The sequence below is a fragment of the Caballeronia sp. LjRoot29 genome (assembly GCF_964252755.1).
In the GTDB taxonomy this organism is placed as follows: domain Bacteria; phylum Pseudomonadota; class Gammaproteobacteria; order Burkholderiales; family Burkholderiaceae; genus Caballeronia.
This window is the reverse complement of sequence record NZ_CAXUPU020000035.1, coordinates 1-84,377: the sequence shown is the minus strand read 5'-3', so window position 1 is coordinate 84,377 and position 84,377 is coordinate 1. Positions and strand designations below refer to the sequence as shown.

Here is an 84,377-nt window from a genome sequence, read left to right as displayed (position 1 = left end):
AGATATTGTTGCGCTAACGTGTTTCCAAGCCCCGCTGCCAGCGTGAACCACTTCACTGCTTCGGGCCCGTTTTTGGGTGCCCCGTCCCCAGTTAGATAAATGAGGGCCACCATGTTTTCCGGCGCTCCCCGTTCAAAGAATTGCGATAGAGTCCCCTGCTCCACAGCTAACCGCATCAAGGCTAGGGCCTTCGGTTTGTCTTGCGGTACACCCTCACCGCTGAAATACAACGAGCCGAGAAAGTATTGCGCGCCGGGATATCCTTGATTTGCTGATAAACGGAACCAACTGGCGGCCTGCTGCTTATCTGCGGGAACACCAAGCCCTAACGCATATGCTCTGCCAACGTCATATTGCGCTTGGAGATTCCCCTGGATGGCCGAGCGATAAGCCCACTGAAATGCGATACTCAGATCGGGCGTTACACCAATTCCATTCGCGTACATCCGCGACAGTATGCTTTCGGCAACATCGGAATTCTGATCAATTGCCAACTTCAGCCAGCGTAGGCCCTGCTCGGTATCCTGCGGCACCCCGCCGAGGCCTTGAGCATAGATATTGCCGAGGTAGGCTTGCGCTGGTGCGAATCCCTGGTCCGCCGCTAAACGGAACAAATGCAACGCTTGCGATTTATCTTTATATTCGTCCGCTTCCCAGTAGGTCTTGCCGAGCTGATACTGTGCCACTGGGTACTTTTGGTTTGCAGCCTTTTGATACCAGCGAATCGCCTCTTCCCTATTTTTCTCACCGACTTGACCACTCCAATACATGTTGCCAATGTTTAATTTGGCCGCATCATATCCGTGCCCGGCTGATTTTTGAAACCACTCCAATGCTTTCGGATAGTCGCGTTTTGCGAGATAGTAGAAACCCAGTCTATTTTCAGCCGCCATATTTCCCTGATCGGCTGACAGTCGATACCAGAAAACTGCATGCTCTGCGTTACCGATGTTTTGATAGAGCCATCCCACCGCAAACTGCGCCTTTGCGTAGCCTTGCTGTGCCGCTGAGAGGTAATTCCTGAATATTTTAGTGTCTATTTCCGCGGGCATATCTTCCACATATTCGATTTTCCAGCCGAACGTGGACTGCGCCATTGCATAACTCTGGTCGGTCCGTAACTGAAACCAACGGATTGCAACACGATCATCATCCAACGTATGTCCGGTCAGATACAGCGACGCCAACGCGTACTGTGCTTGCGCCAGCCCTTGTTTTGCCGCTCGTTCGATCCAGATCTGAGCTTGCCCCATATCTTGCGGCACGCCCTTGCCGGCTTCGTAATCCAGTCCTAACCTGTATTGCGAATTGGCGTCGTTTAAGGTCGTTGGCGCATTGTCTGATACGGCATTTTTATCCAATATCGTTGTGCATGCTTGGCAAAGAAAAACAGCCATAATGAGTAGATAATTTTTCGTTGTCATTTGTTTTATGATTAGTTACCGACTGCCCACACTTGTTTCGCCAGCAGGCCACTTGCATGCGAAGGTTCCCCTATGGAACGAGCACCTCGCGCTCCAACGTCGATGATCGAGGGCAGTTCCCGGCGCAATGAGCAGCAGTAGAGTCCTTCGGCGATCCCGACGACGCATCTCTGAAGACATACCTCGACCAACCAGACAGCCAGTAGAGCCCACGAAGGTACCGGGCGCGCCTATTCAGTTGGCTATGCCGCTGTGTTCGCTTTCAGATCTGGGCGTCAGTGAGCCCGGTCGGTCCGATGGAGAACCATCTGGAAAATAGCTTCAGCACGGTCCGCCGACATCCCTTTGTGAAAGTCCACAGACAGCGGATGATCCGATTCTTCGAGTTTGACCAAAGGCCTGAGCCCTCCAGCCCGAGCGAAAATACGCGACTGCTGTCCGGCTAGCGGCGGGTAGCCGGGAAGCTCATTCGCAAGCCAACTGAAGTACGGGCCTCCGGCCTCACGCCGTTCGAATCGCTCGGTGTAGTCGTCAAAGCTTCGCCTGCTCAGGGTCACCCAAATGCCCCAGAGAAATGGCGCGCTGGCACCAATAATTGGTATCTCAAGGCTTACCCGTGCGAAAAAGAATTCATCATCGACCGCACAAAGATCTTCCGAGCAGCGGACGCGCGACTTATGCTGATCTTGGGGAATTCCCGACAAGTAGTCCGGCACGGCGAAGGCAAGACTCGGCTCGCCCACGTGCCATTTATCGCATGTAACGCATTGAAATCGAAACAATTTGTCTCCGAGGTCTTTTACTGCGTTTCGCTAAGGCGAGAGCCTTTCAAAATGAAAGTTTGCACTACTTCGTATCTCGAAACAAGCCATGCCTTGAGCTTCTGCGCATTAACCAGTGGTACCACTGTAACGCCTGGAATACGCTGCCTAACGCGTCCTTCGCGTTAGCCCGGCGCGAGGACTACGAACGCACGCGCCTACACGGTCGGCGTAGCGCCCAGAGCAATGACCCGCGTCTTCTATTCCCGCTCCGCCTCATCAACGTCGAGCATCACATCGGCCAGCAACGGGACAGCGGCATCCCCTGATGCCGAGACTCCCATGCGCACTCATCCTCACGCAGTTGTGCTTTAATCGCCGTGGTCAACTCACGGAAGGACCTACACTTCGAAGATTGCGCCCATGCTGGGCGCACAATAAGAAACGCCCCAACGGCAAACCCGTTGGGGCGTTTCTTATCCCGCTACACACTGCGCAGCTTTCAGCCCCAAACGGGCTTTACTGCGCCAACAACCGCTACCATTTACCGCTTATCAATCGCCTTCGCTTCGCGCGGCGTATCGCCGATAAACAACTGACGCGGACGGCCAATCTTCTGTTCAGGATCAGCGATCATTTCGTTCCACTGCGCAATCCAGCCCACCGTACGCGCCATTGCAAACACGCACGTAAACATAGCCGTCGGAATTCCCAGCGCGCGCTGAACAATACCCGAATAGAAATCGACATTCGGATACAGCTTACGCGACACAAAGTACTCGTCTTCCAGCGCAATCTTTTCCAGCGCCATTGCAAGCTTGAACAACGGGTCATCGTGCAGACCCAGTTCTTCCAGCACTTCATGGCACGTTTCACGCATCAGCTTCGCGCGCGGATCGTAGTTCTTATAAACGCGATGCCCGAAGCCCATCAGCTTCACGCCCGAATTCTTGTCCTTCACTTGCTTGATGAACTCAGGAATGTTGTCGACCGAGCCGATCTCTTCCAGCATGTTCAACGCGGCTTCATTCGCACCGCCATGCGCCGGGCCCCACAAACAAGCAATACCAGCGGCAATACAAGCAAACGGATTCGCACCGGACGACCCAGCCAGACGCACGGTCGACGTCGAAGCATTCTGCTCATGGTCCGCATGCAAGATCAAAATCCGATCCAGCGCGCGCACGAGCACGTCGTTGACCTTGTACTCTTCGCACGGGTTCGAGAACATCATGTGCATGAAGTTCGCGCTGTACGACAGGTCGTTCTTCGGATAAACGAACGGCTGGCCGATCGTGAACTTGTACGCCATCGCCACCAGCGTCGGCAGCTTCGCAATCATGCGAATGGCCGACACTTCACGATGACGCGGATCATTGATATTCAGCGAGTCGTGATAGAACGCCGACAACGCACCCACGGCAGCCACGAGCACCGCCATCGGGTGTGCATCGCGACGGAAACCACGGTAGAAGAAATGCATCTGCTCGTGAACCATCGTGTGCTTCGTGACGGTTTCAACGAAGTCTTCCTTTTCCTTGACCGTCGGCAGATCGCCGTGGAGCAGCGCGTAGCAGGTCTCCATGAAGTCGGCCTTGACCGCGAGTTCCTCGATTGGATACCCGCGATACAGCAACTCACCCTTATCGCCGTCGATGTACGTAATTGCGGAATTGCACGCCGCCGTCGACATGAAGCCCGGATCGTACGTGAACTTGCCGGTCTGGCCGTAGAGCTTGCGGATGTCGATTACGTCCGGGCCCAAGGTGCCCTTGTAGATCGGCATTTCAACGCTCGGCGAGTTGTCGCTGAACGATAGCGTGGCTTTAACATCTGACGGGGTCATAGCACATCCTCAATCGAAGTATGGAAACAGGTTTTCGATAATTCGCACGACTCTTGCACGACCGCATGGACTGGCTCAGTGAACTAAATCAGGCAGAGCGCAGCATCTCCAGCACGCGGGTCATATCCGGCGAGGCCAGTTCGCCATCCGGTTCCTTGCGTGCCAGCAGCAAGTCCATCAGGTCGTTGTCGCTCAGTTCCAGCAGTTGCGTCAGCACACCAACGTCCGCGTCACTGAGGTCGTGCTCATATCGGCTGAAAAAACGCTCGAAGATCAAATCGTTTTCCAGCAGACCGCGCCGCGCGCGCCAGCGAAGGCGCGCCCGGCGTAGAGGGTCGGACTGATGCCCGAAGTCATTCATGACACAAGTCCTTCTCAGACAGCGCGGCGCACCATCAATTCTTTAATCTTGCCAATTGCCTTCGTAGGATTCAGTCCCTTGGGACACACATCGACGCAATTCATGATGGTATGGCAACGGAACAGACGGTACGGATCTTCCAGGTTGTCGAGACGTTCACCCGTCGCTTCGTCGCGGCTGTCCGCAATGAATCGATAGGCTTGCAGCAAGCCCGCCGGACCCACGAACTTGTCCGGGTTCCACCAAAAGCTCGGGCATGAAGTCGAGCAGCTAGCGCACAAGATGCACTCATACAGACCGTCGAGCTCGTCGCGCTCTTCAGGCGTTTGCAGACGCTCTTTTTCCGGCGGCGGCGTGTCGTTGATCAGGTACGGCTTGATCGAGTGATACTGGTTGAAGAACTGCGTGAAATCGCAAATCAGGTCGCGCACCACGGGCAAGCCCGGCAGCGGACGCAGCACGATCTTCTGCGGCAGGTCGTTCATGTTCTGCAAGCAGGCCAGACCGTTCTTGCCGTTGATGTTCATGGCGTCCGAACCGCACACGCCTTCACGGCACGAACGGCGGAACGACAGCGTTTCGTCGACCGACTTCAGCTTCAGCAGTGCGTCCAGCAACATGCGCTCATGCGAGTCGATCTCGATCTCGTACGTCTGCATGCGGGGCGCCGCGTCCTTGTCCGGATCGTAGCGGTAGATTTCAAAAGTACGCTTTGCCATTTCGATTCCTTTGCCTTAGAAGGTACGCGCTTTCGGCGGCACCGATTCGACCGTCAGCGGCGTCATGTGCACCGGCTTGTAATCGAGCTTGTCGCCTTCGCTGAACCACAGCGTGTGCTTCATCCAGTTCTCGTCGTCGCGAATTTCGAAGTCGCTATGCGCATGCGCACCGCGGCTTTCCTTGCGCGCTTCGGCCGAGATCATGGTGGCCCGCGCCACTTCGATCAGGTTCGCGAGTTCCAGTGCTTCGACCTTCGCCGTGTTGAACACCTTCGACTTGTCCTTCAGATGCACATGCTTCACGCGCTCGGACAATTCCTTGACCTTGTCCACGCCTTCCGACAGCAGCTTCGACGTACGGAACACGCCGGCATGCGCCTGCATGGTCGCGCGGATGTCGTTGGCGATCGACTGCGTGTATTCGCCCGACGACGAGTTCTCCAGCACGGCGAGGCGTTCAAGCGCAGCGTCGGCGGCATCGGCCGGCAGCGGCTTGTGTTCCTTCATTTCCAGCGCATGCTTGATGATGTGGTTGCCGGCCGCGCGGCCGAACACCACGAGGTCCAGCAGCGAGTTCGTGCCCAGGCGGTTCGCGCCATGCACCGACACGCACGAACATTCGCCGACCGCGTAAAAGCCGTTGACCGGCTCTTCGTAGCCGCCCTTTAGCGTGCCCACGACCTGACCGTGAATGTTCGTAGGAATGCCGCCCATCTGATAGTGGATGGTCGGCACCACCGGAATGGGTTCCTTGATGCAGTCCACGTTCGCGAACTTCATCGCGATTTCGCGGATCGACGGCAGCCGCTTCATGATGGTCTCGGCGCCAATGTGCGAGAGATCCAGCAAGACGTGGTCCTTGTTCGGACCGACACCGCGGCCTTCCTTGATCTCCTGGTCCATCGAACGCGAAACAAAGTCGCGCGGCGCCAGGTCCTTCAGCGTCGGCGCATAACGTTCCATGAAGCGCTCACCGTCCGAGTTACGCAGAATCCCGCCCTCGCCGCGCACGCCTTCGGTAATCAGCACGCCCGCGCCCGCTACACCGGTCGGATGGAATTGCCAGAATTCCATGTCCTGCAAAGCGATGCCCGAACGAGCCGCCATGCCGAGTCCGTCGCCGGTATTGATAAACGCATTCGTCGATGCCGCGAAGATCCGGCCCGCGCCGCCCGTGGCGAACAACGTGGTCTTGCCTTCGAGGATGTGGACGTCGCCCGTTTCCATTTCCATGGCGGTCACGCCGAGCACGTCGCCGTCGGCGTCGCGGATCAGGTCCAGCGCCATCCATTCAACGAAGAAATGCGTCTTGGCCGCGACGTTCTGCTGATACAGCGTGTGCAGCAATGCGTGGCCGGTACGGTCGGCCGCGGCGCAAGCGCGCTGCACCGGCTTTTCACCGTAGTTCGCCGTGTGGCCGCCAAACGGACGCTGATAGATCGTGCCGTCAGCGTTACGGTCGAACGGCATGCCCATGTGTTCGAGTTCATAAACAGCACCGGGCGCTTCACGGCACATGAATTCGATCGCATCCTGGTCGCCGAGCCAGTCGGAGCCCTTGATGGTGTCGTAGAAGTGGTAATGCCAGTTGTCTTCGCTCATGTTGCCGAGCGATGCGCCAATACCGCCTTGGGCCGCAACCGTGTGCGAACGCGTCGGGAACACTTTGGACAGCACCGCGACCGACAGACCCGCACGAGCCAGTTGCAGCGACGCACGCATGCCCGAACCACCTGCACCTACGATCACGACGTCGAAACGGCGACGCGGCAGGGACGTTTTAATTGCAGCCATTCTTTACACTCTCCAGAGAATCTGTGCCGCGTAGCCGATACAACCGACCAGCCAGAGGATCGTCGCCACTTGAAGGAACAGGCGCAAGCCGACCGGCTTGATGTAGTCCATCCAGATGTCGCGAATGCCGACCCACGCGTGATAAAAGAGCGAGAGCAAGGCTACGAAGGTGGCCAGCTTCATCCATTGCATGGCGAAAATGGAGGCCCAGCCGTCGTACGAAAAATCACGCGCGCCGAAGAACCAGAACAGCAGGACCAGCGTGTACAGGGCCATCACGACGGCGGTAATGCGTTGGGCCAGCCAGTCGCGCAAACCGTAGTGCGCGCCAACGACGAGGCGCTTGGGACCGATTCGATTGTTGTTATTCGCTGCCATTCTCAGAAGGCTCCGAAGAGTTTAAGCGCAACGACGATTGTCAGCAGGGATGACACCGCGAGCACGACAATGGACGTCTGCTTGCCGCCTTCCTTGCTCACTGCACGGTGCGTGTCGAGCAGCAGGAAGCGGATGCCGGCGCAAAAGTGGAACATGAAGGACCACGAAAGCACGAGGACGACGATCTTGACGAGGGGATTGGCGAGAAAGCCCTTGAACGAGTCGAAGCTGATCTCCGACGTGAGGCTTTGGTCCAGCAGATAAAGCAGAAACGGCAGCGCTACGAATAGAAGCAGACCACTAATGCGGTGAAGGATTGAAACCTTTCCCGCTAGTGGCAAGCGGTAGGTTGCTAGCTGAGCGATTCCGATATTCCGGTACTCAGGTCTTGGTTTTTTTGCAGCTTCAGCCATGCTAGACCCCAACTTTGTTATCACACTAGTCCGCGATTTTAGCGCCTTTTTATATCGCGCTGCAGCGAAATGCCGCGCAAGAGGCTATTGCTAGTCGCGTGAGAAAGACTCTTAAGCGCCCCTTGGGGCCTGCCGCCGAGCCGTCCACGTCCGCTTCAACACCCGCTTTAACTTAAATCGTTTTGATAGTAATAGCCGTTCGTGACATACCACCCGCGCCGCACTTCAACCGGCCGGTCGCCATACGTGTACGACACCCGCTCGACCGACAATAACGGCGACCCGGCTGCCACGCCAAGCAGTTCGGCGACCTGGTCGTCCGCACCGACAGCCCTGATTTTCTCCGATGCCCGGATCATGCGCGTACCGAACTCCGTTTCGAACATCGCATAAAGCGGGCCTTTGTAATCCGCCAGGCGTTCAGCCGTCAGACCGCGAAAGACCGCGCCGGGCAGCCAGATTTCATCGAAGACGGTGGTTTGGCCGTCGAATTGCAGCAAGCGCTTGATGCATACAACCGGGTCAGCAGGCTTCAGGTCCAGCTGGCGAGCGATCTCGGCGGGTGCGCGCAAACGGCGGCACTCCAGCAATCGGCTCACGTGGGGATGAAGGTCACCGTCTTCCGGCAGCAATCGCAGAAAGCGAAACTGTACGCGATCTTCGTTGTGCGTTGCAACAAACGTGCCTTTGCCCTGACGGCGTACGAGCAGGTTGTCGGCAGCAAGTTCGTCGATAGCTTTGCGCACCGTTCCCTGGCTGACCTTGTAGCGGGCGGCCAATTCGACTTCGCTCGGGATCATTTCGCCGGGCTTCCATTCGCCCGATTCAAGCCCCTGGGTAATCAGGGCCTTGATCTGCTGGTATAGCGGGCTGAACGTAGGCGACGAGGCAGGCACGACTTCCGTCGCACCGGATGCGCCGGAAAGGTTCGTGGTGCTCGCTGGGTTTGAATTCATGCGCGCATTTCATCATAAAGCGTCAACGCGCGTCTAGCGTTTTCCCGGACATTCCTATGTCTTATATAAGACATATGATACGGTTGACTTTGCCCTGATCGAATCCTACACTCCTTGGCGAGCAAGGGTTTGCGGGATGCTGCGCGTGTCGTGCGGCACAGCCGCTGCGTCGGCCAGCGTTACGCCGGCCACCAAAAACGCCCCGGAACGCCCCATGACGGCCTACCGCTCATCGCCTCAAGCCGAACGGCTTTCGTGTTCGCTGCCGCTGCCAGTGCCCCGCTCTTGCAACGCCCGCGCGCCTTCGAAAACGCGACGCACGAGGTGTTGCGCGGCGCTGAACTGCAGGATCCAGCGCAAATCCCATGCTCACAGAGCCAGATTCCCAGCACGAGGGTCGGGCTGCGATTGCCGGCATGCTACCGGAAGGACAGTGACAATCTCGCTTCAGGCGCATTGGCATTGGGTTTTCGTGACAGCCCGCGCAGTTTGATTCACGTGCTTCATCAACGCTTCGCGTAACGCGCCTAAAATGGCGTTTTCCCCTAGCGTTTCACGCACCGTTCAGGAGTGTTCTCAATGGCTAAGTCCGCAAAGCGCGTTGCCGTCACCGGCGCCGCAGGTCAAATCGGTTACTCGTTGCTGTTTCGCATCGCCAATGGCGACCTGCTAGGCAAAGACCAGCCGGTCATCCTTCAGTTGCTCGACCTGCCGCAGGCGCAAGGCGCTGTCAAGGGCGTAGTCATGGAACTGGAAGACTGCGCGTTCCCGCTGCTGGCAGGCGTTGTCGTCACGGACGATCCGAAGGTCGCGTTCAAGGACGCAGATGTGGCGTTGCTGGTCGGCGCCCGTCCCCGTTCGAAGGGCATGGAGCGTAAGGACCTGCTGTCCGCCAACGCTGAAATTTTCACGGTGCAAGGCAAGGCGCTCAACGACGTCGCCAGCCGCGACGTCAAGGTGCTCGTGGTCGGAAATCCGGCCAACACGAACGCGTACATCGCGATGAAGTCGGCGCCGGATCTGCCGAAGAAGAACTTCACGGCCATGCTGCGTCTCGACCACAACCGCGCGCTGTCGCAACTGGCATCGAAGTCGGGCAAGCCGGTGGCATCGATCGAAAAGCTGGCTGTGTGGGGCAATCACTCGCCGACCATGTACCCGGATTTCCGTTTCGCCACGGTCGAAGGCGAGTCGCTGACCAAGCTGATCAACGACGACGAATGGAATCGCAACACATTCATCCCGACGGTTGGCAAGCGCGGCGCAGCGATTATCGAAGCGCGCGGTTTGTCGTCGGCAGCGTCCGCTGCCAACGCGGCTATCGACCACGTGCATGACTGGCTGCTCGGCACGAACGGCAAGTGGGTCACCATGGGCATTCCGTCTGATGGTTCGTACGAAATCCCGGAAGACATCATCTACGGTGTTCCCGTGACGTGCGAAAACGGCGAATACAAGCGCGTTGAAGGCCTCGAAATCGACGCGTTCTCGCGCGAGAAGATGACCGGCACGCTGAACGAATTGCTCGAAGAGCGCGACGGCGTCGCGCATTTGCTGGGCAAGTAAGCGGGTCTGGTTGTCTTTGCGTTTCACGCGAGTGTCTGGCCGGAAGGCCGGCGCTCGCTGCTGATTCGAGTGCGTTTGGTGTTTGAAAAGCGTTTGAAAAAACATCCGAACTCACCCGAATCCGCTGTTTCCACCCTCTTTACAAGCAACCCGACGCCGACGATGCGCGCTCTCTCCCCCGCCGAAGTCCTGTTTGAAGGCGATGTTCCACCCGCTGTGATGCCCCCTTGCGATCACTATGCAGGAAGCGAAAAGCTGATCAGGAAATCGCTCGCGCTGCAGGCGCAACTCGGGCCGGTATTCGACGTCACGCTCGATTGCGAGGACGGCGCGCAAGTCGGTCAGGAAGCATCGCATGCGGAACTGGTGGCATCGTTTCTCGGCAGCGAGGAAGACCGCTTTGGCCGCGTCGGCGTGCGCATTCATGACTTCGAGAACCGTGCGTGGCGTGACGACGTGCGCATCATCCTTCGCGCCGCGAAGAAGGCACCCGCGTACATCACTCTGCCCAAGATTCGCAGTGTCTTCGATGCCGCCGAAATGGTCGCGTTCGTCGAAGCGTCGCGATGCGAGTTCGGGATCAAGCACGCGATTCCGTGCCAACTGCTGATCGAAACACATGGTGCGCTGGCCGAGGTCTTCGAACTCGCGGCACTGCCGGGCGTTGAAGCGTTGAGTTTCGGGCTGATGGATTTTGTGTCGGCGCATAACGGCGCGATTCCCGATACCGCGATGCGCTCGCCGGGTCAGTTCGATCATCCGCTCGTGCGGCGCGCGAAGCTCGAGATCGCGGCGGCTTGCCACGCGCATGGCAAGGTGGCGTCGCATAACGTCTCCACGGAAGTGCGCGACATGAGCGTGGTCGCGAACGACGCCCAGCGAGCCCGCAACGAATTTGGCTACACGCGCATGTGGAGCATCCACCCGGATCAGATCAAGCCGATCGTCGATGCCTTCCTGCCGCGCAGCGATGAAATCGCGACTGCCACAGAGATTTTGCTCGCCGCGCAAAACGCGCAATGGGGACCGACGCGGTATCAGGACACGTTGCACGATCGCGCAAGCTATCGATATTACTGGTCGGTGCTGCGCCGCGCGAAAGCGTCGGCACAGGCGCTGCCTGAAGGCGCAGAGACGCTTTTTTTACTCGACAAATAACGCGTTCCACATATCAGGAGACTGGGTCGAATGAGCGATACGTTAGAGAAAGAGGCACCCGCCACCGGCGGTTTCAAACCGAAGAAATCAGTCGCGCTGTCGGGTGTGACAGCGGGCAATACCGCGCTGTGCACCGTCGGCAAGACGGGCAATGATTTGCATTATCGTGGCTATGACATCCTCGATATTGCCGGCACCTCCGAGTTCGAAGAGATCGCATATCTGCTCGTGCATGGCAAACTGCCGACCGTCGCTGAACTCAAGACGTACAAGGCCAAGCTCAAGGGTTTGCGTGGTTTGCCCGCGAACCTGAAAGCCGCGCTCGAATGGATTCCCGCATCGGCTCATCCGATGGATGTGATGCGCACCGGTGTCTCCGTGCTCGGCACCGTGTTGCCTGAGAAAGAGGATCACAACATTGCCGGTGCCAAGGATATTGCCGACCGCCTGATGGCCTCGCTCGGCTCCATTCTGCTGTACTGGTACCACTATTCTCATAACGGCCGGCGCATTGAGACCGAGACCGATGACGATTCCATCGGCGGGCACTTCCTGCATTTGCTGCATGGTGTTCCTCCGTCGAAGTCATGGGTCGATGCAATGCACGCGTCGCTGATTCTTTACGCCGAGCACGAATTCAACGCATCGACGTTCACGTGTCGTGTGATCGCCGGCACGGGCTCGGACATGTACTCGGCGATTACCGGCGGCATCGGCGCGTTGCGCGGCCCGAAGCACGGCGGCGCGAATGAAGCTGCGTTCGATATTCAGTCGCGTTATCAGACGCCCGACGAAGCGGAAGCCGATATCCGTCGCCGCGTGGAAGCAAAGGAAGTCGTGATCGGCTTCGGTCATCCGGTGTACACGATCTCCGATCCGCGTAACAAGGTGATCAAGGAAATCGCGAAGAAGTTATCGAAAGAAGCCGGCGACACCAAGCTCTACGACGTCGCCGAACGCCTCGAAACAACGATGTGGGACGCGAAGAAGATGTTCCCGAACCTAGACTGGTTCAGCGCCGTTTCCTATCACGCGATGGGCGTGCCCACGGCCATGTTCACGCCGCTGTTCGTGATCTCGCGGACATCGGGCTGGAGCGCTCACATCATTGAACAACGTATCGATAACAAGATCATCCGGCCGAGTGCAAATTACACCGGGCCCGAAAATCTGAAGTTCCAATCTATAAATAAGCGAAAATAGCGCGCTGCGTGCGCCGGATAGTCTGAATCGGCGTGCGCGCTTTCGCAAAACGGGCCAATGCAGCCGGTCATTTCATCTCCGAACTGGCGCTGCAAACGCTCCGATTGAACATTTAAACGAAATTTAGAAAGGCTGTCATTGATGAATAAACTCCTGATCGCTAGCGTTGTCGGCGCCTTGTCTCTGTCGGGCATGTTCGCCGCCACGAGCGCGCTGGCCGCAGATGCCACGACCACCACAACGACCACGGCCAAGAAGGCAGTGGCAAAACGCCCGGCGCCGGCACGCCGCCTGATCAAGCGCAAACCCGGCGCAGAAGCCAAAGCTGCAGCAAAAGTGGACCCGATCCCGGAAGGCTCGACGAAGTGGTCCTGCAATGAAGGCCTGGCTTTCTACCTGAAAGGCGACATGAAGCGTGACCAGGTCGTCACTGTGAACTGGGCGAAGAAGGACTATCAACTGCCGCGTGAAAACACCACGACCGGCGCGGACCGTTTCCACGATGCGGCGACGGGTATGGATCTCGTCGTGATCCCGAGCAAGGCCATGTTGTTCTCGGACAAGGACTCGTCGCGTCTCGCCGACGAATGCAAGACGGCGGAAATGGCTGCATCGGGCGCACCGGCACCTACGCAAGCCAACGAACTGATCAAGAACGTCAAGTAAGTCTTTACCAGAGGTTTTTCGATGTCCGCACCGATTTCAAACGTCCGGCCCGAGCCGGATCGAGTAATAGTCGATATCGTCGACTACGTTCTCAACTACAAGATCGACAGCACGCTCGCGCTCGACACCGCGCGCAACTGCCTGATCGATACGCTCGGCTGCGGACTCGAAGCACTAACTTATCCCGCCTGCACCAAGCTGATGGGACCCATCGTGCCCGGCACGATAGTCCCCAACGGCGCCAAGGTGCCCGGCACCTCTTTCCAGCTCGACCCGGTTCAGGCTGCGTTCAACATTGGCGCGATGATCCGCTGGCTCGACTTCAACGACACATGGTTGGCTGCCGAATGGGGCCATCCGTCGGACAATCTCGGTGGCATTCTCGCAACGGCCGACTGGTTATCGCGTAACGCGGTGGCTACCGGCAAGAAGCCGCTGTCGATGAAAGACGTCTTGATCGCGATGATCAAGGCGCACGAAATTCAAGGCTGTATCGCGCTGGAAAATTCGTTCAACAAGGTCGGGCTCGATCACGTTTTGCTCGTGAAGCTGGCTTCAACGGCAGTCGTCGGTCAGATGATCGGCCTCACGCGCGATGAGTTGATCAATGCTGTTTCATTGGCTTTCGTCGATGGTCATTCGCTGCGCACGTATCGGCATGCGCCGAATACGGGCTCGCGCAAATCGTGGGCCGCAGGCGATGCAACTTCGCGCGCCGTGCGCCTTGCGCTGATCGCGAAGACCGGCGAGATGGGCTATCCATCGGTTCTGACCGCCAAAACATGGGGCTTCTACGACGTGCTCTTCAAGGGCAACGAGTTCAAGTTCCAGCGCCCGTACGGTTCGTACGTAATGGAAAACGTGCTGTTCAAGATTTCGTTCCCGGCCGAATTCCACTCGCAAACCGCCGTGGAAGCCGCGATGACCTTGCACGCGAAGCTCGCGGAAATGGGCAAGAAGGTTGAAGACATCAAGAAGATCACGATCCGCACGCACGAAGCAGCAATTCGGATCATCGATAAAAAAGGTCCGCTCGATAACCCCGCCGATCGCGATCACTGCATCCAGTACATGGTTGCCGTGCCGCTGATTCATGGCCGGCTGACCGCATCGGATTATGAAGATTCAGTGGCGAAGGATCAGCGTATCGATACGTTGCGCGCGAAGATGGAATGCGTGGAAGACCCGCAATTCACGAAGGATTATCACGATCCGGAGCAGCGTTCGATCGCCAATGCGCTGACCGTTGAGTTCAACGACGGCTCCAAGTTCGACGAGGTGGTCGTCGAATATCCGATTGGACACAAGCGTCGTCGCGAAGACGGCATCCCGCTTCTGGTTGAGAAGTTCAAGGTTAACCTCGCACGGCGTTTCCCAGCCAAGCAGCAAGAGGCGATCCTCGCGGTATCGCTGGATCAGGCAGCGCTCGAAGCCATGCCGGTCAATGAATACGTTGATTTGTACGTGATTTAGTCAGGATTCTTTACCCGTTTTTAGATCACCCGTTTCGAAGGTATTTCCTCGTTTAAACCAAGGGAAAAAAACATGGCCCACAATCTCCACAAAACGCTCAAGGAATTCGACAGCGGTTCCGGCAAAGGCAAGTACTACTCGTTGCCCGCACTCGGAAAGGCGCTGAACGTCAAGATCGAACGCCTGCCGGTGTCGATCCGCATCGTGCTGGAATCGGTGCTGCGCAACTACGACGGCAAGAAGATCGGCGAAGAACACATCAAGCAACTGGCGACCTGGAAGCCGGTCGCGGATCGTACCGATGAAATCCCCTTCGTCGTCTCGCGCGTCGTGCTGCAGGATTTCACCGGTGTGCCGCTGCTCGCCGATATAGCAGCCATGCGTGGCGTTGCACAGCGCGCAGGCAAGGACCCGAAGGCCATCGAGCCGCTCGTGCCGGTCGATCTGGTGGTCGATCACTCGGTGCAGATCGATTACTTCCGTCAGAAAGACGCGCTCGACCTGAACATGAAGCTGGAATTCCAGCGCAATAACGAGCGCTATCAGTTCATGAAGTGGGGCATGCAAGCCTTCGATACGTTCAAGGTCGTGCCCCCGGGCGTGGGTATCGTCCACCAGGTGAACCTGGAATATCTGGCGCGTGGCGTCCACAAGAAGACGGTCGACGGCGATACCGTGTATTACCCGGACACGCTCGTCGGCACGGACAGCCACACGACGATGATCAACGGCATTGGCGTGGTCGGCTGGGGCGTGGGCGGTATTGAAGCTGAAGCCGGCATGCTCGGCCAGCCGGTGTATTTCCTGACGCCGGACGTGGTCGGCGTCGAGCTGAAGGGCAAGATTCGCGAAGGCGTGACGGCGACCGACCTGGTGCTAACCGTCACCGAAATGCTGCGTAAAGAGAAGGTCGTCGGCAAGTTCGTCGAGTTCTTCGGTGAAGGCACGAAGTCGCTGTCGCTGCCGGACCGCGCGACCATCGGCAACATGGCGCCGGAATACGGCGCGACCATGGGCTTCTTCCCCGTCGATGAAAAGACCATCGACTACTTCAAGGGAACCGGCCGTACCGACGCAGAAATTGAAGCGTTCGAAGCCTATTTCAAGGCGCAGAACCTGTTCGGCGTGCCGAAGGCCGGTGATATTGACTACACGAAGACGCTGACGCTCGATCTCGGCACGGTTGCGCCTTCGCTGGCAGGTCCGAAGCGCCCGCAAGACCGTATCGAAATCGGCAACGTAAAGTCGAACTTCACCGAGCTGTTCTCGGCGGCTGTGAGCGAGAACGGCTTCGGCAAGAAAGCTGCCGACCTGAACAAGCAATACACGACCACGAACAAGGTCGATGTGAAGAACGGCGACATCCTGATCGCCGCTATCACGTCATGCACGAACACGTCGAACCCGAGCGTGCTGCTGGCTGCCGGCCTGCTCGCGAAGAAGGCCGTGGAAGCCGGCTTGACCGTGGCGCCGCACATCAAGACGTCGCTGGCGCCGGGATCGCGGATCGTCACCGAGTACCTGACGAAGACCAACCTGCTGACGTACCTCGACCAGCTCGGCTTCACGCTGGCCGCTTACGGCTGCACGACGTGTATTGGTAACGCGGGCGACCTGACGCCGGAACTGAACGACGCGATCACGAAGAACGATATTGTTGCCGCCGCCGTGCTGTCCGGTAACCGTAACTTCGAAGCGCGCATTCACCCGAACATCCGCGCCAACTTCCTGGCATCGCCGCCGCTGGTCGTGGCTTATGCCATCGCTGGCAACATGACGGTCGACCTGATGACGGAACCGGTCGGCAAGGGCAAGAACGGCAAGGACATCTTCCTGGGCGACATCTGGCCGACGAGCGATGAAGTCAACGCGCTGCTGAAGTACGCACTGGACGCCGATGCATTCCGCAAGAACTACGCTGAACTCACGAAGACCGGCGACTTGTGGAGCAAGATTGAAGGCGAAGCGGGTCAGGTGTATGACTGGCCGAAGTCGACGTACATTGCTGAGCCGCCGTTCTTCGGCAAGGACTTTTCGATGACGCCGGCCGACAGCATTCCTGAAGTCAAGGGCGCGCGTCCGCTGGGCATTTTTGGTGACTCGGTCACGACCGATCACATCAGCCCGGCGGGTTCGATCAAGGAAAGCTCACCTGCAGGCGTGTGGCTGAAGGCGAACGGCGTGCAGAAGGCCGACTTCAACAGCTACGGCTCGCGTCGCGGCAACCATGACGTGATGATGCGCGGCACCTTCGCGAACGTGCGGATCAAGAACCTGATGATCCCGCTGAAGGAAGACGGATCGCGCGTGGAAGGCGGCTTGACGATATTCCAGCCGAGCGGCGAAGAAATGTCGATCTATGACGCAGCGATGAAATACATCGATGAAGGCACGCCGACTATCGTGTTTGCGGGCGAAGAGTACGGCACGGGTTCATCGCGTGACTGGGCCGCGAAGGGTACGCAATTGCTTGGCGTGAAGCTGGTCGTGGCGCGCAGTTTCGAGCGGATCCACCGTTCGAACCTGGTCGGCATGGGCGTATTGCCGCTGCAGTTCAAGGGGTCGGACAGCGTGCAGTCGCTGAATATCACGGGCGAAGAAACGTTCGACCTGGAAGGTCTCACGTCCGATATCAAGCCGCAGCAGGAAGTGACGCTCGTGATCCATCGCAAGGATGGCAGCGAGCAGCGTGTGACGGTGTTGCTGCGTATCGATACACCGATTGAAGTGGATTACTACAAGCACGGCGGGATTCTGCCGTTCGTGCTGCGCTCGCTGTTGGCAGCGTGAGTTTTCCGCAGTAGCTTTTGCAGGTGACCGTGTCCTTTTGAGATCAGGACGCGGGAACGTTGAACCCGGCTTCGGCCGGGTTTTTTTTCGGATTTGAAATCGCCCGAGTCTAGCGTCGACGTGGCAATGTAAAGCTATTTGGCATGACAATGAACTTGTTTACTGATATCATTGATATCATCAAATTTGGAGGCAACAATGGCCAGTCTTCTTGTACGAGGAATAGATGATGAAGTGGTTCAGAGCCTTCGTGAACAAGCGGCGGCACATGGACGTAGCGCGGAAGCGGAGCATCGGGTGATTTTGGCCGAAGCGTTAGGTCGTCCGAAGCGTCGCAGTTTTGCCGAGATATTGGCAAGCATGCCGAACGTCGGTGAAGACTCCGACTTTGAACGAGTACAAAGCACTAACGAGGCGCCGGGTGTATTTGATTGATACCAATGTAATAAGCGAGATGCGCAAGGGGTCTAGAGCAAACCGAGGCGTTCGAAGTTTTTTTGACCGTGCAAACGACGAAGACAGCGGCTTGCACATTTCAGTAATAACTGTCGGTGAATTGCGACGCGGGCTTGACTCCGTTCGCCACCGAGGCGATGAAAAGCAGGCACGATCGCTGGATGCATGGTTGACCGAAGTTTTAGGCGGCTCCGCCTTGAACGTGCTGAGCATTGGATCGGACGTCGCTCAACTTTGGGGACGTCTCAGGGTGCCAAATCCCGAAAACGAGCTGGATAAGTTGATTGCGGCGACAGCGCTTATCCACGATCTGACAGTCGCCACACGCAACGTGAAGCACTTCGCTTCAACGGGTGTTCGGACAATCAACCCCTTTGATGAATAGTCGAATGCGCCAAAGAAAAACGCGACGCAGCCAAAGGCCACGCCGCGTTTTTACCTGAAACTAACTTCTATTCGTCTTACCGCGCTTCGGTCACGAACTTCGTCACCAAATACGCTTCCATCGCTTCGCTGCCGCCTTCCGAGCCATACCCCGAATCCTTCACGCCACCGAACGGCGTTTCCGGAATTCCCAACCCGTGGTGGTTGATCGACACCATGCCGCTTTCGATGTCCTCACCCACTGCCGCCGACGTCGCGCTCGACCTCGTGTACGCATACGCTGCCAGGCCGTACGGCAGACGGTTCGCTTCCACGATAGCTTCGTCGTAGGACTTGAAGGTCGAGATCGGCGCGATCGGGCCGAACGGTTCTTCCGTCATGATGCGAGCCGACATCGGCACATTCGCGAGCACGGTCGGCGCAAAGAAATACCCTTCACGGCCAATGCGTTCGCCACCCGTCAGCACCTTCGCACCCTGCTCAACCGCATCGGCAACCAGACGTTCCATTGCTTGCAAGCGACGGCCGTTGGCGAGCGCACCCATTTGCACGCCTTCTTCCAGACCATTGCCGACCTTCAGCTTCTTCGTCGTCGCGACAAAATGCTCCGTGAATTCCTCGTAAGCGGATTCCTCGACGATAAACCGCGTCGGCGAAATGCACACCTGGCCTGCATTGCGGAACTTGGCGCTGGCCAGAAGTTTCGCGGCGCGCGGGATGTCGGCGTCGGCGAAAACCAGCGCGGGGGCGTGGCCGCCGAGTTCCATCGTGGCGCGCTTCATGTGCTCGCCGGCCATCGCGGCCAGCAACTTGCCGACGGCCGTCGAACCCGTGAACGAGATCTTGCGGATCAGCGGATGCGCGATCAGGAACTTCGAGACATCGGCGGGAACACCAAACACGAGGTTCAACACGCCAGCCGGCAAACCTGCATCGATATAAGCCTGAACCAGCGCCGCGCAGCTTGCCGGCGTTTCTTCCGGTCCTTTCAGGACCACCGAGCACCCAGCGGCGAGCGCCGCCGATACCTTGCGTACAGCCTGATTGATCGGGAAATTCCACGGTGTGAAGGCGGCGACTGGACCAACCGGCTCGCGCGTCACGATCTGGCGCACATTGCCCGCACGCGCCGGGATCACGCGGCCATACGTCCGGCGTGCTTCTTCCGCGAACCAGTCGATGGTGTCCGCCGCGCCCAGCACTTCGATGCGCGACTCGGCCAGCGGCTTGCCCTGCTCCATGGTCATGATCGCGGCCACTTCCTCGGCGCGGTCGCGCAGGTTCTGCGCGGCACGGCGCATGAGCTTGCTGCGATCAAATGCCGATACCTTGCGCCACGCCGCAAAACCGCGTCCAGCGGCTTCGGCGGCTTCAGCGAGTTGTTGTTCGCCGGCCAGCGAGAGGCGGCCGATTTCAGCTTCCGTCGCAGGATTGACCACGGCGGTGTCGCGGCTGCCCGCACGCCATGCGCCGTCGATATACAACTGCGTGCTCGGATACTGACGAGATAAAGTGCTTTCGCTCATGCTTGGCTCCTGATGTTCGTGATGGTCATGGTTATCGGGGAAACTGCCGCCGGGGTTGACTCAACAGTCCAACGTTCCAACGTTCTTGACACCCCAAACCCGGCGAATTAACCATTGATGGTAACGCGATCACACAGGTTTTGCTCGCAACGGCGAATGGAGACGCTACTCCCGGCCGTAGTGGACAGCCGCGGGCAGCTTCACGTCGGATATTTCCATCGGTTTGAATTTAAACTGACCGCTCCGGCCGATGGCAGCCTTCGGAGATTGCGCCCACCAAAACCGCCAAACCCCGAGCCAGACAACCCGACAAAATTCAGCCAATAACCATCTAGTGCTCACAAACAAACTCACCTACACGCTCGAACTCCGGCGCTTCGCCCGCACGCTTATCAGTTGCGTGCTGAGTTACGGCGTCGCTAAACTCGCCACGCTCCCCGAGCTTTACTGGGCGGTTATCACCACCCTGATTGTCGTCACGCAGCCCAGTCTCAACCAGGCGCTGAACACGGGCCGCGACCAGATCATTGGGGCGGTGACGGGCGGCGTGGTCGGTGTCGTCGGTTTGTTCGCCATCCTGCGCGGCGCGCCGCCGCTCATCGTGTTCGCCATTGCAATCTTGCCGCTCGCAGCACTGGCCGCCTGGCGGCCGACCCTCCGGCTCGCCTGCGTGACGCTCGTCGTCGTTGTGCTGGTTCCGGCGAGCGGAATGGGCTCCCCGTTCGAACGTCCGATTGACCGTGTGCTCGAAATCCTGATTGGGGGAGGCTCCGCGCTCCTCGTCGCATTCATGATGCCGAATCGTGCGATCAATGCGGCCCACGACCGCGCGAGCGAAATCGTCCTTGCGTTGGGCGATTTGATCACGCTGACCCTGCGCAAGCCCGATGACGCGGACGAAGCCGAGCGCCTTCATCAGCGCTCTGCCGTCGCCGAAAAGGCACTCGACGAGGCTATTACCGAAGCGGGGCGTGAGCACATCATCGTGCCGGTGAAACGCACGCGCGGGGACGTGGTCGACAAGGTGGCGCCCATGCTGACCCGGCTGCATCGGGACGCGCTGTTCCTGGGGAAGGCTTGCACCGGCGATCCGCACCTCGTTGGGCTGAGCGCGGAGCTAAGTGCGACCCATCGCGACGCGCTGAACGTAGCCGCCGATGCGTTTGCCGACGCGGCCAGAACGTTAGCCGCCACGCTCGATGCCGATCGAGGCCATCAGGATGAGAACGTCCTGCTCGCGCGTGCGTCGTTCGAAAAGCTTAGAACGGCATCACACAACGCATGTGGAACGATAGAGAAACACACCGTGCTGGCATTCGTGCTGAACTTGCTGGTACAGGATTTCGGGGACCTGATCGCGACGGTGGAAGTGCTGGATAAACCTGAGTAGAAACGAACGGCACTCACGGCCCAGAACCGCGTGCCATCTTCCCGCCATCTCGCGGCCATCTTGACGCCACGGCGGGTGGCCTATGATGAGTATCGAATGCCGAGACGATGCGATGTCGGTCGTCTTCTATCCATGCATCAACGGGAATTCGACTCATGAACGACAAGCCTCAGCAACCGGACGCGACTGACGACGAGCCGGCGACCCTCTTCGAGCGCGTGACGCGCCGCTCCTTTTTGACGCGCGTGGGCGCGGCAGGCGTTGCCGTGGGCACCGGGCAACTTCATTCGCTTGCGCTCGCAGATTCCAACGATGCAAGCCAAAACGATGCGCCAGCGGACAGTGGCAACGTTCATGTGCAATTGAACGTCAATGGCACGCTCCACGAACTGGATATCGATCCACGCACGACGCTACTCGATTGCGTGCGCGAACATCTGCGCCTCACCGGCACCAAGAAGGGCTGCGACCACGGTCAGTGCGGCGCGTGCACGGTCCATGTGGACGGCAGGCGCGTGAATTCGTGCCTGAGCCTTGCGGCCACTCACGAAGGCGAAATGATCACCACGATCGAAGGCATTGGACGGCCGGGCAACCTGCATCCGATGCAGGCCGCCTTCGTCGAGCACGACGGCTTTCAATGCGGCTACTGTACGTCGGGACAGATCATGTCCGCGGTCGCGCTGCTCAAGGAGCCCTACGGCCACAGCGACGAGGACGTCAAGGAAGCGATGAGCGGGAATATCTGCCGCTGCGGCGCCTATTCGAATATCGTGACCGCGATCCAGCAAGTTCGCCAAAAAGCTTAAACGGAGCGAACGAATGGAACACTTCCAACTCAAGCGCGCTGCCGACGTCAAACAGGCGCTCGACATGGCAACGGTGCAGGCCAATGCAGCGAGCCAACCAGGCACGCCATCAATACGCTTTCTGGCCGGAGGCACGACCCTCCTCGACCTGATGAAGCTCGATGTGGAGCGCCCGGCGCAAGTCATCGACATCCATCGCCTGCCGCTCGATAAAGTCGAAACACTCGACAACGGCGGTGTCACGATAGGCGCGACGGTGCGCAATGCCGATCTCGCGAATCATCTGTTGATCAAGACGCGCTATCCCGTGCTGTCGCAGGCGTTGCTGTCGGGTGCGTCGGCGCAATTGCGCAATATGGCGACGACCGGCGGCAACCTGCTGCAACGCACGCGTTGCGTCTATTTCCGCGATACGAATACCCCATGCAACAAGCGCGAGCCGGGCAGCGGGTGTTCCGCAATCGGCGGCTTCAACCGTAATCTCGCCATCCTGGGGACAAGCGAACACTGCATCGCGACGAATCCTTCGGACATGAACGTGGCCATGACGGCGCTCGAGGCAAGCGTCCACGTCGAAAGTGCGCAGGGCAAACGAAGCATCGGCATTGACGACTTTTTCCTGTTACCCGGTACGACGCCCGAACGCGAAACATCGCTCAATGCCGGCGAACTGATCACTCACGTGACGCTCCCCGCGCCCATGCCTGGTAGTCACAGCGTCTACCTGAAGCTGCGCGATCGCGCGTCGTACGAGTTTGCGTTGGCATCGGCGGCAGTTGTGCTGACTGTGTCGTCGGGCAGGATCGATCACGTCAGGATCGCGATGGGCGGCGTGGGCGTGAAGCCATGGCGTTCGCACGAGGCGGAAGCGGCCCTTCTCGGGCGCTCGCCCGATGCCACCGCGTTTCGTGCGGCAGCCGAAGCCGCGCTTCAGACAGCCCGGCCGCAAAGCCAGAATGGCTTCAAGGTCGAACTGGCGAAGCGCTGCATTCAGCACGCTCTCACGCTCGCCACCCGGACTGCCTGATTGCATAACGCCAATTCGCGGAGAACACCATGCAGGTAGCTTCAAAGAAAGCGCAGCCATTGATCGGCGGCGACTTCCAACGAATCGATGCCCCGCTCAAGGTGAGCGGCCTCGCGCCATACACATCGGACTTCTCCTTGCCCGGGATGCTCTACGCCGTGCCCGTTTGCGCGACCATCGGCAAGGGACACGTGACGCGGCTCGACACCGCTGCTGCCGCGAAAATGCCCGGCGTTAAGTCGGTCTACACGCGCGAGAACATCGGCAAGTTTTATCGTGTTGGCTTTGCATCGGAGGCGAGAATCGATGAGAAACGGCCGCCGTTCGAAGATGACATCGTCTACTACTACGGCCAGTACATTGCCGTGGTAGTAGCCGACACCTTCGAGCAGGCGACCGCGGCATCCGGTGCGGTGAAGGTAAGTTATTCGACGAATCAACCCGACGTGCGCACAGAGATGTCAGCGGAAGAGAAGCCTTCAGTCGATACCCAGCGAGGCGACGCTGACACCTCCTTTGCCAACGCCCCCGATGCGCTCAAGCTCGACCAGACCTATACCACGCCAATTGAAACGCATAGCCCGATCGAATTGCACGCGACCGTCGCTGCCTTCGATGGAACCAACTATACGTTCTACGAAACATCGCAATCGATTGTGAATCAGCGACAGGTCATGGCGTTGATGCTCGGCGTGTCGGAAGACCAGGTCCGCGTGATCATGAAGTACCTTGGTTCCGGGTTCGGCGGCAAACTGTTTCCATGGTCGCACTCGTTACTCGCCGGCGCTGCGGCGCGCAATCTTCAACGTCCCGTCAAGCTGGTGGTGACCCGCGAGATGATGTTTCATAACGTCGGCCATCGGACCAGTACGCAGCAACGCATGCGTTTGTCGACAACCCCCGACGGTCGCTTAACTTCGTTTCAGCATGACTATGTCTATCAGACGGCTCGCCGGGAAACGCGCAAGGAAAATTGCGGGGAGACGTCTGGTTACCTGTACAGCTCGCCTAACCTGCGCGTCACCGCCGCCCTCGCGCGACGAGACATTGCGCCCAGCACGTCGATGCGTGGTCCAGGCGCGGTGCCCGGCCTGTTCGCGATCGAGTCGGCCGTCGACGAACTCGCCATCAAGCTCAACGTCGATCCGCTCCAGCTGCGGCTGATCAACGAGCCCGCCACGGACGAAAGCCGCAACGTGCCGTTCTCGTCGCGACACCTGAAGGAGTGCCTTACTGTTGGCGCTGACAAGTTCGGGTGGTCGAACCGAACTGCAAGCGTTGGTTCGATGCGCCGCGACGGCCTCGTGGTTGGTTGGGGAATGGCAGCGGGTTCGTGGGCCGCAAGGCGATTGCCGGCGGAAGCCATCGTCGAACTGCATGCCGATGGGACCGCTCGCGTCGCGACGGCGACTCAGGATATTGGTACGGGCACCTACACAATCCTCGGCCAGATGGTCGCCAATCTGACCGGTATCGCGCTCAACAGGATTGCCGTGGTGATCGGCGATACCCGTTTGCCGCCGGGACCATTGTCCGGTGGCTCGATGGTGACCGCGTCACTGGTTCCAGCCGTGACGCAGGCCACTCAGGCTGCTGTCCAGCAGCTTCTTGCGACGGCCGCTGGAGCGGACAACTCGCCCTTCAAGGGACAGTCAGTGGACGTGCTGGGCTTCGAACAAGGCATGGTTTATCGCAAAGGGACATCGCCCGGAGCGGGTGTGCCATTCGAGCGGATCCTCGCGCCTGCGCAGGTCAGCATCGTTTTGGGCAGGGGTCGTTCCGGTGCGAGCGGGGCAGATGCCGATGCGAACAAAGTGTCGATTCACTCGTATTGCGCGCACTTTATCGAAGTCACGTGGCAACCGGAAACTGCACGGTTGCGCGTGAGCCGGGTGGTAAGCGTGATCGATGCTGGCAAGATCATCAATACGCGCACGGGCCGGAATCAGATCGAAGGGGCAATTGTGATGGGCGTGGGTATGGCGCTGTTCGAGGAGACGCACTACGACTCGCGTTCAGGCGCGCCGCTCAACCGCAACCTCGCCGACTACGTGATGACCACGCACGCCGACTCACCCAAGATGGACGTGACATTTCTGGACTATCCGGATTTCGCGCTGAATCCGCTGGGTGCACGAGGGATCGGAGAGATCGGCATGGCAGGCATCGCGCCTGCCATTACCAATGCCGTCTATCACGCGACGGGGGTACGCGTGCGCGATCTCCCGGTGAAGATCGAAGATTTGTTGGCAGCGCCGGGAGCGACATAACGCCTTAGCGCGTCATTACATCGGCGGCGCAACGCCATCCTTCTCAACCACTACGCGCGAAGCCGCAAACTCGGTGCCGCTCACCGGCGACGCAACGATAAACACCTTCTTGCCCGCAACAAGATCCGTGCGCGCAGCCGGCGCGAACGTCACTACAGGCACGCCGTCCGGCACCGTCACCGTGTTGCTGCCGCCCTTGTACGACAGCTTCAGATCACGGCCGCTCGTGCCCGTCACGATCTGATCGACGTTTGCATTCGTCATCGTGCTGTTCGGCGAGAGGTCCCACGCATAGTGGCCTTCACCCGATCCGCGTGCCGCTTCCGGGAACACCAGCACTTCGGTCGCCGTCATCTTGCCGTCGGTACCGGTGGTTGCTGCCGTGCCGATAAACGAGCCGGTCTTGATGTCGGAGAGCTTGATGTTCTTCACGGCCGTGACGGGCGTGTCCTGCTTCATGTCGATGGTCACGGTGTCGCCGCTACGACGATGCACGGTCAGCGTATCGCCGGACAACGACACGATATCGCCACGAATACGCGCTGGTTTAGCCGCCGGCGCCTGGGCAAACGCGACGCCTGCAAATGCGAGCGCAGCAACCGATACACCGAGTTTCAAACGCAAAGAAGTAGATGAGGCAATAGACATGGAGGCTCCAGTTTTAATATGTAACGCGGGAAAATTCAGGCACCGCCGAACCAGTTGTATCCCTGGTTCTCCCAATAACCGCCGGGATATTCGTTCGTCACGGTAATCGCGACAATGTGCTTCGGGTTCTTGTAGCCGAGTTTCGTCGGCATGCGCAGCTTCATCGGGAAGCCGTATTTCGGCGGCAAAACCTGGCCGTCGTACGTCAGCGTCAAGAGCGTCTGCGCATGCAGCGCAGTCGGCATGTCGATGCTGGTTGAATAGTTATCCGCGCAGTGGAACGCTACGTATTTGGCCGTGGTGTCGGCGCCGGAACGCTTGAGAAAATCGGCGAAACGCACGCCGCCCCACTTGCCAATCGCGCTCCATCCTTCAATGCAGATGTGCCGCGTCACCTGACTTTCCTGCGGCAACGCGTGCAGTTCTTCAAGCGTCCAGACGTTCTTGCCCTTCACGAGTCCACCGACCGGCAGCTTGTAGGTAGCTGCATCGACGACAGGGACATCGTCTATGTCGTAGAACGCGTTGAACGGGAACGGCCGCGTGATCATCGACTCGGGATAGGTCGGCGCGAGCTTGTTCGGGTCGAAGAGAAACGCTTGCGCGTCGTCGTTGAAACGCGACATGGTCCGCAGCACGGTGTTCACGGATTTATCGTCGGAAATATTGCAGCCCGACAGCATCATGAGACCGCCAAGCGACAAGATGCGCTTGCCGAACAAACGCCGCGCCGGCGCCTTCAGTTCATTGCGCGCATCCTTGAGGATGTTGTCGACATCGAGATTCGACGCAATGAGTTCGCTCTTTCTGTTCAGCATGGTTCAGCGGCCCCGGATCATCAGCAACAACGAGCGTGGAACGAGCGCGACCATCACCACGTGCAATACGAAAAACGCCACCAGGAAACTCATCGCGAAGAAGTGGACGACGCGGGCGTTGTCATAGCCGCCCATGAGGTCGCGCAGCCACGGGAATTGCACCGACTTCCAGACCGCAAGACCCGACAGGATCACGACGACGATATCCACGATCACCGCGAGATACGCAGCCTTCTGCACGGCGTTGTAGTGCGTTAGATCGTCATGCTTGAGTTTGCCGGTCAGCGCGGCGCGCAGATCGCCGAAGAGACTTTTGATGCTGAGCGGAAAGAGCTTGCGGCGAAACCGTCCGGAGATAATGTTCATTCCCACATACACCAGGAAGTTTGCGACCAGCACCCACATTGCTGCGAAGTGCCACAGCAACGCGCCGCCCAGCCATCCGCCTAACGTGATGCTTGAGGGAAAGACGATCGAAGGGAAAATGGGCGATGCGTTGTAGACCTGCCAGCCGCTCGTCACCATGACCACGACCGCCAGCGCGTTGATCCAGTGCGTGATGCGAACCCAGCCGGGCTGGGTGATGGCGGGAGTCGAAAGTTGAGTCGAAGGTAAATTCAAGCTCGCCTCGTGGTGGATGGATCGAACAGGGTGCGAAGATACTGTGATTCGGGGATTCGGGGATTCGGGGACTTGATAAGTACATGGGATAAACACGTGGCCACGCCGCCGGGTGTTACGCGCGAAGGCCTCGTCTGATTTGCATCTTAGCGACCGCACGCTGATCTGCGCATGACGGGTTAATGACTTTTTTGTCATCTTTTCCCGGCGCCGAGGCAGGTGGATAGAATAGGTCATATTCTGACGCTAAACCTACAAGCCAAGCGCACGCAGCATGACCATCCTGGTTATAGAAGACGACCGCAAGACCGGCGACTATCTGAAGAAGGGGCTTACGGAGTCCGGGTATCAGGTCGACCTGATCCGCAATGGCGCCGATGGCCTCCATCAGGCGCTCGCACACCCTTACGAGCTGATTGTGCTCGACGTGATGTTGCCCGGTCTCGACGGCTGGCAAATCATGCAGGCGTTGCGCGCGAAGCGTGACTTGCCGGTCATCTTCCTGACCGCGCGCGATCACGTCCGGGACCGTATTCACGGCCTCGAACTGGGCGCGGACGATTACCTCGTCAAGCCCTTCTCATTCACCGAACTTGTTCTGCGCATCCGTACATTGCTGCGACGCGGGGTCACGCGCGAATCAGATGTATTCCAGGTCGCGGATCTTCACGTCGATGTCCTGCGCCGCCGCGTGACGCGCCAAGGCACGGACATCGCGTTGACGAACAAGGAATTCGCGCTGCTCCATCTCTTCTGCAAGCGACAGGGCGAAGCATTGTCGCGGACCTTGATTGCATCGGAAGTGTGGGACATGAATTTCGACAGCGATACCAACGTGGTCGATGTCGCCATCAAACGCCTGCGCGCAAAGCTCGATCAGCCCTTCGATATCAAGCTGATCCACACAGTGCGCAGCATCGGATACTCGTTCGGTGCATCCGGGGACTCGCATTGAGTCCGCTATGGCGGTCGCGGTCGCTGGTCCTGCGTATCACTTGCCTGTTCGCGCTGATCGTGTGCGTGGTGGTCAGCATGGTCGGAGGATCGCTGTATCACGCGACCAGCGCCACGCTGTCCACGCGCGCTGACTATCAGTTGATCGGACGCGTCGAACATTTTCGCTCGCTGCTGCACGATCTCTACACGATCAAGGAAATCGAAGCGCGGCCCAAGCTCTTCGAGACCATGCTCGGCGACAGTCAGGACGTCATCATTTTCCAGCGGCCAGGCCTCCCGCCGTTCATCAGCGTGAACCCGGAAAACATGCCGTTGCCACCGCTCGTTCCGGTGCCGGTGCAACGCGCGGTGGGCCTCGAGGCGCTGTATGAAGGCACGCGCCGGGACGGCGTGCGCATGCGTTGGGTCGCGGCGCAAGCGCGCGTAGGCGACAGCGGCGAAGTCATCGAGATTATCGCGGCGCACGTGATGACCCAGGAAGCGCGCGTGCTGTCGACGTATCTCCTGCGTGTCTGGATCACGGTGGTGAGCGCGGTGCTGATTACCGCGCTGCTCGCGTGGTGGGTATCGAGCCGTGGCCTTGCGCCGCTGCGAAAAATGGCCGACAGGGTCGCCGGGATCACGCCCGACACCTTGTCCGCGAGACTCGATATCGAAAATACGCCGACCGAACTGCAGAGCCTCGCGATGTCGTTCAACGCCATGCTCGACCGACTCGCAACCGGTTATGAACGGCTGCTGCAGTTCTCCGCGGATCTGGCGCACGAGGTAAGAACGCCTATCGGTGTGCTGATCGGACAAACGCAGGTCACGCTCGCGCATACGCGCAGCGAGAGCGAATACAAGAGCGTGCTGGAGTCGAATCTGGAGGAGCTGGAGCGGCTCGGGCGCATTGCGCAGAACATCCTGTTTCTCGCGCAGGCGGATCACGAGCGGCAGGACATAGAGCGCACGCCGCTGAACATTCGCGAACAGCTGGAAACCATTGCGACGTATTTCGAAGGACTCGCGGACGAACGCAATCTCAGCTTCGAAGTGCATGCCGAGGGTGAGATGTGGGCGAACGCAATCATGTCCCGGCGCGCGATCAGCAACGTGGTGGTCAACGCGGTGCGTTATGCCGAAGCCGGCACCACGATCCGGCTGACCGGCAGTGAAGATGCACGAGGCGCACTTATCGTCATTGGTAACCAGGGCAGGCCGGTTGCGCCCGACGATCTCGCGCGCCTGTTCGACAGGTTCTATCGCGGCGATGCGGCCCGCAGCGAGTTCACGGAATCGAGCGGCCTGGGATTGTCTATTGTGCAGGCGATCATGCGGCTGCACGGCGGCTCGGCGTCGGTGAGTTGTTCAGCGGACGGCTGGATCGAATTCACGCTTCGATTCGCCGCCCTGCCGGATTCCACCCCGCATTCCGCCCCGCCTGCTCCTACGCGCCGGCCTTGAGCGCCAGCTCCTGACGCTCGGCCAGCAGGCCGTGAATCTGCGATACAACCGCCGCGCCCTCGCCCACCGCCGCCGCCACCCGTTTCGTGGATGCTGAGCGCACATCGCCAATGGCAAACACGCCCGGCACGCTGGTTTCCAGCGAGGTCGAGCCTTCGGCGTGGCCGCCGTGGGCAGCCGGCCCCGTCAGCACGAATCCCTTGGCGTCCGTGTTGACATTGCAGTCGCGCAGCCACGCCGTGTTCGGGTTGGCGCCCGTGAAGAGGAACAGGTGCCGCACATCGAGCGTGAGCGGACCGTCAGGCGTCTTGCAGTGCACGGCGGCGAGCGTCCGGCCATCGCCTTCCAGCGACTCGATCTGCGTGCGTGTATGTACCGTCACGTTCGGCAATGCCGCGATCCGGTCGATCAAATACCTCGACATGCTGAGTTCGAGCCCCGGCCCGCGGATCAGCAGATGCACGCGCGCTGCATGCGAGGCGAGATACACCACCGCCTGGCCCGCTGAGTTGCCGCCGCCCACCAGCACGACTTCCGAGCCCTTGCAGAGCTTCCCTTCGACTGGCGACGCCCAGTAATACGTGCCGTGCCCTTCGAATTTATCGAGCCCGAGAATGTCCGGCCGCCGATAAGCCGCGCCGGTCGCGATCACAACCGTATGCGAGCTCACGCGCTGCCCGTTCATCAGCTCAATCTGGATCGGCATGCAGTTGCAATGCAGCGCCTTGATCTCCGTCGGAATGGCGATGTGCGCGCCGAACTTTTGCGCCTGCACGAACGCGCGTCCCGCCAACGCCTGACCGGAGATGCCGGTCGGAAAGCCGAGATAATTTTCGATCCGCGAACTCGCGCCTGCCTGGCCGCCGGGCGCGCGGCAATCGAATACCGCTACCGACAACCCCTCGGACGCCGCATACACGGCCGTCGCCAATCCAGCCGGTCCGGCGCCGACGACGGCGACATCGTAGATATGCGCAGGGTCGAATTCCGGCAGCCAGCCGAGTTGCGACGCGAGCTGATTTTCATCGGGCGCGCGCATGACCGTGCCGTCAGGACAGATGACCAGCGGGAAATCCGCCTTCGATGTCGAGATCCGTTCGAGCAACGCAATAGCTTCGGGGTCGGTACACGCGTCGATCACCGTGTGCGGATAACCGTTACGGCTCAAAAATCCTTGCAGCGATACCAGCCGTCCATCGTCCGACTGGCCCACCAGAATCGGCCCGCTGCCTTTTTCGATCAACCCGACGCGACGCAGGATCAGCGAGCGCATGATCCGTTCGCCGAGTTCCGCTTCCGCCACCAGCAGCGCGCGCAGGCGTTCGGGCGCGATCAGGATGGCTTCCACATCTTCGATTGCGTGACCATCGACCAATGCAGGCTTGCCGGATAACTGGCCGACTTCCGCCAGGTATTGCCCGGGGTCCGCCTCCGTTACCAGATGCACGTGGCCGAGTCCGTCGCGCCGCGTCACCCGCACGCGGCCGTTCAGCAGCACGAACATGCCCGGGCCGGGCACGCCGACTTCGAACATCAATTCGCCTGCGCGCCAGTACTGCACGGTGCCGAAGCGCCGCATGCGGTCGATTTCCTCGACCGTGAGATACGGGTACATCTGGTGCTTGCGGCTTTGCAGCGGCGAGAACGGGGCGTCGGCCGCGGCGTCTGCCGGCGCCGCGGCGGCGGTGTCGTTCGTGATCGAGTTGAGGTTTTCCGACGCAGCCGGTGGACTATCGCGCCATTCCGGTTGGCCGCGGCCATGGTTAGGCACTTCGTTGATCCCTTCGGGCGTGGTACTCATGCGTGGCGATCTCCGTGCAGGTAGACGGCGTCATGCAGCGCGCCTTTGCCGGCGGCCGGCGCTTTCGCGGGCCACGGGCACATGGCGGCCATTTCGCCCAGATCCTCGCGCGCGCCGCCGAAGTCAGTCAGCGGCTTGAGGTCGAGACCGGCGAGACGCCAGGCGTCGAGGCCGCCGGTCAGCGGCACGACGTCCTTGAAACCCGCATTGCGGAGTGCCTTGGCCATCCATGCCGCCGATACCTCGTTCGGACACGAGCAATAAATGATGATCTTCTGATCCGGCTGGTAACTTTCCACGATCTTCTGCAATTCGCGTTCATCGGCGAAAACGGAGCCTGGAATCACGAAAGGATCGAGCACGCGTTTCTCGGCCGAGCGGATATCGAAGATGGCGGGCAGCGGTTCGTTCGCCATCAGCGAGTACAACTCGTCGACGGTAATGCGCGCCGTTTCCAGCGTCTTCATCAGCATCTTCCGGCGCCAGTAGCGGTAGGCCACGTAGCACGCCAGCGCAACCGCCACGACCAGCAGCGCCTGCTTGCCGAGCCGCGCGATCATGGCGAACACCATGTCGAGTTCGGCCGCGAAGATCACGCCCACCGCAAGTCCGACCGCGGCCCACAACGCTACGCCGCCACCGTCATGCGCAATGAACGAGCGCGTGCGCACACCCATTGCACCGGCGAGCGGCACTGAAACCAGCGACAAACCCGGAATGAATTTCGCGATGAGCAACACGCGCACGCCCCACTGACCGAAAAAGCGCTCGGTCTTTTTTACGCAGGTGTCGCGCGACAAGGACAGTTTGCAGATGGTCTTGAGCGTGCGGTCGCCGTACCGCCGGCCGCCGAGGAACCAGACGAGATCGCCCAGCACCCCGCCGAGCACGGCAATGCCGAGCATCAGCGCGAGATGGGGCCACAGGGCCTGGCCGTTGAAGCCCATCATGGCCACCGATGCACCCACTACGATCAGCGTTGGCATCGCGGGAACAGGCAGGCCGAGCGCTGCGCCCATGACGTTGAAAAAGACGATTGCCGGGCCATACCGGTCAGCCAGATCATGCAACAGCATGGGATTCTCCTGCAGGTTGTGCAGCGCTGGATTCGGGTGTGGAGAGCCTGAACGCCGTGGGCGCTTCGCGCAAAGCGCTTACTTTATACGGCTCGTTTGTCGCTTGTTTGACGGCCTTGCGATGAAGCGCGATGAGTCCGGGAACGCCGCTGGAAAACTGCGTCGAGCGATGAGCCGCTTCGGTGCAGCGTGGCTGTTCTACAGCCGTTCCGCGTTCCAGACATGTGCGCCGCGATGCGCCGCTGCATTCATGAAATGAGTGTAGCGCGGATTGGCAAGAATGCCGATTGCCGCAGCCGTTTCCGCTTTTTCAGTACGCACGATCCAAAACGCGTGCCTGAATCCACCTGTGTTCGTCGCCTCGTCGCTTCGCCGTCACTTAAGCCCGAAGTCTACCCGCGTAGGCGCACCCTTGTCCTTGATACCCTCCGCGTTCAGATGGGGCGCGACGATGAAGATCCGCTTGCTGTCGATCTTGCCATCGAAATATTGTTTCACCACGGCCGCGCGTCGCTGCGCCAACGCACCGAGCGCGCCCTCGTCCACCGGCGCGTGCTCTGCGAGTGCGGCTTTCATGTCGGCGTCGGGCACGCTCTTGGTCATGCCGATCAGGTTGCGCGGTTTTTTGAAGTCCGCATTTTTATACGCTTTCGTCAGGAACTTGCTGTATTCATCTGCGGAAATGGGGGTGCTCATTGGACTAATGTTCGGATTGTCTTCGCTCGCGTCCTGCATCTTCGCCAGCCGCACCTGGCGGTCAACGTAGGCCGCGCGCAAACCGGGTTCGTCCAGCGCCGGATCGACCCGCGCCGATATCTCCAGCGTGATCGACGGTTTATCAGCCAGCGCCTTGGCGATGGTGTCGAGCTTCTCCTTTGAAGAGTCACTCAGCGTGGCCGAACCCGGATCGAACTCCACGTAGCCGAGTTCTTCGGGATTCTTGCCGCCGAACGCGTTCGCGATCAGCGAGAACGGCGCAGTCACCGCGCGCTCGAGCAAGTGAACGATTGCCGTCCACACCAGCGAGCCGATCGAGAATTGCGGATCCGAAAGCGAGCCGGAAATGGGGATATTGACGTCGATCTCGCCTTTCGAATTCTTCAGCAGCGACACCGCAAGCCGAACCGGCAATTTGGTCGCGGTGGTGTTGTCGACGTGATCGCCGAACGTGAGTTGATCGATGAAAAGATGGTTGTTCGCGCTGAGCTTTTCGTCGGCGAGCGTGTAGTGCAGGTCGACGTTGAGCTTGCCCTTCGTGATCGGATAACCCGCATATTTGGTCGAATACGGCGAGATATTCGGCAATTCGACGTCGTGCGCGCTCGCGGTGAGATCCAGCGATGGTTTCGCGATCAGCGGATTCACGACCCCTTTGATCGATACCGGCCCGTTCGCCGACAGTTTTGCGGCGACATCGACGGGAGCCGGCGTGGTCGAGTGCGTGCCGAATGCGCCGATCGTGCCGGTGATCGAAACCAGGTTCGCGGTGAAATTCGGCTTGATGAAGTTATCGGTGTAGGTCACGCGGCCGTTTTGCAGCACGAGTTGGCCAAAACGCAGATTCGCCAGTGACGACGCGGTTTTCGGCGCGTTGGTCGTGCCGGCAGCAGTGTTAGTAGCGGCAGGCTGGGGGGCAGGCTTTGCAGCGGGCGCAACGACCACGGCTTGCGTGGTGCCCGTTCCCTTGTCCTTGACCACGATATCGGTGAGATTGAGCTTGCCTTGCGCGTCGAGCAGCACGCGGCCGTAGAAATTCGCGAACGTGATGCGCGCGGCCTCGACGTCGGCGCCTCGCTCGTCGTAGCGGGCATTCAGTTTGGTCAGGCCGAGCAGTTTCCAGCCGGCCAGTTGATCCGAATTCACCCGGTCGATCAGCCGCACGTTCGACAACGACACGTCGCCCTTGTAACCGGCCTTCAGCGCGCGTCCTTCGCCCGAGAACGACGCGTCGCCGTTCGCGCTCAGTAATGCGCTCGAAACCGTTGCGTTCAGGTTGCTGCCGAAGTACGGCTCGAACGCCGATGCGTCGAGCGCGTTGGCGTCAACGTGCAGCGCGAGGCTCAGCGGTTTCGCGGTCAGCGTGCCGGCCACGGCCAGCGCGCCTTTGCCGTTCATCGTCAATTTGCCGTCGATGGCCAGCGGTTTCGTCAGGTCGTCCGTGACCTGCTTGACGTTCAGTTGCAGCGGCGCGATGTGCAGATTGACCGGGCGCTGCGTGGATTCATCGGTGAAATTGGCGCTGCTGTCGTTGAGCGACACCTGGGCGATCTGGTAACGCCATGCCGGACCCGCCGCATTTGCCTTTTCGACCTTGCGCGTCGCGCTGGCTTCCGGCGCGGTTTCGTGCGGCCCGGCAAGTGCGGCGAGATCGATACTGCCGTCCTTCAGGCGTTTTGCATCGATGGAAAGGCCGTTCAGCACGACGCTGTCCAGCGCCGCCGTGCGCGCCGCGACATCGATTTTCCGGATCTTCGCTTGCGCCAAACCGAGCGCGATGGGCGCCGTGTTATTCGACTGCGGAACCAGCTTCAGTGACTTGAGCGTGACATCGCCCGTGCCGACCTGGACGGACGGTTCGGGCTTCGACCAGTCCACTTGCAGCGGCAGGTTTGCGCCGAGCGAACCGTCCGTGACGCGCGCGGCCACCGCGTTCGCCACATAGGGTTGCAACGGCGCCAGCGGCAAATCGTTCAGCGCGAGTTTCGCGTCGGCATTCTTGCCCGGCAGCGTGAAATTACCCGATACGTCGAGGCCGCCGCCGTTGTCGAAGGCCGTCTTCAGCGTATAGCGCGCCGGGGGTTTGCCGAGCGTGGAGAAGTCGTCGAGCGTCACGTTCAGCGCAGTCAGCCCGAGCGTGGCGGATTGCGCCATCAGGTGGTCATCGAAGACGACATGGCCCTGGTCAATCGCCAGATGTTTGATCGCGAGGTCGAGCGGTTGCGCGGCATCGGCAGGCTTGGCGTCGCTGGCGGGAGCAGGTGCGGCTGCGGGCGCAGGTGTTGAAGCAGGCGTCGATGCGCCGAGTTTTTCGAAGTTGAATGCGCCGTTTTTATCGCGGGAAAGTTTCACGTCCGGCCGCGTCAGGCGCACTTCATCGAGCCGATACACATTGCGCAGCGGCTCGAGATTCGCCGCATTCACATGCAACGTTTGCGCTGCGAACAACGGCGCGTCCTGCTTGTCCGTCACGGCCAGATCCGCGAGATCCACGGTTCCTTTGACGCGAACCACGGGCGCGTCGGCGCTGAGTTCAAAGGTTACATCGAGATTCGTCGACAAGCGTCCGCTCTTGACTGCGACCGGCAGCGACGCGGGGGCGTACGACACTAATTGCGGTATGTCGAGGCCGTCGAGCTGCAGCGCGATCTCCGACTCGCGCGACTCGGAGAACGGCTTGGTGCGCCCGTGGATAGAGAGCGGCGAACCGTCGATGCGTGCCTGCAGCGACGGCGTGACGAACAATTCCGTGGTCGATGCGAGATTCGCAATAAACGGAATCCCGATCGACCAGCGATCGATTATGTGGTGGGTTTTAAGCAGGTGATCGTCGAAATCGATCCGGCCATTTTCGACCCGAATATTCGATACCGAGAAACGTGCTGGTTTGCTGGATGGATTGGCGGAAGGCTTTGAGAACTTGTCGATGAGATCGGAGAAATTAAAGCGTTGCGCGTCGAGGCGCACGATATGAAAGCGCGGTGAATCGATTTTGAGTTCATTGATGATTGGCGCCAGACGAAACAGCGAAGACCATGAGGGATCGATGATCAGGCGTTCTATATCGATGAAATCGTTGCTTTTTGCGTCTGCGCCCAGGTTCGCGGGCGCTTCGCCGATATGCACGCGGTCGGCTTCGAAACTTAGCGTATAGGGATTAAGCGCGATTCGTTGAATGCTGACCGGGCGATCGAGTTGTGCTGCGAGTTGTTGCTCGGCGATATGCCGGATGAGCGGCGGCGCGGCGAAAAAGCCGAGCAAGCCAATGACGATGACAGCGAGCAGGAGCCCGATCACGATGCGGCGGGTGCGCCGGGCTTGGGCTACTGCGTTTGCCCCTTTGAGCAGGTTACGCCCGGCGGAAGTCAGGGAAGTCTTGTTCAGGCTTGCCATGCGTGCCTCGTAGCGCGGCCGCGCACGCGGGCACGAGCCACGCGCAGCCTTGGGGAAACAGGAGGCCTGAGTATACGACGCTGCGCTGGCAAATTGAAGAGGAGGTCGTTGGCACTTGGGAGGTGTTCTGCGTTAGCGGTCGGGGTCAATGCCGGGGTGGTGGGTTCCGGGGGTAGCGGTCGGGGTTGATGCTGGGTTGGTGCTTTCTAGGTCTTCGCGGGTTATATCTTGGCTGTTTTCTTTATCACTATTAGCCACTGTGCGTGGCGGCACGTCATTTCTTTGTCCAAAGCGACAAAGAAACGAAGCAAAGAAAACGCTTTCACCGCTCTACCCTAAGTGTCCACAGCGTGCAGTTTTCATTCATGGGTGCCCCAAAAGCACGGTGCTCGCCAGAGCCACCGATGTGTGAACCCCTCTTTCTCCGAACACGGATACCCCACGCTGCGCCACCAGTGTTTGAACCTGCCCGAAGAGCACCCCGCGCTATCCGCCTAGAACCAACCACCAATTTGTACGCATGACGAACCACGTCGCCAACCCACCTAACCAGCGAAGGTACCGAAATACGTGAGGCCGTACCCGACTAAACACCATGCAACCCACCAACCGACTCACCAAAAATTGAAGCGGTAAATACGCACTAGGCTGTGATTGGCGAAGCTGGCCACGCCCCTCTGCCGCGCAAACCGGACAACCAAGCGACCGAGAAACGGAGCCTCAAAAGCGCGTGAGGCCGTGCGGGTTCGTGGAACACGGGTGCTTGCCCGAGAGCGTACGGGGCGAAGCGTTTTACTGTCAGGATTCGCGAGAAGGAGGGTTTCAAACATCCTAAGCTCTTGCGAGCACCGTGCTTTTGGGGCACCCATGAATGGGACTGCACGCTGTGGACACTTAGGGTAGAGCGGTGAAAGCGTTTTCTTTGCTTCGTTTCTTTGTCGCTTTGGACAAAGAAATGACGCGCCGCCACGCGCAGTGGCTAATAGTGATAAAGAAATCAGCTAACACCGAACGCGCAAAGACCTGGAAAGCAGCAACCCGGCATTGACTCCGACCGCTAACGCAGAACCCGTGCACCCCGGCCATTGACCCCAACCGCAAACACCAGAACCAGGCACCCCAAGACCAACCCCGCCACCGGCCCCCCGTCGCGAGCGAAAAACCTGAAAAATCATTGCCGCTCGATTGCTGGTGGAGCCCACGCCCCATTCGCCGCTTCAGCCTTCGGCGCATAAAGCCGCAACACCAACTGAAAATCGCCATCCGGCGCCGGCAACCAATTCGACGCACGCGCCTTCGCAGGCGCCGCAGCCGACACGGCAATATCGACGGAACCATCGCGGTTCTTCTTCAACCGGTCCCGGTCATTCAGCGAAAGCCGCGGCACCTTGTCGTCGATCAACGCACCGTCCTTCGTGTATGCCGTCAACGTCCAGAATCCGCGCACCGGCGGCAACTGGTTCGGCCCGAAATGCAGCACGTACTCATTTGCACCGTTCAACACGTGACCATCGCTGTCCGAAATGGCAACCGGCTTCACCTCGTCATCCTTCGTGCCCGTGCCCGGCTGATGCCGCGCCAGGAACGCGCGCAACGTGTAGTCGGTGTCGTAACTGCCGGCGCCATCGCCGAACCACACCCAGCCGTTACGGCTGATCGCATTCGACGGCACCGTGTCCACCCGCGTACGGCCATCGGCAAGACCAGTCGCCAGCAAATCGGTATCGGCAGGACGGAACTGCACCGGCTCGCCCGCCTTCACGCCAAGATCGCCAAGCAAACTGACGGCATGCGGATCATTCGGCACCGGCGGATTGTCCTGCAACGCCTTCGCCAGACGCGTGAAGAACGCAGTGGCATCGAGCGAATCGGCTCTGTCGCCACCGCCGCCCGTCACCACCGTAGGCGTGCTGGCCGTCACGTTCGGCCACGCACTGCCGGCTGTCGCAGCACTGGTTTTATCGGCGGAAGGCGCTTCGATGCTCATCGCCGTCTGCAGCTTGCGGGCTTCACGCACGTCCCGCTGGCCGTTCACACGCACACGGATCGACAGCCACACGTAACGCGTGGGCGTCTCAACCCGCGTCACGCCGTCAGGAAGCGTTCCTGTATAACCCGCCGGGACAAACGCAATCGTATTGGCGTGTTGCGCCGCCAGCCTGGCCGCACGCGCCGCCTTCCCACTCAGCTTTTTCGCCGGCACGGACTGATCAGCAGCGTGCGTGATGCTGGAATAGATCACGTTGGTCCAGGCATCGAAGGCGCGCGCATCGTAATAACGGCCGCGCGGGGAATTCGGAGGCGCATTGGGAAGCGTGACCAGCACCGGCCCACTGGCGACATCCAGCCACGCGGTCGATTCCAGCGTATCCACGCTCGGCCGCCCCGACGCGCCCACCGGCGGCAGCGCCGTGGCATGCCGCAGCGTATTCACGGGCGCCTGGCCAGGCCCCGACGCATCGCCGCCCGTGGCCTTCTCCCGTGCAAGATCCGACACCACCAGCGGATATCCAAACACATAAGCGTCCGCCACCTGATCCTTACGCCAGCCATCCCCGCTGGTCACAACGGGCGCTTGCGTCGCGCACCCGCCAAGTATTGCCAAACTGCTCAAACCAGCGGCCACCCAGAGCGCCGTGTACAACGAAACTGCCCAGCGTCGATTATTTTTCATTCGATTTAAGGATCTATTTAAGGCTTTCACTTCGTTCGTCGAGTGCGCGGGCCGGTCCTCGCCTTCCGGTCTTCTGCCAATCCGCGCCGCGGCGCTTAATCTATCTTGAAACCGGTTTTTTATCTTATCCAATGACGATAGGCAAGGAGCGCGTAACGCGCCATGAACGCCCTCGCCAAGGTTTCAGAAAAATCAGGACCGGTGAGAGCATCGCGTAACATGATTTTTTTCGATTTTTTTAGCCAGTTCTTTCTAATCCATCCCGAGCCCGCCGATGTTCCCACCAACCAGCATCGAAGAAAAACGCTTCGGGGTTTTACATTGGCTAATAACTGACAATTCGCTTTCAGCCCTTGTCGCGTATGGCGCAGCGGGCTCCATGCGAACCATGTGCCATTCGGATTTGATGCGAACCACGGCGAGCACGGCATTTCGCACGCTCATGTGACACGGGCGAATACTATTTGTAAGGAAATTGAGAGCGGCTCTGATGCACTGGTTATTTTCCAGCGCGCGTCGGGTTATATATCGTCAACTTTTTATCCGGGCAAAACAGGATGATGTTCTCCCCTTGAAAATATACCTTGACCTTCCAATCATTGGAATGTCGATAGTGGTTACATCGAGCTGAATTGGGATGTCTAGTCATGTCTGCATCGTCTGTTTCAACTGCTAATCCTGCCAGCGCTGCTGGCGCGTCAACCACCGCTGAGTTCGCTATCGGCGGGATGACGTGCGCGTCGTGCGTGCGTCGCGTCGAAAAAGCGCTGGCGAAGGTGCCGGGCGTGGGACAAGTGTCGGTCAACCTGGCGACCGAAAAAGCGACCGTCCATGCCGACGCGTCCGTCCCGCGCGATCAACTCGTCGCCGCCGTGACCAAGGCGGGCTACGAAGCAACGTTCATCGAACCGGAAGCCGCGCCTGTTGCTGCGCCCGCTCATACGGGTGAGCTCGTGGCGGTGATCGTGTCCGCGCTGCTGACCCTGCCGCTGGTCCTGCCCATGCTCGGCCTGGATCTGCATCTTGGCGTCTGGGTGTCGCTGGCGCTTGCCAGCATCGTGCAATTCGTACTCGGCGCGCGCTTTTACGTCGGCGGCTTCAAGGCGGCGCGTTCGGGCGAAGGCAACATGGACTTGCTCGTGGCGCTCGGCACCTCGGCTGCGTGGGGCTTGAGCGTGTATGAACTGTTCGCGCATCCCGGCGAGTCCGCGCATCTATATTTCGAAGCGGCGGCAGTCGTCATCACGCTCGTGCGCTTCGGCAAATGGCTGGAAGCCCGCGCCAAGCGGCAAACTACCGACGCCATTCGCGCACTCGATGCGCTGCGCCCGGAGCGCGCGCGGATTCGCGATGCAGCGACCGGGACCGAACGCGACGTCGCGCTGGCGGATGTGCGTAACGGGGATATCGCGATCATTCGGCCGGGCGAACGGCTGCCAGTCGACGGCCTGATCCGCGAAGGCCGCACGCACGTAGACGAATCGCTGATTACCGGCGAAAGCCTGCCCGTGGCGAAGGAAATCGGGGCGCGCGTGACGGCAGGATCGATCAACGGTGAAGGTGTCATCGCCGTGGAAACAACCGCGACCGGCGCCGAGACCACGCTGGCACGGATCATCCGGCTGGTTGAATCGGCACAGGCCGAGAAGGCGCCCATTCAGCGGCTGGTGGACCGGGTATCGGGGATATTCGTGCCAGTAATCCTGGTGATTGCGCTGGTGACGCTGATCGGTTGGCTGTTGATGGGCGCGGGCGTGGAGACCGCCGTGCTGAACGCCGTCGCGGTGCTCGTGATCGCCTGCCCTTGCGCGCTCGGGCTGGCGACGCCCGCTGCAATCATGGCCGGGACGGGCGTAGCGGCGCGGCACGGCGTGCTGATCAAGGATCCGCAGGCGCTGGAAATGGCGCATCGGATCAGGATTGTCGCCTTCGATAAAACCGGCACGCTGACGGTTGGCAAGCCATCGATGACCGTGTTTGAAGCGGCTGAAGGCGTGGACCGGAATGAAGCATTAGGGCTGGCAGCGGCCGTGCAGCGGCTCAGCGATCATCCGCTGGCGCGCGCGGTGGTTGCTGTCGCTGACGGTGAACAGATTTCGGCGGTTACTGCGACCGATGCGAAAGCGGTAGCGGGACGCGGAGTCGAGGCGCGGGTGGGTGATCGCCATCTGGCAATAGCCAGCGATCGCTGGCTCGATGAGTTGCAGCTCGCCGCGCCGCAACCATTGGCGACACGGGCGGCGGAACTCGAACAGCGTGGGAACACGGTGTCGTGGCTGGTGGAGCTGGGCGATTCGCCGATCTCTGACAAACCGCGCGTGCTCGCCCTGCTCGCGTTCGGCGACTCGCTGAAACCCGGCGCGCGCGCCGCTATCGAACGGCTAAAGGCTATGGGCATCAAGAGCGTCCTGCTCACTGGCGACAACGCCGGCAGCGCGGCCGGCGTCGCGACATCGCTTGGCATTGCACCCGACGCGGTTCACGCGCACATGCTCCCCGCGGACAAGGCGCGCGTGATCGCGGAACTGAAGGCATCGGCGCAAGGCGCGGTAGCGATGGCCGGCGACGGCATCAACGACGCGCCCGCGCTCGCCGCCGCCGATATCGGCATCGCGATGGCGACCGGCACCGACGTCGCCATGGAAGCCGCCGGCATCACGCTGATGCGCGGCGATCCGGCGTTGGTGGCGGATGCCATCGATATCGCGCGGCGCACGTATCGCAAGATCCAGCAGAACCTGTTCTGGGCGTTCGTGTACAACCTTATCGGCATTCCGCTCGCCGCGTTCGGACTGCTCAATCCGATGCTCGCAGGCGCAGCCATGGCGTTTTCCAGCGTGAGCGTGGTGACAAACGCGTTGCTGTTGCGGACGTGGCGTGCTCAGGCGGGGCTGAGGCCGGATGAAGCCGATGCCGATGCCGCTCGCGGTCCCGACGGCAAGCCGATCACGCGGCCCGCGTAACGGGCTTCTTTCGGCGCATCACGAAACATCGCTTCGATACGGCCAGCGATGTCCGCATCGAACGCTGCCGATTTCGCGCCGTGGGTTGTATCGACGTGAAGCAGCATCTGTTCGCTCGCCGCGATGGGCTCCGTTCCCTCGTCCGCGAACATCTCCATGTACAAGTGAACGCGCTTGGCATCGAACGCGAGTACCGATGCCTCCACGCGAACCGCCGTGCCTTCCTTGATCTCGTGCAGATAGTTGATGTGCGCCTCGAGCGTGAACAGCGAGCGGCCTCGCGACGCGCGGCCGGCGTCGTCCAGGCCGATGCGGTCCATGAACGCATCGGTGGCGAGACTGAAGATCAGCATGTAGAACGCGTCACGGAGATGGCCGTTGTAGTCAACCCATTCGGGCCTCACCGTGTCGCGATGGATCGTTCGATTGTGCGTCACTCGTATGCCTTCTCTAGTCCACTATGCCGTGGCGGGATTTCGCTTCTGCAATAGCAGTCATCACGCTCGTGATGCAGTCGTCGCGATACCGTTCCAGTTGCTTGATGGAGTGCGTGCCTTGCTGATCCGTGGTGCCATCCACCACCCGGTCGATGAGTTCGTCCGTGAGTTTTGGCGCAACCAGCTTGGTCCACGGCAATTCTAGCGCCGGTCCGAATTGCTGCATGAAATGCCGCATGCCGGCCTCGCCGCCTGCGAGCGTATAGGTCAGGAACGTGCCCATGAACGACCAGCGAATGCCTGCGCCAAAACGAATGGCATCGTCGATTTCGCCTGTGGTCGCCACACCTTCGTTGACCAGGTGAAGTGCTTCGCGCCACAGCGCTTCAAGCAACCGGTCCGCGATGAAACCGGGCACCTCTTTGCGGACTCTTAGCGGACGCATACCGATCGATTCATAAAACGATGATGCTGTTTGCAACGTTGCTTCCGAGGTTTTCTCACCGCCGACGACTTCGACCAGCGGCAGCAAATAGACCGGATTGAAAGGATGGCCCACGATGCAGCGCGACGCGTCTTTGGCGCTGGCGTAAAAATCCGTCGGGAGCAATCCCGATGTTGACGACGCGATGATCGCTTCCGGCTTTGCCGCCCTCGATGCTTTCTCATGCAGCGTCAGCTTGAGGTCTTCACGCTCGGGCGCGCTCTCCTGTATGAAGTCGGCATCGGCGACGCATTCCTCGATGGTCGCGACGAAGCGCAATCTTTCCGGCGATGCACCCTTCGCCAGGCCCACCCGTTCGAGTGCCGGCCAAGCGTTAGCGACATTCGCCCGAAGCTGCTGCTCGGCGCCCGGCGCCGGGTCCCACGCTACTACGTCAAGTCCATGCGCCAACGCTCGCGATACCCAGCCGCTTCCAATTACCCCTACGCCCAACGCAGCAAACGTCTTGACTTGCATATACCGGATTCCTTATTAATTTGACTTCTTACTTGCTTCGATGCTTGGGTGACTTGCCTTCAGCTTGAGATCCCGCTTTCGCACGGCCTGCGTCTGCGGGTTCTTCTGCGGTCTTACGCGAATTGCTCGATCTTGCGACGGTCCAGCAAACGCTCACCGCGTGCCGGCAAGTTCAGCTTCTTTCTGCCCTCTGCCGGCGTCAGCGCACGACCGCCGAGACGCTCGATGATCTCTACTGCCCGCTGAACCAGCGTCCCGTTGCTTGCGTGCACGCCACGGTCCAGATACAGATTGTCTTCAAGACCGATGCGCACGTGCCCGCCTAATAACATTGCCTGGGCGACCATCGGCATTTGCATGCGGCCGATGCCAAAGCCCGCCCACTGCGCGCCCGCGGGCATGTTATCGACCATCGACTTGAGGGTGCCTACGTCAGCCGGTGCGCCCCAGGGAATGCCCATGCATAGCTGGAACAAGGGAGCGTCGTCGAGCAAACCTTCCTTCTGCATCTGCTTCGCGAACCACAAATGGCCTGTGTCGAAGATCTCGAGTTCAGGCTTCACGCCCAGCTCTTGTATCCGCTTTGCGCCTGCCCGGAGTTGCGCGGGGGTTGATACATAAATCGTGTCGCCATCGCCGAAATTCAGCGTGCCGCAGTCCAGCGTGCAGATCTCCGGCAACAACTCTTCGACGTGTGCGAGCCGGGTCAGGCCACCGACCAGATCAGTGCCGGCGCCGAACTGCATGGGCGATTCGCCTGCGCCAATTTCCAGGTCACCGCCCATGCCGGCCGTCAGGTTGATGATGACGTCCACATCCGATGAACGGATGCGATCCACCACCTCGCGATACAACGCGGGGTCGCGGCTGCCGCGGCCCGTGCGCGGATCACGGACGTGGCAATGCGCGACGGTGGCGCCCGCGCGGGCGGCTTCAATGGCCGCTTCCGCGATCTGCTTGGGCGTCACTGGAATGGCCGGGTGTTTGCTCGTGGTGTCGCCTGCGCCTGTTACTGCGCAGGTCACGATCACTTCGTAGTTCATGTTGCGTCGTCCTTTCAAAGGCCAAGATATTGCTTAACTGCCGGCAGACCGTCCTTGCCGTCCACTGTCTTTACGCCCGCGAGCCAGGCATCCAGCACTTGCGGATTTTTCTTCAGATAGTCCTTGGCGGCATCGGCGGGACGCACTTTTGCCATGACCGGGATCATCAATTGGTTCTCTAGTTGCGTGGTGAAGCGGAGGTTCGACACGAGCTTTCCGGCGTTCGGGCATCGCGTCAGGAAGTCGGGGTTGGTCAGCGTATAGACGCGTGCTTCGCCGTAGTTCGGACCGAACACCGCGTCGCCGCCGGAGAGGTAGTTCATCTTGATCTGGATGTTCATCGGATGCGGTTCCCAGCCGAGGAACACGACCCATTTCTTCTCGCGCACGGCACGGTCGACGGTGACGAGCATGCCGGCTTCACTCGATTGCACCAGCTTGAAACCGCCCAGGCCGTACTGGTTGGTATCGATCATCTTCTGGATCTGCGCGTTTGCGCTGCTGCCCGGTTCGATGCCGTAGATCTTGCCGTCGAGTTCGTCCTTGTGTTTGGCTATGTCCTGGAAGGTCTTCAGGCCCGCATCGTATTCATAGCTTGGCACCGCGAGGGTGGCTTTCGCGCCCGACAGGTTTGGCGGGTCGAGCTTCTCGATCTGCTTTGCATCGATGAACGGCTGGACCGACTTTTCCTGCACGGGCCACCAGTAGCCCAGTGACACGTCGATCTGCTTGGTCTTCAGGCCGGCGAGCGAGATTGGCACTGAGGCCTGCGTGATCTTTGGGTCGTAGCCAAGGCCTTGGAACACGACGGACGCGAGTGCGGTGGTCGAGGTGATGTCGGTCCAGCCGATATCGACGAATCGAACGGTGCGGCAGGTTGCGTCTTCCTTGCTTTGGGCGGATGCGCCGAGGGAGGTCAACGCGAGTAACAGACAGGCGAGCAGCTTTTTCGATGTCGGGAGTGATGTCATGGCTTGGCTTCCTGTTCCGGTGATTTTTTGTGTGGGACAGACGCGTTCGGATGTGTTCGACCGTGCGTAAAAGTAACGCCGCATAATGGTGGGGAGGCGACCGGTTGCGACTGGGAGTTGACTATTAGCGACGGTTTTTTCGTTCGCACTCGAGGGGGGTGGGTTGGGTTTTGGGTTAGCGGTCAGGGTCGATGGTTGGGTGCGCGGGTTCTGCGTTAGCGGTCGGAGTCAATGCCCGGTTGCTGCTTCTTAGGCCTTCGCGGGTTTGGTGTTAGCTGTCTTCTTTACCACTATTAGCCACTGTGCGTGGCGGCACGTCATTTCTTTGTCCAAAGCGACAAAGAAACGAAGCAAAGAAAGCGCTTTCACCTCTCTAAAAATTAAGTGTCCACAGCGTGCAGTTTTATTTCATTGGTACCCGAAAAGCACGGTGCTCGCAAGAGCTTAGGATGTGTGAAACCCTCCTTCTCGCGAATCCTGACAGTAAAACGCTTCGCCCCGTACGCTCTCGGGCTAGCACCCTTGCCATAGAAACCCGCACGGCCTCACGCGTATTTGCCGCTGTGGTGCTTCGCAGGTTAGCTATCAGTTTGCAATGTTATTTGCCGGGTTATGCTTTAAGCATTCTGCAGATCCATTTCTGGGTGGTTTAAAAAATGGTTCGACATGCATACAAATTAGGAGATTGGTTTTCCGCGGATAGCGCGGGGTGTTCCTTGAGCAGGTTCGGTCGTTAGTGCTAGCCCGAGAGCGTACGGGGCGAAGCGTTTTACTGTCAGGATTCGCGAGAAGGAGGGGTTCACACATCCGTGGCTCTGGCGAGCACCGTGCTTTTGGGGCACCAATGAATGAAAACTGCACGCTGTGGACACTTAGGGTAGAGCGGTGAAAGCGTTTTCTTTGCTTCGTTTCTTTGTCGCTAAGGACCAAGAAATGACGCGCCGCCACGCGCAGTGGCTAATAGTGATAAAGAAAACAGCCAACATAAAACCCGCGAAGACCTGGAAAGCAGCAACCCAGCAGTGAACCAGATCGCTAACGCAGAACCCACCCAACCCTATACCCCTCCTCGCCCCGAGTGCCAACGAAAACCTTTCCCCCTAGGATTCGGCCCCATTGCGCCCGCAATTTCAGCTTGTTAGCGTGCTAGTCCGATTGCAAATCGCCCCCACTCCGTAATGCCCGACATCGAAGACTTCCACTTCCTGCTGCTGCCCGAGTTTTCGTCCATCGGCTTCATGTCGGCAATCGAGCCGCTACGCGTCGCCAATCGTTTCAGAGGTGCACTCTATCGCTGGCACATCCTGAGCCTCGACGGCGGCCCAGTCTGCGCCAGCAACGGCATCTCGCTCAACGCAGAAAGCGCCCTCGCCAACGTTACCGAAGCGACCAATGTCATAGTAGTCGCAGGCTTCAACCCGCTAAGCCAATACTCCTGCGACATGCGCGACTGGCTCAGGCGCTTGGATCGCAAAGGCGCAACGCTAGGGGGTATCGATACAGGCAGTTTCGTGCTGGCCGAAGCAGGCCTCCTCAAACACGAGCGCGTGACACTGCACTGGGAAGCGGCATCGGCGTTCCAGGAACGCTATCCGTCACTCGCGGTCAGCCAGGAGCTATTCGAAATCGATGCGCGGCGGATCACCTGCGCCGGAGGCACGGCTTCCATCGACCTCATGCTCGACCTGATCGGACGCCGCCACGGCGCCGAACTCGCCGCCCAAGTCTCCGAGCAATTCGTGCTCGGCCGCATCCGCCAACGCTCGGACCACCAGCGCATGCAGATCGCAGCGCGCTACGGCATCCATAATCGCAAGCTGATCCAGGTGATCGGCGTGATGGAACAACACATGGAAGAACCTCTGTCGCCAGATGCACTGGCAGAGGAAATCGGCGTGACACGACGTCAGCTGGAACGCCTGTTCTGCTCGGTAATGAAAGACACACCCACCCACTTCTATCTGGGACTGCGCCTTGCACGCGCCCGCGAATTACTACAACAAACCGACATGTCCATTACGACCGTCTGCGTGGCTTGCGGCTTCGAATCGCCCTCGCACTTCTCACGCACCTACCGCACAAGGTTCGGCTCAAGCCCGCGTCAGGACCGTAATTCACCGCGCGCGACGGCGCCCGTTGTGGACGCCGTCGCAGCAAACTAACTGAGCTCGCCGCCTCAGCACGCTTAGAACGAGTGGCGGATACCAATACGTACATCGCTTTGGGTGCTCGACGTCGACGGCGTAAAGCTATAGCCGATCACCGCGTTCACGCCATTCGATGCCCTGAGGTAGTCGCCCGACAGATAGACATCGGTACGCTTGGACAACAAGTAGTGCAGCCCGAGCGAGCCCATGTTCCACTTGTGGCCTTCAAACGCCGTGAACTGATAACCGCCGTACAGGATCAACGAAGGCGTGAAGTTATACGAGGCGCCGCCTTCACCCACATGCATGTGCGATGACTGTCCAAAACCCTTGATCGTGGTGTACGTGTAGTTACCCAGCAGCATCAAGTTGCCCAGCGCATACGACGTGCCAATGCCGAAGGTTGCCTGACTGTCGACGTTAAACGCGGTACTGCTGAACAAATCGGTCACAGCGCCGGTCCCGGGGTTCACCGTTGCGACGGTCTGGCCAAGGAACGTCTTCGTACCGATCATCGCGTACGGGTCGAACGCGTAGATTCCATTCGGATTGTTCAAGCGCGTATACGCCGTACCCACCGTGAAGTCGCCGTGTGCGTAGTGCGCACCCAAGCTGTACGCGCTCTTCTCGTGGAAGTCGCCCGCCACGTTGCCGAACGAATACAAACCGCCGAAAGTGAGGCCGCTGATATCGGGCGACATGTACTTGATCGAGTTCGGCAAGCGGTCGCCGTTCATGCGGTCGAAGTCGCCCTGGTGAATGGCGTAGCCGCTGCCGAACGAGGAGATGTTGTATCCCTCCATGAACTCGTTCGTCAGGTCGAGCTGGTTACCCGCGGAGATCGTGCCCCACTGGTTCTGCAAGCCCACGTATGCCTGACGGCCGAACTCCGCACCGCCAAAAGCGTATTGGCCACTGCCGAGATGAAAGCCGGACTCGAGCGCGAAGATCGCCTTCATTCCGCCACCCAGATCTTCCGTACCCTTGAAACCGATCCGGTTGCCGTAGGAGACGCCGTCATCGAATTTGATGACGTGCGAGCCACCCGTGTTGTTGACGTAGGTTATGCCGGCGTCGAGGATGCCGTACAGCGTCACGCTGCTTTGCGCGTGAACCAAGGCAGGCGCAGAGACGGCACCTGCGCTCAACGCCAGGGCCGCCAGCTTCACGGCATTTCGCTTCTTCATCGTTGATTCTCCCTGATACCCGCTTTTGCACGTTTCGTTGGACCGAGCAAAGTCCGCGCTGCTCCGGCGATGGATTCGCATCGCGCAACGCTTCTCGCTCGAATTTTTAATTGCAGAGACCGGCGTACTACAGTGATCAGACGCATGGACACTGATGCATGCATTTGGAATTCAGACACATGCACCAGTCTTGCAAAAGTAAGAGGCCATATTTGCTGAAGCTCGACCTCTTGCGACGTAAATCTGTCCAGTTGCGACCCAGCGTTGTTATTTGGAACCGAGCGCGGTTTGCACAGCCTGCCACCCATTTGCGCCCGTAGTTGTGGTAACGCCGTCGAGCCAGCCCTTCACGAGATCGGGGTTGCGTTTGAGCGCCGCTGCAGCAGCGGCATCGACGTTCGTCTTGTTTTGAAGCACATCGGTGATGATGCCGTTCTCCAAATCAACGTTAAACGTCATCTGCTTCAAGAGACGTCCCACGTTCGGGCATTCGCTCGTGTAACCCGCTCGCGCGACTGTGTTGACCGTTGCGCCGCCGAAGTTCGCGCCGAAGTATTTATCGCCGCCATCGAGGTAGGTGAGATGGAACTTCGTGTTCATCAGGTGCGGCTCCCAGGCAAGGAACACGATCCATTTCTTGTCGCGCACGGAGCGTTCGACTTGCGTCAACATGCCGGTCTCACTCGACTCCACCAGCTTCCAGCCATTCAGTCCGAAGGCCTTCTCATCGATCATCTTCTTGATGTTCTGATTCGCCGGCGCGCCCGGTTCAATGCCGTAGATCTTGCCGTCGAACTTGTCCATGTTCTTCTGCAAGTCAGCGAAGGTATGCACGCCCGCTGCAGCCACGTAGTCAGGCACGGCCAGCGTGAACTTCGCGTTGGTCAGGTTCGGATGAACCACGTCGATCGATTTCTCATCGACGAACGGTTTGACCATCGGCCCTTGCGCGGGCATCCAGTTACCCAGGAACGCATCGACCTGACCTTTCTTCAAGCCCTGATACGTGATCGGCACCGACAGGTTCGAGACGCTCTGCTTGTAGCCGAGCGCTTTCAGCACAACGCCGGCCATGGCGTTGGTGGCATCGATGTCGGTCCAGCCCGGGTCGGCCATCTTCACCTGCTGGCAGCTTTGAGGCTCGGCCGCGACCACCGGCCCAATGGACGCGCAGAGTGCCGCAATGCAGAATAGAGCGTGTTTTAAGGGCTTTTTCATGTTGGCTTCCTGTGGGTAGTGTTGTTCTGATCTCGATCGAGCAGCGTGTGCTTTAGCGCGTGACTGCGGGAAAACGCGCCATGGCTTCGAGCGTGTCGAGGTCGATGTGATTGCGCATATAACGTTGGCTGGCATCGACCGATGGCTGCCAGTCCCATGATTCAATACGGCCTTGCGTGGTCGCTTCGAAATGAAATTGCCGGCGCCGCTGGCTCTGCACAACCTCTTCGCGCAACGCGTCGAGATCCCATCGCGCCGCGATCTCCTCACGCGAAGCCGCGACCCTTGCTGCGTGTTCCGGCAGCATCGCGAGGTTGGTGCGTTCGAGTGGATCGGCTGTCACGTTGTAAAGCTGGTCGGGGTCCGAGGGCGTGTGGATGAACTTGAACTCGCCGCGGCGCAGCATCACGATCGGCGCAATTGCACCTTCGGCCAGGTACTCGCCAATAGCTTCATCGTGTGCCTGCGGCTCGCCGCGCAGATGCGGCACGAGGCTGCGGCCATCGAGCGTATCGGGCCATGTGGATCGCGGCGCGTCACGGCCCAGTTCCACGAGCGTCGGCAGCAAGTCGAGATGCGAGACGGAAGCGCTCACGTGCGCCGCCTTGAATTGCCCCGGCGCGTGCACGATCAACGGCACGCGGCAGCCGCCCTCGAAGAACGTCATCTTGTACCAAAGGCCACGCTCGCCGAGCATCTCGCCATGATCGGATGTCACGATCACGATGGTGTCGTCGGCCATTCCTGCTTGATCGAGCGCTTCGAGGATCGCGCCGAATTGCGCATCGACGTAAGAAATCGCACCGTAATACGCGTGGCGGGCGTTGCGGATCTGCTGGTCCGTCGGCGGCGTCTTGTCGGTCTCGCACACATAACGCAGGCGCTTCGAATGCGGATCGGCTGCGTCCAGCGTGTCGCGGTACGCCGGCATTTCAATGTCTTCGTCGCGGTACATGTCCCAGTATTTCTGCGGGATCGCGTACGGATCATGCGGATGCGTAAGCGACGCCACCACGCAAAACGGCCGGTCATCTTTCCCGGCTTGCCGCTCACGCGCGATGTCGAATAACTTCTGGCGCGTGGTGTAGGTCACTTCGTCGTCGAAGTCGAGTTGATTGGTGCGCACGCAGGGCCCCGCGTCGATCACGGAACTCATGTTGTGATACCAGCTCGGGCGCGTCTCGAAGTCGTCCCAGTTCGGCGTCCAGCCAAAATCCGCAGGATAGATGTCGGTGGTCAGGCGTTCCTCGAAACCGTGCAATTGATCCGGGCCGCAAAAGTGCATCTTCCCCGAGAGGATCGTCCGATACCCATCCGCGCGCAGGTAGTGGGCGAACGTTAATGTTTGCGAGGGAAATTCGGCGGCGTTATCGTAGGCGCCTATTGCCGAGGGCAATTTGCCCGACAAGAATGAAAAGCGTGACGGCGCGCAGAGCGGACTCGCGCAATACGCTGAGTCGAAGACCACGCCACGGGCCGCGAGCGCGTCCATGTTCGGCGTTTTCGTTACGTGATGGCCGTACGCCGACAACGCGAACGGGGTCATTTGATCAGCCATCAGAATAAGGATATTTGGTTTGCGTTTAAGCATCGGGGCAAGGCTCGAATAGAATCAGGAAGGTGACGGGGCACGGGCGTCGTGCGGTGGACGATCCCTGCCGCACATCACTATTGCCGTTCATTTAGCCGCTGTGAAGAGAGCAAAACGTTATGAGCTCATAAGGGGGACTTATGTCGAGACAGGATCGTTTGCCGCCTATGCAGGCGCTGTCGATGTTCGAGTCCGCCGCGCGTCTCGCCAGCTTCACCGCGGCCGCCCGCGAGCTGGGCTCCACGCAGCCGGCGGTCAGCCAGCGCGTGGTGCAACTCGAAGAAAACCTCGGCGCCGCTCTATTCGAGCGCGGGCACCGGGGCGTGACGCTTACCGAGGACGGCGTGCGCCTGTTCGAAGCCGTACGCCAGAGCCTCGACACCATCCGCGTTGCCACCAACGACATCCGGGCGCGGCACGCGACTCCAGCGCAACGCTCGCTCAAGCTCCTCACGGACTTCGGCTTCGCGACGTATTGGCTGATGCCGCGCCTCTCGCAATTCAAGGCGCTGATGCCCGATGTGGACGTCAGGATCACCACGGCGCAGGACGTGCTCGCCGCTGATCACGATCATGCGGATATCGTGATCGGTTTCGGCGATGCGGCAACCGACTGGGCCGGACGTGGAACGGTCAAACTATTTCCCGAGCGGGTCACGCCCGTATGCAGCCCTGCGTTCCTCGCGCGACATGGCAAACCCGGTGCCCCGTCGGACCTCGTTAGCCTGCCGCTGCTGCACCTGGAGCCGACGAATCCGGAGCGCTGGCTGTCGTGGCATGGCTGGTTCGCGGCGCATGGACTGGCAGCGCCGCCTGCGCATCGCGGCATCACGTTCAATAGCTATGGCTTTGTTGCGCACGCGGCAATCATGGGTCAGGGCGTGGCGCTTGGCTGGGAACCGCTGGTCGATGAACTCGTTGCAAGCGGTCAACTGATCCAGTTGTTCGACACGCCGGTCACGACCGACGGCGGCTATCTTTTGAATGCACCACGCGCGCAGACTTTGACCGTCTGTGCGTTTCGCGACTGGCTGCTGGCTGAATGCGGCGTGGCCGCCTGAATTCAGCCAGGCCCTCACCTGACGCTCCGATACCAGCGTCACGGCGTTTAGCTTCTAGCCGCCGCCCCATGCAATTTGTTCTACTGCAACGTATGCGCGCTGCGTTCGCGGCGCTGCCATTCGCATAGTGGAGAACCGCATGGCCGGCAGCATCGATACTGAAACTCTTTCTCATCAACTCGTGCTCACGGTAGCTTGCCCCAGTGCGGCAGGACAAGTCGCCGCCGTGGTCGGCTTCCTTGACCGGCACCAGTGTTACGTCGATGAACTCACCGTCTTCGACGACGATCTCAGCCAGCGCTTCTTCGTACGCTGTGTTTTCCACGGCGTGGACCACGATGAAACGCTGCAGATCGCCGCGTTGCAGCAGGAATTCACGCCTATTGCCGAGCGTTTCTCCATGACGTGGGCGATCCACAACGTGGCTGCGCGGCCGAAGGTGCTGATCATGGTGTCGAAACTCGAACACTGTCTCGCGGACCTGTTGTTCCGCTGGCGCATGGGCGAGCTGAAGATGGACATTGTCGGGATCGGCTCGAACCATCGCGATTTCGAACCGCTTGCCGTGCAGCACGGCCTGCCGTTCCACCATCTTCCGATCACTGCAGACACCAAGCCGCAACAGGAAGCGCAACTGCTCGATTTGTTCGAGTCGTCCGGCGCGGAGTTGATGATTCTCGCGCGCTACATGCAGATATTGTCAGGCGAGACGAGCCGCAAACTGGCCGCGCGTGCGATCAATATCCATCACTCGTTCTTGCCCGGATTCAAAGGCGCAAAACCTTATCACCAGGCGCATACGCGTGGCGTGAAGCTGATCGGTGCAACGGCTCACTTCGTGACCGATGACCTCGACGAAGGTCCGATCATCGAGCAAGTGGTCGAGCGCGTGGATCACTCGTACAAACCGGAGCGACTGCTGGCGACCGGGCGCGATGTGGAATGCATCACGCTTGCGCGTGCGGTGAAGGCCTTCATTGAACGGCGCGTGTTTATCAACGGCGACCGGACCGTGGTGCTGTAATTGGCCCTTGAAATAGAGCCTCATAAAAGAGGCTCTAAAATAAAACAACGCCGCTAAAAGCGGCGTTGTTTCGTTGAAGCTAAAGCATTGGCAAGAGACCTTTAATTTGCCGTCCAGCTAGACACACGATCGCCATGTGCGCTCACCCACGCGTCCGCAGCAGCGGCCGGCTTCGCGCCGTTCGTGGTGGCGAGCATCACGCTGTCGATTTCGCCCGGTTTCCATTGGAACTTCTTCAGGAAAGCAACCACGGTAGGCGCCTTGGTCTCCAGGCCCGGATTGATCACGCTGTCCACGTGCTCGGCTTCACCGAACACCTTCTTCGGATCTTCCAGGAATTTCAGCTTGTACTTCGCGAACATCCAGTGCGGTTTCCAGCCCGTCACAATGATCGGCTTCTTGGCGTTTTCCGAACGCGCCAGTTCCGCCGTCATCGCGCTGCCCGAACTCGGCATCAACGTGTAGTCCAGACCGTATGCCTTGATCGCTTCACTCGTCTTCGACATCACGCCCGCACCAGCATCGATGCCGACAATGCGGCCGCCGAATTCGTCTTTCTTCGCTTCCAGATCCGTCAGGCTCGTCACGTCGGCATTTTCCGGCACGATCAGGCCAATCTTCGCGTCAGGAAAGTTGGTGCCGAGATCGACGACCTTCGTCTTGAAGTTTTCCCAGTACGCGCCGTGCGTGACCGGCAACCACGCTGAAAGCGTAGCGTCGAGGTCGCCGCGCGCCACGCCCTGCCACATCACGCCGGCCGCGACCGGTACGAGTTGCACCGGATAGCCCAGCTTTTTCTCGATGATCTGAGCCGCCACGTTCGATGTCGCGACGCTGTCGTCCCAGCCTTCCACGTAACCGATCTTGATGGTCGGTTTCGCGTCGGCGGCAATTACACCCGCGCTGGTTGCAGCCAGCGCAGCACTTAAGGTGCTTAAAACAAGCAGTTTTTTGATCAGTCTCATTGTCGTACTCCCCTTTGCGGTCCTCACCATTGAGGCTTTAGAATCACCGGCCAGAAATACGCCGACTGGTTATTTTTCGACACCCAGTTGTCTGGATGCGACCTCCTTTAATCCGGGTGCGTCGCCGGCCCTGATGAATACCCTACTTATCGACGACAAGGTCGGTCAGCGGCTTGCTGCAGCACAACAGCACCATGCCCTGATCGATCTCGCGCTGGCGAATACCGCCGTTATGCTTCATCTCGACTTCACCCGATAGCAGCTTGACCTTGCAGGTACCGCACATGCCTTGCGTACACGATGCCGGCAAGCGCACACCCGATTTCTTGGCTGCATCCAGAACATGCTGCGTGCTGCCGCATTCGATCTCGCGATTGCTCTTGGCAAAACTTACCTTGAACGTGGTCTCTACCGGTGCAGGGGCGATCTCAGGCGAGAGGTCAAAGCCAACCGCGCTTTCGCGCATCTCCGCAAATGCCTCAGTCGATTGCAATGCATCGGTGACATGAGCCGTCGTCAGTTGCGCCGCGACTTCCGAAATCGTCTCGAAGGAGAAGCTTTCCTCGTGATAATGCCTGGTGTCGAAGCCACCTTCCGCCAACAGATCGCGCACCGCTTTCATGTACGGCGCGGGACCGCAGGTAAAGATTTCCCGCTCCAGAAAATCCGGTGCGACGAGCTTGAGCAAAGGCAGTGTGAGGAAACCCGTCACGCCCGGCCAGTTCGTCCGCGCGCCGACTCGTTCGCACACGAACGCCGTGCGGAAGTTCGTCTGGTTCGACGCAATCAGGTCGAGCTCGCGCGCGAAGATGATGTCATCGGGCGTGCGGGCGCTATGCACGAACACGATGTCGCGATCCTCGCCGAGTTCGTGATGCGCGCGGCTCATGGACATCAACGGCGTGACACCCGATCCCGCCGACAAAAACAGGAACTTGCGCGCCGGATGCCGCGCGCACGTGAACTCGCCGGCCGGTCCCAGCACGCGAACCTTGCCACCTGTCTGAAGATTGTCGTGCAGCCAGTTCGACACCTTGCCACCGGGCACGCGCTTCACCGTAATGGAAATGGTGTGGGGACGCGTCGGCGGCGAGGAGATCGTATAGCAGCGATTAATCGATTCCCCGTCTATCTCCAGCTCGAGCGTAATGAACTGACCCGGCTCGAATACGAAGGTCCGTTCATTTGGCGCACGAAAGAAAAAGCTCTTCACGTCGTGCGTTTCCTGACGAACGTGGCAGCAGACGAGCGTCTCGTCGGTATCGCTATCCCAACGGGCGGGAAGCGTGCCCCAGAACTCCGGCTGAGTCACCCGGTTTGGGGCAGGCTCGAACGTCGCCTGATCGCGCATCATCTGTTTCTCCGCTGTAGCTTTGAGTGCGACGTTGTTTGCTGGATGAGTGAGCGCTTGAACTTAGCGTTTGAACGAGACGACTTTCTCGCCGTGCGTGCTCGCGTTCACTTCATCCGGGGTGCTCGCGTAGTCGTCGAGCCGGCCTATGTACCACTCGCAGAATTTCTCCACGAGGCCTTCCGTGAACGGCGAATACGGACCCGGTTCATACGCGCTGCTCGTCACGCCGAGTTGCGAGAATTCCACCAGCGCACGGTCCTGGTCGTTCGTCGCGCGCCAGACGGCGGTCAGGTTGTCGACGTTGTAGTCAATGCCTTCTTTCGCGTCCTTATGCACGAGCCATTTTGTGCGAACCAGCGTCTCGCCAGCCGACAGCGGGATCACCGAGAAGCTCACAATGTGATCGCTCATGAAGTGATGCCATGAATTCGGTTGCGTCCAGAACGAGAGGCCGCCGAGATCGGCTTGTTGAAAACCGCCAAGCAATTTCTTCGACGCCACCTTGGCGTCCATCGTTTGCGATTCACCGCTGCGATCGAGCGGCAAACGCTGCGTGCGGAAGCCGCTGACCAGGTCAGCCAGCCGGTCGATTTCCTTCGACGGCAGGTTCATCGCTTCCCATTGCTGCGTGCGTTCTTCAACGGTCTTGTCGAAGGCCGCCATGGCTTCTTCGTTGTCCGCGGAACGCTGATAACCGAAGCCATATTCGTACAGCGAGATGGTCAGTTCAGGATGGTTCGCCACGCAGTGATAGCACTCGCGATTGTTCTCCATCGTGAGCTTCCAGTTGCCCTTTTCGATGATGTCGATAGAGGCGGCCACCTTGCAATCGGCCAGGCCGTGCGGCAACAAATACGGTTCCATTGAAGCGCGCATTACAGCGAAGTCCGCTGGCGGCGTTTCGGCGAGACAGACAAAAATCAGTCCCGCGAGATTCTCGAGATGGATCTTCTTGAGGCTGTGCTTGCACTTGTCGAACTGCTCGCCCATGTGTTCGGCGAACATCAGGTCGCCATTCAGGTTGTAAGTCCAGCTGTGATACGGGCACACAATATTGCCTAGCGAGCCCTTCTCCGAGCTGCACAAACGCGCACCGCGATGCCGGCATACGTTGTGAAACGCGCGGATCTGCATGTCGTCGTCGCGCACGATCAGGATGGAGTCGTTGCCGAGTTCCACCGTCATGTAGTCGCCGGCTTCCGGCACGTCCGGCTCGACCGCGACCTGGATCCAGTGCCGCCGGAAGATCGCATCCATGTCCAGTGCGTGGATTTCCTCGCTCGCGTAGAACGGCGCTTCCAGCGTGTGACCCTTCTTGCGGCGTTCGATCATTGCGCGAACGTCTGCGGAAACTTTCATCGTGTACTCCGTGTTTTGGTGCCCCGCCCGACCTTAACGTGCGGGAATCGAGCAGGAATTTTCGTGTCGCAAATCAGTAATCGACGAGTTGATGCTCGCGCAAATACGCCAGGATCACTTGTGCTTTTTCGACGGAAGTCCCTTCAATTACGACGCTGCCGCCCCGGCTTTCCGTAGTCGTGGCCGAGAGCATGCGCGCATGGCCCGAACGCTTTTCAGCCGCCGCGAGCCGCACGGGTTTGGCCGTCGCGGGCTTGATCGTCCAGGCGGTGCTTTCTGCCGGGCCAGCGCCGCTCACGAGCACCGGTTCGACCGCGCCTTCGCGCAACTTTGCGTACGCGTATCGCGGCGTGGCGTTCGCCATGGGATGCACGGCGACGACGGCAGGCAAGCTTGCCTGCACGCGGCGACGCAATCCTTTCGGCAGGAATTGCCGGACGGTGATGTGATCGGTTTCAACGTCGATATCCACTGCCGATGCAAGCAGCGCGAAGCCCAGTGAATCAGCGAGCTTGTACGGCAGCATGCCGCTGTCTTCGGTCCCTTCCGCACGCGTGCCGGTCAATACAAGGTCGTAACCCTTCAAGCGCGCGGTCAGCGCCGGGGCGATTTCATCGCCTGCGGCTACGGCCAGCACTTCCACTTTCGCAGCGCCTAACGCGAGATATTCTCGCAATGCGGGATTGGTTGAATCGCCTGCGTGCAACACGTCGAGCGTGGCTCGATGCTGGGCGGCGAGGCGCGTGGCCAAGGTCAGCGCGGCGGCGTCATTGCGGCTGTAGCGCGCCGTTCCGCTCACCGGGTGACGGCCGACCGAGACGAGGACGGCGATCTTGTTCAGGTGGTTCGTGGTCGGAGCGTTGTTCATGCGAGCGCTCCTTCCAGCTTCGCTGCACTCGCGGCGCTGCCTCCGGACGCTGTTAGCGAGCCCGGGTTGGCACGCGCGATTCGCGCAGCCGCGGCGGCATCGGTCAGCGCCGCGATCGTTTCCTGCGCGTCGCCGATGATCGTCAGGTTCGCGCGTTTCGCGATGGGCGCGCTCGCGTCCAGGTTCACCGCAATCACGTGACGGCAATCCTTGATGCCCTGCAAGTGCTGCACCGCGCCCGAGATACCGAACGCAATGTAGATGCTGGCATCGACCGTCTTGCCCGTTGCCCCGATCTGTTTGTCGCGGGGGAACTTGCCATCGTCCACTGCAACCCGGCTTGCGCCAATTGCAGCGCCTACCGTGCTGGCAAGCCGCTCGAACGCTGGAACATCGGTCACGCCATTCCCCGCCGACACAATGAAATCCGCTTCCTCAAGCGCGACTTGAGCAGCATCGATTTCTTCGATGCCCAGGTCTTTGTAGCGACTCGCATCGAGCGTATGGCTTTCAGCAAAAAACTGCTCAGCCGCTACACGATCTCCCGCGCCGACAAACGGCAATCTTGCATCGACGGCATTCGGGGCAAGCAGGATCACATCGGGCAGGGAACGCACGGCAAACGCCTTGCGCGCCTGGGCATAAACCGCAACGTGCGTAGCGTCTATTTCGACCACATGCGCTGCCATTGATGCCTTCGCTTGTGCCGCGTATCGGCGACCTAGATCGCCATCGCCGGTTGCGTTATCGGGGAGGAAAACATGCGCGGGCGAGTACGCCGCAACGCACGCGGCGAGCGCGTTCAGAGCGGCATCAGGGGCGAATGCGCGACGATCGAATGACGCCATCTCGATCACTTTGTCCGCGCCGAGCGCAGCCGCGTCGTCCTTCAATTCGCCAAGCACAAGCAATACGACTTGCGTTGCCGGGTCCGCGAGTAACGCCGCTGCCGCAAGCGTCTGGCGCGCGTGGTCATCCAGCGATCCGCGGTCACTGTGTGCGGCCACGAGCAAGGAACGTTGCGCGGCTGAAGTCGTACGGCGCGGCTTCGCCTGGTCACGATGCCCACCCAAGGCGCCCGTTTGAGCGTCTCCCGCCACGCCGATAAAACCCAGCGTAATGCGCTTGAGCCCTTCTGCCGTGATGGAAAACGGCCGGCGCGGATCAATTCGTTTGATCGTATTCATTGCTTACTCCAGCGCCGCTGCAACGAGTTCAGCCACGTCCAGCACTTCCGGCCGGGTACCTACTACGCCTTCCAGCATCGCCGTGCAATTCGGGCATCCGACCGCGACAATCTCCGCGTTGATCGCGCGGGCGTCATTGATACGGATGTCGGGAATGCGCTGCTTGCCGGGGATGTCCGTGAGCGGCGCGCCGCCGCCACCGCCGCAGCATCGGCCACGCATGCCGTTGCGTTCCATCTCGACGACCTTGATGCCGATCGATTTAAGCAAGGTGCGCGGCGCTTCCGTCTCGCCGTTGTATCGGCCGAGATAGCACGGGTCGTGATACGTGACGGTCTTGCCTGCGCCGAGCGCGCTTTCGGCGGCCGGCGTGAGCTTGCCGCTGGCGACCAGCTCAGCGATCAGTGACGTGTGATGCTGCACTTCGTACAAACCACCCAACGCGCGATATTCATTACGCAGGCTATGCATCACGTGCGGATCGGCGGTAACAATCTTCTTGAACGAATACTGCGAAAGGGTCGCGATAAGTTGCGTCGCCAGTTGCTGGAACGTGGCTTCATCGCCGAGACGACGTGCTGTGTCACCGGTATCCGTTTCTACGCCGCCGAGCACCGCATAGTCGACACCGGCCTTGTTCAGCACCTTGACCAGTGCGCGCAGGGAGCGCTGATAGCGCATGTCGAACGCACCTTCGCCTGCAATCAGCAGCACATCGACCGGACGTCCCGGCTGTGCGACCTGCACTTGCAGGTCCACGGCCCAGTCGTATCGCGCGCCGATATCGAAGCCATTCGCGCTACCCGTCTCGCGCAAGTTGGCCAGTGTTTCGGGACCCTTACCCGGCACGATGCCTTCGACCAGCGTCTGATTCCGACGCATATCCACGATAGCGTCCACATGCTCGATCAGCATCGGGCACTCTTGAACGCACGCGCGGCAGGTGGTGCAGGACCAGATCGTGTCCGCTTCGATCATCGTGGAAATCAGCGGCTTCGACGGTGCGCCCGAATGCTTGCCGAGCGGGATGCCGGGCGTCGGGCTGCCTGCATACGCAGCATCGGTTCCGCCGACCATGCCGGTCACCAGATCCTGGATCAGCTTCTTCGGGTTCAGCGGCTGACCCGCCGCGAACGCCGGACACGCCGCTTCGCACTTGCCGCATTGCACGCAGGCATCGAAACTCAGTAACTGGTTCCATCGAAACTCAACCGGCTTGCCAACGCCATATTCCTTTGCGTCGAGCACGGGCATCTTGAGCGCGGTCGGTGGGACGACGTCATGCTCGTGGCTGCGTCCAGTGAAGCGCTCCTGCCGGGGATGAAACGCGAGATGCAACAACCCTGCCATCGCGTGTTTCATCGGACCGCCACGGGCCGCGCCGAATGTCATCGTGAACGCACCTGCTGCAATCAGCAACGCGACGATGATCGCCAATGCACCTGACATGGCCGCAGCGGGCAATACGATAAACAACACAAGTCCGAGGGCGAACGAACCCAGCAGCAACGGCAGGCTATCCCAAGGACCACGCGACAAACGCGCCGGCACCGCCTTCGCTCCATGCCGGCGACGCCATACAAATACAGCGCCCACGAGCATGATCAACGCCGCTAGAAAAATCAGCTTGTCGAGCCACGGTGAATAGATAGCCAGCCCGTAGTTGAGGAACACGAGCGCCATTGCAGCAATCGCACCACCGGCTGTCGCCACGTGCGTCTTCGCAATGTACGGATCGCGTGCCACCACATGATGCAGATCGACGAAATAGCGCTTCGGAATCGACAGCAAATTGCCCCAGCCGTAAGCACCGGCAGCGGTTGCGCGGCCTTCACGCCAATACGCTGCGCGCTTGAACAGTGCAAATGCCAGACCCGCCACCGACAACCACAACAACGCGGTAATGACAAACACCGGGCTCATTATCAGAAGTCCTTGACGAGGCGCAGCGCGTCGTAAATCGCGCCGTGAATGTTGTGCATGGAGATGCAGTCGCCTACGCGGAACAGCAGGAAGCGGCCGTTGCCCAGTTCTTCACTCAGGGACGGTTGCGGTTCGGAAGCGAAGAGCTTGTGCACATCGATCTGGCCGCGATTCAACGACTCCGGCTTGAGCTTCCAGTAGAGCTCGTCATTGGGCACGATACCGTTCTCGATCACCACCTGATCGACCGCGCGCTCCTCCTGCTCTTCCGTGTACTCGTTGCGGATCACAGCGATCTTCTTGCCGTCTTCTTCATACACTTTGTCGAGCCAGTAGTTCGGCGTGGCGATCACGCCTTGCGCATACAGACGTCGATAGAAAATCGGGAAGGTCGTGCCGCCCACATCGTCCGAGACCTTGACGTCCGGCGTCACGATTTCAACGTTCGATCCGCGGCTCGCCATGAAGTCCGCCACGCCCGCGCCTGCCTGCATGCTCACGCCGTCATAGACCAGCACGTTCTTACCCGGCTCGACCTTGCCCGAAAGGATGTCCCACGAACTCACCGCAAGACCTTCCTCAACGCCCCACGCCTGCACTTGCTGCGTGAACGACAATCCGCCCGTAGCCAGCACGATAATGTCCGGCTTCTCAGCCATGATCATCTTTTCGTCGGCGGCCACACCCAGCCGGCGATCGACGCCAAGGCGCTTTGTTTCCATATCGAACCAGCGCACGATGCCCGCCATCTGCTCGCGCTGCGGCGCCTTCGCCGCCAGCATGATCTGACCGCCCACGTATTCGTTCTTCTCGAACAATACGACGTCATGCCCCCGCGATTTCGCGACCCGTGCCGCTTCAAGTCCCGCAGGACCCGCACCCACCACCACGACCTTGCGCTTCGGCCCACGCGATTTTTCGATCACGTGCGGCATGGTTTCTTCGCGCGATGTCGCCGCGTTCTGCACGCACAGCACGTCCAGACCGTTGTACTGCCGGTCGATACAATAATTTGCGCCGACGCACTGCTTGATCTCGTCTTCGCGGCCATCGCGGATCTTGATGACCATGTGCGGATCGGCGATCTGCGCGCGCGTCATGCCGACCAGGTCGATCATGCCCGACTCCAGCAAGCGCTCGGCTTGTCCTGCGTCGCGAATACTTTGCGCGTGCATCACCGGCAGCTTCACCACTGACTTGATGCCCGCAGCAAGATGCACGAACGGCTCGGGCGGCAGCGCCATGGGCGGCATGCAGTTCGCGAGCGTATTGTGCGTGTCCGCGCCAGAACCGATCACGCCGATGTAGTCGATCAAGCCCGACTCCGACATCGACTGCGCAATCTCTTTCAGCTGCGTGTGATCGAGACCGTCTTCGTGGAACTCATCGCCACACATGCGCAGGCCGACGCAGAAATCCGGACCCACCGCTTCACGCACGGCCTTGAGCACTTCGTTACCAAAACGAAGACGGTTTTCGAGCGAGCCGCCCCATTCATCGGTACGAAAATTCGTGCGCGGACTCCAGAACTGGTCGATCAAATGCTGATGCGCCGCCGAGATTTCGACGCCGTCCATGCCCGCATCTTTTATGCGCTTCGCCGCCGCGGCGAAGTCGGTAATGATGCGCTTGATTTCTTCTACTTCAATGATCTTGGCGTTGCCGCGATGCACCGGTTCACGCACGCCTGACGGCGACATCAAGTGCGGCCAATGCTCGCCGTGATACGCGGTACGACGTCCCATGTGGGTCGCCTGGATCATGATCTTCGCGCCATGCTTGTGCATGGCTTCGGCCAGACGCGCGAGCGGATCAATGATCTTGTCGGTCGAGAGATTCACCGACTTCCACCAACCTTGCGGACTATCGATAGATACCGGGCTCGAGCCGCCGCATACAGCGAGGCCCACACCGCCCTTGGCCTTTTCTTCGTAATAACGGATATACCGATCACCGGGCAAACCGCCTGGTTCCGCATAGACCTCCGCGTGCGCGGTGCTGACAATGCGATTGCGCAAGGTCAGCTTGTTCAGCGTAAGAGGCTTGAAAAGGTTGGGGTAACGCATCGCGGTCGACCTCGGAATTATCTATGTACTACGCTGCTTTATTACTCGTCTACGCTGCCAGCGGTGTCACTTCAAACACGCAATGCGAATGCCCTTCAGCCGCGCATTGCGTCTCAACTGAAAATGACTTCGGGCCTTTCTTGGTGCCTTCGGGCGCCGTGTCGTTGACCCAGTCCATTGCGCCGGAAAACCAGCCGGCAAACATGTAGCAAAGCTTGCCTTCCTTGCCCGGCTGCGCGAGCACGAATGACGAGTTATGCAGATGCACGGTGGCTGTCGAGGCCGCCGGGTCGCTTGCAACAATCGAGAACAAACCCCAGCCGCGTTGCGACAGGCGCTTCAGATAATGTTCGAACACCGCCATGCCGCTGATGCCATGCTGCTTGGCTTCTTTATCGCACCAGTGATACGCCGACTTGTGACCCGCCGTGTAAAGGCTCTTCGCATACACTTCGCGGCCCAGCGCTTCTTCAACGGCCAAATGATTGTTCGTGAAGAAATGACGCGGCACGTAGAGCATGGGCAGCGAGTCAGTCGTCCAGACGCCAGTTTCCGGATCGACGTCAATAGGCAGTTGCGGTTGCATCGTGTGAGTTCCTATTTTATTGAGTGAGCCGGATCAGACGTTCCAGACGCTGTCGAACACGCGCACCCAGTTCTCGCCCATGATTTTCTTGATGCGCGACTCGCCCCAGCCCGCGCGTTCCATCGCGGCGGTCAGGTTCGGGAATTCGCCAATGGTTCGGATACCTTCTGGATTCACGACCTTGCCGAAGTTCGTCAATTGACGATAACGACCCTTGTCATGCGTGATCCAGTCGAAGAATTCCGTGCTATAGCCTTGCGTGAAGTCCGTGCCAATGCCCACGTTGTCTTCGCCGATCAGGTCGACCACATACTCGATCGCTTCAAGGTAGTCTTCGACCGTCGCATCCGGACCGCGCTTCAGGAACGGTGCGAACATCGTCACGCCGACGAAACCGCCTGCATCAACAATTTCCTTGAGTTGCTCATCGGACTTGTTGCGCGGGTGTTCTTTCAGGCCAGACGGGCAGCAATGCGAATAACACACTGGCTTCTTCGAGAAGGCGATGGCTTCGGAAGACGTCGTGCCGCCCACGTGCGACAGGTCGACCATGATGCCAACGCGATTCATTTCCTGGATCACTTCGCGGCCGAAGCCCGAGAGACCGCCATCGCGCTCATAACAACCGGTGCCCACCAGGTTCTGCGTGTTGTAGCAAAGCTGCACCACGTTCACGCCAAGCTGCTTGAATGTTTCGATATAACCCAGGTTGTCTTCGAACGCATGCGCGTTCTGGAAACCAAAAATGATGCCCGTCTTGTTCTCTTTCTTTGCCCGGCGAATGTCGTCCGTCGTGCGTACGAGCGTGAGAATGTCGCTGTGCTCACGGATCATTTGACGCATTTCGGCAATGTTGTCCACGGTCTTCTGAAAGCTCTCCCAGACCGATACCGTGCAGTTCACTGCGGTCACGCCGCCCTTTCTCATGTCCTCGAACACCGACGGCTCGAACTTCGAGATGTTCAGGCCGTCGATGATGATGCTGCTGTCGTGAAGTGTGCTCATCTCTTGCTCCAGGAAGGAGGGCGTAATCAATAAATGGGGAAGCGTTCGCACAGCGTGAAGATTTCGCGGCGCACGCGGTGTTCGGTCTCCGCGTGACCTTCGGGGTGGTCGCGCAGGGCGTCGAACACTTCCACGATCAGGCGGCCGATATCACGGAACTCTGCCACGCCAAAACCACGCGTGGTGCCGGCCGGCGTGCCGAGGCGCACACCTGAGGTGACCGTCGGCTTTTCCGGATCGAACGGGATGCCATTCTTGTTGCAAGTAATCCCGGCGCGTTCCAGCGCATGCTCGACCTGGTTGCCCTTCAAGCCCTTCGGGCGCAGATCGACGAGCAGCAAATGGTTGTCCGTGCCGCCGGTCACGAGGTCAACGCCGCCGGCCTTCAGCACTTCGCCCAGCGCTTTCGCGTTCGCCAGCACGTTATCGATGTAAGTCTTGAAACCGGGCTGCAGCGCCTCGCCGAAAGCCACTGCCTTACCAGCGATCACATGCATCAGCGGACCGCCCTGGAGGCCCGGGAACACCGCTGAATTGATCTTCTTGGCGATGTCTTCATCGTTGGTCAGTACAAAACCGCCGCGCGGACCGCGCAGCGTCTTGTGCGTGGTGGACGTGACCACATGCGCATGTTCAACCGGATTCTGATGCCGCCCTGCGGCGATCACGCCCGCAATGTGCGCCATGTCGACCATGAGCTTTGAACCGGCTTTGTCTGCGATCGCACGCAGACGCGCAAAGTCCAGTTCCCGCGGATACGCCGAGAAACCGGCGATCAGCAAAGTAGGCTTGTGCTGCATCGCGAGTTCTTCGATCTGCTCGTAATCGATCAGCATGGTCTCGCGATTCACGCCGTACTGGACTGCGTTGAACCACTTGCCGGACATCGCCGGCTTGGCGCCGTGTGTCAGGTGACCGCCTGCATCGAGCGACATGCCGAGGACGGTATCGCCGGGTTTCGTCAGCGCGAGCATCACGGCGCCGTTCGCTTGCGCGCCGGAATGCGGCTGCACGTTGGCGAACTTCGCGTTGAAGATCTGTTTCACGCGATCGATCGCAAGCGTTTCGATTTCATCGACGAATTCGCAGCCGCCGTAATAGCGCTTGCCCGGATAACCCTCCGCGTATTTGTTCGTCAGCACTGAACCCTGCGCTTCGAGAACGGCGCGCGAGACAATGTTTTCCGACGCGATCAGTTCGATCTGCGACTGCTGGCGTTCGAGCTCTTTAAGGATGGCGCTGCGCACGGGCGCGTCGCGGGTGGCAAGCGGTTCTTCGAAGAAAGGGGCGGCGGGGCGGGTCGAGGAATTTGACATTGAAGCATCCGTGGGTTCGGGGACAAGTCGTTTTTGGAAAGGCGGTTTGCTTTGTGGGCCCTTATGCAAAGACACTTGCAGCCGCACTGGGAACCGCTTTCCGATGCGTCTATTCTTGACTTTCACCCCACGCGCCAATTTATGAATTTAGACGTGTTCTTGGCCTTTTCCGACATCGACGTCCGTTTTACACAAGTCGTCGCGCGCCACGCTCAAACGCAAATTCGATGCTGCACCGCAGCGGACAATTTCCGCTCACGTGCGGTGCTCAATGAGGTTTCGATCCCCTTCGCGGTGCGTCGCCAAGCGCTTACGCGGCCGTAAGCTTCAGTGCCGATAGGGTTTAGCCTGATGGCATGCATGTTGCAAACATCTACAAAATGTCCATAGTCGTGTCCCCACGACATAGCCTCACTAGATTCGAAGGATTCCTTCCTCCATGTCCCCCGACCGAACCGCGTCGCTGGCGCATTTCGCGTTCATGCCGCTGCCTAACTTCACGATGATCGCGTTCACCAACGCCATCGAAGTGCTGCGCATGGCGAACTACCTGACCGGGCAGAAGTTGTACACGTGGTCGATCGTAAGCCCGGACGGTGGTCCTGTGGCGGCAAGCAATGGCCTCTCCGTCGATACCGGACCGGTCGAATGCGTGGGGCTTCCGGATATTGTGTTCGTGGTCGGCGGCATCGACGTCCAGCGCGAAACCACGCCTGCGCACCTGGCCGCCTTACGCCGTTTTGCCCGGCTTGGCAGTGTGCTCGGCAGTCTGTGCACGGGAACTTATGCGTTGGCTCGCGCCGGTTTGCTCGCTGGATATGCATGTGCGATCCATTGGGAAAACATGTCGGCGTTGAAAGAGGAATTTCCGGAAACACGCTTTCTCAAAGAACTATTCGTGATCGATCGGGATCGCGTGACATGCACGGGAGGTGTTGCGCCACTCGACATGATGTTGAACCTGATCGCTACGCGCGTGGGGTCAGCGAAGGTCACGCAGATTGCGGAGCAGTTCATCGTGGAGCATGTTCGCGATACTAATGCGCAGCAACGCATGCCGTTGGTCGCGCGGCTGGGGTCGGCGAACAAGTCACTGTTCGAAGTGATCTCGCTGATGGAGAACAACATAGAAGAGCCGTTGTCGCGGGAGGAATTGGCGCGGCTGGCGGGGATGTCGCAGCGGCAATTGCAGCGGCTGTTTCGCGAGCATCTTGGCATGACGCCGACGCATTATTATTTGACGTTGCGATTGCGGCGCGCGCGGGAATTGCTGCTGCAGACTGACATGTCGATCATGCATATCACGATGGCTTGTGGCTTTCAGTCGGCATGCCACTTTAGTAAGAGTTATCGCGATGCGTTTGGGACTGCGCCCACAAGGGAACGGCGGCGCCAGTTGCCACCACTTGCTGTTGTCGCTCCTGCGATGGCTATTGCTCAAAACGCCGCTTAGTTTTTGTTTGTGATCGGGCGGTTTGTGCGTTAGCACTCGGGGTCAATGCCGGGTTGCACGGGTTCTGCGTTAGCGATCTGGTTCACTGCTGGGTTGCTGCTTTCCAGGTCTTCGCGGGTTTTATGTTGGATGTTTTCTTTATCACTATTAGCCACTGCGCGTGGCGGCGCGTCATTTCTTTGTCCAAAGCGACAAAGAAACGAAGCAAAGAAAACGCTTTCACCGCTCTACCCTAAGTGTCCACAGCGTGCAGTTTTTATTCATGGGTGCCCCAAAAGCACGGTGCTCGCAAGAGCACCGGATGTGTGAAACCCTCCTTCTCGCGAATCCTGACAGTAAAACGCTGCGCCCCGTACGCTCTCGGGCAAGCACTAGCGACTGAACCTGCCCAAGGAGCACCCCGCGCTATCCGCGGAAAACCAACCTCCAACTTTTTATGCATGCCGAACCATTTTTTAAACCACCGAGAAATGGATCTGCAGAATACGTGAAGCCTAACCCGGCAAATAACAATGCAAACTCATAGCTAACCCGCGAAGCGCCACAGCGGCAAATACGCGTGAGGCCGTGTGGATTCGCGGGGCAAGGGTGCTAGCCCGAGAGCGTAAGGGGCGAAGCGTTTTACTGTCAGGATTCGCGAGAAGGAGGGTTTCACACATCCTAAGCTCTTGCGAGCACCGTGCTTTTCGGGTACCAATGAATCAAAACTGCACGCTGTGGACACTTAATTTTTAGAGAGGTGAAAGCGCTTTCTTTGCTTCGTTTCTTTGTCGCTTTGGACAAAGAAATGACGTGCCGCCACGCACAGTGGCTAATAGTGGTAAAGAAGACAGCTAACACCAAACGCGCGAAAACCTGGAAAGCAGCAACCCGGCACTGAACCAGACCGCTCACGCCAAAACCCGTGCAACCCAACAAAACCCCCGACCGCCAACGCCAGAACCTGCACCCGAAGCGAACCCCGGGTGCGAACCCACACCTTAGGCCGCTTTCAACATCCCATGCGGATCGATCACAAACTTGCGCGGCGCACCGCCGTCAAACTGCCGATATCCATCCGGCGCCTGATCGAGTGTCACCACCGACACATTAACGATATCCGCAATCGGCAAACGATCCCACAAAATGGCTTGCATCAGATTCTGGTTGTACTTCATGACCGGCGTCTGCCCAGTAAAGAACGAATGTGATTTCGCCCAACCAAGCCCAAAGCGAATACTCAACGCGCCCTTCTTCGCGGCAGCGTCAGCGGCACCCGGATCGTCCGTGACATAAAGGCCCGGAATACCAATCGCCCCCGCCACCCGCGTGATTTCCATCAGCGAATTAAGCACCGTAGCGGGCGCTTCCTGATGACTTCCGCTGCTGCCATGACCATGCGCTTCAAAGCCGACGCAATCGACCGCGCAATCCACTTCTGGCGTACCGAGAATAGCCGCTATCTGCTCGCCAAGCGTCGCATCCTTCGACAGATCCACCGTCTCGAATCCCACCTTGCGTGCGTGCGCGAGACGCTCCTCGTTCATATCGCCGACGATCGTACAAGCCGCGCCAAGCAAACGCGCCGATGCCGCAGCAGCCATCCCAACCGGCCCCGCACCTGCGATATACACGGTCGAACCCGGCTTCACGCCGGCCATCACGGCGCCGTGATAACCCGTCGGCAAGATGTCGGAAAGGCACGTGAGATCGCGAATCTTCGACATCGCCTGGTCGCGATCGGGAAACTTCAGAAGATTGAAATCAGCATACGGAACCAGCACGTATTCAGCCTGACCGCCAATCCAGCCGCCCATATCCACGTACCCGTAAGCGCCGCCCGCGCGCGACGGATTGACGTTCAGGCACACGCCCGTGTTTTGCGCCTTGCAAGTCGGACAACGGCCGCAAGCCACGTTAAACGGCACGGACACCAGATCGCCAATCTTGAGCGTCTCCACGTCGCGCCCAACCTCGATCACCTCACCGGTGATCTCGTGCCCGAGCACGAGGCCGACCTGAGCCGTCGTGCGGCCTCGCACCATGTGCTGGTCTGACCCGCAAATATTCGTGGTGACCACCTTGAGAATCACGCCATGCCCGATTTGCCGGCCGCGTGGATCGACCATCTTCGGATAGTCGATGGATTGCACTTCAACCTTGCCCTGCCCCAGATACACGACACCGCGATTACTGCTCATTGCCTGTCTCCTAGTCTCGATCCTTGTCTCGTGGACGATCTGCACGGCAAAACACAACCATGCACCGCCTAACGAGCGTAGACCTGTGGCGCGCCTCGGACGCGCATCGAACGCGACATGGGTTTGGCAGAAACCGACATGGCGGTTTTATATTGATTGACCAATCAATATAAAATACCTAGGATTCAATCCTTGTTTTCCTGAAGCTTCTTCGATAAAAACCCATGCCCAAGCTAGGAATGCGCGAAATCCGCCGGGCGCAGCTGATCGACGCCACGCTGCTGAGCATCGACCATGCGGGTCTAGCCGGCACAACGCTGGCATCGGTTGCGCAGCGCGCAAGCATCTCCACGGGTATCGTCAGTCATTATTTCGGCGACAAGGACAGCCTGCTCGAAGCCACCATGCGCCATGTGCTACGAGACCTGTGGAACGCAACATCGCGCAGGCGCCGGGCCGCAAAAGACGATCCACGGGCGCGTTTGCGTGCGGTAGTGGCGGCGAATTTCGATGCCGCGCAAGTCAACAATCCGGTGATGAAGACGTGGCTCGCGTTCTGGTCGGAGAGCATGCACAAACCGCAATTGCGGCGGCTGCAAAACGTCAACACGCGTCGCCTGCATTCCAATTTATGCGCCGATTTTTCGAAGGCGCTGCCCCGCGCCGCCGCGCGTCGCGCGGCAAGCGGATTGGCGGCGCTGATCGACGGCTTGTGGTTGCGCGGCGCACTGTCCGGCGAGCCGTTCGACACGAGAGCGGCCATGCGCCTTGCCAACGATTACATCGACCTCATGCTTGATCCACGCGACACGCGGGGCCGGACCCTCACTTAAAGGACTACACCATGCCCGTTTTCGAATTGCAGCGCTTGTACATTGGCGGCGCTTACGTCGACGCCACCAGCGGCGAAACCTTCGACACGCTCGACCCCGCCACGGGCGAAACGCTCGCGAGCGTTCAACAGGCAAGCGCAGCGGATATTGATCGCGCTGTACGCTCGGCGCGTGAAGGACAGCGTGAATGGGCCGCGATGACCGCAATGCAACGCTCGCGCATCCTGCGGCGCGCGGTGGATATCCTGCGCGAGCGCAACGACGAACTCGCCGCGCTCGAAACCCGCGACACGGGCAAGCCAGTCGCGGAAACGCGCGCCGTGGATATTGTCACAGGCGCCGATGTCATCGAGTACTACGCCGGGCTTGCAGCGGCCATAGAAGGTCAGCAAATCCCGCTGCGCCCGAGCTCGTTCGTCTATACGCGGCGCGAACCGCTGGGGGTGTGCGCGGGAATTGGCGCATGGAATTATCCGGTCCAGATCGCCTGCTGGAAGTCGGCGCCCGCCCTCGCCGCAGGCAACGCGATGATCTTCAAGCCCAGCGAAATCACGCCGCTCAGCACATTAAAACTCGCTGAGATCTATTCCGAGGCCGGTGTCCCCGACGGCGTGTTCAACGTCGTGCAGGGCGACGGCCGCGTGGGCGCATTGCTCGCTGCGCATCCGGACATCGCGAAGGTGTCGTTCACGGGCGGTGTCGAGACAGGCAAGAAAGTGATGTCGATGGCCGGCGGTTCATCGCTGAAGGAAGTGACGATGGAACTGGGCGGCAAGTCCCCGCTCGTCATTTTCGACGATGCCAATCTCGAACGTGCCGCCGACATTGCAATGAGCGCCAACTTCTTCAGTTCCGGCCAGGTCTGCACGAACGGTACGCGGGTGTTCGTGCAACGCCCGGTATACGAACGCTTCGAATCGCTCATTCTGGAGCGCGTAAAGCGCATTCGCGTAGGCTCACCAACCGATGTCAACACCAACTTCGGCCCGCTTGTCAGCGCTGCGCAATTGCAAAAGGTTTTGGGCTTCATTGAAAGCGGCAAGCAAGAAGGCGCACGGCTGATTGCCGGCGGATCGCGCATCATTCATGACGCGTTCGCCCAAGGGCAATACGTCGAGCCGACCATCTTCACCGACTGCAGCGACGACATGCGCATTGTTCGCGAAGAGATTTTCGGGCCGGTCATGAGCATCCTCGCATTCGATGAGGAAAGCGAAGTGATTGATCGCGCCAACGCCACCGAATACGGTCTCGCCGCGGGCGTGGTCACGGAGAACCTGTCGCGTGCGCATCGTGTGATTCATGCGCTTCAAGCGGGTATCTGCTGGATCAATACGTGGGGTGAATCGCCTGCTGAAATGCCCGTGGGCGGATACAAGCAGTCGGGCGTAGGCCGCGAAAACGGTATCACCACGCTGGAGCACTACACGAGCATCAAGTCCGTGCAGGTCGAGCTGGGTCCCTACCAACCCGTATTCTAAGAACCAAGGAGACAAGCGATGAGCGCGAACGAGTTCGACTACATCGTCGTGGGAGCGGGTTCGGCGGGCAACGTGCTCGCCTCGCGTCTCACCGAAGACCCCGACCTGACCGTGCTGCTGCTCGAAGCGGGCGGACCGGACTACCGCTTCGACTTCCGCACGCAGATGCCTGCCGCGCTGGCGTTTCCGCTGCAGGGAAGGCGCTATAACTGGGCGTACGAAACGGATCCCGAGCCGCACATGAACAACCGTCGCATGGAATGCGGCCGCGGCAAAGGACTGGGCGGTTCATCGCTGATCAACGGCATGTGCTACATCCGCGGCAACGCGCTCGACTATGACGGCTGGGCCGAGCGACAAGGCCTTGAAAACTGGACCTATTCCGATTGCCTGCCATATTTTCGCAAAGCCGAAACACGCGATGCCGGACCGAACGCATATCACGGCGGCGACGGTCCCGTACACGTGACGACCTCCAAGCCCGGCAACAATCCTTTGTTCGCAGCGATGGTCGAAGCGGGCGTGCAGGCCGGTTATCCCCGTACCGGTGACCTCAACGGTTATAGCCAGGAAGGTTTCGGCCCGATGGACCGGACCGTGACGCCGAAGGGCCGCCGCTCGAGTACCGCCCGTGGATATCTCGACCGCGCGAAAGGTCGTCCGAATCTCACGATCGTCACGCATGCTGTTACGGACCGCGTCCTGTTCGCCGGGAAAAAAGCGATTGGCGTCGCGTATCTTCATGGTGGTGAACGCGTCACCGCGCACGTGCGCCGGGAGGTGCTGGTATGCAGCGGCGCGATTGCGTCTCCGCAATTACTGCAGCGTTCGGGTGTCGGCCGATCGACATGGCTGCGCGAACTTGACGTGCCTCTAGTGCATGACTTACCGGGCGTCGGTGAGAATCTCCAGGATCATCTGGAGATGTACATGCAATACGAATGCCTTGAGCCCGTGTCGCTTTACCCTGCGCTGCAATGGTGGAACCAGCCGCAGATCGGGCTTGAATGGATGTTGAACGGTACCGGCATTGGTGCGAGCAATCAGTTCGAGGCGGGTGGCTTCATACGTACGCGCGACGACGATCTTTGGCCCAACATCCAATACCATTTCCTTCCCGTCGCGATCAATTACAACGGTTCCAACCCGATCAAGATGCATGGCTTCCAGGCGCACGTGGGTTCAATGCGTTCACCAAGCCGCGGGCGTATCAAGCTGAAGTCACGCGATCCGAACGCGCACCCGAGCATCTTGTTCAACTACATGTCGGACCCGCTCGACTGGCGAGAATTCCGCGACGCGATCCGCATTACGCGCGAGATCATGCATCAGCCGGCATTGCAAAAATATCGGGGACGCGAGCTGCATCCAGGCGCGGATCTCACTACAGACGATCAACTGGACGCGTTCGTCAAACAACGTGCTGAGACGGCGTTCCATCCTTCGTGCTCGTGCAAGATGGGTTACGACGAGCTGGCTGTGGTCGATAACGAAGGCCGCGTGCACGGTCTTGAATCGCTGCGCGTGGTGGACGCGTCGATCATGCCGCTGATCGTGACCGGCAACCTGAATGCGCCGACCATCATGCTGGCGGAAAAAATCGCGGACAAGATCCGGGGACGCGAGCCGTTAGCGCGTGTTGATACGCCGTATTTCGTCGCGCATGGAGCGAAGGCGCGGAAGGCGGATGCGATCGCTGCGTTGTAGTGAGTAATGCATATAAAAGGGGATGGCGGCTTGGCAGCCGCTATGCCCTTTAGATTTAGTCGACTGGAAGCACAGAAGCTAGATCACCCCTCGATCCGAGCACGCGCGGCCATCGCTATGCGCGCGATCGTCTCGGTGCTTAATCGTGCAGCCACTTTGTGAACATACTCATGGTGGCGCCGCTCCAGCGGCGCACCCAGATACTGCGCATGCAAATAGCGGATCAACGCAATTCGCCGATGCCCGAGCGCGAGGCTGTGATCAAGCAATGCGAGCGCCGCATGAGGATCACGCTGCTCGCATGCAAGTTGCGAAAGTCCGGCAGTTTGAACGCGCGTCGACGTCATGGCCGTTTCAGCCCTTAACCATCGCATGCTCTGTATTCACCCCAGTTGACGCTCGCCACGCATCGAAATCCGCACGATGCCAGTCGAGTTCAACGCCCACGCGCCGCGTGCCTTCGCGAATCTTCGGCTTGTAAAGCTGCAGCGTCAGCGCGTCGAGCGCAGGCCATTGCGTGAACGACATTGCCGCTATTTCCACCGCGAGCGTTTCGAGCAAGCGTGTATGCGGCTTGCTCTCCAGATAGTCCGAAACACCTGCGCACCACGCCTCGTAATCAATCAGTTCGTGCGCATTCTCTTCGGCCGGCACGCCTCGATAATGCAGGCTTGCATCGATGGCAACGGGCTGCGGCGCCAGATGCTCTCTGGCATACAAGCCGATGCGCGTAGGCACCACGAGCTCATCGACAACGATGCGCCAGCCTCGTCCGCCGGGCCTTAATGTTTCGAATGGTTCGTACGGTTTCACGACATCAGCGGCTCGGCCGCGTCGAGCATCATCTTCACGAAGTAGTCCGCAAAACTACGGCGGATCACGAGGTCGAAGCTGTCTTCACCGGTTGGTAACACCGTCACGGAGGCCTTGAAGTAATGACTTTGCGCACATTGGCCGACGCCGAACAAACTCGGATGCAGATCGAGCGGACAACCGCGCGCGAGCACTTCACGCGTGCGCGTGCCGCTGATTTCGAGGACGGTGTAACCGCTGCCGATATCGACTGCCGCTGCGAACAATCCGTTGAACGCCTCGCGCAACCTGGCTTCCATTGGCGCGGCGTGCGTTGCGGAATGCGCAGCGGCCGAGCGTACCAGCCACTCATCAGGACCGAGCCACATCAGGTCATAGCCGTTGCCCGTCGCCGTTGTATTCGGCTTCTCGGGCGGCTTGCAACCAATCACGCTTTCAACTGCGGCAACGAACGCGGCATCGCGCAAATCACCACGAAGATTGACCAGTTCGAGGAACGGCCGCTCGACCAGACGGAACGCTTTCGATGCACTCGCCTGATGTTTTTTCAGCAGGCCATCTACGCCCACAAGCGGTGACTCCTGCCACACGCCTTGCCCGATTGCGCGATCCACGACCGTCTGGTTGCTTCTATTTTCATTCCACATGTTGACGTGCTCCTTCGCTGTCGTAGAACACCGAGCTGGTGATTTTTGCCGGCATCTGTTTGCCGTTCGCGAGCGGGATCATCACCGACTCGCCGATCTTGTCGAGACCGCCCTTGATGACGGCCATCGCGATCGAGCGCTTTAAAATGGGGCTGAAATAGCTCGATGTGACGTGGCCAAGCATGGGCGCGGTGTCGCCGGTGAACGGACCCGGCACGATCTGCGAACCTTCGGGAAGCACGAACGACGCATCTTCGGTCAGCAAGCCGACGAGCTGCTTCCTCCCCGCCTTAGCCGTATCCGAGCGCGTCAGCGAACGCTTGCCGAGGAAGTCCTTCGACTTCGCGACCAGTCCGCCCATGCCGAGGTCGTACGGGGTCATCGAGCCGTCGGTATCCTGCCCGACGATGATGTAACCCTTCTCGGCACGCAACACGTGCATGGTTTCCGTACCGTAGGGCGTAATGTCGAACTCGGCGCCGGCGGCCATCAGCGCTTCCCACACAGCACGCCCAACATTCGCCGGCACGTTGATTTCATAAGCGAGTTCGCCGGAAAAGCTGATGCGCATGATTCGCGACGCCGCTCCCGCCACCGTCCCCTCGCGATAACTCATGAACGGGAACGCAGCGTTGGCGAAGTCGATATCGCGACAGACCTTCTGCAACACCTTGCGGCTGTTAGGGCCGACAACTGCGAACGTCGCCCAGTGATCGGTTACCGATGCCAGCCGTACCCGCATGTCGGGCCACTCGGTTTGCAGCCAGCGCTCGAGCCATGTCAGCACGCGCGCAGCGCCGCCGGTCGTGGTCGTCATCATGTAGTGCTGGTCGGCGAGGCGCACGGTCACGCCGTCGTCGAAGATCATACCGTTTTCATCGAGCATCAGGCCGTAGCGGCACTTGCCGACTTCCAGCTTGCTCCACGGGTTCGTATAGACCCAGTTGAGCAGCTTCGCAGCATCGGGGCCCTGGATGTCGATCTTGCCCAGCGTCGATGCGTCGAGAATGCCGACGCTCGTGCGCGTTGCCAGCGACTCGCGCGCCACTGCCGCGTGCATGCCTTCACCGTTCTTCGGGTAGTACCAAGGCCGTTTCCAGTTGCCGACATCTTCGAACTCCGCGCCGTTTTCCACGTGCCATTCGTGCACAGCGGTCTTGCGAACCGGATCGAGGAACTCGCCCAGCTCACGGCCCGCGAACGTACCGAACGTGACCGGCGTGTAGTTCGGACGGAAGGTCGTGGTCCCGGTTTCAGGGATGGTCTTGTTCAGCGCCTGAGCAAGAATCGCCATGCCGTTGATGTTGCCAAGCTTGCCTTGGTCCGTGCCAAAGCCCATCGCCGTGTAACGCTTTACGTGCTCAACCGACTCGAACCCTTCGCGCGCGGCGAGGAAGATATCGGCGGCGGACACGTCGTTTTGATAATCGATAAATTGCTTAGGACCCCGTGTCGCCAGCTCACGGCCACCGACGAGCCACAACGGCATGAGCGGTGCTTCACTGACCTCGGCCACTTGCACGGGTGTCGGGCGCGCCACGATCAAACCTGCGGCACGCGCGGCGTCCACGCCTGCATCGACGGCGAAACGGATTGCACGGGCGAGCGTGAATTCACCGGCGCACGCGCCTACGCTGCTCTCGGCCTGCATCGCTTTGCCGGGAACGAAGCAGAGCTTTTCGTCGTGCCAGTGCGCCTTGCCGCCGGACTGTGCGAACAGGTGCAGGATCGGGCTCCAGCCGCCAGAGACCGCGAGCAGATCGCAAGGCAGGTCCGCTTGCTTCACGCCAACGGTTCCGTTCGAATAGGCACTGACCTCAACCGACGCCACGCGCAACTTGCCGTGCGCCACGGTCACCACGGAGCCATTCAGGACCTTCACGCCATAGCGTTTTGCTTGGCCCTGAAGTGCGCCCTTGTCGCTGGCAAGACGCGGGTCCACTACCGTCACCTGCGCGCCTGCCGCTTTCAGATCGAGCGCGCATTGGTAGCCGCTGTCGTTGTTCGTGAACACGATTGCATTGCGTCCCGGCAGGACCGCATAGCGATGCAAATACGACGACACCGCCGACGCCAGCATCACGCCGGGCAGATCATTGTTGCCGAACACAATCGGTCGTTCCTGCGCGCCCGTGGCGAGAATGACGCGCTTGGCGCGTACTTTCCACAGCAGCTCGCGCGTGCCTTTGCGCATCGATACCGGCAGATGCTCGGTCAAGCGCTGCGTGATGGTAACGAGATTGTGGTCCTGATATCCGAACGCCGTGCTACGGCACAGGATCTTCACATCCGGCATCTTGCGCAATTCAGCTTCAATCTTTTGCGCCCACTTCAAGCCGGGTGCGCCGTCTATTTCGGTGCGATACGAGAGCAGCGAACCGCCGAGTTCCGGCTGGTCATCGACGAGAATCACGCGTGCACCTGACAGGCCGGCCGCATGCGCCGCAGCCAGACCCGAAGGGCCGGCGCCGACCACGAGCACGTCGCAATGCGCGAAGCACTTGTCGTAGCGATCTGCATCGACGTGTTCCGGCGCCTTGCCGAGACCGGCTGCATCGCGGATCACTTCTTCGTATTTCGGCCAGAACTTGCGCGGCCACATGAAGGTCTTGTAGTAGAAGCCCGCCGGAATAAACCGGGCGATCTTCTGGTTCACCGCCATGCGATCGTTCTCGATGCTCGGCTTGGCGTTCACGCTGTTGGCCACCAGCCCCTGATACAACTCGATCTCGGTGGCGCGTGCATTCGGCACGGTATAAGCGCCGGTTTCAAGCTGAACGACGGCATTCGGCTCCGCCACATCGGCCGTCACAATGCCGCGCGGCCGGTGGTACTTCCAGCTGCGCGCCACGAAATGCACGCCGTTTGCGAGCAGCGCGGAGGCGAGCGTATCGCCTTGATGGCCCTGATACGTCTTGCCGTTGAACGTGAACGTAAGCGCAATGGCGCGGTTGATGCGCCCGCCCGTGGCGAGTCGGTCTTTCTGGCTCATGTCGGTTGTCCTTCGTCTTTCTGTTCCATCACGGCAAGCGGCCGGGCGAACGTTTCATAGCCCTGGAATGCGTAGCTCACGGTGTCGCGTTGTGCCATGAACCAGCGGCGGCAACCTTGCGCGTGCATCCATTGTTCACGATGCACGCCGCGCGGATTTTTCCGCATGAACAGGTAGTCGCCCCATTCTTTATCGGTGAGCTTCTCGGTGTCGAGCGGGCGCGCGATATCGGCTTCGCCGCCGCACGAGAATTCGCTTTCGGCGCGGGGCCCGCACCAGGGGCATTCAATCAGCAACATGTCTTTTCTCCAGATGCAGGTTAGTGGGCGACGGCCGCAGCGCCGTGTTCGTCGATCAAGTGACCCGTGTAGAAACGGTCGATGGAGAACGGCGCGTTCAGCGCGTGAGGCTCGTCGTGCGCGATGGTGTGCGCATAGGCCCAACCCGAACCCGGCGTCGCCTTGAAGCCACCCGTACCCCAGCCGCAGTTGAAGTAAAGGCCCTTCACATCGGTCTTGCTGATGATCGGGCACGCATCCGGCGACACATCCACAATCCCGCCCCATTGACGATTCATGCGCACGCGCGAGAACACCGGGAACATCTCGACGATCGCCTCAAGCGTCCCTTCGATGATGTGAAAACTGCCGCGCTGGCCGAAGCCCGTGTACTGGTCAACACCAGCGCCGATCACGAGATCGCCCTTATCGGACTGGCTGATGTACGCGTGCACCGCGTTCGACATCACCACCGTATTGACCACGGGCTTGATCGGCTCGGACACCAGCGCTTGCAACGGATGGCTTTCCAGCGGAAGCCGGATACCGGCCATATCGGCGAGCGTGGAGGTGTTGCCGGCAGCTACGACTGCTACCTTCTTCGCCTTGATAAAACCCTTCGTGGTATCCACGCCGATCACCTGGCTGCCGTTACGGCGAATGCCCGTGACCTGGCAGTTCTGCACGATATCCACGCCTGCCTGATCCGCGCCGCGCGCAAAGCCCCAGGCCACGGCGTCGTGACGCGCCACGCCACCGCGACGCTGGATGGACGCACCCAGCACCGGATAACGGCTATTCAAATTGATGGTCGGCTCAATCTGCTTGATCTGTTCAGGCGTGAGGAATTCTGCATCCACACCGTTCAAGCGGTTCGCGTTGACGCGACGTTCAGTATCCCGAACGTCTTGCAGCGTATGCGCGAGGTTCATCACGCCGCGCTGGCTGAACATTACGTTGTAGTTCAAATCTTGCGAGAGTCCTTCCCATAACTGCATCGCTTTTTCGTACAACGCCGCCGATTCGTCCCACAGATAATTCGAGCGCACGATGGTCGTGTTGCGTGCCGTATTGCCACCGCCGATCCAGCCCTTCTCGAGCACGGCGACGTTGCGCACGCCATGTTCCTTGGCAAGATAGTAGGCAGTCGCAAGACCATGCCCGCCGCCGCCGACGATCACGACGTCGTATTCCTGCTTCGGCTCCGGGCTTTTCCACTGGCGCTCCCAGTTCTCGTGATACGACATGCCGTTGCGCAACAGGCTGAATATCGAATAGCGGCTCATGGTGTTTCCTTTTGCAAAACTTTAAAAATCAGCACTCGATGACGTTCACGGCCAATCCGCCGCGTGACGTCTCCTTGTATTTCGTCTTCATGTCAGCGCCGGTTTCGCGCATGGTCTTGATTACGTTATCGAGCGATACGTAGTGCGTGCCGTCGCCCTTCATCGCCATGCGTGCGGCGTTGAGCGCCTTGATCGCGCCCATCGCGTTGCGTTCAATGCAGGGGATCTGCACGAGACCGCCAACCGGGTCGCAGGTCATGCCGAGGTTATGTTCCATGCCGATCTCAGCGGCGTTTTCGACTTGGGTCGGCGTGCCGCCCATGACAGCGGCGAGCGCGGCTGCGGCCATCGAACACGCCACGCCAACCTCGCCTTGGCAGCCCACTTCAGCACCGGAAATCGACGCCGTTTCCTTGTAGATGATTCCGATAGCCGCTGCCGTCAGCAGGAACGTGACGATGCCCTCGTCGGTCGAGTTGTGCATGAACTTCACGTAGTAGTGCAGCACGGCGGGAATCACGCCGGCCGCGCCGTTCGTGGGCGCGGTCACCACGCGGCCGCCCGCTGCGTTTTCCTCGTTCACGGCCATTGCATAGAGGTTGACCCAGTCGAGCATGGAGAGCGGGTCGCGCAACGACTCTTCCGAGTGCTTGCGCAACTGCGCGGAGAGGTCTGCTGCGCGACGCTTCACGTGCATCGGGCCGGGCAATTCGCCTCGCACCTTGCAGCCGCGTTCCACGCACGCCGCCATGACGCGCCAGATCGCGAGCAAGCCTTCGCGCACTTCACGCGCCGGCCGCGATGCGGATTCGTTGAGCATCGTGATCTCGGCAATCGATAAACCCGTTTCGCGGCATACGCGCATCAGGTCGTCGCCGGTGCGGAACGGGTGCGGCACGCCACCGCTCGCTTGCACGCCGTTCACGCGCGTGCCCTCGCTGTTGATCACAAAACCGCCGCCGACCGAGTAGTACTCTTTTTCGACGACGAGCTGGCCGTTTTCATCGAAGGCCTGGAAGCGCATGCCGTTCGGATGGACCACGCTCGACCCGGGCGCGCCCGGCATCAGCTTGCGAAAGAAACCAATGTGCTCGCGCTCGTCGAATTTGATCGTGTGCTTGCCAAGCAAATTCAGGCTCTTGCACTCGCGGATCTCCCGCAGACGCGGTTCGATCGCATCCGGATCGATCGAGTCGGGGAGATTGCCTTCGAGTCCAAGCAGCACGGCTTTATCGGTCCCGTGGCCCTTGCCGGTCGCGCCCAGCGAGCCGAACAAATCCACCCGCACGCGACGCACGAACGCCAGCAGGTTCGCGTCCTCGATATGCGAGGCGAAGCGGCACGCTGCGATCATCGGGCCAACCGTATGCGAACTTGACGGACCGATGCCGATCTTGAACAGATCGAAAACGCTGACGTTCATGGGGTGCCTTATCGGTGGACTGCATGGGATTTCACTAGGTAGCCATTGCACCGCACGCCAATTTCCGCTGATAGAACAAAAACGGCATGCACGTGGGATGGCGGCGTCAGCGCGGCAACATGGGTTGATGACAAGGCGCATTAGCGATGATCGGCGACAAAAAATGGCAGACGGCGGGCGCGTAACGAGCCTGAGCAGGCCTGCGGCAGGGTGGTGGCACGTCGCATGCTGAATAAGCTGATGAGCAAGCTTTTGAACGTCGGCTTGCCCGCTTTCAACAATCTATGGGCGTCTGCTCGCCCGTCCTACAGAAAGGAAACCGGCATGAAGCACTTCTCAATGGCATACGCGATCGGCGCCGTACTTTGCATTTCAAGCACGGCTTTCGCCCAAAGTAACCCGCCGAGCTCGAGCACTGGCTTACAAGCGGGTGACAACGCTCAGACCACCAACCAGTCGGCTGGAACGGCGGCAAATCCCGGCATGTCGCAACATAAGAAAATGAAGCACACCAAGGCTGCAACGGGTAGCAAAACCACCGGCATGGGCACCGCAACACCAAGCGGCCCGGGTGCGCCGGTTAGCGCCAGCGGTTCGGGCAGCTGAGCGCCCCTTAAAGTGCCACATAAGCGCTACATGAGCGCCAGGTTGCGCTTGTTTCGATCTTGGAATCTGGGGTGATGGAACAAATCGGGTAGAGAAGAGAGATGAATCGCGAGGCGGAAATTCGGCGCAAAATTGACGTGTCGGCCGTATACAACACTTTCAGCGCGGGCCTTATTGATCCTTACAGGGTTTAAGAAACGCTGATATACACTGTGACGGCATTTCCGAATGCGCTTGAATCAACCAGTCGTCAAACTCTCGCCCATCAGGTTCGCCCCATGAACAATATTCTGAAGAAAGTCCTCGCGGTCTTTATTGTTGCGGCTATTGCCGCACCGGCTATGTCGTATGCAAAGCCGCATCATCACCACAAGTACACAAAGGCCAAGCACGTCGATCACACTGCTCATTAATCCGAGCTGCTGAGGCCGCGCTGAGCCCGTATAGGCTTTGTACTGAACCAGTCTTAATGGATTAAAAATAGTCGGGCAGGCGGCCGGCTATCGGAGACGGCTTGCCCTGATCAGGACAAGCCGTTTTCCGTTGTGGGCTGCCAAACACTTCGATAGCCGCGTAAATCCCGGTATTTCAAACCCCTTAATGACGGTGATATGCTGATTGATTACCGGGTCGTCATGTCGCCCATCGCCTATGGCGCGAATGACGGCTGCACATCAAATGGCAAGCGCATGAATCCCGCTGATCTTCTCCCTCCTCAATCGCCCGACACGGCGTCCAAACAGCGCATCCGTTTTGGCATTGTGTTGTTGCCGAATTTCACGTTGACGGCGTTTTCCGGCTTCGTCGATTTATTGCGTCTATCGGCCGATGAAGGCGATTTCAGCAAGCCAGTGCGCTGCTCGTGGAGCGTGATTGGGGAAACGCTTGCGCCGGTGCGCGCGAGTTGCGGCATCCAGATCACGCCGTGGGAGACCTTCGAGAAAGCTGAGCCGTTTGACTACGTGGTCGTCGTGGGCGGTTTGCTGCATTCCGGCGCGGGCGCGAGCGATGCCACGCTGCAATTCATCCGCCGCGCCGCGACCACGGACGCGACGCTGGTTGGCATTTGCACGGGGGTGTTTTCGCTGATGCGGGCGGGCGTGCTGGAGGGATATCGGATCTGCGTGAGCTGGTTTCACTACTGGGATTTCGTCGAGCGTTTTCCCGGTGTGAACGAGGAGATGCTGGTCGCGGATCGTTTGTTCGTGATGGATCACCGGCGCATTACGTGCTCGGGCGGACGGGCATCGATTGATGTTGCCGCGGCCATCCTGTTGCGCCATTTTGAAGCTGCCACGGTGCAAAAAGCGTTGCGCATTCTGCTGGTCGATGACATGCAGAAGGGCAATGCGCCGCAGCCGCATCCGCCGGGGCTTGCGCCCGCCACGCATCCGAAGGTGAAGCGGGCAATCCTGCTGATGGAGCAGCATGTGGGGCGTTCGTTGACGCTTGATGAGCTCGCGCACAAGCTGGATTTATCGACACGTCAGTTGGAGCGTTTGTTCAAGGCGGAGACCGGCAAGGCGCCGCAGGCTTATGCGAAGCAGGTGCGCTTGCGCACGGCGGCCTGGTTGCTGACGAGCTCCGACAAGACGGTGGCGGACATTGCATCGAGTTGCGGTTTTTCCGATGCGTCGCATTTGGGGCGGGAGTTTAGGAAGCAGTTCGGGCTTCCACCGATCATGTATCGTGACCAGCGTGGGACGGCGACGCCAGACGATGCCGCGAGCGTGGCGACGCTCGACCTTGCTGCAGATTTCGATGAGACTTTTCCGGGGCGGGCGCAGGCGATTTAGAAGAGGGGATCGTTCGCACTGTTCGGGGGGTGGTTCTGGGGGGTAGTGGTCAAAGGTTAGGTTCTGGCGTTAGCGGTCTGGGTCAATGCCGGGTTGTTGCTTTCCAAGTCTTCGCGAGTTTAGTGTTGG

Annotated in this window: 69 protein-coding genes and 1 pseudogene; 27 read left to right on the top strand and 43 right to left on the bottom strand. The window is 59.7% G+C overall.

The features are described 5' to 3' along the window. The 9 genes from ACSQ83_RS29100 to ACSQ83_RS29060 all read right to left on the bottom strand — a co-directional run. Positions 1-1,424, bottom strand: a 1,424-nt coding sequence (locus tag ACSQ83_RS29100; RefSeq protein ID WP_436230522.1) for a tetratricopeptide repeat protein, incomplete at its 3' end; no start/stop codon positions are given. Positions 1,425-1,699: 275 nt separating this feature from the next. Beyond that, positions 1,700-2,206 carry a DUF2199 domain-containing protein gene (locus tag ACSQ83_RS29095; RefSeq protein ID WP_436230521.1) on the bottom strand — a complete coding sequence of 169 codons (507 nt, stop codon included), beginning with the start codon at positions 2,204-2,206 and terminating at the stop codon, positions 1,700-1,702. 523 nt (positions 2,207-2,729) lie between these two features. Beyond that, complete coding sequence (gene gltA, locus ACSQ83_RS29090; protein ID WP_414955011.1) at positions 2,730-4,031, bottom strand: citrate synthase; 1,302 nt, start codon at positions 4,029-4,031, stop codon at positions 2,730-2,732. Positions 4,032-4,119: 88 nt separating this feature from the next. After that, positions 4,120-4,392: a succinate dehydrogenase assembly factor 2 gene (locus ACSQ83_RS29085; RefSeq protein ID WP_436230520.1), complete on the bottom strand. Its 273-nt coding sequence runs from the start codon at positions 4,390-4,392 to the stop codon at positions 4,120-4,122. Between the two features lie 14 nt (positions 4,393-4,406). Continuing rightward, positions 4,407-5,111, bottom strand: coding sequence for a succinate dehydrogenase iron-sulfur subunit (locus ACSQ83_RS29080; RefSeq protein ID WP_031362534.1), 705 nt, complete (start codon positions 5,109-5,111; stop codon positions 4,407-4,409). A gap of 15 nt (positions 5,112-5,126) precedes the next feature. Further along, positions 5,127-6,905, bottom strand: a complete 1,779-nt coding sequence (gene sdhA / locus ACSQ83_RS29075; RefSeq protein WP_414955012.1) for a succinate dehydrogenase flavoprotein subunit — start codon at positions 6,903-6,905, stop codon at positions 5,127-5,129. Between the two features lie 3 nt (positions 6,906-6,908). Continuing rightward, the gene (gene sdhD / locus ACSQ83_RS29070; RefSeq protein WP_165102064.1) at positions 6,909-7,283 is read right to left on the bottom strand and encodes a succinate dehydrogenase, hydrophobic membrane anchor protein; all 375 of its coding nucleotides are present in this window, start codon (positions 7,281-7,283) and stop codon (positions 6,909-6,911) included. Positions 7,284-7,285: 2 nt separating this feature from the next. Further along, the gene (sdhC, locus tag ACSQ83_RS29065) at positions 7,286-7,696 is read right to left on the bottom strand and encodes a succinate dehydrogenase, cytochrome b556 subunit (protein ID WP_414955013.1); all 411 of its coding nucleotides are present in this window, start codon (positions 7,694-7,696) and stop codon (positions 7,286-7,288) included. Between the two features lie 167 nt (positions 7,697-7,863). Then, positions 7,864-8,652 carry a GntR family transcriptional regulator gene (locus ACSQ83_RS29060; RefSeq protein ID WP_414955014.1) on the bottom strand — a complete coding sequence of 263 codons (789 nt, stop codon included), beginning with the start codon at positions 8,650-8,652 and terminating at the stop codon, positions 7,864-7,866. A gap of 579 nt (positions 8,653-9,231) precedes the next feature. Here ACSQ83_RS29060 and ACSQ83_RS29055 point away from each other — a divergent pair. From ACSQ83_RS29055 to ACSQ83_RS29020, 8 genes are all read left to right on the top strand, one after another. Next, positions 9,232-10,218, top strand: coding sequence for a malate dehydrogenase (locus ACSQ83_RS29055; RefSeq protein ID WP_414955015.1), 987 nt, complete (start codon positions 9,232-9,234; stop codon positions 10,216-10,218). Positions 10,219-10,380: 162 nt separating this feature from the next. Then, entirely contained in the window at positions 10,381-11,376 is a 996-nt protein-coding gene (locus ACSQ83_RS29050; protein ID WP_414955017.1) for an HpcH/HpaI aldolase/citrate lyase family protein, read from the top strand. Positions 11,377-11,406: 30 nt separating this feature from the next. After that, the gene (gene prpC, locus ACSQ83_RS29045; protein WP_436230519.1) at positions 11,407-12,579 is read left to right on the top strand and encodes a bifunctional 2-methylcitrate synthase/citrate synthase; all 1,173 of its coding nucleotides are present in this window, start codon (positions 11,407-11,409) and stop codon (positions 12,577-12,579) included. 141 nt (positions 12,580-12,720) lie between these two features. Next, positions 12,721-13,245 carry a hypothetical protein gene (locus tag ACSQ83_RS29040; protein WP_414970447.1) on the top strand — a complete coding sequence of 175 codons (525 nt, stop codon included), beginning with the start codon at positions 12,721-12,723 and terminating at the stop codon, positions 13,243-13,245. 21 nt (positions 13,246-13,266) lie between these two features. After that, complete coding sequence (locus ACSQ83_RS29035; RefSeq protein ID WP_436230518.1) at positions 13,267-14,718, top strand: bifunctional 2-methylcitrate dehydratase/aconitate hydratase; 1,452 nt, start codon at positions 13,267-13,269, stop codon at positions 14,716-14,718. Between the two features lie 72 nt (positions 14,719-14,790). Continuing rightward, complete coding sequence (gene acnA / locus ACSQ83_RS29030) at positions 14,791-17,508, top strand: aconitate hydratase AcnA (RefSeq protein WP_414955182.1); 2,718 nt, start codon at positions 14,791-14,793, stop codon at positions 17,506-17,508. Between the two features lie 198 nt (positions 17,509-17,706). After that, complete coding sequence (locus ACSQ83_RS29025; RefSeq protein ID WP_414955181.1) at positions 17,707-17,943, top strand: FitA-like ribbon-helix-helix domain-containing protein; 237 nt, start codon at positions 17,707-17,709, stop codon at positions 17,941-17,943. Further along, the gene (locus ACSQ83_RS29020; protein ID WP_414970172.1) at positions 17,930-18,349 is read left to right on the top strand and encodes a type II toxin-antitoxin system VapC family toxin; all 420 of its coding nucleotides are present in this window, start codon (positions 17,930-17,932) and stop codon (positions 18,347-18,349) included. Before ACSQ83_RS29025 ends, ACSQ83_RS29020 begins: the two co-directional genes overlap by 14 nt. Positions 18,350-18,425: 76 nt before the next feature. On the opposite strand, the gene ACSQ83_RS29015 is transcribed toward ACSQ83_RS29020, so the two are convergent. Next, positions 18,426-19,874, bottom strand: a complete 1,449-nt coding sequence (locus ACSQ83_RS29015; RefSeq protein WP_414970171.1) for an NAD-dependent succinate-semialdehyde dehydrogenase — start codon at positions 19,872-19,874, stop codon at positions 18,426-18,428. 334 nt (positions 19,875-20,208) lie between these two features. Between ACSQ83_RS29015 and ACSQ83_RS29010 the strand changes: the two genes are divergently transcribed. From ACSQ83_RS29010 to ACSQ83_RS28995, 4 genes are all read left to right on the top strand, one after another. Beyond that, positions 20,209-21,264: an FUSC family protein gene (locus ACSQ83_RS29010; RefSeq protein ID WP_436230517.1), complete on the top strand. Its 1,056-nt coding sequence runs from the start codon at positions 20,209-20,211 to the stop codon at positions 21,262-21,264. A gap of 155 nt (positions 21,265-21,419) precedes the next feature. Continuing rightward, complete coding sequence (locus tag ACSQ83_RS29005; RefSeq protein ID WP_436230516.1) at positions 21,420-22,073, top strand: 2Fe-2S iron-sulfur cluster-binding protein; 654 nt, start codon at positions 21,420-21,422, stop codon at positions 22,071-22,073. Positions 22,074-22,086: 13 nt separating this feature from the next. Further along, positions 22,087-23,100 (top strand): FAD binding domain-containing protein, encoded by a 1,014-nt coding sequence (locus ACSQ83_RS29000; RefSeq protein WP_436230515.1) that lies wholly within the window; start codon positions 22,087-22,089, stop codon positions 23,098-23,100. A 29-nt stretch (positions 23,101-23,129) separates the two neighbouring features. Then, a complete protein-coding gene (locus ACSQ83_RS28995; protein WP_436230514.1) occupies positions 23,130-25,370 on the top strand; it encodes a xanthine dehydrogenase family protein molybdopterin-binding subunit in 2,241 nt (746 codons plus the stop codon). Positions 25,371-25,385: 15 nt separating this feature from the next. Here the strand turns inward: ACSQ83_RS28995 and ACSQ83_RS28990 are convergent, their stop codons facing one another. Genes ACSQ83_RS28990 through ACSQ83_RS28980 form a run of 3 tightly spaced genes read right to left on the bottom strand, consistent with a single transcriptional unit; the run spans position 25,386 to position 27,457 of the window. Continuing rightward, a complete protein-coding gene (locus tag ACSQ83_RS28990; protein WP_414970166.1) occupies positions 25,386-26,018 on the bottom strand; it encodes a hypothetical protein in 633 nt (210 codons plus the stop codon). Between the two features lie 35 nt (positions 26,019-26,053). Continuing rightward, positions 26,054-26,836, bottom strand: a complete 783-nt coding sequence (locus ACSQ83_RS28985; protein WP_414970165.1) for a molybdopterin-dependent oxidoreductase — start codon at positions 26,834-26,836, stop codon at positions 26,054-26,056. Positions 26,837-26,839: 3 nt separating this feature from the next. Then, complete coding sequence (locus ACSQ83_RS28980; RefSeq protein ID WP_436230513.1) at positions 26,840-27,457, bottom strand: cytochrome b/b6 domain-containing protein; 618 nt, start codon at positions 27,455-27,457, stop codon at positions 26,840-26,842. Positions 27,458-27,731: 274 nt separating this feature from the next. Here ACSQ83_RS28980 and ACSQ83_RS28975 point away from each other — a divergent pair, with 274 nt between their 5' ends. Then, positions 27,732-28,412 carry a heavy metal response regulator transcription factor gene (locus ACSQ83_RS28975; RefSeq protein ID WP_414955171.1) on the top strand — a complete coding sequence of 227 codons (681 nt, stop codon included), beginning with the start codon at positions 27,732-27,734 and terminating at the stop codon, positions 28,410-28,412. Continuing rightward, positions 28,409-29,860: a heavy metal sensor histidine kinase gene (locus ACSQ83_RS28970; protein WP_436230512.1), complete on the top strand. Its 1,452-nt coding sequence runs from the start codon at positions 28,409-28,411 to the stop codon at positions 29,858-29,860. Before ACSQ83_RS28975 ends, ACSQ83_RS28970 begins: the two co-directional genes overlap by 4 nt. Here ACSQ83_RS28970 and ACSQ83_RS28965 read toward each other — a convergent pair. The 5 genes from ACSQ83_RS28965 to ACSQ83_RS28945 all read right to left on the bottom strand — a co-directional run bounded on the left by ACSQ83_RS28965 (position 29,844) and on the right by ACSQ83_RS28945 (position 39,521). Beyond that, complete coding sequence (locus ACSQ83_RS28965; protein ID WP_414955169.1) at positions 29,844-31,661, bottom strand: FAD-dependent oxidoreductase; 1,818 nt, start codon at positions 31,659-31,661, stop codon at positions 29,844-29,846. The two genes, ACSQ83_RS28970 and ACSQ83_RS28965, sit on opposite strands and share 17 nt — an antisense overlap. Then, positions 31,658-32,734: a DedA family protein/thiosulfate sulfurtransferase GlpE gene (locus ACSQ83_RS28960; protein WP_414955183.1), complete on the bottom strand. Its 1,077-nt coding sequence runs from the start codon at positions 32,732-32,734 to the stop codon at positions 31,658-31,660. The genes ACSQ83_RS28965 and ACSQ83_RS28960 overlap by 4 nt, the downstream gene beginning before the upstream one ends. Positions 32,735-32,935: 201 nt before the next feature. After that, the gene (locus ACSQ83_RS28955) at positions 32,936-33,058 is read right to left on the bottom strand and encodes a hypothetical protein (protein WP_414955168.1); all 123 of its coding nucleotides are present in this window, start codon (positions 33,056-33,058) and stop codon (positions 32,936-32,938) included. 54 nt (positions 33,059-33,112) lie between these two features. Continuing rightward, positions 33,113-36,847, bottom strand: coding sequence for a DUF748 domain-containing protein (locus tag ACSQ83_RS28950; RefSeq protein ID WP_436230511.1), 3,735 nt, complete (start codon positions 36,845-36,847; stop codon positions 33,113-33,115). Between the two features lie 1,171 nt (positions 36,848-38,018). After that, positions 38,019-39,521 (bottom strand): DUF1254 domain-containing protein, encoded by a 1,503-nt coding sequence (locus ACSQ83_RS28945; RefSeq protein WP_436230510.1) that lies wholly within the window; start codon positions 39,519-39,521, stop codon positions 38,019-38,021. A gap of 162 nt (positions 39,522-39,683) precedes the next feature. Between ACSQ83_RS28945 and ACSQ83_RS28940 the strand changes: the two genes are divergently transcribed. The 3 genes and pseudogenes from ACSQ83_RS28940 (at position 39,684) to ACSQ83_RS28930 (ending at position 42,484) form a co-directional block, all read left to right on the top strand. Then, positions 39,684-39,857: a hypothetical protein gene (locus ACSQ83_RS28940; protein WP_414970371.1), complete on the top strand. Its 174-nt coding sequence runs from the start codon at positions 39,684-39,686 to the stop codon at positions 39,855-39,857. A 45-nt stretch (positions 39,858-39,902) separates the two neighbouring features. Further along, positions 39,903-40,082, top strand: a pseudogene (locus ACSQ83_RS28935) (FMN-binding negative transcriptional regulator); the annotation flags it as partial. 86 nt (positions 40,083-40,168) lie between these two features. Continuing rightward, the gene (locus tag ACSQ83_RS28930) at positions 40,169-42,484 is read left to right on the top strand and encodes a heavy metal translocating P-type ATPase (RefSeq protein WP_436230509.1); all 2,316 of its coding nucleotides are present in this window, start codon (positions 40,169-40,171) and stop codon (positions 42,482-42,484) included. Here the strand turns inward: ACSQ83_RS28930 and ACSQ83_RS28925 are convergent. The 4 genes from ACSQ83_RS28925 to ACSQ83_RS28910 form a co-directional block, all read right to left on the bottom strand. Further along, a complete protein-coding gene (locus ACSQ83_RS28925) occupies positions 42,403-42,921 on the bottom strand; it encodes a thioesterase family protein (RefSeq protein ID WP_436230508.1) in 519 nt (172 codons plus the stop codon). The two genes, ACSQ83_RS28930 and ACSQ83_RS28925, sit on opposite strands and share 82 nt — an antisense overlap. Positions 42,922-42,934: 13 nt before the next feature. After that, positions 42,935-43,882, bottom strand: a complete 948-nt coding sequence (locus ACSQ83_RS28920) for an L-carnitine dehydrogenase (protein ID WP_436230507.1) — start codon at positions 43,880-43,882, stop codon at positions 42,935-42,937. A 113-nt stretch (positions 43,883-43,995) separates the two neighbouring features. Beyond that, entirely contained in the window at positions 43,996-44,925 is a 930-nt protein-coding gene (locus tag ACSQ83_RS28915) for a 3-keto-5-aminohexanoate cleavage protein (protein ID WP_436230506.1), read from the bottom strand. A gap of 14 nt (positions 44,926-44,939) precedes the next feature. Continuing rightward, entirely contained in the window at positions 44,940-45,896 is a 957-nt protein-coding gene (locus ACSQ83_RS28910) for a choline ABC transporter substrate-binding protein (RefSeq protein WP_414970366.1), read from the bottom strand. A 1,178-nt stretch (positions 45,897-47,074) separates the two neighbouring features. Here ACSQ83_RS28910 and ACSQ83_RS28905 point away from each other — a divergent pair. After that, complete coding sequence (locus ACSQ83_RS28905; RefSeq protein ID WP_414955241.1) at positions 47,075-48,058, top strand: GlxA family transcriptional regulator; 984 nt, start codon at positions 47,075-47,077, stop codon at positions 48,056-48,058. Positions 48,059-48,081: 23 nt separating this feature from the next. On the opposite strand, the gene ACSQ83_RS28900 is transcribed toward ACSQ83_RS28905, so the two are convergent. The 3 genes from ACSQ83_RS28900 to betC form a co-directional block, all read right to left on the bottom strand. Further along, positions 48,082-49,230, bottom strand: coding sequence for a porin (locus ACSQ83_RS28900; RefSeq protein ID WP_414955242.1), 1,149 nt, complete (start codon positions 49,228-49,230; stop codon positions 48,082-48,084). Between the two features lie 267 nt (positions 49,231-49,497). Further along, positions 49,498-50,448, bottom strand: coding sequence for a choline ABC transporter substrate-binding protein (locus ACSQ83_RS28895; protein WP_414970211.1), 951 nt, complete (start codon positions 50,446-50,448; stop codon positions 49,498-49,500). A 52-nt stretch (positions 50,449-50,500) separates the two neighbouring features. Then, a complete protein-coding gene (betC, locus tag ACSQ83_RS28890) occupies positions 50,501-52,039 on the bottom strand; it encodes a choline-sulfatase (protein ID WP_414970210.1) in 1,539 nt (512 codons plus the stop codon). A gap of 140 nt (positions 52,040-52,179) precedes the next feature. Here betC and ACSQ83_RS28885 point away from each other — a divergent pair, with 140 nt between their 5' ends. Further along, the gene (locus tag ACSQ83_RS28885) at positions 52,180-53,100 is read left to right on the top strand and encodes a choline sulfate utilization transcriptional regulator (RefSeq protein ID WP_436230505.1); all 921 of its coding nucleotides are present in this window, start codon (positions 52,180-52,182) and stop codon (positions 53,098-53,100) included. A gap of 139 nt (positions 53,101-53,239) precedes the next feature. After that, positions 53,240-54,124, top strand: coding sequence for a formyltetrahydrofolate deformylase (gene purU, locus ACSQ83_RS28880; protein WP_414955246.1), 885 nt, complete (start codon positions 53,240-53,242; stop codon positions 54,122-54,124). A gap of 101 nt (positions 54,125-54,225) precedes the next feature. Here purU and ACSQ83_RS28875 read toward each other — a convergent pair whose 3' ends face one another. From ACSQ83_RS28875 to ACSQ83_RS28830, 10 genes are all read right to left on the bottom strand, one after another. Then, positions 54,226-55,089: a glycine betaine ABC transporter substrate-binding protein gene (locus tag ACSQ83_RS28875; protein WP_414955247.1), complete on the bottom strand. Its 864-nt coding sequence runs from the start codon at positions 55,087-55,089 to the stop codon at positions 54,226-54,228. Between the two features lie 142 nt (positions 55,090-55,231). After that, complete coding sequence (locus ACSQ83_RS28870; RefSeq protein WP_436230504.1) at positions 55,232-56,443, bottom strand: FAD-binding oxidoreductase; 1,212 nt, start codon at positions 56,441-56,443, stop codon at positions 55,232-55,234. Positions 56,444-56,503: 60 nt separating this feature from the next. Further along, positions 56,504-57,802, bottom strand: coding sequence for an aromatic ring-hydroxylating oxygenase subunit alpha (locus ACSQ83_RS28865; protein ID WP_436230503.1), 1,299 nt, complete (start codon positions 57,800-57,802; stop codon positions 56,504-56,506). 73 nt (positions 57,803-57,875) lie between these two features. Continuing rightward, positions 57,876-58,670 (bottom strand): electron transfer flavoprotein subunit beta/FixA family protein, encoded by a 795-nt coding sequence (locus ACSQ83_RS28860; RefSeq protein WP_414970208.1) that lies wholly within the window; start codon positions 58,668-58,670, stop codon positions 57,876-57,878. Further along, complete coding sequence (locus ACSQ83_RS28855) at positions 58,667-59,857, bottom strand: electron transfer flavoprotein subunit alpha/FixB family protein (protein WP_414955251.1); 1,191 nt, start codon at positions 59,855-59,857, stop codon at positions 58,667-58,669. The genes ACSQ83_RS28860 and ACSQ83_RS28855 overlap by 4 nt, the downstream gene beginning before the upstream one ends. A 3-nt stretch (positions 59,858-59,860) precedes the next feature. Continuing rightward, positions 59,861-61,780 (bottom strand): (Fe-S)-binding protein, encoded by a 1,920-nt coding sequence (locus tag ACSQ83_RS28850; RefSeq protein WP_436230502.1) that lies wholly within the window; start codon positions 61,778-61,780, stop codon positions 59,861-59,863. Positions 61,781-61,782: 2 nt separating this feature from the next. After that, a complete protein-coding gene (locus tag ACSQ83_RS28845) occupies positions 61,783-63,846 on the bottom strand; it encodes an FAD-dependent oxidoreductase (protein WP_436230501.1) in 2,064 nt (687 codons plus the stop codon). 49 nt (positions 63,847-63,895) lie between these two features. Beyond that, the gene (locus ACSQ83_RS28840; protein WP_414970204.1) at positions 63,896-64,432 is read right to left on the bottom strand and encodes a DUF5943 domain-containing protein; all 537 of its coding nucleotides are present in this window, start codon (positions 64,430-64,432) and stop codon (positions 63,896-63,898) included. 33 nt (positions 64,433-64,465) lie between these two features. After that, positions 64,466-65,437: a dipeptidase gene (locus ACSQ83_RS28835; protein WP_299716374.1), complete on the bottom strand. Its 972-nt coding sequence runs from the start codon at positions 65,435-65,437 to the stop codon at positions 64,466-64,468. A 26-nt stretch (positions 65,438-65,463) separates the two neighbouring features. Beyond that, on the bottom strand, positions 65,464-66,753 hold the full coding sequence (locus ACSQ83_RS28830) for a serine hydroxymethyltransferase (RefSeq protein ID WP_414970203.1): 1,290 nt from the start codon (positions 66,751-66,753) through the stop codon (positions 65,464-65,466). A 439-nt stretch (positions 66,754-67,192) separates the two neighbouring features. On the opposite strand from ACSQ83_RS28830, the gene ACSQ83_RS28825 reads away from it, so the two are divergent. Then, on the top strand, positions 67,193-68,206 hold the full coding sequence (locus ACSQ83_RS28825; RefSeq protein ID WP_299716368.1) for a GlxA family transcriptional regulator: 1,014 nt from the start codon (positions 67,193-67,195) through the stop codon (positions 68,204-68,206). A 980-nt stretch (positions 68,207-69,186) separates the two neighbouring features. Here ACSQ83_RS28825 and fdhA read toward each other — a convergent pair. Next, complete coding sequence (gene fdhA / locus ACSQ83_RS28820; protein ID WP_414954222.1) at positions 69,187-70,386, bottom strand: formaldehyde dehydrogenase, glutathione-independent; 1,200 nt, start codon at positions 70,384-70,386, stop codon at positions 69,187-69,189. 224 nt (positions 70,387-70,610) lie between these two features. On the opposite strand from fdhA, the gene betI reads away from it, so the two are divergent. Genes betI through betA form a run of 3 tightly spaced genes read left to right on the top strand, consistent with a single transcriptional unit; the run spans position 70,611 to position 74,407 of the window. Beyond that, a complete protein-coding gene (betI, locus tag ACSQ83_RS28815; protein WP_436230500.1) occupies positions 70,611-71,219 on the top strand; it encodes a transcriptional regulator BetI in 609 nt (202 codons plus the stop codon). Between the two features lie 11 nt (positions 71,220-71,230). Further along, entirely contained in the window at positions 71,231-72,700 is a 1,470-nt protein-coding gene (gene betB, locus ACSQ83_RS28810; protein ID WP_436230499.1) for a betaine-aldehyde dehydrogenase, read from the top strand. Between the two features lie 18 nt (positions 72,701-72,718). Next, positions 72,719-74,407 (top strand): choline dehydrogenase, encoded by a 1,689-nt coding sequence (gene betA / locus ACSQ83_RS28805; protein WP_436230498.1) that lies wholly within the window; start codon positions 72,719-72,721, stop codon positions 74,405-74,407. Positions 74,408-74,490: 83 nt separating this feature from the next. Here betA and ACSQ83_RS28800 read toward each other — a convergent pair whose 3' ends face one another. The 7 genes from ACSQ83_RS28800 to ACSQ83_RS28770 are packed head-to-tail and all read right to left on the bottom strand — an operon-like array spanning position 74,491 to position 81,846. Then, a complete protein-coding gene (locus tag ACSQ83_RS28800; protein ID WP_414954226.1) occupies positions 74,491-74,754 on the bottom strand; it encodes a hypothetical protein in 264 nt (87 codons plus the stop codon). A 7-nt stretch (positions 74,755-74,761) separates the two neighbouring features. Beyond that, positions 74,762-75,220, bottom strand: a complete 459-nt coding sequence (locus tag ACSQ83_RS28795) for a dihydroneopterin aldolase (RefSeq protein ID WP_414954227.1) — start codon at positions 75,218-75,220, stop codon at positions 74,762-74,764. After that, positions 75,217-75,867 (bottom strand): sarcosine oxidase subunit gamma, encoded by a 651-nt coding sequence (locus ACSQ83_RS28790; RefSeq protein WP_414954228.1) that lies wholly within the window; start codon positions 75,865-75,867, stop codon positions 75,217-75,219. The genes ACSQ83_RS28795 and ACSQ83_RS28790 overlap by 4 nt, the downstream gene beginning before the upstream one ends. Beyond that, the gene (locus ACSQ83_RS28785) at positions 75,857-78,859 is read right to left on the bottom strand and encodes a sarcosine oxidase subunit alpha family protein (protein WP_436230497.1); all 3,003 of its coding nucleotides are present in this window, start codon (positions 78,857-78,859) and stop codon (positions 75,857-75,859) included. The genes ACSQ83_RS28790 and ACSQ83_RS28785 overlap by 11 nt, the downstream gene beginning before the upstream one ends. Further along, the gene (locus ACSQ83_RS28780; protein WP_436230496.1) at positions 78,856-79,158 is read right to left on the bottom strand and encodes a sarcosine oxidase subunit delta; all 303 of its coding nucleotides are present in this window, start codon (positions 79,156-79,158) and stop codon (positions 78,856-78,858) included. Before ACSQ83_RS28780 ends, ACSQ83_RS28785 begins: the two co-directional genes overlap by 4 nt. Before the next feature lie 20 nt (positions 79,159-79,178). Next, positions 79,179-80,423 carry a sarcosine oxidase subunit beta family protein gene (locus ACSQ83_RS28775; protein ID WP_414954231.1) on the bottom strand — a complete coding sequence of 415 codons (1,245 nt, stop codon included), beginning with the start codon at positions 80,421-80,423 and terminating at the stop codon, positions 79,179-79,181. A gap of 28 nt (positions 80,424-80,451) precedes the next feature. Continuing rightward, the gene (locus tag ACSQ83_RS28770) at positions 80,452-81,846 is read right to left on the bottom strand and encodes an L-serine ammonia-lyase (protein ID WP_414969610.1); all 1,395 of its coding nucleotides are present in this window, start codon (positions 81,844-81,846) and stop codon (positions 80,452-80,454) included. Between the two features lie 225 nt (positions 81,847-82,071). Between ACSQ83_RS28770 and ACSQ83_RS28765 the strand changes: the two genes are divergently transcribed. The 3 genes from ACSQ83_RS28765 to ACSQ83_RS28755 all read left to right on the top strand — a co-directional run bounded on the left by ACSQ83_RS28765 (position 82,072) and on the right by ACSQ83_RS28755 (position 84,248). Next, positions 82,072-82,452 carry a hypothetical protein gene (locus tag ACSQ83_RS28765; RefSeq protein ID WP_436230495.1) on the top strand — a complete coding sequence of 127 codons (381 nt, stop codon included), beginning with the start codon at positions 82,072-82,074 and terminating at the stop codon, positions 82,450-82,452. Positions 82,453-82,730: 278 nt separating this feature from the next. Beyond that, on the top strand, positions 82,731-82,865 hold the full coding sequence (locus tag ACSQ83_RS28760) for a hypothetical protein (protein ID WP_414954234.1): 135 nt from the start codon (positions 82,731-82,733) through the stop codon (positions 82,863-82,865). 276 nt (positions 82,866-83,141) lie between these two features. After that, positions 83,142-84,248, top strand: a complete 1,107-nt coding sequence (locus tag ACSQ83_RS28755) for a GlxA family transcriptional regulator (protein WP_299716319.1) — start codon at positions 83,142-83,144, stop codon at positions 84,246-84,248. Positions 84,249-84,377: the final 129 nt, after the last annotated feature.

Coding starts and splice junctions, on each gene's coding strand:
- gltA (WP_414955011.1), bottom strand. CDS start 4,031: ATGACCCCGTCAGATGTTAAAGCCACGCTATCGTTCAGCGACAACTCG.
- ACSQ83_RS29085 (WP_436230520.1), bottom strand. CDS start 4,392: ATGAATGACTTCGGGCATCAGTCCGACCCTCTACGCCGGGCGCGCCTT.
- ACSQ83_RS29080 (WP_031362534.1), bottom strand. CDS start 5,111: ATGGCAAAGCGTACTTTTGAAATCTACCGCTACGATCCGGACAAGGAC.
- sdhA (WP_414955012.1), bottom strand. CDS start 6,905: ATGGCTGCAATTAAAACGTCCCTGCCGCGTCGCCGTTTCGACGTCGTG.
- sdhD (WP_165102064.1), bottom strand. CDS start 7,283: ATGGCAGCGAATAACAACAATCGAATCGGTCCCAAGCGCCTCGTCGTT.
- sdhC (WP_414955013.1), bottom strand. CDS start 7,696: ATGGCTGAAGCTGCAAAAAAACCAAGACCTGAGTACCGGAATATCGGA.
- ACSQ83_RS29060 (WP_414955014.1), bottom strand. CDS start 8,652: ATGAATTCAAACCCAGCGAGCACCACGAACCTTTCCGGCGCATCCGGT.
- ACSQ83_RS29055 (WP_414955015.1), top strand. CDS start 9,232: ATGGCTAAGTCCGCAAAGCGCGTTGCCGTCACCGGCGCCGCAGGTCAA.
- ACSQ83_RS29050 (WP_414955017.1), top strand. CDS start 10,381: ATGCGCGCTCTCTCCCCCGCCGAAGTCCTGTTTGAAGGCGATGTTCCA.
- prpC (WP_436230519.1), top strand. CDS start 11,407: ATGAGCGATACGTTAGAGAAAGAGGCACCCGCCACCGGCGGTTTCAAA.
- ACSQ83_RS29040 (WP_414970447.1), top strand. CDS start 12,721: ATGAATAAACTCCTGATCGCTAGCGTTGTCGGCGCCTTGTCTCTGTCG.
- ACSQ83_RS29035 (WP_436230518.1), top strand. CDS start 13,267: ATGTCCGCACCGATTTCAAACGTCCGGCCCGAGCCGGATCGAGTAATA.
- acnA (WP_414955182.1), top strand. CDS start 14,791: ATGGCCCACAATCTCCACAAAACGCTCAAGGAATTCGACAGCGGTTCC.
- ACSQ83_RS29025 (WP_414955181.1), top strand. CDS start 17,707: ATGGCCAGTCTTCTTGTACGAGGAATAGATGATGAAGTGGTTCAGAGC.
- ACSQ83_RS29015 (WP_414970171.1), bottom strand. CDS start 19,874: ATGAGCGAAAGCACTTTATCTCGTCAGTATCCGAGCACGCAGTTGTAT.
- ACSQ83_RS29005 (WP_436230516.1), top strand. CDS start 21,420: ATGAACGACAAGCCTCAGCAACCGGACGCGACTGACGACGAGCCGGCG.
- ACSQ83_RS29000 (WP_436230515.1), top strand. CDS start 22,087: ATGGAACACTTCCAACTCAAGCGCGCTGCCGACGTCAAACAGGCGCTC.
- ACSQ83_RS28995 (WP_436230514.1), top strand. CDS start 23,130: ATGCAGGTAGCTTCAAAGAAAGCGCAGCCATTGATCGGCGGCGACTTC.
- ACSQ83_RS28990 (WP_414970166.1), bottom strand. CDS start 26,018: ATGTCTATTGCCTCATCTACTTCTTTGCGTTTGAAACTCGGTGTATCG.
- ACSQ83_RS28985 (WP_414970165.1), bottom strand. CDS start 26,836: ATGCTGAACAGAAAGAGCGAACTCATTGCGTCGAATCTCGATGTCGAC.
- ACSQ83_RS28975 (WP_414955171.1), top strand. CDS start 27,732: ATGACCATCCTGGTTATAGAAGACGACCGCAAGACCGGCGACTATCTG.
- ACSQ83_RS28965 (WP_414955169.1), bottom strand. CDS start 31,661: ATGAGTACCACGCCCGAAGGGATCAACGAAGTGCCTAACCATGGCCGC.
- ACSQ83_RS28950 (WP_436230511.1), bottom strand. CDS start 36,847: ATGGCAAGCCTGAACAAGACTTCCCTGACTTCCGCCGGGCGTAACCTG.
- ACSQ83_RS28945 (WP_436230510.1), bottom strand. CDS start 39,521: ATGAAAAATAATCGACGCTGGGCAGTTTCGTTGTACACGGCGCTCTGG.
- ACSQ83_RS28940 (WP_414970371.1), top strand. CDS start 39,684: ATGAACGCCCTCGCCAAGGTTTCAGAAAAATCAGGACCGGTGAGAGCA.
- ACSQ83_RS28930 (WP_436230509.1), top strand. CDS start 40,169: ATGTCTGCATCGTCTGTTTCAACTGCTAATCCTGCCAGCGCTGCTGGC.
- ACSQ83_RS28920 (WP_436230507.1), bottom strand. CDS start 43,882: ATGCAAGTCAAGACGTTTGCTGCGTTGGGCGTAGGGGTAATTGGAAGC.
- ACSQ83_RS28915 (WP_436230506.1), bottom strand. CDS start 44,925: ATGAACTACGAAGTGATCGTGACCTGCGCAGTAACAGGCGCAGGCGAC.
- ACSQ83_RS28910 (WP_414970366.1), bottom strand. CDS start 45,896: ATGACATCACTCCCGACATCGAAAAAGCTGCTCGCCTGTCTGTTACTC.
- ACSQ83_RS28905 (WP_414955241.1), top strand. CDS start 47,075: ATGCCCGACATCGAAGACTTCCACTTCCTGCTGCTGCCCGAGTTTTCG.
- ACSQ83_RS28900 (WP_414955242.1), bottom strand. CDS start 49,230: ATGAAGAAGCGAAATGCCGTGAAGCTGGCGGCCCTGGCGTTGAGCGCA.
- ACSQ83_RS28895 (WP_414970211.1), bottom strand. CDS start 50,448: ATGAAAAAGCCCTTAAAACACGCTCTATTCTGCATTGCGGCACTCTGC.
- betC (WP_414970210.1), bottom strand. CDS start 52,039: ATGCTTAAACGCAAACCAAATATCCTTATTCTGATGGCTGATCAAATG.
- ACSQ83_RS28885 (WP_436230505.1), top strand. CDS start 52,180: ATGTCGAGACAGGATCGTTTGCCGCCTATGCAGGCGCTGTCGATGTTC.
- purU (WP_414955246.1), top strand. CDS start 53,240: ATGGCCGGCAGCATCGATACTGAAACTCTTTCTCATCAACTCGTGCTC.
- ACSQ83_RS28875 (WP_414955247.1), bottom strand. CDS start 55,089: ATGAGACTGATCAAAAAACTGCTTGTTTTAAGCACCTTAAGTGCTGCG.
- ACSQ83_RS28870 (WP_436230504.1), bottom strand. CDS start 56,443: ATGATGCGCGATCAGGCGACGTTCGAGCCTGCCCCAAACCGGGTGACT.
- ACSQ83_RS28865 (WP_436230503.1), bottom strand. CDS start 57,802: ATGAAAGTTTCCGCAGACGTTCGCGCAATGATCGAACGCCGCAAGAAG.
- ACSQ83_RS28860 (WP_414970208.1), bottom strand. CDS start 58,670: ATGAACAACGCTCCGACCACGAACCACCTGAACAAGATCGCCGTCCTC.
- ACSQ83_RS28855 (WP_414955251.1), bottom strand. CDS start 59,857: ATGAATACGATCAAACGAATTGATCCGCGCCGGCCGTTTTCCATCACG.
- ACSQ83_RS28850 (WP_436230502.1), bottom strand. CDS start 61,780: ATGAGCCCGGTGTTTGTCATTACCGCGTTGTTGTGGTTGTCGGTGGCG.
- ACSQ83_RS28845 (WP_436230501.1), bottom strand. CDS start 63,846: ATGCGTTACCCCAACCTTTTCAAGCCTCTTACGCTGAACAAGCTGACC.
- ACSQ83_RS28840 (WP_414970204.1), bottom strand. CDS start 64,432: ATGCAACCGCAACTGCCTATTGACGTCGATCCGGAAACTGGCGTCTGG.
- ACSQ83_RS28835 (WP_299716374.1), bottom strand. CDS start 65,437: ATGAGCACACTTCACGACAGCAGCATCATCATCGACGGCCTGAACATC.
- ACSQ83_RS28830 (WP_414970203.1), bottom strand. CDS start 66,753: ATGTCAAATTCCTCGACCCGCCCCGCCGCCCCTTTCTTCGAAGAACCG.
- ACSQ83_RS28825 (WP_299716368.1), top strand. CDS start 67,193: ATGTCCCCCGACCGAACCGCGTCGCTGGCGCATTTCGCGTTCATGCCG.
- fdhA (WP_414954222.1), bottom strand. CDS start 70,386: ATGAGCAGTAATCGCGGTGTCGTGTATCTGGGGCAGGGCAAGGTTGAA.
- betI (WP_436230500.1), top strand. CDS start 70,611: ATGCCCAAGCTAGGAATGCGCGAAATCCGCCGGGCGCAGCTGATCGAC.
- betB (WP_436230499.1), top strand. CDS start 71,231: ATGCCCGTTTTCGAATTGCAGCGCTTGTACATTGGCGGCGCTTACGTC.
- betA (WP_436230498.1), top strand. CDS start 72,719: ATGAGCGCGAACGAGTTCGACTACATCGTCGTGGGAGCGGGTTCGGCG.
- ACSQ83_RS28800 (WP_414954226.1), bottom strand. CDS start 74,754: ATGACGTCGACGCGCGTTCAAACTGCCGGACTTTCGCAACTTGCATGC.
- ACSQ83_RS28790 (WP_414954228.1), bottom strand. CDS start 75,867: ATGTGGAATGAAAATAGAAGCAACCAGACGGTCGTGGATCGCGCAATC.
- ACSQ83_RS28785 (WP_436230497.1), bottom strand. CDS start 78,859: ATGAGCCAGAAAGACCGACTCGCCACGGGCGGGCGCATCAACCGCGCC.
- ACSQ83_RS28780 (WP_436230496.1), bottom strand. CDS start 79,158: ATGTTGCTGATTGAATGCCCCTGGTGCGGGCCCCGCGCCGAAAGCGAA.
- ACSQ83_RS28775 (WP_414954231.1), bottom strand. CDS start 80,423: ATGAGCCGCTATTCGATATTCAGCCTGTTGCGCAACGGCATGTCGTAT.
- ACSQ83_RS28770 (WP_414969610.1), bottom strand. CDS start 81,846: ATGAACGTCAGCGTTTTCGATCTGTTCAAGATCGGCATCGGTCCGTCA.
- ACSQ83_RS28765 (WP_436230495.1), top strand. CDS start 82,072: ATGCTGAATAAGCTGATGAGCAAGCTTTTGAACGTCGGCTTGCCCGCT.
- ACSQ83_RS28760 (WP_414954234.1), top strand. CDS start 82,731: ATGAACAATATTCTGAAGAAAGTCCTCGCGGTCTTTATTGTTGCGGCT.
- ACSQ83_RS28755 (WP_299716319.1), top strand. CDS start 83,142: ATGAATCCCGCTGATCTTCTCCCTCCTCAATCGCCCGACACGGCGTCC.